The organism is Streptomyces sp. NPDC004051, assembly GCF_053604275.1.
This window is the reverse complement of record NZ_JBSGHG010000002.1, coordinates 86,077-199,825: the sequence shown is the minus strand read 5'-3', so window position 1 is coordinate 199,825 and position 113,749 is coordinate 86,077. Positions and strand designations below refer to the sequence as shown.

Genomic DNA, 113,749 nt, shown 5'->3' with positions numbered 1-113,749 from the left:
CGGTGCCGCCGGTGGTGACGACGAGATCGGCATCGGATGTCGTGATCGCCTTGTGCAGCGTGCGCGCGTCGTCGCGGACCCGGCGGACCGCGGTGACCTCGGCGCCCAGTGCGCGCAGCCAGGGCGGCAGCATCGGACCGAGCGCGTCCCGGATCAGCCCGTCGTGCGGAAGGCCCCCCGTGAGCAGCTCGTCGCCGAGGACGAGGACCTCGACGCGAGGTCGGGGGAATGCGCTGAGGGTGTCGTATCCGGCGGCCGCGGCGAGGCCCAGCACGGCGGGCGTCACCAGGGTGCCGGCCGACAGCAGCTGGTCACCGCTGCGGCATTCCTGGCCGCGGGGACGGATGTCCTGACCGTGCGCCACCGTGGCGGTGTGCCCGGCCCGGGCCGTGCCGGTGCCCCGGGGCGCGGCGGCGTGCAGGCGGCCCTTGGCGTCGGTGCGGCCGTGTTCGCTGCGGAGGACGGCGGTGGTCTCCGGGGGGACCCGGGCGCCGGTGGCGATACGGACGGCTTCGCCGTCGGTGAGCGGGGTGCGCGCGGCGTGCCCGGCGAGGACGCCTTCCTCCCGCACGGTCCAGGGCCCCGGGCCGGAAACCGCCCAGCCGTCCATGGCCGAGGTGTCGAAGGAGGGCAGGTCGGTGAGGGCCGTGAGGGGGGCGGCCAGGGTGAGGCCGAGGGCGGAGTCGAGCGGCACGGAGACCGGGGCGACCCGGGTACGGCGGGTGGCGCGGCCTCCGGTGCCGTTGCGGCCGGTGCCGTTGCGGACGGCGTGCTCGGCGATGGCGCGGGCCTCGGTCCAGGGGACGCCGTGACGGCGCGGACGGTGCTCGGAGGGGGCGTGCCCGGGGGCGCCGGAGGTACGGCCGGAGGTGCCGGAGGCGCGGCCGGGGGTGCGGCCGGAAGCTTCGTTCACGAGGGCGAGAGCCTCCTCGACGTCGAGATCATCGGCGTCCTCGGTGTCCTCGGCGCTCTTGGCGCTCTCGGCGCTCTTGGCGCTCTCGGCGCTCTCGGCGCTCTCGGCGCTCTCGGTGTCCTCCTCGGCTCGGGCGTCGGGCGCGGTCATCGGGCGTCCGGGCTCGTGCCGGGGGCGGCGTCGGGAGCGGCGGGGGCGGCGTCGGGGGTGTCCTCGTCGGCCCAGCGGGTGGCGAGGGCCGCGGCCTTGCGGGCGGCCTCGGCCACGGCTTCCCGGTCACCGCCCGCGCGGGCCGCCGCGTAACCGACGAGGAAGGTGGTCAGCGGCGCGGCCGGCCTGGCCACGCCGTGGGCGGCGTCACGGGCGAGGTCGAGGAGGACGCCGGTGTCGACGTCCAGATCGATGCCCAGCTCGTCCTTGACTGCGGTAATCCATTCATCCAACACGTGTCCATGCTCCCTGATGCGTGCTCTGGCGGCGGCGATGTCGTCCCAGGTGTCGCAGTCGAAGGACGCCACCGGGCCGAAGATCCTGGTGAGGTCGAGCGAGCCGGTCAGCCGGCGCAGCGGCAGTCCGGCCAGCCGGCCGTGCCGTTCGCCGAGCGCGGCGAGTTCGCGGCGCAGGGCCGCCGTGCGGTACGCGGCCACGAGTGGCTGGTCCCGTCCGTCGGCGTCGGTCAGTACGGCCCCGTCGGCCGGGCTCCTACGGAGGGTGGTCAGCAGCTCGTCGACCGTGCGCCCGTCGAGGAACGGCAGGTCGGCGGAGAGCAGCACCACGTACTCCGCGGTGCTGAGCCGGATCCCGGCGTCGAGCGCGGCGAGCGGGCCGCCACCCGGCGGCTCCTCGCGCGCCCAGAGCACGGGCCGGGAGGTGGGGCGGGGATCGGCCACGACCACGGTGGTGCGGGCGTCGGCGCAGGCCGCGAGCACCCGGTCGAGCAACGCCCGACCGCCCACCCGCACGCCGGGCTTGTCCGCGCCCCCGAGCCGCCGGGCGCCGCCACCGGCGAGCACGAGGGCGTCGTACGCGGCGGGCTCGAGCGGCGCCGCCGCATCCGGTGCGGGGCCCCGGTCGAGCTCACGGTCACGGTCCCGGTCCCGGCCCCGGCCCCGGCCCCGGTCTCCCACGGCATCGGGTCCGGCACCGGGAGCACCAGGGAGCTCGTACTCGGTCACCCCTCGAGTATGCGTGCCCCCGCGATCACGGGGAACGCGGGGGCACGGTGTCCGGGAACGGACGCGGCGGGGGGGAACCGGACCTCACAGCGTCCGCAGCAGCACCGCCGGTTGCTCCACGCAGTCCGCCACATGGCGCAGGAAACCGCCCGCCGTGCCGCCGTCGCAGACCCGGTGGTCGAAGGTGAGCGAGAGCTGCACGACCTGTCGCACCGCCAGCTCGCCCTCGTGGACCCAGGGCTTGGGGACGATGCGGCCGACGCCGAGCATGGCGGCCTCGGGGTGGTTGATGATCGGGGTGGAGCCGTCGACGCCGAAGACGCCGTAATTGTTCAACGTGAAGGTTCCGCCCGTGAGTTCGGCGGGCGTCAGCGTCCCGGACCGGGCCGCCCCGGTCAGCCGGGCGAACTCCGCGGTGAGCGACTCCGCGTCCCGCGTGTGCGCGTCCTCGACGACGGGGACGACCAGTCCCCGCTCGGTCTGCGCGGCGAAACCGAGGTGCACGGCCGCGTGCCGGACGATCTCCCTGGCCTCCGTGTCCACGGAGGAGTTGAGCTCTGGGAAGCGGGCCAGCGCGGCGGTGCAGATCCGGGCCAGCAGGGCGAGCACGGAGATCTTCGGACCGCCCGAGGCGTTCATCGCGGCCCGTGCCCGCATCAGCTCGGTCGCGTCGGCGTCCACCCAGCAGGTCGCGTCCGGTATCTCGGTGCGGCTGCGGGAGAGCTTGTCGGCCACGGCGCCCCGGATGCCCTTGAGGGGGACGCGGACGACCCCCGGGACCGCGGTACCGGCGGCCGGCGTGTGGGCCCGCGCCGCCGGCGCGTGCGGCTCGGTGGCGGCCGTCCGGTCCTGGTGGGCCTGCTGCGTGCCGGCGGCCCGGAGCGCGTGCTCCACGTCCGCCCGCAGGATCAGCCCCTCGGGCCCGGAACCCGTCATCCCCCGCAGGTCCAGGCCGTTCTGCCGGGCCAGCCTGCGCACCAGGGGTGAGATCACGGGGACCGGACCGTCCAGCGCCCCGGCCGCGAGCACGGTGCGCCCGGCGGACGTGGCGGACGTGGCGGACACCGGCTGTCCCGGCCGCACCCTGCGGCGCCGGGCCGGAGCCTCCGAGGTGCCGTAACCCACCAGGACGTTGCCGGAGGCCTCGCTCGAAGCGGCAGGCCGGCGGTCCTCACCCGGTGTCCGGTCGGTCTCCGGTCCCTCCACGGCCACCGTGAGCAGCGGGGCGCCCACCGGCAGTTCGGTGCCCTCCTCGCCGAAGCGGGCGGTGACCACACCCCCGTACGGGCAGGGCACGTCCACCATCGCCTTGGCCGTCTCGACCTCGACGACCGGCTGGTCGACGGTGACGACATCGCCCACCTCGACCAGCCAGCGCACGATCTCCGCCCCGGTGAGCCCCTCACCGAGGTCGGGGAGCTTGAACTCCAGCACCTGTGCCATCAGCTCTCGGCCTCCCACTGCAGACGCCCCACGGCGTCCAGGATCCGGTCCACGCCGGGCAGGTGGTGGCGCTCCAGCATCGGCGGCGGATACGGGAGGTCGAACCCGGCCACCCGCAGCACCGGCGCCTCCAGATGGTGGAAGCAGCGCTCCGTGACCCGGGCCGCGATCTCCCCGCCGGGGCCGCCGAAGCCGCCCGACTCGTGGACGACGACCGCGCGTCCGGTCCGCCGCACCGAGGCGCACACCGTCTCGTCGTCGAACGGCACCAGGGAGCGCAGATCGACGACCTCGAGGTCCCAGCCCTCGGCCCGGGCCGCCTCGGCCGCCTCCAGGCAGACGGGAACGGACGGCCCGTACGTGATGAGCGTGGCGCTCCGGCCGGCGCGCCGCACCACCGCACGGCCCAACGGTTCAACGGACGCCGGCCGTTCCGGATCCCAGGAGTCCTTCGACCAGTACAGCCGCTTGGGCTCGAGCAGGACGACCGGGTCGTCGGAGGCGATGGCGGCGCGCAGCAGTCCGTAGGCGTCCGGGACGGTCGCGGGCGTGACGACATGGAGCCCCGGAGTCGCCATGTAGTACGCCTCGGAGGAGTCGCTGTGGTGCTCGACGCCGCCGATGCCGCCGCCGTAGGGGACACGGATGGTGAGCGGCAGGGGCATCTTTCCGCGCGTGCGGTTGCGCATCCTCGCGACGTGCGACACCAGTTGCTCGAACGCCGGGTAGGCGAACGCGTCGAACTGCATCTCCACGACCGGCCGCAGGCCGTACATCGCCATGCCGACGGCCGTGCCGAGGATGCCCGCCTCGGCCAGCGGGGTGTCCGTGCAGCGGTCCTCGCCGAACTCCTGGGCGAGTCCGTCGGTGATGCGGAAGACACCGCCGAGGGTGCCCACGTCCTCGCCCAGGACGTGCACGGACGGGTCCTCGGCCATGGCGTCGCGCAGCGCGCGGGTGAGTGCCTGCGCCATGGTGGCCGGCTTGGCGGCGACGGTGGTCATCGCTGCCCCCCTTCCGGCTCGGCCCCGGCCTCGGCCTCGGCCGCCAGCTCGGCCCGCAGCTGTTCCCGCTGCTCCAGCAGCTGCGGGGTGGGCTCGGCGTAGACGTGGGCGAACAGTTCCATGGGGTCGAGCACGGGGTCCTGGTTCATGCGTTCCCGCAGGTCGGCGGCCAGGGTCTCGGCGTCCTGGCGGGCGGCGGCGACGCAGTCGTCGTCGAGCAGGCCGCGCCGGGTCAGCTCCTGCTCCAGAAGCGCGACGGGGTCGTGCTTCTTCCATGCCTCCACCTCGGCGTCGCCGCGGTAGCGGGTCGCGTCGTCGGCGTTGGTGTGGGCCTCCACGCGGTAGGTGATCGCCTCGACCAGGGTCGGACCGCCGCCCGCACGCGCTTGGCGGACGGCGTCGGCCAGGACCTCGTGGACGGCGGCCGCGTCGTTGCCGTCGACCAGCCGGCCGGGCATGCCGTAGCCGACGGCCTTGTGGGCCAGCGACGGGGCCGCGGTCTGCTTGGCGAGCGGTACGGAGATCGCGAAGCCGTTGTTCTGGACGAGGAAGACCACCGGGGCCCGCCACACGGCGGCGAAGTTCAGCGCCTCGTGGAAATCGCCCTCGCTGGTGCCGCCGTCGCCGACCATGGCCAGCGCGACCACGTCGTCGCCCTTGAGGCGGGCGGCGTGCGCGAGTCCGACGGCGTGCGGCAGCTGGGTGGCGAGCGGGGTGCTCAGCGGTGCGACCCGGTGCTCGTGGGGGTCGTAACCGGTGTGCCAGTCGCCGCGCAGCAGGGTGAGCGCCTGTACGGGGTCCACTCCGCGTGCAATGACGGCGAGCGTGTCGCGGTAGCTCGGGAAGAGCCAGTCCTGCTCCTCCAGGACCAGCGCCGCGGCGACCTCGCAGGCCTCCTGGCCGGTGCTGGAGGGGTAGACCGCGAGACGGCCCTGCTTGGTGAGGGCGGTGGCCTGCGCGTTGTAGCGGCGGCCCCTGACCAGTTCCGCGTACAGCCGGCGCAGCAGCTCCGGGTCGGCCCGGTCGGCCCCCTCGGTGCCGAGCACCCGGTACGGCTCCGCGTCGGGCAGCAGCGGCGCGGGGTCGGTACGGGGCTGCCAGGCGGGCGGCGGGGTCGGCCGATAAGCGCCCCGCTGCTCCATGACCGTCATGACGGCACCTCCTCGTGGGAGCGGCTGTGGAGGCGCGGCGTCTGTGACGCGCCTCACCAACCGATTGTTCGGTCGCCGGTGCATTTTGGCTACGGGTGGTACCAGGCTGTGGACAAACGGTTCTCCACAGCCTGAGATGGACGCAGTACGTCCATGACGGAGAGGCGGGGGCGCGTGTCGTCTGAACAAATGGCCGAAGGACCGGGGGGTACCGGAGCGCTGCCGCCCGCACGCCCCCTGGACGCCGTGGACCAGGACATCCTGCGCATGCTCCAGGCGGACGGCCGTGCCTCGGTCCGGTCGGTCGCCGAACGGGTCCACGTCTCGCGCGCCAACGCCTACGCCCGGATCAACCGGCTCGTGGAGGACGGCGTCATCCGCGGCTTCGGGGCCCGCGTCGACCACGAACGCGCCGGCCACGGCACGTCCGCGTACATCACCCTGAAAATCGTCCAGAACACCTGGCGCACGGTCCGCGAGCAGCTCAGACAGCTCCCCGGCGCCTCCCACATCGCCCTGGTGGGCGGCGACTTCGACGTGCTGCTCCTGGTGCACACGCCGGACAACCGGACGTTGCGCGAGCTGGTGCTGACCCGGCTCCAGGCGATCCCCGAGGTGCTCAGCACCCGCACCCTGCTGGTGTTCGAGGAGGAAGACCTGGAACCGCAGGGCTGAGGCGGGACCGCCCGCGGGACGCCCGTCGGGTCAGGCCGCCCTGCGCAGTCCCGAGAAGGCCAGCCGGACCACCGCGTCGGCCACTTCGCGCTCGCTGGTGCCGCGTCCGTCGGGCCGGTACCACTCGACGAGCGAGTTGATCATCCCGAAGACCAGCCGGGTCGCCAGGCGCACCTCTATGTCGCCGCGCACGTCCCCTTCCGCCGCCGCGGCCTTCATCAGCCCCGCCACCCGGTGGTCGAACTCGCGCCGCCGCTCCAGGGCCCACCGCTCGGTGTCCGTGTTGCCGCGCACCCGCAGCAGCAGCGTCACGTACGGCAGCTCCGCGATCAGGACCTCGACCGTGCGCCGTACGACGTGCTCCAGCCGCTCGGCGGCCCGCCCCACGCGCGCCTGCTCCTCGTCGAGGATGCCGAAGAGACCGTCCAGCGCCCGGCTCACCGCACGCCGCAGCAGCTCCTCCTTGCCCGCCACGTGGTGGTAGATCGACGACTTGGAGATGCCCGCCGCCCTGGAGAGGTGCTCCATCGAGGTGCCGTCGTAGCCACGTTCGTTGAACACCCGCACGGCGACGGCCAGCAGGGTCTCCGGGGTGTACGTGTCGCGCCGGGCGGTGCTCATGGGGTGCCCTCCCGCTTGTCCGAGGTGTAGGCGTGGCGGTACAGCGCGAGTGACGGCGCGTAGCGGCCGGACGGATCGCACTCGTGCAGGTTGTCCAGCACGGAGCAGGCCCAGGTGCCGCCGAGCCGCCTGCTCCACTCCAGCGGCCCCAGCGGGTAGTTGACGCCCAGGCGCATCGCGGTGTCGACGTCCTCCTCGGTGGCCACGCCCTTGGCGACGGCCTCGACCGCCAGGTCGATGATCCGCGCCACCGTACGCGCGACGATCATGCCCGGGACGTCGCCGATGACGCTGACCTTCTTGCCGAGCGCCTGGAACAGGCCGATGGCCTCGGCGACGGTCCGCGGGGAGGTGTCCTGGGAGTGGGACAGGGCGATCCGGCCGGCCTCCCGGTAGTCGAGGGCGAGGTCGAAGTAGACGACGTCGCGGAACTCCACCGACGTCTGCCCGTCCGCGAGCACCAGTTGACCACCGCCGGGCAGCACCAGCCGGGTGCCGTTGTCCTCGTCCTCCGCGCGGACCTCGACGCCCGCCTCCCGGATCAGTGCGAGCAGCTCCGAGGCGGGGCCCAGATCGCCCTCGGCGACCACGTACGCGGGCGGCGCCACCGGCTCCGCGGTGTGCGGCTCGGGACGCCCGGCGCCGTCCGCGCGGCCGGAGCGGTCCGTACGGTCGGAGTGATCGGAGTGATCGGAGTGATCGGAGTAGTCGTACCATCCCCGGCCGCTCTTGCGGCCGAGACGGCCGGACTCGACCAGCCGGCGCTGGGCCAGGGAGGGCGTGAAGCGCACGTCCTGGAAGAAGGCCTGCCACACCGAGTGGGTGACGGCCTCGTTGACGTCCTGCCCGATGAGGTCGGTCAGTTCGAAGGCGCCCATGCGGAAGCCGCCGGACTCGCGCAGCACCGCGTCGATCGTGGCCGGGTCGGCCGCCTGGGACTCGTACACCGCGAAGGCCTCGGCGTAGAAGGGCCGGGCGACCCGGTTGACGATGAAGCCGGGGGTGTCGGCGCAGGCGACCGGCGTCTTGCCCCAGGCGCGGGCCGTCTCGTACGCCCGCGTGGCGTGCGCGACCTCGGTGGCGAAGCCGGAGACGACCTCGACGAGCGGCAGCAGCGGGGCCGGGTTGAAGAAGTGCAGGCCCACGAAGCGCCCGGGGGCTCTCAGCGCGCCGCCGATGGCGGTGACCGACAGGGACGAGGTGTTGGTGGCGAGCAGGCAGTCGTCGTCGACGACGTCCTCCAGCGCGCGGAACAGCTCCTGCTTGACGTCCAGGCGCTCCAGGACGGCCTCGACCACCAGGGCACAGTCCGCGAGTCCCGCGAGGTCGTCGACGGGCCGCAGGCGGGCGCGGGCCGCGTCCCGGTCGGCGGCGGTGAGCCGCTCCTTGGCCACCAGCCGGTCGAGCCGGGCCGTGATCCCGTCGGCCGCCTCCCGGGCCCGGCCGGGAACGGCGTCGTACAGCCGCACGGGATGGCCCGCGACCAGGGCGACCTGGGCGATGCCCTGGCCCATGGTGCCGGCGCCGACGACGGCCACGGGGCTGCTGAGGTCGAGTGCTGTCATGTGCGCGATCCTCCCGCACGAGCCGGTCCACAGATGCGGCGGACCCCTTGTCCCGACCGATCGTTCGGTTACTCTAACCCTGACCGCCCGTGTTCCGACATCCCCCCGCCCATGCTTGGGCCCGGCCCACGAACTCGACGAGGAGTTGGTCCCCGATGGCCGCCGAACTCACCGCGCAGCAGCTGATCACCCGGCACCGGCCCACCCTGGACCGGGCGCTGGAGGCGATCCGCACCCGTGCGTACTGGTCCCCGCACCCCGAACACCCCAAGGCCTACGGGAAGGACGACAGTCTGGACCCGGCGGCGGGCAAGGCCGCCTTCGACGCCCTGCTCGGCACCCGCCTCGACCTCGGCCAGCCCGGCACGGACGACTGGGTGGGCGGCGAGACTTCCCCGTACGGCGTCGAGCTGGGCGTGAGCTACCCGCACGCCGACCTCGACGTGCTGCTGCCCGCCATGCGGGCCGGGATGCGGGCCTGGCGGGACGCGGGCGCCGAGACCCGGGCGGTGGTCTGCCTCGAGATCCTCCGGCGGATCAGCGACCGGACGATGGAGTTCGCCCACGCGGTCATGCACACCTCCGGCCAGGCGTTCATGATGGCGTTCCAGGCCGGCGGCCCGCACGCGCAGGACCGCGGCATGGAGGCGGTGGCGTACGCGTACGCCGAGCAGACGCGCACCCCCGGCACCGCGGAGTGGACCAAGCCGCAGGGCAAGCGCGAACCGCTGGCGCTGACCAAGCGGTTCACCCCGGTCCCGCGCGGCATCGGCCTGGTCATCGGCTGCAACACCTTCCCGACGTGGAACGGCTACCCCGGCCTGTTCGCCTCCCTCGCCACCGGCAACGCGGTCCTGGTCAAGCCGCACCCGCGCGCGGTGCTGCCGCTCGCGCTCACCGTCCAGGTCGCGCGCCAGGTGCTGACCGAAGCCGGTTTCGACCCGAACCTGGTGGCCCTGGCCGCCGAGAAGCCCGGCGAGGGCATCGCCAAGACGCTCGCCACGCGCCCGGAGATCCGGATCATCGACTACACCGGCTCCACGGAGTTCGGCGACTGGCTGGAGGCCAACGCCCGCCAGGCGCAGGTCCACACCGAGAAGGCCGGCGTCAACACGGTGATCGTGGAGTCGACCGACGACTACCGGGGCATGCTCGCCAACCTGGCGTTCTCCCTCTCGCTCTACAGCGGCCAGATGTGCACCACCCCGCAGAACCTGCTGATCCCGCGCGAGGGCATCACCACCGACCAGGGCCCCAGGTCCTTCGACGAGGTCGTCGCCGACCTCGCGAAGGCGGTCGACGGCCTGCTCGGCGACGACGCGCGCGCGAACGCGCTGCTCGGCGCGATCGTCAACCCGGACGTCAAGGCCCGACTGGAGGCCGCCGCCGGTCTCGGCGAGGTCGCCCTCGCCTCCCGGGAGATCGCCCACCCGGAGTTCCCGGACGCGGTGGTCCGCACCCCCGTGATCGTGAAGCTGGACGGCTCGAAGCCGGACGCCGAGGCCGCCTACATGAGCGAGTGCTTCGGACCGGTCTCCTTCGCCGTCATGGTCGACTCCGCCTCGGACGCGGCGGAGCTCCTGCGGCGCACCGTCCGCGAGAAGGGCGCGATGACCGTGGGCGCGTACACGACCTCCCCCGAGGTCGAGGAGACCGTGCGGGAGGTGTGCCTGGAGGAGGCGGCCCAGCTCTCCCTCAACCTCACCGGCGGGGTGTACGTCAACCAGACGGCCGCGTTCTCCGACTTCCACGGCTCCGGCGGCAACCCGGCGGCCAACGCGACCCTCACCGACGCGGCGTTCGTGGCCAACCGGTTCCGGGTGATCGAGGTACGACGGGAGGCGTGACGGCCGGGTGAGGCGGCCGCCGCGGGTACGTGGACCTCGCTAGGACGCGCCCCCGGTGGCACTCCAGTGGTACAGCGTCATGGCCACACTGGTCGCGAGGTTGTAGCTGGAGACCTGGGGGTGCATCGGCAGCGCCACCAGGTGGTCGGCCCGCGCGCGCAGTTCCGCCGAGAGCCCGCTGCGCTCCGAGCCGAAGGCGAGCAGCGCGTCGTCCGGCAGCTTCAGCGCGCGGATGTCGTCCCCCTCCGGGTCGAGCGCGAACACCGGGCCGGCGGGCAGTTCGTCGACGGACAGCCGCTCCACGGCGGTCGCGAAGTGCAGCCCGGCCCCGCCCCGCACGACCGTGGGGTGCCAGGGGTCGAGGGTGCCGGTGGTGACGACACCGGTCGCCCCGAAACCGGCTGCCAGCCGGATCACCGCCCCCGCGTTGCCCAGGTTGCGCGGCTGGTCCAGGACCACCACGGGGGCGGTGCGCGGGGTGTGCGCCAGCCTCTCGAGGTTGCCCGCGCGGGAGGGCCGCACGGCGAGGGCGGCGACGGCGGTGGGATGCGGGCGCGGGACCAGCGAGGCGTACGTCGCGTGCGGCACCTCGGCCAGCAGCGCCGCCAGCACGTCCCGGACGTCCGGGGCCAGCTCGTCCGCGAGGGCGAGCGCGGCGGCCCGGTCCGCGGTGACCGCCACCTCGACCTGCGCCCCGAAGCGCACGGCGTGCTTGAGGGCGTGGAAGCCGTCGAGCAGGACGGCGGTCCCGCTTTGCCGGTGCCAGCGGGAGACGGGACCCGCGTCCCGGGCGGGGACGGGGGTTCCGGGGGCGGGGACGGGGTCGGGGGCGGCCATGACGTGCAGCCTACGCGCGGGGGCCGGGCGCCTTCCCCGGCGCGGGGGCGGCCGGCCGGTCACCCGCCCGCGTTCCCGAGTCGGCGGGCCGGGGCCCCGGGACGGACGGGCCGCCCGTACGGGTGCGGGGCCGCCGCCCGCGGGCCCGCACCCACTCGTACCCGCGGGTGGAGCCGTTGCCCAGGCGGCGCAGGAACGTCGTCGGCAGGAAGACGGCGTCGGCCGCGATCATCGCCAGCGAGAAGAAGGGCAGGCCCAGGACGACGGCGATCACGGCGTGCTCCGTGATCATGAGCACCAGGAACACGTTCTTGACCCGCCGGTTGAACAGGGTGAACGGGAAGGCGACCTGCACGGCGACCGTCCCGTACGTCACCAGCATCACCAGGGTGCCGCTGGCGGTCAGCAGGTCGCCGAGGGCCGGCCAGGGGGAGAAGTACTCCAGGTGGAGCGGATAGTGGACCGCGGTGCCGTCCTGCCAGCGGGAGCCCTGGACCTTGTACCAGCCGGCCGTGGCGTAGATCAGACAGGCCTCGGCCATGATCACCAGCAGGGCCCCGTTGTGCACGACGTTGGCGACGACGTCCAGCAGGATGCGCGGCTGCGGGGTCCGCGCACGCCGCCCCACCAGCCACCACAGCGCCTGCACCACCCAGACGGCCCACAGCAGCGCCGGGACGAACCAGTCACCGTCCATCCGGCCGGCCAGGGTCGCCATCAGCAGCAGGAAGCCCAGCACACCCCAGAGCGCGGGGCCCACCCGGTCCCGCGGCCGTTCCCCCCGCGCGCGGGCCCGCTGCTCGCGCCGGGCGCGCCGCGCGTCCAGCGACCACACCTGGCCGCAGCGGGTGAACACGAGGTAGATCGACATCAGGTGCAGGACGTTGTCGCCGCCGTCGCCCATGAAGACGCTGCGGTTCTGCAGCGACAGCACGCCCACCATGAACAGCACCGACATGGTGCGGGTGCGCCAGCCCAGCAGCAGCAGCGCGCTCCACACCACCGCGAGCGCGTAGCCGGCCTCGAACCAGCCCTGGCCGTCCGACCACAGCAGCACGGTGAAGGCGCCGTTGGACCCGACCAGCTGATCGGCGAGATCCCAGTTCCACGGGCCGTCGGGACCGTACAGCTCCTGGCGGTGGGGCGCCTCCCGGAGCAGGAACAGCAGCCAGGTGGCGCTGAAGCCGATCCGGATCACGGCGGTCTGGTACGGGCCGAGGGCGGCGTCGGCGACCCGTGCGACGGCGCCGGGGACCCTGGGGGAGAAGCGGTTCATCCGATGCCTCCCCGGGCCTCGTCCTCCGGCACCGGCCACCAGGGCAGGGTGCGGTGCACCGGCTTCGTCGAGACCTGCTCCTCGCTCCACCAGGGCGGCGGCACGTCGACGGTGCGGGAGCGGACCTGGACCCGGTCGACGACGCCGCCCGGCCCGGCCGCGTCCGACCGTTCGAGCCGCATCACCATGATCCGGCGCAGATACGACTCGGCCAGCACGCCCCGCACGCCCACCGGGCGATCGTCCTCGTCGTGCGTGGCGACGAAGAAGTCCCAGGCGCGACGGAGCTCGTTCTGCTGGGTGTGGCTGGGCAGGAGGTTGCCGTCGATGGCCCGGCCGTCCTGGGCGGACAGGTCGTACCAGCCGGTGGTCCGCACTCCCCCGTCCGCCGTCAGGATCTCGGCGCGGACCTGGACGGAGATGTTCTGCTGCAGCGGATCGGGGGCGAACAGCTTCCAGTTCTGTTCGAACTCCGGGTAGATCCAGTCCTCGATCGCCGTGCCGTGCTCCTTGGAGACCGTGTTCGCGGGCGCGACGTGCAGGAACGTCATGCCGAGGTGGACGCAGACCACGACCGCGACGACCCCGAGGGCCGTCGCGGCGGCGATCCGGTACCGCAGGGAGAGGGCGGCCACGCCGGTGGCCGGCTCGGACGGCGGGGCGAGGTCGCTCGGCTCCTCCGGGCCGTCCGGTCCCTCCGGCCCGTCCGGCCCGTCCGGTCCCTGTCGGGCGTGCGAGCCCTCGTCGTACGCGTTCATCCCGCCCCGTTCCCACATTCCCCGGTCCGTGTCCCGGTCGCGGCGCCGTCGTACCGCCCGCACACCGCTTCGCGGCTCCACCGTGTCGCACGGGAACGGTACTCAGCACCGGCCTCCGGAGCACAGCCCCGGAGGTCGTCCACAGCTGTTGACACCTCGCGGCGGCCGTCTCACCATGGAACCGCACGAACCGAACGATCGGTCGGGAGCGTGTTCCGGGAAGAACCCAGCTCGAGAAGAACCAAGGTCGAGGGGGACCTCATGGCGACAGCAGCCGCTCGCGGCACGGTCGGCGACCGTACGCACGACGCACCGGACGGCGCGGGGCACGAGCGTGCCTTCGAGGCGGCCGTCGCCGCCGACGAGCGGATCGAACCACGCGACTGGATGCCCGACGCCTACCGCGCCACACTCGTCCGGCAGATCGCCCAGCACGCGCACTCCGAGATCATCGGCATGCAGCCGGAGGCCAACTGGATCACCCGCGCGCCGTCGCTGCGCCGCAAGGCGATCCTGATGGCCAAGGTGCAGGACGAGGCAGGACACGGCCTGTACCTCTACAGCGCCGCCGAGACCCTCGGAACCAGCCGCGAGGAGCTGCTGGACAAGCTGCACTCCGGCCGCCAGAAGTACTCCTCGATCTTCAACTACCCCACGCTGACCTGGGCCGACGTCGGTGCGATCGGCTGGCTGGTGGACGGCGCCGCGATCACCAACCAGGTGCCCCTGTGCCGCTGCTCGTACGGCCCGTACGCACGTGCCATGGTGCGCATCTGCAAGGAGGAGTCCTTCCACCAGCGCCAGGGCTACGAGCTGCTGCTGGCCCTGAGCCGCGGCACCCCCGAGCAGCACGCGATGGCCCAGGACGCGGTGGACCGCTGGTGGTGGCCGTCCCTGATGATGTTCGGCCCGCCCGACGACGAGTCACAGCACTCCGCGCAGTCGATGGCCTGGAAGATCAAGCGGCACTCCAACGACGAGCTGCGCCAGCGCTTCGTCGACATCTGCGTCCCCCAGGCCGAGTCGCTCGGCCTCACCCTCCCCGACCCGGACCTGCGGTGGAACGAGGAGCGGGGGCACCACGACTTCGGCCCGATCGACTGGGCCGAGTTCTGGAACGTCCTCAAGGGCAACGGCCCGTGCAACGAGGAGCGGCTGACCCGGCGCAGGCGCGCCCACGAGGAGGGCGCCTGGGTCAGGGAGGCGGCAGCGGCCCATGCGGCCAAGCACGCGAACGGCGAGACAGGAGCGACCCGTACATGACCGACACCGACTGGCCCCTGTGGGAGGTCTTCGTGCGCTCCCGCCGGGGGCTCTCCCACACCCACGCCGGCAGCCTGCACGCCCCGGACGCGGAGCTCGCCCTGCGCAACGCCCGCGATCTGTACACCCGGCGCGGCGAGGGCGTCTCGATCTGGGTCGTGCCGTCGTCCGCGGTCACCGCCTCCTCGCCGGACGAGAAGGACCCGTTCTTCGAACCCGCCGCCGACAAGCCCTACCGGCACCCGACGTTCTACGAGATCCCCGAGGGAGTGCGGCACCTGTGACGACACCACCCGGCGCCTCCGCGCAGACGGCCGCCGAGGACGACACCGCCCGCACGACGGCCGCGCTCGCCCTCGGCGACGACGCCCTGGTGCTCTCCCACCGCCTGGGCGAGTGGGCGGGCAACGCCCCGGTGCTGGAGGAGGAGGTGGCCCTCGCCAACATCGCGCTGGACCTGCTGGGCCAGGCCCGGGTGCTGCTGTCGACGGCCGGCGACGAGGACGAGCTGGCCTTCCTCCGCGAGGAGCGCGCCTTCCGCAACCTCCAGCTGGTGGAACAGCCGAACGGCGACTTCGCCCACACCATCGTCCGCCAGCTGTACTTCTCCACCTACCAGCATCTCCTGCACACCGAACTCGCCGCGGGGGACGGACCGTTCGCGCCGCTGGCCGGAAAGGCCGTCAAGGAGGTCGCCTACCACCGCGACCACGCCGAGCAGTGGACCCTGCGGCTCGGCGACGGCACGGAGACCAGCAGGGCCCGGACCCAGCGGGCCGTGGACGCCCTGTGGCGGTACACCGGCGAGATGTTCCAGCCGGTCGAGGGCCTCGACATCGACTGGCCGGCCCTGGAGGCGGCCTGGCTGGAGCAGATCACCCGGGTACTGCGCCGGGCCACCCTCACCGTGCCCGAGGGACCGCGCGCCGGGGCCTGGACGGCCGGCGCCGGCCGTCAGGGACTGCACACCGAGCCCTTCGGCCGGATGCTCGCCGAGATGCAGCACCTGCACCGCAGCCACCCGGGGGCGACATGGTGACCACGGCGCCCACCACCCCGCTGGAGGCCGAACTCCTGGAACTGGCCGGTTCGGTGCCCGACCCCGAACTGCCCGTGCTGACCCTGCGCGAGCTGGGCGTGGTGCGCGCGGTGCACGCGCACGGGACGGACGCCGTCGAGGTCGAGCTGACCCCCACGTACACGGGGTGCCCGGCCGTCGAGGCGATGTCGGCGGACATAGAGCGGGTCCTGCGCGGACACGGCGTGCGTGAGGTCACCGTCCGCAGAGTGCTCGCGCCCGCCTGGTCGACCGACGACATCACCGAGGAGGGACGGCGCAAGCTGCGGGAGTTCGGCATCGCCCCGCCCCGTGTCCGGCCGCCGTCCGGCGCGGTCCCGGTGGATCTCGGCCCGACCCGCACCCGCGACCCGCTGGCCGGCGCTCCACCGGCCGGCGCTCCACCGGCCGGTGAGGCGTCCGTCGCTCCGGAGCCGGTGCGGTGCCCGCACTGCGGCTCCGCCGAGACCGAACTGCTCAGCCGTTTCTCGTCCACGGCGTGCAAGGCGCTGCGCCGGTGCCTGGCCTGCCTCGAACCGTTCGACCACTTCAAGGAGTTGTGATGGCGCGCTTCCACCGGCTCCGGGTGGCCTCGGTCGAGCGGCTCACCGACGACTCCGTGGCCCTCACCCTCGCCGTCCCCCCGGAACTGCGCGAGCAGTACCGCCACGCCCCGGGCCAGCACCTCACCCTGCGGCGCAGGGCCGACGGCGAGGACATCCGGCGCACCTACTCCATCTGCTCCCCGGCACCCGACGACCGAGGGCCCGGCACGCTGCGGGTGGGGGTGCGGCTGGTCGACGGCGGGGCCTTCTCGACGTACGCCCTGAAGGAGATCGGCGTCGGGGACGAGCTGGAGGTGATGCCCCCGGCGGGCCGGTTCACCCTCCGGCCCGCGCCCGGCCGGTACGCGGCGATCGTCGGCGGGAGCGGCATCACACCGGTGCTGTCCATCGTCTCGACCCTGCTGGGACGCGAGCCCGAGGCCCGGTTCTGCCTGATCCGCAGTGACCGCACGGCCGCCTCGACGATGTTCCTAGAGGAGGTGGCCGACCTGAAGGACCGCTACCCCGAGCGGTTCCACCTGGTGACGGTGCTCTCGCGGGAGGAGCAGCAGGCGGGGCTGCCGTCCGGGCGGCTCGACCGGGAGCGGCTCACCGCACTGCTGCCGGCGCTGCTGCCCGTGGAGCAGGTGGACGGCTGGTTCCTGTGCGGCCCGTACGGGCTGGTGGAGGGGGCGGAGCGGGCGCTGCGCGGCCTGGGCGTGGCCCGCTCCCGCATCCATGAAGAGATCTTCCACGTGGACACCGGGACACCGGTAGCCCCCGGGGCACCGGCCCCCGCCCACAGCACGGTCACCGCCCTGCTCGACGGACGCGGCGGCACCTGGCCCGTCCAGGACGGCGAGTCCCTGCTGGAGACGGTGCTGCGCAACCGCCCCGACGCCCCCTACGCCTGCAAGGGCGGGGTGTGCGGAACCTGCCGTGCCTTCCTCGTCTCGGGCGAGGTGCGGATGAACCGCAACTTCGCGCTGGAGTCGGAGGAGACCGAGGCGGGCTACGTACTGGCCTGCCAGTCGCACCCGGTGACGGAGAGGGTGGAGCTGGACTTCGACCGCTGACGCCTGTCGCCCGCTGCCCGCCGCCCGCTGCGTGCTTACGGGGCCTGTTCCGGCGCCCGGACTACAGCACGTGTCCGGGCTGCCCGTCGTCCGTGACCACGGGGCGCCCCGCCGACTCCCACACCTGCATCCCGCCCGCCACGTTCACGGCGTCGATGCCCTGCTGGACCAGGTACATGGTGACCTGGGCGGAGCGTCCGCCGGAACGGCAGATCACATGCACCCGGCCGTCCTGCGGGGCCGCCTCGGTCAGCTCGCCGTACCGGGCGACGAACTCGCTGATCGGGATGTGCAGTGCCCCTTCGGCATGGCCGGACTTCCACTCGTCGTCCTCGCGGACGTCCACCAGGAAGTCGCCGTCCTTGAGGTCCGTGACCTCGACCGTGGGCACCCCAGTCGCAAAACTCATGCCCCCGACGCTACCGGAAGCGGCCGGACCGGACCGCACGCCCGCGGGGCGACGGGGGTCCCGGCCGCTCCACGGCTCAGCCCTGCAGGGCCGCCAGCTCCGCCTCGCGTTCGGCCACCTGGGCGCGCAGCTGCTCGGCTATCTCCTCCAGGAGGCGGTCCGGGTCGTCCGGGGCCAGCCGGAGCATCGAGCCGATGGCGCCCTCCTCGAGCTCCTTCGCGACCAGCGTGAGCAGTTCCTTGCGCTGGGCGAGCCACTCGAGCCGGGCGTAGAGCTCGTCGACGGCGCTCGGGGCCTGCTCCTTCGGCTTCGGGCCCGCGGCCCACTCCTCGGTGAGCTCACGCAGTTCCGCCTCGCTGCCGCGGGCGTAGGCGGCGTTGACGCGGGTGATGAAGTCCTCGCGGCGGCGGCGCTCCGGCTCCTCCTGCGCCAGGTCCGGGTGCGCCTTGCGGGCGAGGTCGCGGTAGAGCTTGCGGGCCTCCTCGCTGGGCCGCACCCGCTCCGGGGTCCGGACCGGCTGGTCCGTGAGCATGGCCGCGGCCTCCGGGAAGAGGCCGTCGCCGTCCATCCAGCCGTTCAGCAGCTCCTCCACACCGGGGATCGGCAGCAGCCGGGAGCGCGCGTCCTCGGCCAGCCGGCGGTCCTCGGGATCACCGGTGCGGTCGGCCTTGGCCTCCAGGATCCGGGCGTCCAGCTCCTCGAGGCGCAGATACACGGGGCCGAGCCGCTGCTCGTGCAGCCGGGAGAAGTTCTCGACCTCGATGCGGAAGGTGTCCACCGCGATCTCGAACTCGATCAGCGCCTGCTCGGCGGCCCGCACGGCCTGCTCCAGCCGCGCCTCGGGCCGCTGCGCACCGCCTTCGGCCGTCACCTGCTGCTCCGCACCGGCGCCGCCACCACCCTGCTCACCCTCCGAGGTCGTCACCCGCACAGCGTAGGCCACCGCCGCCGCCCCCGGAGCCCGCCCGACCCGCTCCCGGCGCCGGCCCGGCCCGGCCGCTCCCCTCCGGCCCCGCTGCTAGACCCCCGTCTCCGCCGCGATCCGGCCCGACCGCACCGCCGCCACCAGGTCCGCGTGGTCGGCCTCCGTGCGGTCGGCGTAGCGCAGCGCGAAGTCGGCCATCGCCTCGTCGAGCTCGTCGTTCTTGCCGCAGTAGCCGGCGATCCGGCGCGGGTCGGCGCTGTGGGAGTGGGCGCGGGCCAGGAGGGCGCCGGTCATGCGGGCGTAGTCGTCGACCTGGTCGGCGGCCAGGGCCGTCGGGTCGACGCTGCCCTTGCGGTTGCGGAACTGCCGGACCTGGAAGGGCCGCCCCTCGACGGTCGTCCAGCCCAGCAGGTTGTCGCTGACCACCTGCATCCTCTTCTGGCCCAGGACCACGCGCCGGCCCTCGTGCTCGGCGTCGGGGACGTCGAGGCCGGCCGTCAGCAGATGCGGGACCAGCGCCGAGGCGCGGGCCTCCTTCACCTGGAGGACCAGGGGCTCGCCCCGGTGGTCCAGGAGCAGCACGACGTACGAGCGGGTGCCCACGCTGCCCGTGCCGACGACACGGAACGCCACGTCCTGCACCGCGTGCCGGGCCAGCAGCGGAAGCCGGTCCGGCTGGAGGGTGGTGAGGTACTCCTCCAGGGAGCGGGCCACCGCGGCGGCCTCGGCGTCGTCGACGCGCCGCAGTACCGGCGGGGCGTCGACGAAACGGCGCCCGCCGTCCGCCGTCGCCTCGGTGGACTTGGCCGCGAAACGGCCGCTGGTGTTGGCGCGGGCCTTCGCGTAGACCCGCTCCAGGGTGCCCAGCAGATCGTGCGCGTCGGTGTGGGAGACCAACTCCTCGTCGGCGATGGCGTTCCAGGCGTCCAGCACCGGCAGCTTGGCCAGCAGCCGCATCGTGCGGCGGTAGGCGCCCACCACGTCACGGGCGGCCTTGCGGCAGGTGTCCTCGTCCGCGCCGACCTCCCGTCCCGCGAGCACCAGCGAGGTGGCGAGCCGCTTGACGTCCCACTCCCAGGGGCCCCACACCGTCTCGTCGAAGTCGTTCAGGTCGATGACCAGTCCGCCGCGCGCGTCGCCGTACAGACCGAAGTTGGCCGCGTGCGCGTCGCCGCATATCTGCGCGCGGATCCGCGTCATGGGGGTGCGGGCCAGGTCGTGGCCCATCAGGCCCGCCGCGCCGCGCAGGAAGGCGAACGGCGTCGCCGCCATCCTGCCCACCCGTATCGGCGTCAGCTCGGGCAGCCGGCCGCGGCTGGACTCCTCGACCGCGCTCACCGCGTCGGGGCGGGCGGGATCCAGGTCGAGAGCGGCGTGGGCGCTGCGCGGGACCAGCCGGCGCAGGGCCTTGCCGTCCTCCTTGGCCGAGTCCTGGGGCGGCCATGCCGCGAAGCCCCGTACGCGCGGCAGCCGCCGCACCTCACCGGCCGCCCGGCCCTCCGGCCCCGCCGGCGCCTCTTCCGTACCGACCCCACCGGCAACGAACTCGGTCACAGCAACCGCCTCCCCCGTACGCCCACACGTACGTCCGTACACACGCTCGACCACGCGCACGCGCCGACACCCGACGCGAACGACCGTCGGCCCGACGCCGACACAGGCATCGGCGCAGGCCAAGACATCAACCGTGCAGACGGTACAACCCGAAGGACGAAACGCGTCAGGGCCTGTGGACGACTCCGGGGCTGTGGACGGCCCCCTCACCCGCCCACGACCGCCTATCCCGCCTCGGCGACGTCTCCCCCCACCGGTTCCAGCCGCCCCTGCGCGAGGGCCCGCTGGGCACGGTCCGCCGAGATGTCCAGCCGGGCCAGCACCGCCGGGACCGCGATGCCCGGCAGCATGTGCTGGAACAGCACGACGACCCGGTGCTCCAGATCCTGCCGCTGGCAGCGCAGTTGCGACAGGAGCTGCACCCCCGAGTAACTCGCGACCAACAGCTCCGCCGTCTCCGTCACATCGACGTGCGGCAGCAGCTCGCCCCCCGTCTTCGCCTCGGCCAGGGTCCGGGTGGTCTGGTCGATCCACATACGGAACGCCGGGGTCCGGTCCAGTCCCAACGCCCCTTGGTCCAGGGCCAGTCCGACACTGGCCCGCACCAACGGATCGGTCCGCAGCCGCAGGGCCAGCACCAGACCGGAGTCGACGAGTTCCTGGAGCTTGCTCGCCTGGGGCGGCAGGGTGACCGCCAGCTGCTCCTCGAAGATGCCGAGCGCCAGCTCCTCCTTGGAGCCGAAGTGGAAGTACAGGGCGCCCTTGGTCACCCCGGCCCGCTCCAGGATCTCCCCGATGGTCGCGGAGGTGTAGCCGCGTTCGTCGAAGACGGCCGCGGCCGCGTCCAGAATGGTCCGCCGTGTGCGGATCGCGCGCTCCTGTCGCGCCATCGGGTGCCTCCTGATCTCCGTTGATCTCGTGGATCGCCGTGAAGTCGCCGCGCGGGCGCCATGCGTGATCGTGAATGCCGTGCGGGCGCGTGGGCTCGTCTCCAACGGTATGGATCACCCTTGAAAAAAACCGGCTCGTCCGTATCTTAGTGCGAAAGTCGACCGGATCCAGGACGTCCAGCCGCTAGCCGAGGGGTCGCCATGCCGCAGTCAGGTCCTTCAAGTACATCCACGGAGGATCGGACCGGACAGGGGGGCGGGCCCGCAAACGCGGCCGGACGGGCTGCCGGTGCCCACGCCGGCCCCGGCACCACCCGGGTCACCGAGCGACTCGCGCACCGCACCCGCGCGGCGGACGTCTTCCCCACGGGCTGGATACGCCTCTCCGACCTCGCCTTCCGCGTCACCGCGCGCTGGCCCGCCGACCACTCCTTCTTCGGCCCGGCCGACGATCGCCACCAGGACCCTATGATCATCGGCGAGACCCTGCGCCAGACCTCGATGGCTCTCGCCCACGCCGAGTTCGGCACCCCGCTCGACACCCACTTCGTCATGTGGGACCTGTCGGTCACCTCGGACCTCTCCGGGCTGTTACTCGTGGACGCCGCCGAGCCGGTCACCATCGACGTCGTCTGCTCCGAGGTGCGCCGCCGGGGGCGCGGTCTGAGCAGCATGCGGACGACCATGGAGTTCCGCCGCGCGGGACGGCTCGTCGCCCGGGGCACCGGCAGCACTGGCTGCACCTCACCGGCCGCCTACCGGCGCCTGCGGGCCCGGCAACTGGACGCCATGGACAGCGCGATACCCCTGTTGCCCCCCGTCGCCCCCGAACTGGTCGGCCGTGACCGGGTGGAGGACGTCGTCCTCGCCCCCGCCGACCGCCCCGGCACCTGGCTCCTGCGGGTCGACACCAGCCACCCCGTGCTCTTCCCCCGGCCCAACGATCACGTCCCCGGCATGATCCTGTTCGAGGCGGCCCGCCAGGCCGCGACCGCGGCATCCGGCAGCCGGACCTTCCTGCCGACCGACATGGCCGCCTCCTTCAGCCGCTACGCCGAACTGGACAGCCCCTGCCTGCTCGAAGCCGAAGTCCTCGACAAGGACAAGACCGACACCGACACCGACACCGACACCGGGAACGGCGAGGTGACCGTACAGGTCTCCGGCCGGCAGAACGACAGGCCCGTCTTCACCGCCACCCTCACCTCAGCACCTCACAGCCGCATCCCGGACCACACCCCGGTACGTTCGTCGCTGTGACGCCGAGAACGGTGAACCTTCTGATCACGGGCGGCACCGGCTTCATCGGCAGCCGGATCGCGGCGGCCGCACGCCGGCGCCCGGACACCCACGTCCGTCTGCTGTCCCGCCGCGCCCTCCGCACACCCACTGAGACCGAGACCGCACCCGAGACCGAGACCGTGCCCGGCGACCTCGCCGATCCCGCTTCCCTGTACGGCAGTTGCACCGGCATCGACGTACTCGTCCACTGCGCCTCACGCGTGAGCGGCGACCCGGAATCACTCGCGGCGGTCAACGACCGGGGCACGGAAGCCCTGATGGAGGAAGCGGTGCGCGGCGGGGTGCGCCGCATCCTCCACGTGAGCACCGCCGCCGTCCACGGCCGGGGCCCCTTCCGCGGCGTGCGGCCGGGCGAGGCCCCCGTCGCCCCCGCCTCCGCCGCCAGCCGCACCCGTGCCGCCGCCGAGCGGCACGTCCTGGACGCGGGCGGCCTGGTGCTGCGACCCCACCTGGTGTACGGCGAGGGCGACCGCTGGATGGTGCCCGGACTGGTCGGACTCCTGCGGGAGTTGTCGGCGACCGTGACGGACTGCGAAGCCCTGCACTCCATGATCGACGTGAACACGCTGGGCCGCGCCGCCGTCGCCGCGGCACTCTCCCCGGCCCTCGAACCCGGTGTCCACTACGTCAACCACCCGGCCCCCGTCTCCGCGTCCGAGCTGCTCGCGGCCGTGTGCGCGCACGTGGAACAGCCCGTCGGGGGCGCGTCGGTGGACGTCACCACCGCCTACGCGCGAGCCGCCGACTCACCGCGCGCCCTGCACCACCTCGGCATGCTCACCGTCGACCACTGGTTCGAGGACGACGCCTTCTGGAGCACCCTGAACTGCTCCCCGGGCGACACCTTCGCCCACGCCTTCCCCCGTGCGGCCTCCTGGTACCGGTCGTTCCTCGGCGCTCCCTGACCGACTTCCCGCACACCGGCCCGCGCCGGCACCCGCCGCATCCGTCCGCCACCCCGGAACCAAACCGATTCGTCGGTTTGTCCGCCGGGCCGGAAGCTCGAACTCCCCACCGGAACGCGATGAGATGTTCATCACGTCACCTGGCCCGCATCCCACTCCGCCCGCACCCGGTCGCACCGCACCCGGTCGCGCGCGCCGAAATCCACTCACCGAATTCCACTCACCGAGACCCATCGGCGGGTGTGACAGCAGGACCGCCACGGCCTCCTCGCCGCAGCGGTCCGCCCGCCCCGGTGAACCAGCCACCGGTCGTCCCGTCCCTCAGCTCAGGTCGGTTCGGTTCGCGTCGAGGGCCGGTACCAGCTGAGTGCCGCTCGGTTCATTCTCCTGCTGGTGGAGGAGGGCCGTGTCGGCGAGGGTGTTGACGGCCGTGTTGAACCGCTCCATCGAGGTGGGCTGGTCCGGGCCGAGGACGTACTCCTTGAGCGTGTGCCGGTCGAGTGCCATCGGGTCATGGCGCGGCTCTCGCACCGACCGCAGGATCTCCGGCAGTCGGGTGCAGGCCCGGTCGAGGAGATAGGCGCCGCCCGCGGTGGTGTAAGCGGCGCGGAATTCCTCGTCGGGCAGATCCTCGGCGTTGGTCAGGACGTACGGCTTGAGGCTTGCGACGAAGTCGGCGACGACGGAGGAGACGTCACTGATGAGGATGTCCGCCTGGTTGAAGCACTCGTACAGGGTGGGCAGCTGACCGGTGATCACCTGGTGGCGGAAGGGGCCGGTGCGGCTCCAGAAGAGGCGGTGCCATTCGGCTTCCAGGTCGTGCCACTCGTCGGAGCCGGTGTGCTCCGGCATCCGCGCGTCGCGCGTCTGCTCGGCGTCGTCGCCGATCCGGTTGCGGCCGGCGAGTTCGTCGAGCCGTTCCCTGATCTCCTGCATCCGCGACTCCGGATCGACGGCGGAGTCGGGCAGGGTCTCGGCGGACTGGCGTCGGTGGTTGTCGGCCTCGAGCATCTCCCGGATGGCCCGGTCGGCGGCCGCGGCCTCCTCGGAGCGCTTGCCGGTCAGCGGATGCGGTTTGTACAGGACCCGTACGCCCTCGTCGAGCAGGGCCCTGACCAGTTCCGTCCCCATGGGGATCACGGAGGTGTGGCAGTCGTCGTCGCTCCAGCCCTCCCAGGTCGGCGCGTACAGCACGGTGGGCAGCGGACCGGGTATGTGATCGGCGTGCAGTCGGATCGGAGCCAGCTGGGGACGGCCGACCTCCACGATCGCGGCGTCGTCGATGGCGTGCCGGATCCGCTGGTAACGGTCGCGGCCCGCGCGTCCGGCCACCCAGATCTCGTCGTACACCTTGCTGACCCGGTTGCTGCTGGCGAGCTTGTCGCTGTCGCCGTGGCCGATGAAGACGTGCTTGGCCTCGGCGACACGCAGCATGTGGACGTTCTTGCCCGCGTTGCCCGGGTACAGCACCACCTTCAGGTCGGGCAGTTCGAGCTGGGCCAGGTCGTCGGCCCTGGGCACGCACACGACCGGGAGACGGGTGCGGCTGAGGTAAGAGAAGGAGGCACGTTCCCGCAGGATGATCAGCGGGCGGCGGTCGAGGTTCTCCAGGGTTTCGATCCACATGTTGACCTGGTACATGAAGTCCCGGGAGACCGCGGCGAAGCTGAAGTACAGGGCCACCTCCGGCCGGTAGTCGGCCAGCTGCCGGTTGAGGGCGGCGATGATCTCCTCCCGCTCCGGAGTCCGGCGGGCCCTTCGCACCTGCGTGGTCAGTGCCAGCAGCAGGAGAGCGGACAGACCGAGGCTCACCGCGTATCCGGCCTTGGTGAAGGCCCAGCCGGCGGTCGCCAGACCGGCGAGCAGCCCCGCGTGCATCGGCAGGTCGAGGTGGAGCATCCGGCGCAGGTAGCGGCGGAGCAGCAGGGGCGGCGGAGCCTTGGGGATGCCCGCGTCGCTCATGTCCATGTTGCGCACGGCGACCGGCAGCGTCCGCTCCCGGCGGATGACGCGGTGCAGCGCGGTGTAGAGCACGAGTATCCCGAACTGGGCGCCCACGACGAACAGTCCGGCGGCCAGCACGGGCTCGGGCGCCTCCATGCGTACCGCCAGCATGAGAAGCAGCACGTCACGGGCCAGGAATCGGGTGACCCGGTCGACCCTGAGCGCGGCCAGTCGGCGGATGAAGGCGGGCTCTAGACGGTGCAGCCACGCGTCCGCGGCATAGCTGACGGCCGAGGCGGCGATGAACCCCCACAGATGGGGGAGCAGAGCGAACAACGGGAGCGCCGCATAGCTCGCCCCGAGCAGAAGCGCCAGCGCAAATCCGCCCCATGTGTGTATGCGCAACGCGGCACGCAGCGGTTGGAGCATGGTTGCTCGATGTCCCTTCCAGGATGCGACTCAGAGGCCGGCCGAGAGTTGGTGATACGTGTGTTCGACATGTAGATGGGGTGAATGGTTGCGTAACGAGAGGTAACTTTCTCGGCGCGCGAATCGGGCGGGCCCGGCGCACCTGTTTCAGGACCTGCCCGACGCCCTGCTGACCGTCGGCAGAAGCCCGCCGACCCCGGACGCTCCTCGAACCGTGCCGCCGGTGACCTCCCGGCCCACCGGCACGTTCACGAAGCCGATCGAAAAGATCCAGCCGTATCCGAAGTGGACGCTCGAACCGGCCGGTTCGGCGCACCTTGCTCCACCGGACCGGCAGACCGACCTCAGGACGGCCCCCGGACGCGAGCCGGCAAGCCGCGCAGAGCGGGGACACGGCCGCGAGCAGGGCGGACACCGACGAACCGCGGACAGGCGAAACAGGAGACCCTGCCCGTGAGATACCTCACGGGCAGGGCCCCTGTGCGCTTCGAGCAGGCTGTGCGTCGCCTCACAGCCCCCAGCGAACGAGAAACGGGCCCCTGCCGTGACTTTCGTCACCTGCAGCGACCCGTTCCGTCGTTTTCTCGTTGTGCGCGAGGGGGGAGTTGAACCCCCACGCCCTTGCGGGCACTGGAACCTGAATCCAGCGCGTCTGCCTATTCCGCCACCCGCGCATTGGGTGTGTCCTCAGGCCCCGCTCCTAGTGGCTCGGCGCCTTCCGACACCAGAACATTAGCACGCTGATCGGGGTGGAATCACATCCCTTTCCGCCCGCCCCGGACCACGCCCGTCCGAACGGCATCGCCGCACGGTGGCGTCACACCTCGAACAGAAACGGTGCCGCCTCCCGGACACGCGCGCACCGACAGGAACCAACGGGTACGCGGGGCACAGAAGGACACGGACGCGTGTGGGAAGGCACGGACGGACACGGATGCGCTTGGATGTGTCCCCGCCCCCTCCACAAGAACCACTTCACGTATCAACCTCGTACCGGTGAACCCCGTCTCCCCAGGCGCCGGACGGAGCGCACAGCCTCGTGCGGGACACTGGTCCACAGTCCCCTCTACGATCCATGGCAGGGCGGCTCGTACGAGCACGGCCGAAGGAGTTCGAAGGGCCCCGGAGGGAACCCCGAGAGAACCCCGTCAGGCGTCGACACCGGTCGGCCGGGCAAGCAGGGGGAACCAGCCGATCGACCGGGGCGTGGATACGATCAGTAAGCAGTACCAGGTAGACGGTGCACGGATCGGCGCACCGGGCAGTAGACGCAGTGGACAGGGCAGTACACAGGACGGCGACGACGGAGGAGGTGCCCCATGGGAGTCCTGAAGAAATTCGAGCAGCGGCTCGAAGGCCTGGTCAACGGCACCTTCGCCAAGGTCTTCAAGTCCGAGGTGCAACCCGTGGAGATCGCGGGAGCACTCCAGCGGGAGTGCGACAACAACGCGACCATCTGGAACCGCGACCGCACCGTCGTCCCCAACGACTTCATCGTCGAACTGAGCACCCCCGACTACGAGCGGCTCAGCCCGTACTCCGGGCAGCTCGGTGACGAACTCGCCGGCATGGTGCGCGACTACGCCAAGCAGCAGCGCTACACCTTCATGGGCCCCATCAAGGTGCACCTGGAGAAGGCGGAGGACCTCGACACCGGCCTGTACCGGGTGCGCAGCCGTACGCTCGCCTCCTCCAGCAGCCAGGCGGGCCCCACCGGCCCCGGCCCCGCGGGCCCCGGCCCGGGCACCCCGCCCGCCGGCCGCCCGGGCGGCTACGGCTACCCGCCGGCCGCTCCCGCCGGAGCCCCGCCCATGCCGGCCGCGCCGCCACCCGGCGGTTACGGCTACCCGCCGGCCGCGGGCGGCTACCGGCCCCCCTCCGCGCCCCCGTCCGCAGGCCGCACCCGCTACTGGATCGAGGTCAACGGCAACCGCCACCAGATCTCCGACGCGACGCTGGTACTGGGCCGCAGCACCGAGGCCGACGTACGGATCGACGACCCCGGCGTCTCCCGCCGGCACTGCGAGATCCGGACCGGAACGCCCTCGACGATCCAGGATCTCGGATCCACCAACGGCATCGTGGTGGACGGACAGCACACCACCCGCGCTACGCTCCGCGACGGCTCGCGGATCGTCGTGGGCAGCACCACCATCATTTACCGGCAAGCCGAAGGGTGAAGCGGGGGCAATGTCAGAGCTGACCCTCACGGTCATGCGGTTGGGTTTCCTGGCCGTACTGTGGCTGTTCGTGATCGTGGCCGTGCAGGTCATCCGCAGTGACCTCTTCGGCACGCGGGTCACCCAACGCGGAGCACGCCGGGAGGCCACCCGGCCGCAACAGAGCGCCCGGCAGGCGCCGCCGCAGCAGCGCCAGCAGTCCGGGGGCGGTCGCCGCGGTCGCAACGCACCCACCAAGCTGGTCGTGACCGAGGGCAGCCTCACCGGCACCACCGTCGCGCTCCAGGGCCAGACCATCACCCTGGGCCGGGCGCACGACAGCACGATCGTGCTGGACGACGACTACGCCTCCAGCCGCCATGCCAGGATCTACCCGGACCGCGACGGCCAGTGGATCGTCGAGGACCTGGGCTCCACGAACGGCACGTACCTGGACCGGTCCCGGCTGACGACACCCACACCGATTGGACCGGGTGCGCCGATCCGCATCGGCAAGACCGTCATCGAGCTGCGGAAGTAGTGCTACACCAATGACAGAACGCGAGCGGAGCGAGCACGCGGTGGGGGTCCCGACCCAGGACCCCGGCGCGCTCCCGACCGGAGGGTGGGCAGTGTGGCTCGACACGACCGGCTGTACCCGGAGCCGACGGGCGAGGTGCGCATGAGCCTGTCCCTGCGCTTCGCCGCCGGATCACACAAGGGGATGATCCGGGAGGGCAACGAGGACTCCGGTTACGCCGGTCCCCGCCTGCTCGCCATCGCCGACGGCATGGGCGGCGCCGCGGCCGGCGAGGTCGCCTCCTCCGAGGCCATCTCCACCATCGTCGCGCTCGACGACGACGTTCCCGGCTCCGACCTGCTCACCTCCCTCGGCACGGCGGTGCAGCGCGCCAACGACCAGCTGCGCATGATGGTCGAGGAGGACCCTCAGCTCGAGGGCATGGGCACCACCCTGACCGCCCTGCTGTGGACCGGCCAGCGCCTCGGCATGGTGCACGTCGGCGACTCCCGGGCCTACCTCCTGCGCGACGGCGTCCTCACCCAGATCACCCAGGACCACACCTGGGTGCAGCGCCTGGTGGACGAGGGCCGGATCACCGAGGAGGAGGCGACCACCCACCCCCAGCGGTCCCTGCTCATGCGGGCCCTCGGCAGCGGCGAACACGTCGAACCCGACCTCTCCATCCGCGAGGTCCGGGCCGGAGACCGGTACCTGATCTGCTCCGACGGCCTGTCCGGCGTGGTCTCCCACCAGACCCTGGAAGAGGCCCTGGCGGGCTACCAGGGCCCCGAGGACACCGTGCAGACCCTGATCGAGCTGGCGCTGCGCGGCGGCGGCCCGGACAACATCACCGTGATCGTCGCCGACGTCCTCGACCTCGACACCGGCGACACCCTGGCCGGCCAGCTGTCCGACACCCCGGTCGTGGTCGGCGCCGTCGCCGAGAACCAGAACCAGCCGCACGACGGCAGCGCCATGCAGACCCCGGCCGGCCGCGCCGCCGGCCTCGGCCGCCGACGCGGCCAGAACGGCGGCGGAGGCGAGTTCGGCCCGCCCGGCAGCGGCGACGTCACCGGCTTCATCCAGACCGACGGCTTCGGCTACGACGAGGACGACTTCGTCAAGCCCCGCAAGAGCCGAAAGTGGATCAAGCGCTCCTTCTTCAGCCTGCTCACCCTCGCCGTCCTCGGCGGCGGCGTGTACAGCGGCTGGCGCTGGACGCAGACCCAGTACTACGTCGGCGCCAACGGCGAGCACGTCGCGCTCTACCAGGGCATCAACCAGGACCTGGCCTGGGTCTCGCTGTCGAAGGTCGAGAAGGACCACCCCGAGATCGAACTCAAGTACCTGCCGCCCTACCAGCGGAAGCTGGTCGAGGCGACCATCGCCGAGGGCGACCTGCACGGCGCCCGGTCGAAGATCGACGAACTCGCGGTACAGGCCTCCGCATGCAGGAAGGAAGCCGAACGACGCACCGCCGAGAGCAAGAGCAACGCGAAGACCGGCGAGGGCGAGGCCGGAGGCACCACGGGAACCACACCCGCCTCCTTCACGTCCAACACGCCGACGCCGAACCCCCCGGATTCGCCCGGGGCTCCGCAGAAGTCCACGCCCCCGTCCACGACCGCACCTACTCCCAGCCCCGGCCCCAGCCTCTCGGAGGAAGAGCAGAAGGTCGTCTCGCTGTGCGGTAAGCAGTAGGCAAGCCGTGAGAGGCCCTGTCACACGATGAGCAGTACTACCAACCCATCGGCGCAGCACACGTCCACGATCGGCGCGATCGGGGCGCCGAGCCGGCGCAACACCGAGCTCGCGCTGCTGGCGTTCGCCGTCGTCATCCCGGTCTTCGCCTACGCCAACGTCGGGCTGGCCCTCAACGGCTCCGTCCCCTCCGGGCTGCTCGCCTACGGGCTGGGGCTCGGTCTGCTGGGGGGAGTCGGACACCTCGTGATGCGGAAGTTCGCCGCCTACGCCGACCCCTTGCTGTTGCCTCTCGCCACGCTGCTGAACGGTCTCGGGCTGGTCGCGATCTGGCGGCTGGACCAGTCCCAGCGACTGCAGAACCTGGCAGAGCGCCAGTACGGGGTGTTCACCCCGTCGGCGCCGAACCAGCTGCTGTACTCGGCTGTGGGACTGGCTCTGTTCGTGGCGGTACTCGTCTTCCTGAAGGACCACCGGATCCTCCAGCGGTACACCTACATCTCGATGGTGGGAGCACTGTTCCTGCTGCTCCTGCCGCTGGTGCCCGGAGTCGGCGCCGACGTGTTCGGCGCGAAGATCTGGATCAACGTCGCCGGTTTCTCCATCCAGCCCGGCGAGTTCGCCAAGATCATCATTGCAATCTTCTTCTCCGGCTACCTGATGGTGAAGCGGGACGCGCTGGCTCTGGCCAGCCGCCGGTTCATGGGCCTGTACCTGCCCCGCGGCCGCGACCTGGGCCCCATCATCACGATTTGGGCCGTCAGCCTGCTCATTCTCATCTTCGAGAACGACCTCGGCACCTCGCTGCTGTTCTTCGGCATGTTCGTGATCATGCTGTACGTCGCCACCGAGCGGACCAGCTGGATCGTGATCGGTCTGCTGATGTCGGCCGCCGGCGCCGTGGGCGTGGCCTCGTTCGCCAGCCACGTCCAAGCCCGCGTCGACGCCTGGCTGGACCCGTTCGCCTGCTACAAAACCTCCGGCGCCTGTGAGCAGATCGGCCAGTCGATCATGTCCTTCGGGTCCGGCGGCGTCATCGGCACCGGCCTCGGACAGGGCAACTCCGATCTGATCGGCTTCGCCGCCAACTCCGACTTCATCTTCTCCACCTTCGGCGAGGAACTCGGCCTGGCCGGCGTCATGGCCATGTTTCTGCTCTACGCACTGATCATCGAGCGCGGTGTACGCACCGCCCTGGCAGCACGTGACCCCTTCGGCAAACTGTTCGCGATCGGTCTGTCCGGAGCCTTCGCCCTGCAGGTCTTCGTGGTGGCCGGCGGAGTCATGGGCCTCATCCCGCTGACGGGTATGACGATGCCGTTCCTCGCCGCCGGTGGATCGTCGGTCATCGCCAACTGGGCCCTGATCGGCATCCTGCTCAGAATCAGCGACACCGCCAGGCGCCCGGCCCCCGCGCCCGCCACCAACCCCGACATCGAGATGACCCAGGTGGTCCGCCCGTGAACAAGCCCCTGCGCCGCATCGCGATCTTCTGTGGGCTCCTCGTCCTCGCCCTTCTGCTCCGCAGCAACTGGCTTCAGTACGTCCAGGCGGACTCCCTGCAGAAGCACGAGAACAACCGACGCATCGCCATCGAGCGCTACGCGCAGCCGCGCGGAGACATCATCGTCGACGGCAAGCCGATCACCGGTTCCAAACAGACGTCGGGCAGCGACTTCGAGTACAAGCGCACCTACAAGGACGGCCCGATGTGGTCGCCGATCACCGGCTACGCCTCGCAGGCCTTCGGTGCCAACCAGCTGGAGGCCATCGAGGACGGCATCCTCACCGGCAACGACGACCGCCTCTTCTTCCGCAACACGCTCGACATGCTCACGGGCAAGAAGAAGGAAGGCGGCAACGTCGTCACCACGCTCAACGGTGCCGCACAGAAGGCCGCGTACGAGGGCTTGGAGAAGCAGGGCGGCAAGGGCTCCGTCGTCGCGATCGAGCCGTCCACCGGCAAGATCCTGGCCCTGGCCTCCTTCCCCTCCTACGACCCGTCCGTGTTCGCCGGCAACAGCAACTCCGACGCCGAGGCCTGGCAGAAGCTGCAGAAGAAGAACAACCCCGCCGACCCGACACTGAACCGGGCACTGCGCGAGGTCTACCCGCCCGGCTCCACCTTCAAGGTCCTCACCGCGGCCGCCGCCCTGGAGGAGGGGCTGTACAAGAGCGCGGACGAGAAGACCGACACGCCCCTGCCGTGGGTCATGACGGGCACCACGACCGAGCTGAAGAACGACGGCGACCTCCCCTGCGAGGACGCCACCCTGCGCGAGGCGCTCCGGGTCTCCTGCAACACCGTCTTCGGCAAGATCGGCGCGGACCTCGGCAACGAAACGATGCTCGAGTACGCCAAGAAGTTCGGCTTCACCGAGGAGCAGTTCGTCCCGGTCCGCTCCAGCGCCTCGGTCTTCTCCGAGGACATGGAGCCGTCGCAGACCGCGCTCTCCTCCATCGGCCAGTTCAACACCGCCACCACCCCGCTGCAGATGGCCATGGTCACCGCCGCCATCGCCAACAACGGCACCCTGATGAAGCCGTACATGGTCGACGAGCTCCAGGCCCCGAGCCTCGACACCATCGAGAAGACGGACCCGGAGAAGCTGAGCGAGCCGATGTCGGCGGAGAACGCTCAGATACTGCAGTCGATGATGGAGACCGTCGTCTCCGAGGGCACCGGCAGCAAGGCGCAGATCGAGGGCGTCACCGTCGGCGGCAAGACGGGCACCGCCCAGCACGGCGTGGACAACAGCGAGAACCCCTACGCGTGGTTCATCTCCTACGCCAAGGGCGAGGACGGCAGCTCCCCGGTGGCCGTGGCCGTGATCATCGAGGACGACGACGCCGTGCGCGGCGACATCTCCGGCGGCGGCCTCGCGGCCCCGATCGCGAAGAGCGTGATGGAGGCGGTCGTCAAGGGCAAGCAGTGACCCCGGTCACGTCCGCTTCACATCGGTGCACGTTGCGGTACCGGTCCTGTATCGGCTGACGTACTTGGCCAGGTCACACAAAGCGAGCCGGGTACGGTAGGGCCCGGACGGCAGCCTCCGGCCGCACGAACGTGCCGACCGGGACCGACGGAGAGGGCTGGTAGTTAGCTATGGAAGAGCCGCGTCGCCTCGGCGGCCGGTACGAACTGGGCCACGTGCTCGGCCGCGGTGGCATGGCGGAGGTCTACCTCGCGCATGACACCCGCCTCGGCCGCACCGTTGCTGTGAAGACGCTCCGCGCCGACCTCGCGCGCGACCCGTCCTTCCAGGCCCGGTTCCGCCGGGAGGCCCAGTCGGCCGCCTCGCTCAACCATCCCGCGATCGTCGCGGTCTACGACACGGGCGAGGACTACATCGACGGGGTCTCCATCCCGTACATCGTCATGGAGTACGTCGACGGCTCCACGCTCCGTGAACTCCTGCACAGCGGCCGCAAGCTGCTGCCGGAGCGGACGCTGGAGATGACCATCGGCATCCTCCAGGCACTGGAGTACTCGCACCGGGCCGGCATCGTCCACCGCGACATCAAGCCGGCGAACGTCATGCTGACGCGCAACGGCCAGGTCAAGGTCATGGACTTCGGCATCGCCCGCGCGATGGGCGACTCCGGCATGACGATGACCCAGACCTCCGCCGTCATCGGCACCGCACAGTACCTCTCGCCCGAGCAGGCCAAAGGCGAACAGGTCGACGCCCGCTCCGACCTCTACTCCACCGGCTGCCTGCTCTACGAACTGCTGACCGTCCGTCCCCCGTTCGTCGGCGACTCCCCCGTCGCGGTCGCCTACCAGCACGTCCGCGAGGAACCGCAGCCCCCGAGCGTCTTCGACCCCGAGGTCACGCCCGAGATAGACGCGATCACGCTGAAGGCGCTCGTCAAGGACCCCGACTACCGCTACCAGTCGGCCGACGAGATGCGCGCCGACATCGAGGCCTACCTCGACGGCCAGCCGGTCGCGGCCACCGCGGCGATGGGTTCTGTCGGCTACGGCGGCTACCCCGACGACCAGGCGACGACGGCTCTGCGCACGGACGCCGGCGCCGCCACCTCGATGCTGCCGCCCATGAACCCGGACGACGGCGGCTACGGCTACGACGACCGCCCCGGCAGGCGCCGCCAGCAGCAGAAGAAGAACAACACCTCGACGATACTGCTGGTCGTGGCAGGCGTCCTGGTCCTGGTCGGCGCGATCCTGCTCGGTCAATCGATCTTCAGCAACAACGGCGGCGTGGGCAACGACAAGGTCGACGTCCCGAACTTCGTCGGCCAGACGGAGGACGGCGCCAAGAAGCTGGCCACCAACTCCGACCTGGTCCTCAAGTTCACCTCCGAGCCCTGCGAGAAGCAGCCCAAGGGCAAGATCTGCGAGCAGGACCCCCTGCCGGACACGGAGGTCGAGAAGGGCGAGACCGTCAACCTGGTGGTGTCCACCGGCGCGCCCAAGGTGGCGGTGCCCGATGTGCAGGGGCTGTCCTACGAGAAGGCGAAGTCACAGCTCGAGGACAAGGGCTTCGTCGTCGAGCAGAAGACCGAGGTGTCGGACCAGACCCCGGGCATCGTCATCGGACAGGACCCCGCAGGCGACACGGACCAGGAGAAGGGCACCACGATCACCCTCACCGTCGCCAGGGCGGCGGAGAAATCCACCGTGCCCGATGTCAGCAACCAGTCCTGCGACGATGCCAAGAACCAGATGACGGCCAACGACCTCGTCGGTAACTGCACCGACGTGGAGACCGACAACCCCGACCTGGTCGGCAAGGTCATTGGAACCGACCCTCAGCGGGGTACCCAGCTCCCCAAGAACTCGCCGGTGACCATCCAGATCGGCAAGGCCAAGGAGGCCGAGAAGGTCGCCGTCCCGAACGTCAACGGCCAGACCCTCGAGAACGCCCAGAAGATGCTCCAGGACGCCGGGCTGGCGGTCGGTGACATCAAGGGTTCGCGGGACCCCAACTCCCTCGTTTTCCGCGCCGACCCGGGCCAGGGCAACCCGGTCGACAAGGGATCGGCGGTCACCTTGTTCACCCTGGACCAGGGCGGCGACAACGGCGGCGACAACGGCGGTAACAACGGCGGCGGCCCCGGCGGCTTCTTCGGTGGCCTCACCGGCGGCAACAGGGACTGACCCCTCCCGGAACACCCCGAACACGCCAGAGCCCCGGCCCCCTCTCCGGAGGGCGCCGGGGCTCTGGCGTACCCGCGTACGAGCCTGTACAGAACTGCCCCCTCCAAGGGGGGCAAGTGGGATCCAGTCCCGCTCCCGAGTCTCCCTCTGCGGTGTCCTCAACACGCTGACCTGCGGCAACCCAGCAGTGACAACGTGTCACTCCTACTGACCAGTTATCCACAGGACTACCGGGCCCCCTCTCCCCCGCCCACAGCGGAGCCCCGGCCCTTGAACACACGTCCCCGCACCGCTCGTGCCTTCGCGTGCCACGGCTCGTTGAACGGGTGGGGTGGCGCACTGAGCTCTGCCCCGACCACGAGATCCGAAGGGGCAGACGATGATCAAGGAATCAGTCCTGCTGGAATCGCCGTCGCTGCGCAGCAGCGTGCTGGACCGCACGAACGTGCTCGACCGGGTCAAAGCCCTGTCGCTACTGCCGGACGGCATGCATGTGACGACGGCGATGGTAGCGACATACTTCGAGGTGGCCGATACGGTCGTCAACAACCTGCTCAGCCGCCACCGCCAAGAGCTCCAGTCCAACGGAATGCGGGTGTTGCGTGGCTCAGAGCTGCAGAATTTCAAGGAACTCAACCTGAGTTCCTATGGCCATCCACAGCCTCGCTCCGCTCTCGCCATCTGGTCCCGCCGCGCCGTCCTCAACGTCGGCATGCTCCTCCGGGACAGCGAAGTCGCACGTCAGGTACGTGTGTATCTCCTGGACATGGAGTACCTGGCGCGTACACAGCCTGTGGACAACATGGCATCTAAAGACCCTGACGGCCTCGATGCCCGCATCGAACAGCGCATCACCCACATCCTCGGCAGGACGGTCGTGCCGATGTTCAATGCCCTGATCGCCACGTCCGGTGAGCACCGCCGCGAGCTCCTCGAACTCCGCGAGGACATCGAGAACGTCGAACGCAGGCTGTGCCGGCACCACAAACGCCTCGCCGCCCTGGAAGGAGCTGCTCCCGCGGAGAACGTCAGGTCGACACTCAAGGCGATGACCTGGCAGGCGTTCGAACAGCATGTCGCCGAGCTGCTGCGGCGCGACGGCTGCACCGATGTCGTCGTACGGCAGGCCCGCAGCGACAGGGGCATCGACTTCACCGGCTACACCGCGGACGGGCGGACCGTGGCAGTCCAGTGCAAGAACCGGTCCGGCCGCTGGACCGTGCCCAGTGCCGACATGCAGAAGTTCGCGGGAGCGGCTCGGGCCATCAACCGTGTGGACCTCGCACTCTTCGTCGCCCCCTGCAACTTCAGTCACGAGTCCCAGGCGATCGCCGACCTGACCGGAGTCGTCACGGTCGATCGGGAAGAAGTGGAGGCCTGGACCGCCGGAGTGCGTCTCAAGGCTCTGCGGTGACGACGCATCACGGAGGCCCGAAGCCGCAAAGGCAAGTTGCGGCTTCGGGCCTCCGTCATGCTAGGGGACCGGGCTCCTCGGAGGACCCCGGTCAGCGCAGTTCCTTCGGTGGGGTCCGGTCCTTGTCGACCTTCTCCGTGCGCTCCAGTTCGCCCCAGACGATGTAGCGGTACTTGCTGGTGTACACCGGGGTGCAGGTCGTCAGGGTGATGTAGTGGCCGGCCTTCTTGCGGCCGGACTCCTCGGGGATCTTGGAGAGGACCTCGATGTTGTACTTCGAGGTCTCGGGAAGGATCGCGTACGTCTTGTAGACGTACCAGGTGTCCTTCGTCTCGAAGACGATCGGGTCGCCTTCCTTGATCTTGTGGATGTCGTGGAACTTGGCCCCGTGGCCGTCCCGGTGCGCGGCCAGCGAGAAGTTGCCCTTCTTGCCGGAGGTCGGCAGGGTCGCCTTCACCGGGTCGGTGTAGTAGCCGGCGACGCCGTCGTTGAGCACCTCCATCGTGGTGCCCTTCTCGACCAGGATGTCGTTGCCCATCGCGGGCACGTGCAGGAAGCCGATCCCGTCCTTGCTGTCGTAGGAGGCGGGGTCGCCCCCGGTGCCGACGCCGGGCCCCTGGGCCCAGTTGTCACGCACCTTGTCCGCCTGCTGGCCCGCCGCGCGGTCGGCCAGCACGTTCGTCCACCACAGCGAGTAGACGACGAACAGGCCGAGCAGCAGGCCCACGGTGATGAGAAGTTCCCCGAGCGCGCTCACCACGATCGCGGCCGGACCCATGCGGCGGCGCGCCGGAGGCGGCGGTGACGCGGACATGGCGGCGTGCTCTTCGGTGTCGTCGGCGGTCACTGCCACGTTTCCTCTGCCCTTAACTGACGAGCGCATCCGGCTTGCCCTTGCTGCGCGGCCGTTCCTCGTCCATCTTGCCCCAGACGATCATGCGGTACTTGCTGGTGAACTCCGGCGTGCAGGTGGTCAGCGTGATGTACCGGCCGGGCTCCTTGAAACCCGACTGCTTCGGGACCGGTTCGAGCACGCTGATGTTGCTCGGCGAGGTCACCGGCAGGATCGACGCCATCTTGTAGACGAAGTACGTGTCCTGCGTCTCCACCACGATCGGATCGCCCGGCTCCAGCCGGTTGATGTACCGGAACGGCTCCCCGTGCGTGTTGCGGTGGCCCGCGACCCCGAAGTTGCCCTCCTTCTCCTCGGGCATCGCCGTCTTCAGCGCGCCCTCCGCGTAATGGCCCACCATGCCCCGGTCGAGCACCTTCTTGCTGTCGATCCCCTCGGCGATCGGCACGACCACGTCCAGCCGGGGAATGTGCAGCAGCGCGAAACCCTTACCCGGCTCGAACACCCCCGGACTGCGCTTGCCGCTGGCCCAGTCGCTCTGGAGGTCGCTCGCCTCCTGGCCGGCCTGTGCCTGCGCGCGCACATTCGTCCACCACAGCTGGTAGGTGACGAACAACAGCATCAGCACACCGCAGGTGATGAACACCTCGCCGATCCCCCGGCTCGCGACGACCGCGACACTCGGCTTCCGTTCCCGCGCCCGCCGCCGTGCCTCCACCCTCGACAGCGGCGTCCGCGGCTCCTGTGGCGCCTGTGGCGCGTCGTGGCCGTGGGGGGCGTCCGGATGATCCTCGGCGGGTCGATTCGCGCTGCCACGGCGCCCCTGACGCTTCTTGGCGGCCTTCCTGCGCGCCGCCCGGCCTTCGGGAGCCGCGGAAGCCGCCGAGGACTCCCCACGCGAGCCGTGCGCCGCGGGCCTCGTGTCCGCGTCGTACTCCGCGCTGTACTCCGCGCTCGCGTCGTATTCCGTGTCCGCGTCGTATTCCGTGCGCTCCGGCGGATCGGGGATCCGCAGCGCCACCGTCTCCTCGTCGACGGGTGGCGGATACGCGGTGCCGCCGACGACCCCGCCGGCATCGCCCCAGCCGGCGCCACCCCCTCCGGTACCGCCCCCGACCGCGCCCGCGCCGCCGTAGGGGTACGCGCCCTGCTGAGTGGTGTCGTACCAGCCGCCGTCCTCGAACGTGCCGGACGCCCCGTACGCGCCGGGCTCCCCGTACGGCTGCTGCCCGTACGGGGTTCCCTGCTCGCCGCCGGCGCCGTACGGGGAACCGTCCGTGAAGGACTGCCCGTATCCGGCGCCGGACTCGCGCTCGGGGCGCAGCGCGGTCACGCCGACGACCTGCCCACCACCGGGGCCAGCCCCGCCGACCTCGCCACCGCCCCGTCGTCCCCGCACTCCGCCAGCCAGTTGGCGAGCATCCGGTGCCCGTGCTCGGTGAGCACCGACTCGGGATGGAACTGCACACCCTCGACGAGCAGTTCACGGTGGCGCAGACCCATCACGATGCCGTCCGGCGTCCGGGCCGTCACCTGCAGCTCCGCCGGCACGGTGGCCGGCTCGGCCGCCAGCGAGTGGTAGCGCGTCGCCGTGAACGGCGAGGGAAGCCCCGCGAAAACGCCCTTGCCCTCGTGCTCGACCGGCGAGGTCTTCCCGTGCAGCAACTCGGGCGCACGGCCCACCACACCGCCGTAGGCCACCTGCATGGCCTGCATGCCGAGGCAGACGCCGAAGACGGGCACCCCGGACGACGCGCAGTGCCGCACCATGTCCACGCAGACACCGGCCTGTTCGGGAGTACCCGGCCCCGGGGACAACAGCACGCCGTCAAAACCGTCCTGTGCGTGCGCCGTCGACACCTCGTCGTTGCGCAGCACCTCGCACTCGGCACCCAGCTGGTACAGGTACTGGACCAGGTTGAAGACGAAGCTGTCGTAGTTGTCCACGACGAGAATGCGCGCGCTCACTGGTTGTCCACCGTCACATCGTTGAAGGGCAGCAACGGCTCGGCCCAGGGGAAGACGTACTGGAAGAGGACATAGACCACGGCGATGACCAGCACGAGTGAGATGAGTGCCCTCACCCATCCGTTCCCCGGCAGATGCCGCCAGATCCAGCTGTACATGCCGTCCCTTCCGTCGCACCACGGCACCGGACCCGTGCCGTTCGTCACCAGACTAACGGCGTAACGCCTCCGGTTTCCCGGCCTCCACAGGCTGCGTGGAGTCCGGATGCGCCCGGACGGTCAGCCGATGACCGCGCCCCGCTCCGGTTCGCACGTCATCGGTGTCGGACAGCGGCCGGGACGCGTGTACCCGGAAGTACGTGGCACAGGGCCGATCACCTCGATCTCCGAGGGCACGGTTTCGTGCGGACGGGGCTCACCGGCGGCCCGCGGCCCCGCTCCCGCAGCCCGTGGGTTCTACTGCACGGGCTTCGCGTAGTGCAGGTCCACCGCGCCCGAGTAGCCGGGCAGGGTCACCGACCCCTCGTCCTGGACCTTCCAGCCGAGCCCGTAGACGTTGACGTACACCATGTAGTTCTGGATGGACGGGGAGGCCGCGAGCGCGTTCTTCAGCTTCTCCGGATCGCCGACCGCCGTGATCTTGTACGGCGGCGAGTAGACGCGGCCCTGGAGGATCAGGGTGTTGCCCACACAGCGCACCGCACTGGTGGAGATCAGCCGCTGGTCCATGACCTTGATGCCCTCGGCGCCGCCCTGCCACATCGCGTTCACCACGGCCTGGAGGTCCTGCTGATGGATGACCAGGTAGTCGGGTTGCGGCTCGGGATACCCGGGAAGCTTGGCGGTGGCGTTCGGCGGGGCGTCGTCGAGCGTGACCGTGACGGCCTCGCCCGTGAGTTCCTGCGTGCCCGCGCGGTGCTCCAGTTCGGCGAGCTGGTCGTCCTCCGCCTCGGTCCTGCCGTCGTCACGCTCGGCGAGGGACTCGATGTCCCCCCGGAGCGCCCCGTTGGTCTCCTCCAGCGCGCCGTTCTTGTGGCTGCGCTCATGAATGAGGTCGGACAGCCTCAGCAGGGAGTCGTCCGTGCGGATGTTGGTGCCCTTCGCCGTGTTGAAGCTGGTGAAGAAGAGGAGACCCGCGAGGGCGAACACACCCGCGGTGAGCATCCGGACGGGCCGGAAGCCGCGTCGGCGGACAGGGCTGGATTCCGTCCCTGGGAAGTCGGCAGAATTGCTCAACGTACCCTTATCTCCTTCGGCGCCACGGAAGCACTACGCTAACTGACGCCCGGGGGAGCGCTCGGAGTCCCCTTGCCACCGCCCCGAGCACGACCCAGTTCCCTGCGCGGCCACGCAGCGCATCGACAGGAGAGACCCTCGTGCCGAAGTCACGTATCCGCAAGAAGGCCGACTACACGCCCCCGCCGGCGAAGCAGACGACCGATCTCAAGCTGAACAGCAGTTCCTGGGTCGCGCCGGTGATGCTGGCCCTGTTCCTGATCGGCCTGGCCTGGATCGTCGTGTTCTACGTCACCGACGGCCAGTTGCCCGTCAAGGATCTGGGCAACTGGAACATCGTGGTGGGCTTCGGATTCATCGCCGCCGGCTTCGGCGTCTCCACGCAGTGGAAGTAGCCCTGAACAGCGCTGAACAGCACGGCCTCGCCCCAGCCCTGCCCTGGACCGCCCGGCGGTTCAGGGCAGAGTTGTCCACCGGCTCCGGACAGGACTGTCCACCGAGTTATCCACAGGCATGTCCACAGCATGGGGAAAAGAAACGACGATCTGTGGATAACCTGCCGGAGATTGACGCCGGTGTGACAGAAGCACCAGCAACCGAAAGCACGTTCGCGCGCCGCTGACCTGCGGAAACACGGGACAGCGACAGGGGGCACAGATGTTCCTGCACACTGTGCACAAGATCCGGCACAGACTGTGGACAACCGGCGCTCAGGTGAGCTGGGCCGTCCTCAGCAGGGTCATCAACACGACCACGGCGAGAACCAGTGCACAGGTTCCATACTGGATCAGAGCCCGCCGCTCGCGCGAGGCGTGGACCATGGCGTACCCGATCGCCACACCGGCGACGAGCCCTCCGATATGGGCCTGCCAGGCGATGTTGAAGCCCGGGGTGAAGGTGAAGACCAGGTTGATCACCAGCAGGACGACGATCGGCCGTATGTCGTAGTCGAGCCGGCGCACCAGGACGGCCGTCGCACCGAACAGCCCGAAAACGGCGCCGGAGGCACCGAGCGAGGCCATGGTCCCCGGGACCAGCAGATAGGTCAGCGCACTGCCCGCCAGGCCCGAGAGCAGGTACAGCGCGAGATAACGGGCCCGCCCCAGGGCCTGCTCGAGCGGTCCGCCGAGCCACCACAGGCCGAGCATGTTGAAGCCCAGGTGCCAGATCTCCTCGTGTGTGAACACCGAGGTGACCAGGCGGTACCACTCGCCCTCGGCGACGCCCTCGACGGGGCTGGGCGGCGGCCAGGTCCCGATCAGCATGAGGTGGCCCAGCAGCGCCGGCCAGGCGTGCACCGCGATGAACACCGCGATGTTGATCCCGAGCAGGATCTTGGTGATCAGCCGGGGGTCCTCGGCGACGGTGCCGCCGGCGATCGTGCGGGGCGTCGAGGCGGCGGGTGCGGGTCCGCCTCCCGGGCCTCCTCCACGGACGCATGCGGGGCACTGGAACCCGACCGAGGCGCTGACCATGCACTCGGGGCAGATCGGGCGCTCGCAGCGGGTGCAGCGGATGCCGGTCTCGCGGTCCGGGTGGCGATAGCAGACCGGGAGACTGCGGGCGTCCTGCGGGCTCCCTGCAGCCTGGTCGTCCATGGGATCCCCTAGATCGTGTGGAAAAGCCCCGCCCCGCCCATCCTTACGGATGAGCGGGGCGATTGGTTCCCTCTGGGGGCTTTCGCACTCCTGAGGGGCAGGGCCGTACTCGGCCCTTGCGGTGTCCTCAGCCTTCGCGGATCTCGACCGACTCGATGACCACGTCGTTGACCGGGCGGTCGGTGCGCGGGTTGGTCTGCGTGGCCGCGATGGTGTCGATCACCTTCTGGCTCGCGGCGTCGGTGACCTCGCCGAAGATGGTGTGCTTGCGGTTCAGCCACGCCGTCGGGGAGACGGTGATGAAGAACTGCGAGCCGTTGGTGCCCGGTCCCGCGTTGGCCATGGCCAGCAGGTAGGGCTTGTCGAAGCGCAGGTCCGGGTGGAACTCGTCCTCGAACTGGTAGCCGGGGCCGCCGGTGCCGTTGCCCAGCGGGTCACCGCCCTGGATCATGAAGCCGCTGATCACCCGGTGGAAGACCGTGCCGTCGTAGAGCTTGTCCGTGGACTTGGCGCCCGTCTCCGGGTGGGTCCACTCCCGCTCGCCCTTGGCGAGCTCGACGAAGTTCTTGACGGTGATCGGCGCCTGGTTCGGGAAGAGCCGGACCTCGATGTCGCCGTTGTTGGTCTTCAGGGTGGCGTAGAGCTGATCAGCCACGATGTGCCTTCCGTTGTCTTTCCGTAACGCTCCGATCCTCGCACGGACGGGGCGTGCAGTCGCCCGTCACCCGTTCACAGGAGGGCAACAGGGCCGAACCGCTTGCAGAAAACCGGGTGAGTCCTTCCGTGGCGGGGGCACTCGGGAACGATCCGTGGCATTGTCGACGACAAGCTCCCGTTCTCCTGCATTCATCCGCTATTGCACTCGATCAGTGCCATCGGCACCCGTATGCCCCTCCGCGCATGCCCGGCATCGAGGGGGAAGGCATGATCCGTAAATGGGTGGACAGTCGAAAAACGTACGCCACCGAGGAGGAGGAACCGTGACCCGCATCGACAGCGTGCGCGCCGCGACTGATTCGGCGAAGGACAGCGTGCTCCATGCCGCGGAAGTGGTGGCGCCCTACGCCGACACGGCCAAGCTGAAGGCCGCGCACTACGCACAGGAGGCACGCGTACGGCTGGCGCCCAAGGTGACCCAGGCCGCGGGGCAGGCCCGCGTTCAGTACGGCGCCCATGTGCAGCCGTATCTGGAACAGGCCCGGAGCCACGTACCGCCGAAGGTCGATCTGGCTGCTCATGAGGCCGCCGTCCGGACCCGTAAGGCCGCCCAGCAGGCGGCGGACTACTCCCGGCCGAGGATCGAGCAGGCCAGGGCCGCCGCCGGTCCGGCGCGGGAGGAGGCCGCGGCCCGCAGTGCGGCGGTACTGGCCGCGCTGCGCGGTCAGGTCTCGGCCGAGCAGATCAACAAGCTCGTCCGCAAGCAACGGCGGCGCGCGAAGGCCGGGCGGGTCGCGAAGGTGATCGTGGTCCTGGGTGCCGTCGCCGGCGGCGCGTTCGCCGCCTGGAAGTGGTGGGACAAGCAGGCCAACCCGGACTGGCTGGTGGAACCGCCGGCCGCGACCGATGTCGGGGAGCCGGGCACGCTGTCGTCCGTGGACGGCAGCCGCGGCTCCAGCCTCGATCCCGAGGTGCGGGCGAAGGAGGCCGAGGAGGAGGCCGCCAAGCGCGACGAGCAGCCCTGAGGTTCGGGCGGCGCGGCATCCATCGTCTGCGGTGTCAACAGCCTGGCGGGGCGGGAGACTTCAACGTCTTCTGCCGCGCCGGGCTGTTTCACGTGAAACAGCCCGGTGAGCCCGGAGCCCTCGGTCCTGGAGCCCTCGGTCCCGGAGCCCTCGGTCCTGGAGCCCTCGGTCCCGGAGCCCTCGGTCCTGGAGCCCTCGGTCCCGGAGCCCTCGGTCCTGGAGCCAGGTCCCGGAAGGCTCTCCGGAGCCGCGCCGTCAGACCTCCGGAGCTGCCGAGCAAGAACCCCTCCCCCTGCTTCCGCAGGGGGAGGGGTTTCCTTGTGGAGCCTAGGGGAGTCGAACCCCTGACATCTGCCATGCAAAGACAGCGCTCTACCAACTGAGCTAAGGCCCCGTGTGGGAAGCGTCCACCAGGAACAAGCACATCCGGGTGGGCGCCGGAAACAAGAGTACCGGGTCCCCCGGGGGGTTCCGCAAAAAGATTGGGGGTCCCCGTGACCAACCACTCTCCGTAAGATGCTCGACGTGGTTCGCTACAGCGAACCACGGTTCTCGGGGAAGCGATGGGGAGACGCAATGGACGCCGCACAGCAGGAAGCCACCGCAAGAGCGCGGGAACTGCAGCGGAACTGGTACGGGGAGCCGCTGGGGACGCTCTTCCGTAAGCTCATAGACGACCTGGGCCTCAACCAGGCTCGTCTCGCCGGGGTACTGGGACTGTCCGCACCGATGCTGTCGCAGCTGATGAGCGGTCAGCGGGCGAAGATCGGCAACCCCGCGGTGGTCCAGCGGGTGCAGCTGCTGCAGGACCTGGCGGGCCAGGTCGCGGACGGCAGTGTCAGCGCGGCCGAGGCGACCGAGCGCATGGAGGAGATCAAGAAGTCGCAGGGGGGTTCGGTCCTCAGCAACACCACGCAGACGACAAGCAGTTCGGGCGCGCCCACGGTCAAGCGGGTGGTGCGGGAGATCCAGTCACTGCTGCGTTCGGTGGCCGCTGCCGGCGACATCATCGACGCCGCCGATGTCCTCGCCCCGACCCACCCCGAGCTGGCGGAGTTCCTCCGGGTCTACGGCGCCGGCCGCACCTCCGACGCGGTCGCGCACTACCAGTCCCACCAGAACTGATTCCCCCGCCGCAGTCGAGGCGGGGACGGAAGGGGTAAGCACAGAGGGGTAGGGCCAGGGGAGATCCCGCTGGGGGAGGAGCGACGCACAGCCATGGGTGAGGTCTTCGCCGGCCGGTACGAACTGGCCGACCCGATCGGGCGCGGGGGTGTCGGTGCCGTCTGGCGTGCCTGGGACCACCGCCGTCGCCGCTATGTGGCGGCCAAGGTCCTGCTGCAGAGCGACGCCCACTCCCTGCTCCGTTTCGTGCGTGAGCAGGCCCTGCGGATCGATCACCCCCATGTGCTCGCCCCCAGCAGCTGGGCCGCCGACGACGACAAGGTCCTGTTCACCATGGACCTGGTCGCCGGCGGTTCGCTGGTCCACCTCGTCGGCGACTACGGGCCCCTGCCGCCGGCGTTCACCGGTGTCCTGCTCGACCAGTTGCTGGCGGGGCTCACCGCGGTGCACACGGAAGGCGTCGTGCACCGTGACATCAAGCCCGCCAACCTGCTCCTGGAAGCCACCGGTACGGGCAGACCGCGTCTGCGGGTGTCCGACTTCGGTATCGCCATGCGGCTCGGTGAACCGCGCCTGACCGAGACCGACCTGGTGGTGGGCACGCCCGGCTATCTCGCGCCGGAGCAGCTGATGGGCTCCGAGCCGGACTTCCCCGCGGACCTGTTCGCGGTGGGCCTGGTCGCGCTGTACCTGCTGGAGGGCGCCAAACCGGACGCCAAGGCGCTCATCCAGCACTTCGCCGAGCACGGTACGCCCGGGGCTCCCCAGGGCGTACCCGACCCGCTGTGGCAGGTCGTGGCCGCCCTGCTGCAGCCGGACCCGCAGGCGCGGTTCCGTACGGCCACGGGGGCGCGCAAGGCCCTGGCCGCGGCCAGGGAGCTCCTCCCGGCGCCCGGCCCCGACGACGAGCTGGTCGAGATCTTCGACCAACTCGGCCCGCTCCCACCGGGTTTCGGCCCCGAAGGCCCGCTGAGGGCGGCTTCGGGCGTGCGCTCGGCCCCGAACCGTCCGGGAGGGGCGGGACAGCACCGGGAGAGCGGGGAGACGGACCGTCCGCCCGAGGCCGGAGCCGCAGGCGCCCTGCTCGGGACCTCCTGGCAGGGCGGCTCACCCTCCCGTTCCGAACCGGACCACGGCGGTGCCTCCTCCCACGGCGGTGAGGGCGGCCGCCCGGTTCCCGCGAGCCGGTCCACCGAGGACGGCGCCTCCGGCACCGCTCCGCCGCGTCAGCCCTCCATGTCGGACACCGGCAGCTTTCATCTGCCACCGCCCCGGGCCACGGTCACGTCCTCCCCCGTACCCGCTCGCCCGTCCCGCGCACCCGCCCCACCGGGGCAGGGGCAGGGGCGGGTGCCGGAACAGGCGCCGCACGCCCGGGCACAGCCCCAGGGCCTCACACCGTCCCAGCCCTCGCACGGCGCGCAGCGGGTGGTCCACGCCGACCGCACGTCCCCGCCCGACCGCATTCACCCGCTGCGCTCCCCCCTGGCCCCACCCTCGTCCCCGCCGTCGTCCCCACCCTCATTCCCGCCGTCGGCGTATCCCGGTTCCGCCTCGCATCGCGCCGATGCCCCGACTGCCGAGTACACCGCCCGCGACCCGCAGGCTCCGTCCTCGGACCCGGCGGTTTCACGGCACCGGGCGGCCGGTCGGCGACGACGGCGCCGGCCCGGCCCTCCCGCCCGTGTGGCTGTCCCTCTCCTGCTCCTGGCGCTGGTCTGCTACGCCGTGGGGTTGTGGGCCCTCACGCGGATCTGATGCCCGGGTCGTCCGGGGAGACGTTTCTCCGTCGAGCGGCCACCGTCCACACGGCGAGGCCCACCAGCAGTGCGCTGCCGGTTCCGATACCGCCCACCGCGAGCGCCGTCATCGCGGTGCCGTCACCCGTGGACCGGCCCCGGGCCGCCGCCTCGCGGTCCTGCGCGGTGACCTCGAAGACGCCCGCCGGGGCGGACTCCTCCGCGTACTCCGGCCCGTCCTGTGCCGCACCGCTGATCCGCACCCGCAGCGTCAGCGGGACGGGCCCGGCGCCGAAGTCGTCCGCCACCTCCGCCCTGAGGTGTGCGACGAGGTAGTAGGAGCCTGCGAAGCGCATCGCGCCGACCTGAGCGCCGGTGGCATGGCGATTGGCGTACGCGACGTGGGGGAGCGGGGGGAGGCTTCCCGTCTTCTGCCTGCCGTCGTAGCCGATGCCCACGTCAGCGACGTGCCCGCGTACGGGGTTGTAGAGGTCCAGGTCCAGGGCGGCGGGGACGAACCCGGTGCCGTCGGAGCTCGCGCTGCCCAGTTCGGCGGTGGCGTGGAACTGCCGGCCCCAGTCGACGGGAACCTGGTAGAAGAGCGTCTGGCCGGGCCGGATGTCGTCCCGCCAGACTCCCTCGTCGAGCGGGGTGGCCTCGGCGAAACCCGCGCCGCCCGCGCGTCGTTGCGCCTGCCCGGTGACGGGCCGGGGCGAGGCGGAGTCCCACTCCTCGGGCGCGGTCGTCACGCCGGCCCGTTCCAGCCGTGGTTCCGACACGGTGGTGAGTTCCAGCTCCCAGTCGTCGGGGGAGGCGCCCTTTCCGTCCGGATCGGCGCGTTCGACGATCACGTAGTACGTCCCGGCGTCCTGACAGAGGGACTTCCTGGGGGAGATCTCCCGCACGGCCGACGCGGCGACCGGGTGCGGACCGGCGGCGGCGCCGAAGGTCGCGGTGTCCACGTCGCAGGAGCGGCCGTCCGCGTCCTGCACGGACACCCTGACGCCGTCGATGACGGCGGCGCCGCCCCCGCCCGGGGGGACGGCGGTGGCGGAGACGTAGACGTTCGAGCCGGCGTCGAGTTCCAGGCGGTAGTGGATCCTGCCGCTTGCCGGAAGGGTGCTCCGGTAGGCCCGGCCGGCTTCCAGCCGTAAGGCGTCGGCAGTGCTTCCCGCCCCGGCGATCCGTTGCGCGCCCTCGGTGAAGACATACCCCTCAGGAACTCCAGGAGCCACGGAAGCAGCGCGGAGGGCCCCGAGGGTCCCGGCGTTCTCCACGTTCTCCACAGCCCGGGAAACCGCCTCGGCGGCCCCCGCCGGCGGGAGAGCGGCAGAAGCTCCGGCGGCGGCAGAGGCACCCGGCGCCCCCAGCAGCAGCACCGACGCGAGCGTCACCAGGCCCCCGCGCGCGGCAGCCGGCGCCCGGCCGCGCCCCGTCCGGGCGTGCCGCCCCCACCCCATACACCGCCGTCCCCTCACGCGCCACCCCTCGTCGTCGCCCGGACGTCGCACCGTGCCCCATCCTGCCCCGCGGAGGAGGCCCGTCGGCAAGGCTTCACGGCACACAAAACCCCGACCGCGAGCGCGGCCGGGGTCTGTTCAGCGTCGTATGTCGGTACTCACGAACCCGTGGGCACGGAGTCAGTCGCCTCCGTCCACAGGTCCTGCTCGGCGCGATCCGCCTGGATCTGGCGGTACACGAGGAGCCCGCCGATGGCGGCCAGTGCGACCAGGAGAAGCTTCTTCACCGCGCGACCTCGTCTTTCTTGACGTAGGGGACCTCTGGCGCCCGACTATACACACCGACCGATACCGATCAGTGACCTGTGTCGGCCGCGCAACTCCCCGTCCTTACCGTGCAGTAGGGGCGGAACGCACCGTCCGGACCAGAGGGTGACCGCATCCGGACAGTCGGTGAATTTGACCATCTCCCTCCGCTCTCTTTCACTTTTCTCCCCTCTTGCGACCATCCGGGTGGTGTTCATCTGAACATCGACGCGCCACGGATGTTGGTCCACCACTTCGCGGCCCACATACACATCATGAGGAAAGTACGCAAATCGCCCGACCCGAAAGTGAGGGGCCATGGCCCGGAACAAGGTCATGAAGCTGTGGACCGCCATCGTCACCGCCTTCCTCGCGCTGTGCACGGCGCTCGGCTTCGCCACCACCACCGCTTCCGCCGCGGTATCCCAGACCGAGACGACCCGCAACAGCGAGAGCGCCTCGGACACGGCGGCGCCGGCCACATCCGTCCGGCCCTGGTCCCGTACGGGCGCCCTGCCCCCCACGATGAAACAGCGCATCCGCGCGGAGGCCCACGGAGGATCCCCCAGGTGCCGTCACAGCCCGCTCGCGACCCCGGCCCCTGACCCGGCCCCCGCCTCCTGCTCCGACGACACCACGTCTCCCGCAGCACCCCGCACCGGCCACCTCCCGCTCCAGCGCTGAGCCGGTGGGCCTCGCTGGACCCCGCTCGGATCCCGCTCGGACCCCGCTCGGACCCCGCTGGGCCCGTGGAGGCCCACCGCACCATCACACCCCGATCGTGCCGTTTCCGGCTCCCCCGAAGTCCCGGCGAACTCGCGTACAGCCCCGACGGCACGCGAAAGGCCCGGTTGCTCGGCAACGAGCGACCGGGCTTTCCCCCTGCCCGCACCCGTCGAACGGTCCGGAGCAGGCGGAGCCCCACCCCGCCCCACCCCGCACACCGGCGCCCACGTCCCGTGCGAGGGCATGCAGAAGACCCCCCGGCCGGTATGGCCGGGAGGTCTTCTGTCGATGTGGGGCTAACAGGATTTGAACCTGTGGCCTCATCCTTATCAGGGATGCGCTCTAACCAACTGAGCTATAGCCCCGCCGCGCTCTGCGGTACGTGTCCCGCGCGCTGACTCCTGAAGATTAGCGCACGACCCGGGCAGTCCCAAAATCGGTTGTCCGGGGACCGTCAGAGCAGGCCGGGAAGCCTACGGGCTCCGCTCACTCGTCCTCGGCCAGCGTGAGTTCCACGCCGCCCACGAAGCCCGCGGAGAGGTTGTAGATGAACGCGCCGAGGGTCGCCAGAGCCGTTGCCAGGACGACGTCGATGACCGCGATGACCGTCGTGAACATCAGCACGTTGGGCAGCGACAGGAACGACTGGAGGTCGAAGCCGTTCGACTCGTTGGAGCCCGTCGCCTCGGAGATCGTGCCGCCGACCGTCGAGAAGACACCCATCGCGTCCATCACCATCCACAGCACCGCGGACGCGACGATCGTGCAGATGCCCAGGGCGATGGAGAGCAGGAAGCTGACCTTCATCACCGACCAGGGGTCGGCCTTGGCCACCCGCAGGCGCGCCTTGCGCACGCGCGGTGTGGTGCGCGCCCCGGTGCGCGGGCGGCGTACCGCGCCGCCCGGGCCCTCTGCCGTGCCGGCCTGCGCCTGGTAGGCCTGCGGCGGGTGGTACGGCCCCGCCTGCTGCTGCGACTGCCGTTCCCCCGGCAGCGGTGAGGCCGTAGGAGCGTCGGCGCCCTGTCCGGGCGCGTTCTGCTGAGGGCCTCGGGTGTCCGTCACAGTCCCCCCCTGGGATCCATGTCTGTCGGACGAAGGCGAGTCCTTGCCGGGCGACTTGATCGCTTTCAGGTTGGTCGTGTGCGGATCTGTCGCCCGCGTGGCAGAGCCACGGCCACCGCCGTCCGTACCCGTGCTGGTACCGGTCGACCCGGTGCCCGTGGCTCCGCTCACGCTGACTCACTCCTCGTGCTACTCGGACGAGGGCGCCTCACCCTCGTCCGTGCCGGTGGTCACGGCACCTTCGTCGGTCTCGTCCACGGCCACGTCGCCGTCGACTTCCTCCGCCTCGCGTCCCGCCTCGGCGTTACGTGCGATGCCGACCACGGCATCGCGCTTGCCCAGATTGATCAGTTGGACGCCCATGGTGTCACGGCCCGTCTCCCTGACTCCGCTGACCCGCGTGCGAATCACACCGCCCGACAGCGTGATGGCGAGGATCTCGTCGGTCTCCTCGACCACCAGCGCGCCAACGAGAGTCCCACGATCCTCGACGATCTTGGCAGCCTTGATGCCGAGGCCGCCGCGACCCTGGACGCGGTACTCGTCGACGGCGGTCCGCTTCGCGTACCCGCCGTCTGTGGCAGTGAACACGAACGTACCGGGTCGAACAACATTCATCGAGAGCAGCTCGTCCCCTTCGCGGAAACTCATGCCCTTCACGCCCGAGGTCGCACGGCCCATGGGCCGCAGAGTCTCGTCCGTCGCGGTGAACCTGATCGACTGTGCCTTCTTGCTGATCAGCAGTAGATCATCATCTGCCGAGACGAGTTCGGCTCCGATCAGTTCGTCGTCGGAACCGTCCTCCTGCTCCCGCAGGTTGATCGCGATCACACCGCCCGAGCGGGGTGAATCGTAATCCTTCAGCGACGTCTTCTTGACCAAGCCCGCCTTGGTCGCCAGAACCAGGTAGGGCGCCGCCTCGTAGTCGCGGATCGCGAGGATCTCGGCGATCGCCTCGTCCGGCTGGAAGGCCAGCAGGTTGGCCACGTGCTGGCCGCGTGCGTCCCGGCCGGCGTCGGGCAGCTCGTACGCCTTCGCCCGGTAGACCCGGCCCTTGTTGGTGAAGAACAGCAGCCAGTGGTGCGTGGTGGACACGAAGAAGTGGTTGACGATGTCGTCTTCCTTGAGCTTCGCTCCTCGTACGCCCTTGCCGCCGCGCTTCTGGGCCCGGTAGTCGTCGGTCCTGGTGCGCTTGATGTAACCGCCGCGCGTGACCGTGACGACGATGTCCTCCTCGGCGATCAGGTCCTCGATGGACATGTCGCCCTCATAGGGCACCAGCTTGGTCTTGCGGTCGTCGCCGTACTTCTCGACGAGCGCGGTCAGCTCCGCGCTGACGATCCCCCGCTGACGGATCGGGGAGGCGAGGATCTCGTTGTACTCGTCGATCTTCGCCTGGAGTTCGTCGTGCTCCTGGACGATCTTCTGGCGCTCCAGTGCCGCCAGCCGGCGGAGCTGCATCTCCAGGATCGCGTTGGCCTGGATCTCGTCGATCTCCAGGAGGTCCATCAGGCCCCCGCGCGCGATCTCCACGGTGTCGCTGCGCCGGATCAGCGCGATGACCTCGTCGATGGCGTCCAGGGCCTTCAGCAGGCCGCGCAGGATGTGCGCGCGCTCCTCGGCCTTGCGCAGCCGGAACCGCGTGCGGCGGACGATGACCTCGATCTGGTGGTTCACCCAGTGGCGGATGAACGCGTCCAGGGAGAGCGTGCGCGGGACGCCGTCGACCAGCGCCAGCATGTTGGCGCCGAAGTTGGTCTGCAGCTCGGTGTGCTTGTAGAGGTTGTTCAGGACGACCTTGGCGACCGCGTCCCGCTTGAGCACGATGACCAGCCGCTGGCCGGTACGGGACGAGGTCTCGTCGCGTACGTCCGCGATGCCGCCGATCTTGCCGTCCTTCACCAGGTCGGCGATCTTCTGCGCGAGGTTGTCCGGGTTGGTCTGGTAGGGCAGCTCGGTGACCACCAGGCACTGGCGGTTCTGGATCTCCTCGACCTCGACCACCGCGCGCATGGTGATCGAGCCGCGGCCCGTCCGGTACGCCTCCTCGATGCCCTTGCGGCCCACCACCAGGGCGCCGGTCGGGAAGTCGGGGCCCTTGATGCGCTCGATGAGCGCGTCGAGCAGCTCCTCGTTCGAGGCGTCGTGGTTCTCCAGGTACCACTGGGCGCCGGCGGCGACCTCGCGCAGGTTGTGCGGCGGGATGTTGGTCGCCATACCGACCGCGATACCGGCCGATCCGTTGATCAGCAGGTTCGGGAAGCGTGCGGGCAGGACGGTCGGCTCCTGCGAGCGGCCGTCGTAGTTGTCCTTGAAATCGACGGTCTCCTCGTCGATGTCGCGGACCATCTCCATCGACAGCTGCGCCATCTTGCACTCGGTGTAGCGCATGGCCGCCGCGGGGTCGTTGCCCGGGGAACCGAAGTTGCCGTTGGAGTCCACCAGCGGCATCCGCATCGACCACGGCTGCGCGAGGCGGACCAGCGCGTCGTAGATCGAGGAGTCGCCGTGCGGGTGGTAGTTGCCCATGACGTCGCCGACGACGCGGGCGCACTTGTAGAAGCCGCGCTCGGGGCGGTAACCGCCGTCGTACATGGCGTACAGCACGCGGCGGTGGACGGGCTTGAGTCCGTCACGGACGTCGGGCAGCGCACGCGAGACGATGACGGACATCGCGTAGTCGAGGTACGAGCGCTGCATCTCCGTCTCGAGCCCGACGGGCTCGACGCGCATGCCGGTCGCGTCCGCGTCCTCGAGAGGCGTGACGGGAGTGTTCTCGTCGGTCATTGCTGGTGAAGATCCTTCCTGGTGCGGTCAGCTGAGACCGACTCAGATGTCGAGGAAGCGGACGTCCTTGGCGTTGCGCTGGATGAACGCGCGGCGGGCCTCGACGTCCTCGCCCATCAGGACCGAGAACAGGTCGTCGGCCTGGGCGGCGTCGTCGAGGGTGACCTGGCCGAGGACGCGGTGCTCCTGGTCCATCGTGGTGATGCGCAGTTCCTCGGCGTTCATCTCGCCGAGGCCCTTGAAGCGCTGGACGGAGTCCTCGCGGATGCGCTTGCCGGCCTGGCGGCCCATCTCGATCAGTGCGTCGCGCTCGCGGTCGGAGTACGCGTACTCGAAGTCGTCCCGGCCCCACTTGATCTTGTAGAGCGGGGGACGGGAGAGGTACACGTGCCCCGCCTCGACCAGCGGCCGCATGAACCGGAACAGGAACGTCAGCAGCAAGGTGTTGATGTGCTGGCCGTCGACGTCGGCGTCCGCCATCAGGATGATCTTGTGATAGCGGAGTTTCTCGATGTCGAAGTCCTCGTGCACCCCGGTACCGAACGCGGAGATCATCGCCTGGATCTCCTGGTTCTGCAGGATCCGGTCGATGCGCGCCTTCTCGACGTTGAGGATCTTGCCCCGGATCGGGAGGATCGCCTGGTACTGCGGGTTCCGGCCGGACTTGGCCGAACCGCCGGCGGAGTCACCCTCGACGATGAAGATCTCGCACTTGGTGGGGTCGTTGGACTGGCAGTCGGAGAGCTTGCCCGGCAGGGAAGCCGACTCCAGCAGGCCCTTGCGGCGGGTCAGGTCGCGGGCCTTGCGGGCCGCCACCCGTGCGGTGGCCGCCGCGATGCCCTTGCGGACGATGTCCGCGGCCTCGTTGGGGTTGCGGTCCAGCCAGTCGTTGAGGTGTTCGTAGACGACCTTCTGGACGAAGGTCTTCACCTCGGTGTTGCCCAGTTTGGTCTTGGTCTGGCCCTCGAACTGGGGCTCGCTCAGCTTGACCGAGATGATCGCGGTCAGTCCCTCGCGGATGTCGTCACCCGTGAGGTTGTCGTCCTTCTCACGCAGCAGCTTCTTCTCGCGCGCGTACTTGTTCACCAGGTTGGTGAGCGCCGCGCGGAAGCCCTCCTCGTGCGTGCCGCCCTCGTGGGTGTGGATGATGTTGGCGAAGGAGTACACGCCCTCCGTGTAGCCGCCGTTCCACTGCATGGCGAGCTCGAGGGACAGCTGCCTGTCCTTGTCCTCGGCCTCGAGGTCGATCACGGTGGGGTGCACCGGATCCCCCTTGCGGGAGTTGAGGTACTTCACGAAGTCGACGATGCCGCCCTCGTAGTGGTACGAGACGCTCTTGACCTCGTACTTCTCGTCCTCACCCGCCTCGTCCGCCCCGGCGGTGGCCTTCGCCGACTCACGCTCGTCGGCGAGGTTGATCCGCAGTCCCTTGTTGAGGAACGCCATCTCCTGGAAACGCCGGGAGAGCGTCTCGAAGGAGTAGTCGGTGGTCTCGAAGATGTCCGGGTCGGCCCAGAAGGTGACCGTGGTCCCGGTCTCCTCGACCTCCTCGTGACGGACCAGCGGGGCCGTGGGGACGCCCATCTTGTAGTCCTGCGTCCAGCGGTGGCCGTCACGCTTGATCTCGACGGAGATCCTGCTCGACAGGGCGTTCACCACGGACACGCCGACGCCGTGCAGACCACCGGAGACCGCGTAGCCGCCGCCGCCGAACTTGCCGCCCGCGTGCAGCACGGTCAGCACGACCTCGACGGCCGGCTTGTTCTCCGAGGGGACGATGTCCACCGGAATGCCCCGGCCGTTGTCGACGACCCGGACGCCGCCGTCGGCCAGGATCGTCACGTCGATCGTGTCCGCGTGCCCGGCCAGCGCCTCGTCGACGGAGTTGTCGACGACCTCCTGCACCAGGTGGTGCAGGCCTCGCTCACCGGTCGAACCGATGTACATACCGGGTCGCTTGCGGACCGCGTCCAGGCCCTCGAGGACGGTGATGGCACTGGCGTCGTACGAGGCGGTGACCTCGCTGTCGAGGCCGGTCGCCTCGCTGTTCACGCCGGTGTCGGTGGACGGGATGTTCTCGTTGGGGTTGCCGGAATCGGCCACGAAGCGCCCTTTCTGGCACACCACGAGCCAGGCTCGGCGGCGGGTTGCCGGAGCGGCTGCGGCATGTTGCGTTGGTAAGCCTTGATCAGCGTTGCTCAGCTTTTCCCGGGCGGTCCCCACGGTCGGGGCGGGATTGCTTCCAGTCTACCGGTAGCTCTGACATTGATGGGGGTTTGCCGGTGCCTGAGTCCGCATGTGCCGCCCTCAACCGGTCTCGTCCGACTCCCGGTATGCGGATGGGGGCTCCAAGAGGCTCACGAGGGCACCCAGCGCTTCTGACCGTCAACCCTTGGCTACTTAGGAGTCAGGTGGCGATTCCGCACCCCGCCCGGCCGTACGACGAAAGGGGCGCCAGGGGACCGAACGCACTCCCGGAAGGTCCCGGTGTGAGGTCGATCACCTTGGTGCGGACGGCCCGGAACAGGGCTTCAGGTCACCCGTACGTGTCCCCGGGACCCGTGCTCCCGGGAGCCCGCAGAGGGCCGTAGCGGCGTGCGGGACCACCCGGTCCACTGACCTTGATCAGCCTCACCGTGCCGTGGCCCAGGTCCTCGTTCAGCCGGGCGACCAGGGTCGGGGCGAGCAGCCGCAGGTTCGTCGCCCAGGCCGTGGAGTCGCAGCGCACGAACAGCACCCGCTCGTCCTCGTCGTAGCGCTCCGGTTCACAGTGCTTGGCCACGTCCTCACCGACGATCTCGGGCCAGCGCCCCATCACCCCGCCCACTGCGGCCGGGGCCTCCCAGCCGCGCTCGGTGAGCAGCCGGTTGATCGCCGCACCGAGCGCCATGGGATCGCGCCGGTCGCCGCGCGCGCCGGAGCGCAGGCCACCGCGCCGTGCCTGCTTCTTCTGCTGCGCCGCGTCCCCCCGCGCGCGTGCCGCCTCCCTGGCCGCGCGCAACGCCACCCGCGCCAGGTCGACCCCCGAGGGCTCGGGAGCCGCTCCGGGCGCCCCCGCGGGGGCGTCGTCGGGCCGGCCGGGCTCGCTCATACCCGCCGCACCGTCCCCTCGGCCACGACGAACCGCGTCCCCGACAGCGCGTGGGGGACGTCGTCGTCGACGGCCGCGGTCACCAGGACCTGCTCCCCCGGAGCGACGAGCTCGGCGAGGCGCTCGCGGCGGCGCGCGTCCAGCTCGGCGAAGACGTCGTCGAGCACCAGAACCGGCTCGTTGCCCTCGGCCCGCAGCAGGTCGTAGGAGGCCAGGCGCAGCGCCAGGGCGTAGGACCAGGACTCGCCGTGGGAGGCGTAGCCCTTGGCCGGCAGCTGACCGAGCTTGAGCAGCAGATCGTCCCGGTGCGGGCCGACCAGGGTGACGCCCCGGTCGACCTCCTGCTTGCGCGCCTCGGCGAGAGCCGCCGACAACTGCTCGAACAGGTCCTCGCGGGTGTGCGCCTCACCGGGCGCCGACGGCTTGTACTCCAGGGCGACGGGCCCGCCGCCCGGCGCGAGCTGTTCGTACGCCTTGTCGGCGAGCGGCTGGAGCGCGGCGATCAGATCCAGCCGCCGCGCCAGCAGTTCGGCACCCGCACGCGCGAGATGCTGGTCCCAGACGTCGAGAGTGGACAGGTCCATGGTGCGCCCGGCGTGCCGACGGGCCAGTGCGGCCGACTTCAGCAGCGTGTTGCGCTGCTTGAGGACCCGGTCGTAATCGGAACGGACGCCCGCCATCCGCGGGGAACGGGCCGTGATCAGATCGTCCAGGAAGCGGCGCCGCTCGCCGGGATCGCCCTTCACCAGGGCGAGGTCCTCGGGCGCGAACAGCACGGTGCGGACGATCCCCAGCACGTCCCGGGGTCTGACCTGCGAGGACCTGTTGATACGGGCGCGATTGGCGCGGCCCGGGTTCAGCTCGAGCTCGACGAGCTGCTGCCGCTCGCCCTGCCGGACCTGGGCCCGGATGATCGCGCGGTCGGCGCCCATGCGCACCAGCGGGGCGTCGGAGGAGACACGGTGGCTGCCGAGTGTGGCGAGGTAGCCGACCGCCTCGACGAGGTTCGTCTTGCCCTGCCCGTTGGGGCCGACGAAGGCCGTCACCCCCGGGTCGAGCGGGACCTCGACCCGGGGATAGGAACGAAAATCGGCCAGCGACAGATGCGTGACGTGCATGGTCGTGCGCCGACCTCCCCCGGCGTTGTGGACCGTCGTACGGTCCTGCGGACGGCAGCCAGGGGTGTCCCGTGACTGCTTCTCCTGCTGTGCTGTGGCCTCTGTCGGCCGCTCTGTGGACTACTTCTTCTCGACCGCGTGGCCGCCGAACTGGTTGCGCAGCGCCGCGATCATCTTCATCTGCGGCGAGTCCTCCTGGCGGGAGGCGAACCGCGCGAACAACGACGCGGTGATCGCCGGCAGCGGGACCGCGTGGTCGATCGCGGCCTCCACAGTCCAGCGTCCCTCACCGGAGTCCTGTGCATAACCCCGGAGGTTGTCCAGGTGCTCGTCCTCGTGGAGTGCGTTCACCGCGAGATCGAGGAGCCAGGAGCGGATGACGGTGCCCTCCTGCCAGGAACGGAAGACCTCCCGGACGTCGGTCACCGAGTCGACCTTCTCCAGGAGCTCCCAGCCCTCGGCATAGGCCTGCATCATCGCGTACTCGATGCCGTTGTGGACCATCTTGGCGAAGTGGCCCGCGCCGACCTTGCCCGCGTGCACCGAGCCGAAGTCGCCCTCCGGCTTGAGGGCGTCGAAGACCGGCTGCACCTTGGCGACGTTCTCCTTGTCGCCGCCGTACATCAGCGCGTAGCCGTTCTCCAGGCCCCAGACGCCGCCGGAGACACCGCAGTCGACGAAACCTATGCCCTTGGCCGCCAGTTGTTCGGCGTGCTTCTCGTCGTCCGTCCAGCGGGAGTTGCCGCCGTCCACGACGACGTCACCGGGCTGGAGCAGCTCGGCGAGCTCGTCGATGGTCGACTGCGTCGCCCGGCCGGCCGGCACCATCACCCAGACCACGCGCGGACCCTCGAGCTTGCCCACGAGTTCTTCCAGGCTGTGGACGTCGGCGAGGTCCGGGTTGCGGTCGTATCCGACGACGGTGTGGCCCGCGCGGCGGATCCGCTCACGCATGTTGCCGCCCATCTTGCCGAGGCCGACGAGACCGAGCTCCATCAGTTGTGTTCCTTAGGTTGCGACGTGGCATGGCGGCACGGACGTGCCGCGGCACTTACGTACCGACACGACCCTAAACCCGGGCGCTCATGCACATCTGTGGGCATACGCGCTCATGCGCACGCCCTCACCTGCGGCTTCGCTCACGGCCACTTCCGGGCCCGGTGCTGACCGGTCTCGTCGGCCGGTCTCACCGACCGGTCTTCACGATCCGGTGTCCACCGGGCCCGGAAGGACTGTGCACAACTGTGGACTGCCGGGGCAGCCGCGGACGGGTGCGGTGCGGCGTCAGCCGCTGAGCCGCACCGGCATGATCAGGTACTTGTAGGCGTCGTCCGCCTCCGCGTCCACCGCGGGCCTGCCGCTGAGCAGCGCGGGCTTGGTCGACGTGGTGAACGACAGCTGCGCCACCGGGGAGTCGATGGCGCTCAGACCGTCCAGCAGGAACGTCGGGTTGAAGGCGATCGAGATGTCATCGCCCTCCAGCTGGGCGTCGACCCTTTCCACAGCCTGTGCATCGTCACTGGAGCCGGCCTCCAGGATGAGCACACCCTGCTCGAAGCTGAGCCGCACCGGGGTGTTGCGCTCGGCCACCAGGGCCACGCGCTTGACGGCCTCCACGAAGGGGGCGGTCTCGATGACGGCGACGCTGTTGAACTCGGTCGGGAACAGCGTGCGGTACTTCGGGAGGTCGCCCTCCAGCAGCCGCGTGGTGGTGCGGCGGCCCGCTCCCTCGAAGCCGATCAGGCCCTCGCCCGCGCCCGAACCGGACAGCGCGAGGATCACCTGGTCGCCGCTGGTCAGTGCCTTGGCGGTGTCCAGGAGCGTCTTCGCGGGCACCAGGGCGACCGCCGAGGCCTCCGGGTCCTCCGGCTTCCACAGGAACTCGCGCACCGCGAAGCGGTAGCGGTCGGTGGAGGCCAGCGTCACCGTGTCGCCCTCGATCTCGATGCGGACACCGGTCAGGACGGGCAGGGTGTCGTCCCGGCCGGCCGCGATGGCGACCTGCTGCACGGCGGACGCGAAGACCTCACCGGGGACGGTGCCCGTCGCGTTCGGCATCTGGGGCAGGGCCGGGTACTCCTCCACCGGCAGGGTGTGGAGTGTGAACCGCGAGGAGCCGCACACCACCGTCGCCCGTACACCGTCCGTGGAGATCTCCACCGGCCGGTTGGGGAGCGCGCGGGAGATGTCGGCGAGCAGACGGCCCGAGACGAGGACGGTGCCCTCCTCCTCGACCTCGGCCTCCACCGAGACCCGCGCGGAGACCTCGTAGTCGAAGCTGGACAGGCTCAGCTGCCCCTCCTCGGCCTTCAGCAGCAAGCCGGCGAGGACCGGCGCCGGCGGACGGGCCGGGAGGCTGCGCGCAGCCCAGGCCACTGCCTCCGCGAGTACGTCGCGTTCCACCCGGATCTTCACCGTAAGCCGCCTCCTGCTGTTGCCGGCGTTCTCACGCCCTGCTTCGCCTTCGTCGTCTGCCTGGGTGTCGTCGGCCTCTGTGAGGGAAGGACACCGAGGACCAGTCTGACGCACCGCACTGACAGTAGGTGCCCCTCGGGGTCAAGTCGTGATGAGCGGCAGTCGGCGTCGAACCGGCGAGTTGTGCACAGGACCCCCTTCGAAACGAATTCCTCGCTCTCTCTAGTTGGAAGTAGTAGTAGGGCCTGTGGATACCGTGGATAACCTCGTTTTCCCAGCTCAGGGCCAGTATTTTGTCCACCGGGCCTGTGGGTGGAGGCGGTGGACAACTCGAGGGTTCTGTGGAGAACAAAAAGTTCTGCACACTCCGTCCCCAGGGAGGGGCGAGTTCTCCCCAGCTCCGTCCCCAGGTTTGCCGGTCTTTCCCACAGGCCGCCTCGGCACCTTGCTGTGACGCCTTTCACTCGACCCGGTGAGGAGGCGCGTGGCGTTGCCGAACAGTGGACAGGCGTGTGGAGAAGCGCCTGATCATTGGGGACAACTGGCCTCAGCCTGTGGGTTGCCGGTGGAAAACTTTGTCCACAGCCTGTGGATCACTGCTTCGTCCACAGCCTGTGGAGATCGTTTGTCCACGAATCCACAGCCTGTTGACCTGGCTCGATGGTGCCCCAGCAGGCAGGGCTGTGGACAGTTTCGGGACAACTTCACAGTCCCCAGGGTGTGGACGGGAGAAAGTTGCCACATCTGTGGAGGACGGCCGTAACCCGGTGCCGAAATCGAACAGTGGACGGGACACCGGTGGACGGGAGACCGAGTGCTGCGAGGGGCCGTGAGGGGTCGCGAGGGTCGGACCTCGCGGTCGGCGGGCGCACGAGAGCCGGTCGGCAGGCGCACGGAGAGGGGCGTCCCCGGAGGTGATCCGGGGACGCCCCTCTCCGTGCGCCTGCGGGCGTTCAGCCGGCCTTGATGCGGTTGGTGAGCTCGGTGACCTGGTTGTAGATGGAGCGTCGCTCCGCCATCAGATTGCGGATCTTGCGGTCCGCGTGCATCACCGTCGTGTGGTCGCGGCCGCCGAACAGCGCGCCGATCTTCGGCAGCGACAGGTCCGTCAGCTCACGGCACAGGTACATCGCGATCTGCCGTGCGGTCACCAGGGCGCGGCCGCGCGAGGTACCGCACAGGTCCTCGACCGTGAGCCCGAAGTAGTCGGCCGTCGCGCTCATGATGGCCGTCGAGGTGATCTCCGGCGCGGAGTCGTCGCCGCCGGGGATCAGATCCTTCAGGACGATCTCCGTCAGCCCGAGGTCCACCGGCTGCCGGTTGAGCGAGGCGAACGCCGTCACCCGGATCAGCGCGCCCTCCAGCTCGCGGATGTTCCGCGAGATCCGGGAGGCGATGAACTCCAGCACCTCGGGCGGGGCGTTGAGCTGCTCCTGCACCGCCTTCTTGCGCAGGATCGCGATCCGCGTCTCCAGCTCCGGCGGCTGGACGTCGGTGATCAGACCCCACTCGAAACGGTTCCGCAGCCGGTCCTCCAGCGTCACCAGCTGCTTGGGCGGCCGGTCGCTGGAGAGCACGATCTGCTTGTTGGCGTTGTGCAGCGTGTTGAAGGTGTGGAAGAACTCCTCCTGCGTCGACTCCTTGTCCGCGAGGAACTGGATGTCGTCGACGAGCAGGATGTCCATCTCGCGGTAGCGCTTGCGGAAGCTGTCGCCCTTGCCGTCGCGGATGGAGTTGATGAACTCGTTGGTGAACTCCTCCGAGCTCACGTACCGCACCCGCGTGCCGGGGTAGAGGCTGCGCGCGTAGTGCCCGATCGCGTGCAGCAGGTGGGTTTTGCCGAGCCCGGACTCCCCGTAGATGAACAGGGGGTTGTACGCCTTCGCGGGCGCCTCGGCGACCGCCACCGCCGCCGCGTGCGCGAAGCGGTTGGAGGCGCCGATGACGAACGTGTCGAAGAGGTACTTCGGGTTCAGCCGCGCGGTCGGCTCACCGGGACCGGTCGCCGGAGCGGGCTGTGCGGCCAGCGGGCCGGGTGCCCCGCTCGTGGGCAGGTTCGGTCCGACGGGGCCGCCGCGGTGGACGTGCCCCGAGCCGGACGGGGGCTCGGGGAACTCGCGGCGGGCGGCGTCGCGCTGGTCGTAGTCACCGCGGTCGTAGCCGCCGTGGTCGTAGTTACCGCGGTCGTACTCCGCGCGTGACGACTCGTAGTCGGAGCGCTGCTGCTCGTAGGAGGAGCGTTCCGGCGGCTGCGGACGGTAGCCCTGTGAGGGCGCGCCGCCGTAGCCGTCCTGGGGGCCGTAGGCGCTCTGCGAGGGCGAGGCGTACGGGTCGCGGTCGGGGAAGCCGAGGCGCTGTTGCTGCCAGCCGTACTCGTCCTGACCCGGCCGCGGCCAGGAACTGGGCTCCGGGCGCTGGTACTCGGAGGGGTAGGCGGGGCGGGCGGTGGGGAGCTGGTCGCCGGGCGGCCCGGGGTCCTGGTCGGCGCGGCGTTGGCCGTAGTCCTCGTACGGCTCGTGTCCCTGGCGGTCCTGGCGGTCCGGCCGGTCCGGCCGGTCCTGCCGGGTGGAAGGGAGCTCGGGCTCCTCGTAGCGCGGCTGGGGGCGGGCGGCCGGCGGGGCCGGGGGCTCTCCCGCGGAGTCGTCGACGGTGATGGCGATGCGGATGGGGCGCCCGCACTCGCGGCTCAGGCTTTCGCTGACGATCGGCGCGAGACGGCCCTCGAGCACGCCCTTGGCGAACTCGTTCGGCACGGCGAGCAGCGCGGTGTCGGCGACCAGTGCCAGCGGCTGGCAGCGCCGGATCCAGTGTTCGTCCTTCCCCTCGACCCCCTGGCCCCGGCCCTCACCGAGTAGCTCCTCCAATACGCGTGGCCACACTGCGGCAAGATCGGCAGGTACGTCAGCCACAGGGCACGCTCTCTCACAGGTCCCTCGAACGTGTGATTCGGGGACGGGTCGGGGGTGGTAAAGGGGGTGGTCGAGGGACAAAGGAACGAATCGGAGTTCCGTCACGGTAGTCAGGGCGGCCGGTGCGGTTCAAGTCGTTGTCCCCAGCCTGTGGACAAGTGTCTCCCCGGGGCTGCTGGTTTGACCGGAGGAGGTAGCCGCACGTACCGTGACGAGGTCGAGTTGTCGATGGCTGCTGCCGCCTGCCTCCGATGGGCACAGATCACGCAAGTTGATCGGTCAGCGGTGCACTCGGGCGTAACGCGAGCTACTCGTGGGCGCACGGTGACAGCCAGGACGGCACCCCGCAATCAACGACATCTTTCTGGAGCCCCCGAGTGAGCAAGCGCACCTTCCAGCCGAACAACCGTCGTCGCGCGAAGACCCACGGCTTCCGGCTGCGTATGCGCACCCGTGCCGGCCGCGCGATTCTCGCGTCCCGCCGTGGCAAGGGTCGCGCCCGTCTGTCCGCCTGATCCCGATCAGGTCATGACGTCGTGCTGCCCACCGACAACCGGCTGAGGCGGCGCGAGGACTTCGCGACCGCGGTACGACGAGGACGCCGGGCCGGACGCAGGCACCTCGTCGTACACCTTCGCAGCGGTGTCACGGACCCGCATGTGCCCGGGGAGAGCGCTCCCTCGACACGTGCGGGTTTCGTCGTGAGCAAGGCTGTGGGGGGAGCGGTTGTGCGGAACAAGGTGAAGCGCAGGCTTCGCCACCTGATGCGCGATCGAGTGGCACTGCTGCCCCCCGGTAGCCTGGTAGTCGTACGAGCGCTGCCCGGAGCGGGTGACGCCGACCATGCACAACTGGCCCAAGACCTGGATGCCGCTCTGCAGCGGCTGCTGGGAGGGGGCACACGATGAAGTACCCGCTGCTGCTTCTGATCAAGCTCTATCAGTGGACGATCAGTCCGCTTCTGGGGCCTGTGTGCAAGTACTACCCGTCGTGTTCCCACTACGGCTACACGGCCATCGACCGGCACGGTGCCGTCAAGGGCACAGCACTCACGGCCTGGCGCATCCTGCGCTGCAATCCGTGGTCGCTGGGTGGCGTGGACCACGTCCCGCCGCGCAAGCGCCCGCGGTGGCACGAAATGCTGCGTGACGCCTGGCGTGCACGCAAGGGCGGGCCTGCCTCCGCCGAACCGGCCACCGAAGGACAGCCTTCTTCCCTGAGTCCGACGGGCCCTTCGAGTCCGGCCGCAGAGACCTCGCCCCATGCCCAAGGAGCATGATTAGTGGACACGATTGCCAGCCTCTTCAGCTTCATCACGACACCTGTCTCCTGGGTCATCGTCCAGTTCCACTCCGTGTACGGAGCCATCTTCGGCCCCGACACCGGGTGGGCCTGGGGCCTGTCCATCGTGTCCCTGGTGATCCTGATCCGTATCTGCCTGATCCCGCTCTTCGTGAAGCAGATCAAGGCGACGCGCGCGATGCAGACGCTCCAGCCGGAGATGAAGAAGATCCAGGAGCGCTACAAGAACGACAAGCAGCGTCAGTCCGAAGAGATGATGAAGCTGTACAAGGACGCGGGCACCAACCCGCTCTCCTCGTGCCTTCCCATCCTGGCGCAGTCCCCGTTCTTCTTCGCCCTGTACCACGTGCTCAACAGCATCGCGTCCAACGACACCATCGGTGTGATCAACGAGCGTCTGCTGGAGAGCGCGCAGAAGGCGCACATCTTCGGTGCCCCGCTCGCGGCGAAGTTCACGGACAGCGCGGACAAGGTCGAAGCCCTCAACGCCTCGCTGACCGATGTGCGGGTCGTCACGGCGCTCATGATCGTGCTGATGTCGCTGTCGCAGTTCTACACGCAGCGCCAGCTGATGACGAAGAACGTCGACACCACGGTGAAGACGCCGTTCATGCAGCAGCAGAAGATGCTGATGTACGTCTTCCCCGTCATCTTCGCCGTCTTCGGCATCAACTTCCCGGTCGGTGTCCTCGTCTACTGGCTGACCACCAACGTGTGGACCATGGGCCAGCAGATGTACGTCATCCACAACAACCCGACGCCGGGTTCGAAGGCGCAGGCCGCTTACCTGGAGCGCCTTGCCAAGCACGTCACCCACCACGGCAAGACCCGCAACCGTCGTGAGCGTGCCATCGTCAAGGCCATCATGGCCAAGGGCCGGGACCGCAACGAATACGAGCGCAAGTTCATCAACGGTCTGAGCAAGGCGGGCCTCGTGGCCCAGACCGATGGCGCGGTGATCAAGGGCGATGCCACGGCCGCCGCACAGGCCGAGGACGGCTCCACGGCCACGATCCAGACCACGAAGCGTCAGCAGCCCAAGCGGCAGACCAAGTCCCAGCGTCAGGGCGGTGCGACGAAGGCAGCTGGTGAGCCCACCTCGCTGACCAAGGCCGAAGCGCCCCGGAGCGACGCCAACCCCGCCGCGGCTGCCAAGCAGGGCAACGCGAAGTCCGGCGGAAGCACTCGCAGCAGGGCCCAGTCCGGACAGCGCAAGGGCCCGCAGCGGCCCAAGTCCCCGTCCAAGAAGTAAGAAGGAGTCCATCCCGTGACGGAAGGCACCACCTCCACCGCTGCCGAGGGCGCAGACACCCTGACCCGCCTGGAGCAGGAGGGTGAGATCGCAGCGGACTACCTGGAGGGTCTGCTCGACATCGCCGACCTCGATGGTGACATCGACATGGACGTCGAGGCCGACCGTGCCTCCGTCTCGATCATCAGTGACTCGGCCGGCCGTGACCTGCAGAAGCTGGTCGGTCGGGACGGTGAGGTGCTGGAGGCTCTCCAGGAGCTCACGCGTCTGGCCGTGCACCGGGAGACCGGGGACCGCAGTCGGCTCATGCTCGACATCGCCGGGTACCGCGCCAAGAAGCGGGCCGAGTTGTCCGAGCTGGGCGCGAAGGCCGCCGCCGAGGCCAAGAGCAGCGGTGAGCCCGTGAAGCTCGACCCGATGACGCCGTTCGAGCGCAAGGTCGTGCATGACGCGGTCAAGGCCGCCGGCCTGAACAGTGAGTCCGAGGGCGAGGAGCCGCAGCGCTTCGTCGTCGTGCTTCCCGCCTGAACGGTTCCACGTTCCACCGGCCCCGTCTGTTGCGCAGGCGGGGCCGAATTTTGTCAGCCTGATAGTTCTGTGGTGCCGGCGCCCGATGCCGGCACGCTACGGAAGGACGGTCCCCCGTGACGGAGGCAGCGGAGCTTCCCCCCGCGCCCGAGCAGGCTCGCGAGGTGTTCGGCGAGCGCTTCGCGGACGCGGTGCGTTACGCGGAGCTGCTCGCTGAGGCGGGCGTTCAGCGTGGTCTGATCGGCCCGCGGGAGGTGCCGCGCCTGTGGGAACGGCACCTGCTGAACTGTGCGGTGCTCTCGGAAGTCGTGCCCGAAGGCGTCACGGTGTGCGATGTCGGTTCGGGTGCCGGTCTGCCGGGCATCCCGTTGGCGTTGGTCCGCGAGGACCTCAAGATCACACTGCTGGAGCCACTGCTGCGGCGTACCACCTTCCTGACCGAAGTCGTGGAGCTGCTGGGACTGGACCATGTGACGGTCGTGCGTGGCCGGGCCGAGGAAGTCATGGGCACGATGTCTCCGGTGCACGTGGTGACCGCACGAGCCGTGGCACCGCTCGACCGCCTCGCCACCTGGGGCATCCCTCTCCTCCGGCCGTACGGAGAGATGCTCGCGCTCAAGGGCGACGCTGCCGAGGAGGAGCTGAAGAACGCGACCTCGGCGCTGAGCAAGCTCGGCGCCGTGGCCACCTCGGTCGTACATGTGGGTGAGGGGGTGGTGGATCCGATGTCCACAGTGGTGCGGGTCGAGGTGGGGGAAAGCCCCGGTGGTGTGCGCTTCGCGGCGAAGCGCGCGAAGGCCGCTCGCACCGGGCGTGCGCGGCGTCGACGCGGATAGGGGCGTGGTCTGCCGCGCAGCAGGACAGCAGGACATCTGACGGGCAGGCTTACGTCCTGAAGGGGCAGATGTACTCCGCACAAGCTGCCGACCCTTCGTAGGTCGGAGTGTCGCGGCAGCGCGGCCCTGGCTGCTGTGCATCGTGTTTCACGTGAAACATCGCTCCCTGCTGCACGGCATCATCGGTCGCGGTCGCGCCGCGGCTGAACCCCGCGACCGCAAGCCTCTCGCTTCACGCAGAGAGGGTCCTGTTCCCAAGGAGACTTCGCCCCCCTCGGGGGGTACGGAGTTGTCCACAGAAGTGGATTTCTCCACAGAACGTCAGGCCTCACTGGTTCACGACCCCGAAGGCATGGGAGGCTCTGTTCATTGCGAGCCTGAAGTCGAGGAGAGTGAATCCACCTTGCGGTCCGACGCCAACATCGCGGGACCGATGACCGACCCGGTCCCCGGTCCTCGTGCCGAATCGATGGGGGCGGATGTTTCACGTGAAACGCCACCCCCTATGGACGACGCTCCCATCGGTCGTGCTGCCCATCTGGCGGTGGACGCACTGGGCCGCGCGGGCGAAGGCCTGCCACGGCCCGAGCAGACACGCCTCATGGTGGTCGCCAACCAGAAGGGTGGCGTGGGCAAGACGACGACGACCGTCAACCTCGCCGCGTCGCTTGCGCTCCATGGCGCTCGGGTCCTGGTGATCGACCTCGACCCCCAGGGCAATGCTTCTACGGCTTTGGGGATCGACCACCACGCCGAAGTTCCTTCCATCTATGACGTGTTGGTCGATAGCAGGCCGCTGGCGGAGGTTGTCCAGCCGGTCCCCGACGTGGAGGGCCTCTTCTGTGCACCCGCCACGATCGATCTCGCCGGCGCGGAGATCGAGCTGGTGTCGCTGGTGGCGCGGGAGAGCCGTCTGCAGCGTGCCATCCATGCCTACGAGCAGCCGCTGGACTACATCCTCATCGACTGCCCTCCGTCCCTCGGCCTGCTCACGGTCAACGCGATGGTGGCGGGACAAGAGGTCCTGATCCCGATCCAGTGCGAGTACTACGCCCTGGAGGGTTTGGGGCAGCTGCTCCGCAATGTCGATCTGGTGCGGGGCCACCTCAATCCCTCCCTGCACGTATCGACGATCCTGCTCACCATGTACGACGGCCGGACGCGCCTCGCGTCCCAGGTTGCCGACGAGGTGCGCAGTCACTTCGGCGACGAGGTGCTGCGGACAAGCATTCCTCGCTCCGTGCGCATCTCGGAGGCGCCGAGTTATGGGCAGACGGTGCTGACCTACGATCCTGGATCGAGCGGTGCCCTCTCCTATCTCGAGGCGGCACGCGAGATCGCACTGAGAGGCGTTGGCGTCAGCTATGACGCATCGAGCGCACACATCGGTGCACAGCAGAACGATCCGAGCATGGTGGAGGGCGTCCAGTGAGTGAGCGACGGAGAGGGCTGGGCCGTGGTCTTGGCGCACTTATCCCTGCTGCCCCGACAGAGAAGACGGTCGCCCCGACTGCGACGGGAGGTGCACCTTCCTCCTCTCCCGCTGCGCCTCAGGTGATGCCGAACGAGCGCGGGGTGGCCGTGGCCAAACTGGCCGCACTTCCTTCTGTTCCACGTGAAACAGAGGAGTCGCCGACGCATGGCGCGGCGGAGATGCCCATGCCTCCCCTGGGGGCACACTTCGCGGAGATCCCCCTCGAATCCATCAAGCCGAACCCGCGCCAGCCGCGCGGAGTCTTCGACGAGGACGCACTGGCGGAACTTGTCACCTCCATCAAGGAGGTCGGTCTCCTCCAGCCCGTCGTCGTACGGCAGGTCGGACCCGCGCACTACGAGCTCATCATGGGTGAGCGCCGCTGGCGGGCGTGCCGTATCGCGGGGCTCGAAGCCATCCCGGCGATCGTGCGGGCCACGGAGGACGAGAAGCTTCTCCTGGACGCCCTTCTGGAAAATCTGCACCGTGCCCAGCTGAATCCGCTGGAAGAGGCAGCCGCTTACGACCAGCTGCTGAAGGACTTCAACTGCACGCATGATCAGTTGGCGGACCGCATCGGACGTTCCCGCCCGCAGGTTTCCAACACCCTGCGTCTACTGAAGCTCTCGCCGAGGGTTCAGAGCCGGGTGGCTGCCGGAGTGCTCTCCGCCGGGCACGCGCGGGCCCTGCTCTCCGTGGAGGACTCGGAGGAGCAGGATCGACTGGCCCATCGGATCGTGGCAGAGGGTCTCTCGGTACGGGCTGTCGAGGAGATCGTGACCCTGATGGGGTCCGGGCCGCAGAAGTCGCCGCGCTCCAAGGGGCCGAGAGCGGGTTCCCTGGTGTCTCCGGCGCTGTCCGATCTGGCCACCCGTCTTTCGGATCGCTTCGAGACGCGGGTCAAGGTCGACCTGGGCCAGAAGAAGGGGAAGATCACCGTCGAGTTTGCCTCCATGGAGGACCTCGAGCGCATTCTCGGCACCCTTGCTCCTGATGAGGGGCCGGTCCTGCAGAAGAGTCTTGTGGACGACGACTCCGTGGAAGATTCCTGAGGATTCGGCTCGGTCAGCCGCACAGCCGACCGCGGGCGGATCGTGTCCGGTATGTCCCGGAAACGATCCGCCCTTTGCTTTCTGGCGGTATCGGCGGAATCGCTTCATGGATACGATGCGATGAGACAGGGTGTGTCCACCGCCCGCACCTGAACCTCTGAGCGCAAGGCAGGGCCATGCGAATGATGAGCCGCACCGGATGGGTGGAAGCGGGGCTGGTGACTGCCGCCGTCGGAGGGTTCATCGGCAGTCTGTACAAGGAGCGGCGCGCTCTGGCAGCCGCCCGTGAGGCAGCAGGCGGAGGAAGCGAGGAGCAGGCTTCATGGGGCGTCGGCTCGTACCGCTCACGCTGGACAACCTCAAGGACCTTCCCCGGCGCTGTCGCTCGTGTGTCTTCTGGGAGCTCGACCCCGTCAGTGGTGAGGCAGCGGTAGGGGCGGGAACGTCAGCGGCCGAGAAGGAGTCGTGGATCTCGGCCGTGCTGCTGGACTGGGGGTCGTGCGGAAGGGTCGTCTATGTCGACGACATCCCCGTGGGTTTCGTTCTCTATGCCCCGCCTGCCTATGTGCCGCGTGCCATGGCGTTTCCCACGAGCCCTGTGTCGCCCGATGCCGTGCAGCTGATGACCGCGTTCATCGTGCCGGGCTACCGGGGACAGGGTTTGGGGAGAGTGATGGTGCAGACGGTGGCGAAGGATCTGCTGCGTCGAGGGGTCAAGGCGATCGAGGCCTTCGGCGACGCACGTTGGAAAGAACCGGCCTGTGTTCTGCCGGCTGACCACCTCTTGGCCGTCGGGTTCAAGACGGTCCGCCAACATCCCGCGTATCCCCGGCTCAGACTGGAGCTGAGGACAACACTGTCGTGGAAGGACGATGTCGAGATGGCGTTGGACCGGCTGCTCGGAGCCGTGCAGAAGGAGCCGGTGTTGCGTCCCCTCTGATGCGTCGCGCGCTGGTGTGGGTCATGCGAATGGGCCGGCCCGTCCGGGTCGGCCCATTCGTGTTTCACGTGAAACGTACGCCGCCGACGAGGCGGTCGACGCTCATTCGCTGATGAACTCCTCGAGGTCGCGGATGATCGCGGCCTTCGGCTTGGCGCCGACGATGGTCTTGGCGACCTCGCCGCCCTGGTAGACGTTCAGGGTCGGGATGGACATGACGCCGTACTTGACGGCCGTACCCGGGTTCTCGTCGATGTTCAGCTTGACGACCTCGATCTTGTCCCCGTACTCCGAGGCAATCGCTTCGAGGGAAGGGGCGATCTGGCGGCAGGGGCCGCACCAGGCGGCCCAGAAGTCCACCAGGACGGGCTTGTCGCTCTTGAGGACGTCCTGGTCGAAGGAGTCGTCAGTCACATTCTTCAGGGTGCCGGCCACGGCGGGCTCCTTAACTACTGATGGGTACGTGGTGGGGGTGGAGATCAGACAGCGGTCTTCTCGGGCTCGGCCTGCTCCTCGTCCGAGAGAGCGGCAAGGAACCTCTCGGCGTCGAGGGCGGCGGCACAGCCCGTACCGGCCGCGGTGATCGCCTGGCGGTAGGTGTGGTCGACCACGTCGCCGGCACCGAACACTCCGGTGAGGTTCGTACGCGTCGAAGGTGCGTCGACCTTCAGGTAGCCCTCTTCGTCCAGCTCCAGCTGGCTCTTGAAGAGTTCGGTGCGAGGGTCGTGTCCGATCGCGATGAACAGGCCCGTCACCGCCAGGTCCGAGAGTTCGCCGGTCTTGACGTTCCGCAGCTTCAGACCCGAGAGCTTCTGGTCGCCCTGGACCTCTGCGACCTCGCTGTCCCAGACGAACGAGATCTTCGGGTCGGCGATGGCACGGTCCTGCATCGCCTTCGAGGCCCTCAGGGTGTCGCGGCGGTGGACGACCGTGACGGACTTGGCGAACCGGGAGAGGAAGGTGGCCTCCTCCATCGCCGTGTCACCGCCGCCGATGACGGCGATGTCCTGGTCCTTGAAGAAGAAGCCGTCGCATGTGGCACACCACGAGACACCGCGGCCGGTGAAGGCATCCTCGTTCGGCAGGCCGAGCTTGCGGTGCTGCGAGCCGGTGGCGACGATGACGGCCTTCGCCTTGTGGACCGTTCCTGCGGTGTCCGTGACGGTCTTGATCTCTCCGGCCAGGTCGACGGAGACGACGTCGTCGGGAATGAGCTCTGCCCCGAAGCGCTCGGCCTGGGCGCGCATGTTGTCCATGAGCTCGGGGCCCATGATGCCGTCCTGGAAGCCGGGGAAGTTTTCGACATCGGTGGTGTTCATCAGCGCACCGCCGGCGGTCACAGCGCCCTCGAAAACCAGGGGCTTCAGCGACGCGCGGGCGGTGTAGAGGGCTGCCGTGTAGCCGGCCGGCCCTGAACCGATGATGATCACGTTACGGACGTCGCTCACGGCTTGTTTCCTCGTCTCTGGTCTGTGTCATCCGACCGGTGGGAGCTTCTGTCGGAACTCTCACCTCATCCAACGGATCCTAAGGGGCGAGCATTCCCGCCGAGCCTGAGCACACCGACGGAGCTGACGGGCGCGGCTCCCGGGCGGGCACGGGCAGGTGCGCACCGTACGGGATACCACTCAGGACGGAGACGAAGCGTCGGCTGTCAGCCGCGGGTGTAGGAGTTCTTCAGCAGAACCTTCGCCGTGGTGGCCGAGGACGGGTTGCCGACGCAGGTGGCGTCGACGATATAGGCGGTCACACGGGTGTCGTCGGAGGGGTTGGGAAGCACCACCAGGAGAGCTGTTCGCCCTTTGTAAACGCCCTGCTCTGTGGCGAGGGCGGCGTCATCGCGGCCGATTCCCTCGCGGACGCATGCCGGGACCGTGGGTTGCTGGAAAACCCTGGGGCTGGCGGCTTCGGCCTCCGACTCCATTTCCAAGGTCTGCGGCATGCGGGAGGATCCGCCCTTCCGCTGGTTCTGCGCGAGGAGATCGGAGACCTGCTTCTCCAGCTCCCCCTCGGAGAATGTGTCCGAAGCCGTCTGCTGAACGCCACCCGGGCCCGTCTCGTCGTTCTGGGACGTCAGGAACAGGGTGCCGAGCCCCAGAGCGGCAACGGTGAACACGGTCCCCAGCACAGCCGCCTTGCGGCGGCCGCGTTGCATACGGTCCTTGCGACCCGGACCGGTCGTGGAGGATCGCGGGCGCCCCGTAGGGCGGTCCGCCGACGTCGATGTTTCACGTGAAACATGCGCGTGGTCCTCAGCGGGCCGGGAAGGGAAGGCGCCGACCGGATCTGTGTTGTTCTCGGACCCCGATGCCCCAGTATGTAGCAGTGCTTCCGCGGCGAGCGCGGCGTTGATACGGCTTGCCACCTCGGCAGGCATACGCGGTGGACCCGGCATCGTGCCGAGCAGTCCCCGGATCTCCTCCAATGACACCTGGACGTCTGCGCAGAGGTCGCACTCGTCCAGGTGCCGGCGCACAGCGGCGGTTCGAGCGGGTGACAGGAGCCCCTCGATGAGGTCGGAGATCTCCGCGACGTCCGGGTGCTCCGTCATGCCTGGTGTCGATGTCACGCTGTCCCACCTCCGCCCTTCACTGCAGCTGGGTCACTCGGCCCGGTAGTCGGCGGATCCGCTCGACGCGGCCCCGCTGCGGATGGGACGGATGCCCCCTGAGTCCGGTTCCGTTCCCCGTCCCGGTCCCGCTTCCCGCTGTCACCGCTCCCGTCCGGCCGGAGATGGTGCAGAAGGGGCAGGAGTCTGGCTCTGCCCCGGGCACAGCGGCTCTTCACCGTGCCGGTGGGCACATCGAGGATGCGGGCGGCCTCCGCGACGGGGTAGCCCTGCATGTCCACCAGGACGAGAGCCGCCCGCTGATCGGGAGGGAGAGTTCCCATGGCCGCTATGAGCTGACGGTGCAGATCGTTGCGTTCCGCAGGCGCCGAGGCGGACTCGTGGGGTTCCAGCAACTGCTCCAGGCGCTCTGTGTCGTCGACAGGAGAGGTCTTCCGGGAAGCAGCCTTACGGGCGCGGTCCAAGCACGCGTTCACCGTGATCCGGTGCAGCCATGTCGTGACGGCCGACTGACCGCGGAAGGTGTGGGCGGCTCGATAGGCGGAGACAAGAGCGTCCTGAACCGCGTCAGCGGCCTCCTCCCGATCCCCCAGCGTCCGCAGGGCCACCGCCCACAGCCGGTCCCGGTGCCGGCGTACCAGCTCGCCGAAGGCTTCGGGATCGCCCTCCACATGGTGGGCGAGGAGGTCCTGATCGCTTGCGTCGTGGTGCGTGGTGCCGTCCGGCATCGGACCCCCTCCCCTCGCTCGGTGAGACGTCAGCCGGTGAACTTCAGGTCGGTGATGGCCTGCTTGTAGCCGGCGCTGCTGTACCCGTCGGCGGGCGCGTTCGGGACGGCCGTGATCCACAGCAGCACGTACTGCGTCTTCACCGGGTCCGACGCCTTCACATTCAGCGATCTGTCGCTGGTCGTGGCAGAACCGATCTCCTTCATGCCGTCGATTCCGGTCGAAGGGGTCAGCGAGTCCGTGGCGTAGAGGTGCACCGTCGTGTGGTCACCGGTGTACCGGAGCCCTATCGACGCCGCCGAGACCTCCTTGGCCGAGCCGAGGTCGTAGACGATGCCCACTCCGGGTTTGTAGGGCGCGAGCGTCGGGCCGGCGTTGTACTTCTTGGTCCGCCAGTAGGTCGACTCGTCGTTGTCGTAGGTCTTGGTCACATCACCGGGAGCCTGAGCCGCACCCGTCGCTACGTACTCCCGAGCGCCTTGGATCGTGAGGGGCTCGGCCGGCTTGGGTTTTTGGGGGCTCTTGTCGTTGCCGTCCGTCGTCTGCGTCTTGTTGGTGTCGTCCGCGGTGCCGCCCTGGCCGATGAGGGCGTCCGCGAGCTGCCAGCTGCCCAGACCGAGTGCGGCGATCAGCAGCGCCGACACGGCCCACTTCAGCGCCTTGCCCGTACGACTCTGCAACGGGGGCGGCGGGGCCGGCACCGGCTGGGTGACGCCCGGACCGGGTGCCGGGCGCCCGTAGGAGCCCTGCTGGTATGTCGTGCGCTGGTAGTCCGGCGGGGTGGTGAAGGCAGGCTCCGGCGGGCGGATGCGGGGCATCTCGCCGATCGCCTTCACCAGTTCCTCCGGCGTGGTGCACGGGGACTCATGGCGGGAAGCGGTGGCGCCGTCGTTGGCCAGTGCGCGCATGGAGAGCTCGGACAGGCCGCGGTGGACACCGGCCCGCACCTGGTCGGGCGGGATCAGACCGATGTCCTTCGGCAGCCCTGACAGACCGTATGCGTCGATCTCGTACGGCCAGCGCTGGGTGAGTGCCGCGTACAGCAGGGCGCCGATGGATTCGGTGTCGGTGCGCTGCGGGGTGTCGGATTCGACGCCGCGCAACGCCGCGTTCACGGCGAGACCCCGAATGCGCCACTGACCCGTCGAGGTGCGCAGCACCGCATTGGGGTTCAGCCGAAGATGGGCCAGCCCCTCGCGGTGGGCCGCGGCCATGGCGGAGGAGACCTGACTGGCCATCTGGTAGGCGTCGTACACCTCGAGCGGGCCGGCCGCCAGGAGGGTGGTCAACTCGGTGGCGTCGGGGAGCCATTCGTGGACGACGTAGACGACGTCGTTCTCCTCGACGGCGTCCAGGACCTGGACGAAGCGAGGGTCGCCCAGCAGGGCGGAGGAACGGGCCGAGGCCAGGACGGAGCGGGCACGGGAGTGGTCCGCGGGCAGAATGTGCACACCGACGGCGCGGCGGAGCTTCTCGTCCACGGCACGCCAACTGCTGAATCCGTCCAGACGGGTGACGCACTCTTCGAGACGGTAGCGTCTGGCGAGCTTGTGACCGCTGTGCAGTTCGAGCGGCGACGTCGTCCCGGAACCGTCGGCCCCCGTGTTCTCCTGTGCCGCGTCGCTGTCCGTGTCCTGCTCCCGGTTCTTGACCAACCCGTCGGCCGTGGACTGGTCCGCCTGCGCGGTCAGCGGCTGTTCGCCGCTGTTGTCTGCCACGTCGACGGCAGCTGTGCTCCGTTCCGCCACCGTCGTTCCCTGCCTCCCCATCCCATGCGCGTCGGCCGACCGCCCTCGCGCGTCGTCCGACGCCAAAACCAATTGTGCCCACAGTCCGCCGCTATGCACGACACACAAAGGCTGACGATGGTTGTGCGGTTACCCGTGACTCAGCGTCCCAGGCGTCCGCGGACCATACCGACCAGCGAGTTGACCTCCACGATGCGCATCCGGCGGGCGGCGACGAAGAAGACGCCGAGCAGGACGGCACCACCGGCCAGCAGCGCGACGAACGAAGCTCCGGCGCCCTGGCCGAGACTGTTCCCGATGCCGTAGCAGACCGCACCGCTGAGCAGCGCGGCCGGAATCGAGGCGATGCACAGCCTGGCATACGTCCGCAGCACGCGGGCGCCGTCCAGGTCCCCGCCCAGCCGCTTGCGCAGCCGGCGCCAGGCGACACCGACGCCGGCCACATAGGCAAGGCCGTACGCGGCAGCCATGCCGACCACGGCCCAGCGGGCCGGGAGGACGAAGAAGCAGACGGCCGAGGCGATCGCGTTGACCGCGGCCACGATGACCGTGTTGTAGAAGGGGGTCCGGGTGTCCTCGTAGGCGTAGAAGGCACGCAGGACGACGTACTGCACGGAGTAGGGGATCAGACCGAGACCGAAGGCCATCAGCATGTAACCCATGTTGGTCGCTGCGTCGGTGCCCGAGGAGCCGAACATCAGCGTGCACATCGGGATGCCGAGCGAGATGAAACCGAAGGCGATCGGCACGATCGCGACGGCCGTGGTGCGCAGGCCCTGGGAGATGTCGTCCCGGACGGCGCCGCTGTCGTCCTCTGCCGCCGAGCGGGAGATCCGGGGCAGCAGGGCGGCCATCAGCGAGACGGTGACGATGGCCTGGGGCAGGCCCCAGATCAGCTGGGCGTTGGCGTAGGCGGCGAAGCCGGTGCCCTGGACATCGGAGTTCAGGCCGGCCGCTGTGGACAGCTGGGTCACGACCAGCGCGCCCGCCTGGTTGGCGAGTACGAACAGGATGGTCCACTTGGCGAGTTTCGCCGCCTTCCCCAGACCGTGCCCCCTCCAGTCGAAGCGCAGACGGAGACGGAATCCCGTCTCGCGCAGGTACGGGATCATGGCCAGGGCCTGGACGACGAGGCCGAGCAGGATGCCGATGCCGAGGAGACGCTGGCCTTCCGGTGGAATGTTCGTGACGGTCATCTTCGAGTTGGCGGCCGTGCCGTAGACGTAGATGAACGTACCGAGTGTCACGATGATGACGATGTTGTTGAGGACCGGGGTCCACATCATCGCGCCGAACCGGCCGCGTGCGTTGAGGATCTGCCCCATCACCACGTGTACGCCCATGAAGAAGATCGAGGGCAGGAAGTAGCGGGTGAAGGTGACGGCGACCTCGTTGGCCGCGGGGTCGGAGGCGACCGGGCTGGACAGCGCACGCACGAGGAGCGGCGCGGCGAGCCACGCGACGGCGGTGAGTGCGGCCAGGGCCGCCATCACGAGGGTCAGCAGTCGGTTGGCGTACGCGATGCCACCGTCGGCATCGTCCTTCATGGCGCGGACGAGCTGCGGCACGAAGACGGAGTTGAGGCCGCCGCCGACGGTGAGGATGTAGATCATGGTCGGCAGCTGGTACGCGACCTGGAACGAGTCACCGAGGAGCCCCAGACCGAGTGCCGAGACGATCAGCGCGGAGCGGATGAATCCCGTGAGGCGCGACACCATCGTGCCCGCCGCCATCACGGCACTGGACTTCAGCAGCCCTCCGGCCCGGCCGCCCTTCTTCGCGGGCGGCACGGCAGCCGGTTCCGGTGCGGGCGGCTCGGCGGCAGGCGGAGGTGTGGCTCCCGCGTAGTGGCCGGGTGCCGCGGAGGCCGGGCCGGGTACCGGAACCGGTTCGGGGGACTGTCGGTCGGCCACCTGCTGGTAGCCGGGACGCCCACCGCCGTGCTGTTCGGTGTAGCCGCCGTCCTGCTGCTGATCGCGGAGCAGGTGGGCGAAGGCGTCCGGCTCATGGCGCCGGCCTCCGGCCTGGCCGACCAGGTCGTCCACGCCCACGAACTGCGTCGTGCGCGGATCGTCCCCGTACGGGAGGTACGGGGACGGAGCGTCAGGTTCCGGTGCGGGGGCCTGGGCCCACACCCGTGGGTCGGGTGCGTGGGGCGACCGGGGAGGCTGCCCGTACAGCGGCTGCTGAGGGGTGTACGTGCCCGGTGGGGGCGGGGGGTGCGCCGCGCGGTCGTACAGGGCCTCCGCGACCGGGTCCTGGGCGGCGATGTCCTGCGCGCGGTAGGGGTCCTGGTCGTAGGTGTCCTGGAGATACGTATCAGCGGGCGGCTGCGGAGCCTGGTCGTGCCCGGGCGGCGGACCCTCGGGCGGGTCCGACTCGGGATGGCCCGAGTTGCCCGCGGCACGGCCGCGGTCACCGTCGTACGGCGCGTTCATGGTTACCCCACCTCATCGTCCCTGGCCCACCCGGCCACGACATCCTCAACGGTCCACTCTCTCACCCGTGCCGGACGGGTCTGCGCTTTCCGGTGCGGTGTCCGGTGCCGGGTCACTCGGCTGCTCCGGGGCGTCCGTTTCCGAACCGTCCTCCGTCTCCTCGGCGAGACGTACCGCGGAGGTGTCCGGGTTCTGCGGGCCTTCGGCGCCCCCGTCCGGCGCGCGCTTCTCCTCCAGGACCTCGCGGGCCGCGGCACGCTTGCGCTGGGTGTACATCCTGAAGCCGGCAAGGACGAGCAGCAGGACACCGCCACCGATGACCAGCATCACCGTGGCGGTGATCTCGGTGACCTTGACGTCGAAGGTGACCGGCTCGCCGTATTTCTGGCCGTCCTGCGTGTACAGCTGGGCGATCACCGTCGCCCGGCCGTTGGCGTTGGCGGACGTGGTGAACTTCACCGACTGACTGTGACCGCCCGAGACGGTGATCGGCTGCTCTCCGTAGGCGGCTCCCTCGATCTCGAGACGGGTCGGGTTGGTCGAGGTGAGCCGCAGCGTCAGGTGCTCGACGCCCTGTACCAGGTTGTTCTGGACGGTCACGGGGATCGTGGCACTGCGGCCGGACAGTTTCGTCTCCGACTTCTCGATCAGCTTCACCTGGTCGAGAAGTCCGTCGAGGTACACCTCGACGCCGCTGCGGTAGGTGGCCGCCTCGGCGGCCCTGCCGCGCCACGAGACGGACATCCCCCGGTTCAGGGCCCGGCCGAACGGGGTCACCACCCGGGACGGGTCGGAGAGGATCACCTGGAACTTGTCGAGCTTGTCCTGTGTCCTCGCGATCTGCTCGAACGCCGACTGCGGCAGCTCCTGCTTGCGCAGCGAGGAGGGATACGAGGAGGCGGAGGGAACCTCGGTGGCGGCGGCGGGGTCCGGCTTCGCCTTCGAGGCGGCGGTGAGGTCCTGGGGCTCCGACCAGTTTCCGTCCTGGACGGCTTTCAGTACCTCGGCCATCGTCTGGGCCTGGCTCGCGGAGGGAGTGCGCTGCGGGGCCACGACGACGCTGCGCTGCCTACCGGTCTGGAGGCTGAGCGTCAGGCTCTGTGCCAGGAACCGCTGCACCGTGGCCGTGGAGGTGGAGGCCTTGGTCATATCGCCCTGGAACAGGGTGGACAACCGGGCGTCCGCGACCACCGCCGTGGTGCCGCCCCCGATGGGGCGGGCGGCCGAAGGCGTGTACGACAGGTCACCGGTCTCCCGGAAACTGTCGCTGCGGGCGATCACCTTGTCGGCGCCGGCGGACGTGGCGACCTTGACGATGGAGGGGTCCACCGCGCCGTTGACGGGCCAGGCGAAGTCGGTGGTCGGTTTCACGTGGAGTATCGGCTCCACCGTGTTGACGACGACATCCGTGGCCTCCTTGAGATGACTCAGGGAGCCGGTGACCGACGTGCCGTTGTGAGCGAGGGAGGCAAGATCCGGATCGCCGAAGGGCAACGCGACGACCTCGTCGTCCGCCACCGCGCTCTGCACCCGGGCGAGCCATCTCTTGGCGACAGCCTGATGACGGCCCGCCGTGGTGGTGCCATCCTCACCTCGCACTTCATAGCTCTCGGTCATCGCGTCGACGGATGCCAGCAGGTCCGGATCGACCACCCAGGTGACATCGAGGTCCTTGCCCAGTGCCACCATTCGGTCCAGACGACCGCCCGGGGAGATCTCCTTGGCCAGGACGTCGTCGCGGAGGACCGGGGTCTGCTGCTCGTCCGAACCGGTCTCCGCCGTCGTGTGGACCGTGGAGATCAACGGCCACAGAAACGTCGTTCTCGTCTTCTTGTCGACTTCCTCGGGCTGCCACGGCAGGAACGTGCGCCGGACACCGAGGGTCTGCTCCCACGGCTGGGCGGCAGTCTGCCCGGAGAGGGCCACTGCCAGCTGGTAGACGCCGTTCTCTCCGAGGCTCAGTTCGTCCGCCGGCACGGAGATGCTGAAGGGCTGCGAGACACCCGGAGCGAGGCGTTCGAACTCCTGGGAGTACTTGTCGTCGATCTCCGGGCCGACGGAGCCCTGGACGTCGTCACTGTTCCTGGCGACGGTCTCGATCCCGGAGCGGGTGTCCAGCAGGGGGCCCACACGCAGACCGACGTGGGCGGCGGTGACCGCCTTTCCACCCTTGTTGGTCACCGTGCCGGACACGGTGACGGTGTCTCCCTCGGTGGGGGTGCTCGGGGTGAGCGAGTTCACGGAGACGGAGACCGATCCCGCACCGGAGGGAGCCTGCCGGGCGCTCTGTGCGGTGGCGCTCGCCGGAGACGCGGCGGGCAACTGGAGCAGGCCGGCCAGCAGGGGTACTCCGGCGAACAGGGTTCCGGTGCGCCGCAGCCAGCGGTGGGCAGGTGAGGCACTCGTCCCCTGGAAGTCTGCCGCCTCGGCCACGCGCTCGCCCGTCCCTTGTCGTCGTCAGTGGTCGTCGGAATGTACGTCCACGCATGGTAACGAGGTGCGGAAGGGCTGAGTGCCGCGGACCGGTCCGCAAGATCGGGGGGAGCGCCGCCCTGCCCTCTATGTGGCTGTATAAGGGGAGCCCGTCCCGTGCCTGGGGGGCAGGCCTCGTACGGGTCTCGCCGGAGGAGGCCGTGCCCGGCCCAGGGGGAGCCTCCGGCCGTCCGGGCCACGTACCCTTTTCTGTTGTGCCGAACGCCAACGAACAAACCAGTGCCCTGAGCCAGGTGCAGGACCAAGCAGTCAACGAACTGCTGAGGGTCGCCCCTGTCGCCGACGACCTCGCCCGCCGCTTCCAGGAGGCCGGTTTCTCACTCGCCCTGGTCGGCGGTTCGGTCCGGGACGCTCTGCTCGGCAGGCTCGGCAACGACCTCGACTTCACGACCGATGCCCGCCCGCAGGACGTTCTGAAGATCGTCCGCCCGTGGGCGGACGCCGTCTGGGAGGTGGGGATCGCCTTCGGCACTGTCGGAGCCCAGAAGGACGTCCGCGTCGGAGACGTCGACCGAAGCTTTCAGATCGAGGTGACGACCTACCGCTCGGAAGCGTACGACCGCACGTCACGCAAGCCGGAGGTGGCGTACGGCGACTCCATCGAGGAGGACCTCGTCCGCCGTGACTTCACGGTGAACGCGATGGCCCTCGCACTTCCCGCGAAGGAGTTCATCGACCCGCACGGTGGCCTGGACGATCTCGCGGCCGGTGTGCTGCGCACACCGGGCACCCCTGAGGAGTCCTTCTCGGACGATCCGCTGCGGATGATGCGAGCCGCGCGCTTTGCCGCTCAGCTCGATTTCGAGGTGGCTCCCGAGGTGGTCACGGCCCTGCGGGAGATGGCCGGTCGCATCGACATCGTCTCGGCCGAACGGGTCCGGGACGAGCTGAACAAGCTGGTCCTGTCCGCTCACCCCCGCAAGGGACTGACACTGCTCGTCGACACCGGGCTCGCCGACCACGTGCTGCCCGAACTGCCGGCCCTGCGCCTGGAGAGCGATGAGCACCACCGGCACAAGGACGTCTATGAGCACACACTGATCGTCCTGGAACAGGCGATGGCGCTGGAGGACACCGGCCCCGACCTGACACTGCGCCTTGCGGCCCTGCTGCATGACATCGGCAAGCCGCGCACGCGCCGTTTCGAGGGCGACGGCCGGGTCTCGTTCCACCACCACGAGGTGGTGGGCGCGAAGATGACGAAGAAGCGCATGACGGCTCTCAAGTACTCCAACGAACTGGTGAAGGACGTCTCACGCCTGGTCGAGCTTCATCTGCGTTTCCACGGCTACGGCACGGGAGAGTGGACGGACTCCGCCGTCCGTCGCTACGTCCGGGACGCGGGGCCGCTTCTGGATCGGCTGCACAAGCTGACCCGCTCGGACTGCACGACACGCAACCGCCGCAGGGCGGCCGCGCTGTCCCGTGCGTACGACGGCCTGGAGGAGCGCATTGCCAAGCTCCAGAAGCAGGAGAAGCTGGACTCCATCCGCCCGGACCTCGACGGCAACCAGATCATGGAGATCCTCGGCGTCAAGCCCGGGCCGGCGATCGGCCAGGCGTACAAGCACATGCTGGAGCTTCGTCTGGAGAACGGCCCGATGGAACAGGGCGCGGCGGTGGCTGCCCTCAAGGAGTGGTGGGCCGAGCAGCAGGGCTGAGAACGCGGAAAGGGAGTAAAGGGAGTCGTGTTTCACGTGAAACACGACTCCCTTGCACATGCGTGGGGGCGGTGTTTCACGTGAAACACCGCCCCCACGCATGTGGTCCGGGTGGAGGTGTTACTCCACTTCCTTGAGGCAGAGGACCACCTTGTGGCTGCTGCTGCCCGTCTGGTAGTACGAGATCGTCGCTTCCTGGACGGCCTCGCACTTGCTGTCGTCACTGGTGTTGCCGAACTTTTCGACGACCTTGTACTGGGCGTCGCTCGAAGAGCAGTCGACCGTCTTGAGGTCCGGACTCGCCTGTGTGCCCTCGTTGTGCATACAGCTGCCCACGGACGTGGTCTCCGCGTCAGTCTGTCCGAAGAACCACTTGCCCAGGGCGATGAGGACCGCGACGACGATGAGGCCGAGGACGCGCAGCAGCTTCTTGCTGAAGCGCCCGGCGGGAGTCGGCGGGGGAACCGGGGCCCCCTGCGGGGGGAAGCCGGGCTGACCGGCCTGCTGGGGGAAGCCGCCCTGGGGCGGGTGCGGAGCCTGGCCCTGGGGCTGGCCGTAGGGCTGCTGCTGACCCTGGGCGAAGGGGTTGCCCTGAGGCGGCGGAGTGGTCACTTGGAGGTCCCCCTGGAACGTGAGTGCGTGGCGCAAAAGACGCGTTGACAAGACGCACGTAAGGTATCGGCTGTCACTGACAACGCCACGCCGTGCAGGAGCTCTGTGGCATTGATGTGACACTTACTGGCGCTCAAAACGGCCGATAGCCACAGCTACTGCCCCGTAGATAACGGCGATCGTTACCACCAGTGGGGCCGACCGACCGTCCGGTGGCAGCATCAGGGCGGCCACTCCGGCGGCGCCGACGAAAGCCACGTTGAACAGGACGTCGTAGAGGGCAAAGATCCGGCCTCGGAAACCGTCCTCGACGGAGGACTGGACGATGGTGTCCGTGGCGATCTTCGCGCCCTGGGTGGTCAGCCCCAGGACGAACGCCCCGACCAGCAGGGGGCCGGTGGCGAAGGGCAGTCCGAGCGCGGGCACCAGGACCGCGGCGGCCGCCGCGCACAGCATGATCCATCGGCCGGGCCCGAACCACCCCGCGGCCCAAGGAGTCACGACGGCCGCGACGAAGAAGCCGGCGCCGGACACGCCCAAAGCCAGTCCCAGAAGGGCGAGTCCCTCGTCCGTGGTCTCGGTCAGGGCGTACCGGCACAGCATCAGCAGCATGACGAGCATGGCGCCGTAGCAGAACCGCATCAGGGACATCGCGGTGAGCGCCCAGGCCGCCTCCCTGCGCGGAGATGCGGCAAGGTGGCGCAGGCCTGCCAACAGATCGCGGGCGGTACCGGTGAGTGCCGTGGTGAGCCGTGGACGTACCAGCGCCCGGTCGGGACCGAGCAGTTCCTTCGCTATGCGTAGCGACGCCAGGGCCGCGCACAGGTACAGCGCCGCGCCCACGAGCACCACGGCGGCGTCGGAGTCGGCGACGACCAGACGTACGAGGAAGGCCAGACCGCCGCCCGCAGTCGCCGCGAGGGTGCCGGCCGTCGGCGAGAGGGAATTGGCGACGACCAGCCGTTCGGAGTCCACGACGCGCGGCAGGGCGGCGGACAGGCCGGCGAGGACGAAGCGGTTGACGGCGGTGACACACAGGGCCGAGACGTAGAGAAGCCAGTCCGGGACCTGGCCGAGGATCAGGACGGCGGTCACCGAGGCCATCAACGTGCGCAGCAGGTTGCCGTACAGAAACACCTGACGGCGGCGCCAGCGGTCCAGCAGGACCCCGGCGAAAGGGCCGACCAGGGAGTAGGGGAGCAGCAGGACCGCCATGGCGGAGGCGACGGCCGCGGCGGACGTCTGTTTCTCCGGCGAGAAGACCACATAGGCGGCGAGGGCGACCTGGTAGACGCCGTCGGCGCTCTGAGAGAGCAGCCGGACGGCGAGCAGGCGTCTGAAGCCCTGGAAACGCAGCAGAACGCGCAGGTCACGGACGACGGCCATGAGCCACAGCCTCACATACGGGGAGGGTCCCCGGGTCACACGACCCGGGGACCCTCAACTGCCCACAGCGGGGAGGTTCTAGCGCTCGTCCTCGCCCTGGATGAACTTCTCGACCTTGGCGCGGGCGTCGTCGTCGAAGTACTGCACCGGAGGGGACTTCATGAAGTACGACGAAGCCGACAGGATCGGGCCGCCGATGCCGCGGTCCTTGGCGATCTTCGCGGCGCGCAGGGCGTCGATGATGACACCCGCGGAGTTCGGGGAGTCCCAGACCTCGAGCTTGTACTCCAGGTTCAGCGGGACGTCGCCGAAGGCACGGCCCTCGAGGCGCACGTAGGCCCACTTGCGGTCGTCCAGCCAGGCGACGTAGTCGGACGGGCCGATGTGCACGTTGTTCTCGCCGAGGTCCCGGTCGGGGATCTGGGAGGTGACGGCCTGCGTCTTGGAGATCTTCTTGGACTCCAGGCGCTCGCGCTCGAGCATGTTCTTGAAGTCCATGTTGCCGCCGACGTTCAGCTGCATCGTGCGGTCCAGGACGACGCCGCGGTCCTCGAACAGCTTCGCCATCACGCGGTGCGTGATGGTGGCGCCGACCTGGGACTTGATGTCGTCACCGACGATCGGCACGCCGGCCTCGGTGAACTTGTCCGCCCATTCCTTGGTGCCGGCGATGAACACCGGGAGGGCGTTGACGAAGGCGACCTTGGCGTCGATGGCGCACTGGGCGTAGAACTTCGCCGCGTCCTCGGAGCCGACGGGCAGGTAGCAGACCAGGACGTCGACCTGCTTGTCCTTGAGGACCTGGACGACGTCGACCGGCTCCTCCGCGGACTCCTCGATGGTGGCCTGGTAGTACTTGCCGAGACCGTCGAGGGTGTGACCGCGCTGGACCGTCACACCGGTGTTGGGGACGTCGCAGATCTTGATGGTGTTGTTCTCGGAGGCGCCGATGGCGTCAGCGAGGTCGAGGCCGACCTTCTTGGCGTCCACGTCGAAAGCGGCGACGAACTCGACGTCGCGGACGTGGTAATCGCCGAACTGGACGTGCATCAGGCCCGGGACCTTGGACGCCGGGTCGGCGTCCTTGTAGTACTCGACTCCCTGTACCAGCGATGCGGCACAGTTGCCCACGCCGACGACGGCTACGCGAACCGAACCCATTCCGGTTGCTCCCTGTGTAGTACGAGTGAGGCCCTGAGCGGGACTCACGTGACGGTGTCGTCGGGCGAATCCGGCCGGGGGTGGTCCCCGGGCCGGGGCAGGTCGCCCGACGCTCCAGATGTGGTGTCCTGTCGAGGGGTCGCCCCGGAGGCGGGACCCTTGAGGTCTCGCCCGGCCCGCTCGCTCTCGATGAGCTCGTTCAGCCAGCGCACTTCCCGCTCCACGGACTCCATCCCGTGACGCTGGAGCTCGAGCGTGTAGTCGTCGAGACGCTCCCGGGTCCGGGCCAGGGAGAGGCGCATCTTCTCCAGGCGCTCCTCCAGCCGGCTGCGGCGGCCTTCCAGCACACGCATGCGTACGTCGCGTGACGTCTGTCCGAAGAAGGCGAACCGCGCGGCGAAGGTCTCGTCCTCGTACGCGTCGGGGCCCGTCTGGGAGAGCAGCTGTTCGAAGTGCTCCTTACCGTCGGCCGTCAACCGATAGACGATCTTGGCGCGACGACCCGTGAGGGGAGCGGCGAGGGCGTCCTCTGTGGTGTTCCCCGGTTCCTCGATCAACCAGCCGTTGGCGACCAGCGTCTTGAGGCAGGGGTAGAGCGTCCCGTAGCTGAAGGCACGGAACACACCCAGTGACGTATTGAGTCTTTTGCGCAGCTCATAGCCGTGCATCGGAGACTCGCGGAGCAGGCCGAGTACGGCGAACTCGAGGATCCCGGAACGCCGGCTCATCGTCGCCTCCTCTCTGCCGCGGTCGTGCCGTGACGGTCTCGTGGTCGGCTCATCGCCGTCTTTATGCCGAGCTGATGTATCGACTCGATACATCACGACGATAGAACGGTCATCCGGCCGGGACAAGGGGGAGGGTGGTGAACGGGATCACATCACCGGTTCGATCGGAGCAAGTTGCCTGATTTGAGCCGAACTTCTGCGCTCGGCAGGTTTTGACGATGCGTAGTCTGTGCGCCATGCACAACACACCGGGAACCGAGTGACGCCTGGGGGCGTCCTCGTCCCCGGTGCAGTACGGGATGAATGCGGAACCCACCGCATCCGTACTTCGGGGGGACCGGAAACCAGCTGCCGTTTCCAGGCGCGCGAGATGCGCCTGCCCGAGGAGTAGTCGTTCGATGAGCGAGCACCGTCGCAAACCACCGCAGCCGCAGGGTGGCGGACGTGCCGCGGCCCGACGAGGCCAGTCAGGCTCGTCCTCCGGCCGCCGCGCGGCGCCGCGCGGCGCCACCGGGTCTCCGTCCGATTCCTACGGGTCGGACTCGGGGGGCGAGGAGCACAGTTATGGAAGCCGCGCCGAAGCGCGACGCGCGGCACAGAGAGGCGGGAGCCGCCGGGCCGGCTCCACCGGGCCCGGCCGGGGCCGGGCGGCACCTTCCGGCAAGGAGCGGATCATCGACTATCCGCGCCACGACAAGGACGGCTGGCGCCGCTGGATGCCGTCCTGGAGACTCGTCACCGGTCTGTGTATCGCGTTCTTCGGCAGCATGGTCGCTGCCGCGGGGATCGGGTACGCGATGGTGGGCGTTCCTGACGTGGCCAAGACCGCCAAGGCGCAGAACAACGTCTACTACTGGTCCGACGGCTCACAGATGGTCGCCACGGGCGGTGAGCGCAACCGCCAGATCATCGAGCTCGAAGAGATCCCCAGGGCGATGCAGCTCGCGGTCATCTCCCAGGAGAACAAGACGTTCTACGAGGACAGCGGCATCGACCCCAAGGGCATCGCCCGCGCCGTGTTCAACATGGCCAGGGGCGGCAACACGCAGGGTGGCTCCACGATCACCCAGCAGTACGTCAAGAACGCCATGCTGGACGACCAGTCGCAGACGCTCTCCCGCAAGGTCACGGAGATGTTCGTCTCGGTCAAGGTGGGCACCACCAAGGAAAAAGATGAGATTCTCGCGGGCTACCTGAACTCGGCGTACTACGGACGTGGGGCCTACGGGATCCAGGCTGCGGCCCAGGCCTACTTCGACAAGAAGGCCATTGATCTCAACGAGGGCGAGTGCGCCTTCCTGGCGGCGGTCCTCAAGGGAGCCACCTACTACGACCCCGCCGGCGCCAGCTCCATCGACCCGGTCCACGCCACCCCTGCGAAGAACAAGAAGCGTGCCCTGCTCCAGATGCAGGACACGCTGGAGAAGATGGTCGAGTACGGACATCTGGATCCCTCGATCAGGGCCAAGTACACCAAGCTGCCCGAGTGGCAGAATCCCCGGTCGAACACCGCGCTGAGCGGGCAGACCGGTTACCTCGTGGACCTCGCCAAGGCTTACATCGTCAACAACAGCGAGGAAACCGGCATCACCGCCGACCTGCTGGAGCAGGGGGGCTACTCGATCTACACGACCTTTGACAAGAAGAAGGTCAAGGCACTCGAGGAGTCGGTCCAGAAGGTCTACAAGAAGAACATCAAGCCCGAGGAGCGCCCGGAGACGGACACCCACGTCCAGTTCGGCGGGGCCACGGTGGACCCGGCGACCGGCGCGATCGTGGCCATCTACGGCGGCACCGACGCGACCAAGCACTTCACCAACAACGCCGACTCGACCGGCGCCCAGGTCGGCTCGACGTTCAAGCCATACGTGCTGGCGGCCGCCATGCAGTGGGGCGTCCGGGACCCCGACAAGGATCCGGACCAGGCCCAGGACGAGCGGACGCAGGTGTCCGAGAAGAGCCTGTACAGCGGCAAGAACAGGCTCAAGATCAAGGAGTACGACGGGTCGATCTGGCAGAACGAGAAGGGTGAGCAGTGGGAGCAGGTCAATGACGGCGACGAGACGTACGGCACTGCGCCCGACTACAAGATCGACCTCCGTGAGGCGATGCAGTACTCGGTGAACTCCTCCTTCGTCCAGCTCGGCGTGGACGTCGGCCTGGACAAGGTGAAGGAGTCCGCGATGCTGTCCGGGCTTCTGGAGGGCAGCCTCGCCGGAACGAACTACCCGTCGTTCTCCCTTGGTACCTCCAGCCCCAGCGCGATCCGGATGGCGGGTTCGTACGCCACCTTCGCGGCCAGTGGTAAGCAGCGTGAGCCGTTCTCCGTCAAGAAGGTGACGAGCAGCAAGGACGGCACGGTCTACACGCACAAGACCAAGACCGAGCGGGCGTTCACCGCTCTGGTCGCGGACAACGTCACGGACGTCCTGAAGACCGTGGTCGAGGAGGGAACCGGCTCCAACGCCCAGCTCGAGGGTCGCGAGGTGGCCGGCAAGACCGGTACCACGGACGGCAACAAGTCCGCCTGGTTCGTCGGCTACACCCCGCAGCTGTCCACCGCGATCAGCATGTTCCGGTACCCCGACGACGAGACCATCAAGAACCGCGAGTTCCTGAAGATGTTCGGTACGGGCGGCCAGAAGAAGATCCACGGTGCCTCGTTCCCGTCCGAGATCTGGGCGGACTACATGGAGGACGCGCTGAAGGGGAAGGAGTCGGTGCCCTTCCCGACGCCGAAGCCCATCGGCAAGATCGTCAACGACGCTCCGTCGCCGACCCCCACTCCTTCGCCCACCGAGACCGAGGAGGAGACGCCGTCGCCGTCTCCGTCGACCTCGGAGCCCGAGCCGGAGCCCAGTACCCCCACGCCGAGTGAGACCGAGACCTGTAGGCCGCTCGACTTCCGCTGCAAGGGGGAGGACGACACGGGTGGCACCGGGCCGGGCGGGCCGGGTGGTGCGGACGCCGGCGGGACGGATGGCGGGGTGACCAGTTCACCGTCGCCCTCGGAATCGGAAGAGGAAGGCAACAACCGCGGCAACGGAAACGGTGGCGGAAACAACGGGGGCTTCTTCGGAGGCCCGGCCGGGTAACCGGACGTTTGCCCGACTTGGGTGTTTCACGTGAAACGAGGGCCGCCGTACCCCACGGGTACGGCGGCCCTCGGCGTACTCCCGGCACGTACGGCAGGATGTCGGCATGCCCAGTGGAGAATCGACGCAAGCGAGCGTCCGCGAACCGGAGCTGGTGGAACCGACCCGGGAGGACAAGGTCGCCGAGGCCGGCAGCGAGCTGATCGGTGGTCCGCTCGGGCGGCATGCCCTCCTCGGGGCGTCCTGGTGGAGTCCGGTCCGGGTGATCGTGCTCGTGGCGATCGGTCTGTTCACCCTCGGCCTGGTCCAGAAGGCGCCCTGCTACAACGGCGCGTGGTTCTTCGGGGCCGGTTCCCAGTACACGCACGCGTGCTACTCGGACATCCCGCACCTCTACCAGGGGCGGGGCTTCGCCGATGGCCTCGTGCCGTACTTCGACCAGCTCCCCGGCGACATGCAGTACCTCGAATACCCGGTGCTGACCGGTGTGTTCATGGAGGTCGCCTCCTGGCTCACGCCGGGCAGCGGCAGTATCCAGGACCAGGAGCAGTGGTACTGGATGGTCAACGCCGGGATGCTCATGGTGTGCGCGGCCGTCATCGCCGTCTGTGTGACCCGTACGCACACCCGGCGGCCCTGGGACGGTCTCCTGGTCGCTCTGGCGCCCGCCTTCGCCCTGACCGCGACGATCAACTGGGACCTGCTGGCGGTCGCCCTGACGGCCGCGGCGATGCTTATGTGGTCGCGTGGCCGTTCCCTCGCCTTCGGGGTGCTCCTGGGGCTTGCCACGGCCGCCAAGCTCTACCCCGTGCTTCTCCTGGGGCCGCTGCTGGTGCTGTGCTGGCGCGCCGGCCGCTGGCGGGAGTACGGAACCGCCCTGGGCGGTGCGGTCGTCGCCTGGGCCGTGGTGAACGGGCCGGTGATGTTCTTCGCCTTCGACGGCTGGTCGAAGTTCTACACGTTCAGCCAGGAACGGGGCGTCGATTTCGGTTCCTTCTGGTTGATCATCGCCCACAACTCGTCCGACCCGCTGAGCACCGAGACCGTGAACACGCTCGCCACGGCGCTGATGTTGCTGTGCTGCGTGGGCGTCGCCGCGCTCGCCCTCATGGCTCCCCGCCGACCGCGCTTCGCACAGCTCGCCTTCCTGGTCGTCGCGGCGTTCATCCTCACCAACAAGGTCTACTCGCCCCAGTACGTCCTGTGGTTGGTGCCCTTGGCCGCCCTGGCCCGGCCGAAGTGGCGGGACTTCCTGATCTGGCAGACCTGCGAGGTGGCCTACTTCCTCGGCATCTGGATGTACCTCGCGTACACGACCAGCGGAGACGACCACAAGGGACTGCCCGCGGACGGTTATCACTGGGCCATCGTTCTGCACCTGCTCGGGACGCTCTATCTGTGCGTCATGATCGTGCGCGACATCCTGCTGCCCGAGCGTGACCCGGTGCGGCGCTCCGGTGACGACGACCCTTCGGGAGGGGTGCTCGACCGGGCCGAGGACGCCTTCGTGCTCGGTCCCGCCGCCCGGCCCGCACGGCATGTCGCACACTTCGACGGGCCGCGGGTCGAGTGGGGCGGGGCCGGCGCCACCAGCGGTTCACTCTGAGCGGCATCAGAAAGGCCGGGCACGGTACTACCGTGCCCGGCCTTTCTCGCTGTCCGGACGCCTGCTCAGACGCCTTTCCCGCGTTCCGCGCTCACCGCTCGGCTCGTCCCCTCCCCGCCGCCGCTCAGCGGTCGAGCATCCGGTCGAACTGCGTGGTGGTGTGCCGCAAATGGGCCACCAGTTCCTCGCCGACCTGAGGCTCCGGGGCATCCGCGGGCACGAACAGGATCGACACCTGCATGTGCGGCGGCTCGGCGAACCAGCGCTGCTTGCCGCCCCAGACGAACGGAGAGAGGTTCCGGTTCACCGTGGCGAGTCCGGCGCGGGCAACGCCCTTGGCGCGCGGCATGACACCGTGCAGGGCCTTGGGGGCCTCCAGGCCCACCCCGTGCGACGTACCGCCCGCCACGACCACCAGGAAGCCGTCGGACGCGGCCTTCTGCTGGCGGTAGCCGAACCTCTCCCCCTTGGCGATGCGCGTGACGTCCAGGACGGCACCGCGGTACTCGGTGGCCTCGTGGTCCCCCAGCCACAGCCGGGTACCGATACGGGCGCGGAAACGGGTCTGCGGGAACTGCTGCTGCAGCCGGACCAGTTCCTCGGCCTTGAGATGGCTGACGAACATCGTGTGCAGGGGGAGCCGGGCGGCCCGCAGGCGGTCCATCCAGCCGATGACCTCCTCGACGGCGTCCGATCCGTCGGTGCGGTCCAGCGGCAGGTGGATGGCGAAGCCTTCCAGCCGGACGTTCTCTATCGCGGAGTGCAGCTGGGGCAGATCCTGCTCGCTGACGCCGTGCCGCTTCATCGAGGACATCACCTCGATGACCACCCGGGCGCCGACCAGGCCGTACACACCGTCGACCGACGAGACCGAGCGGATCACCCGGTCGGGCAGCGGGACGGGCTCCTCACCGCGCCGGTACGGCGTCAGCACCAGCAGGTCACCGCCGAACCAGTCCTTGATCCGGGCGGCCTCGTACGTCGTGCCGACGGCGAGGACGTCCGAGCCCAGCCGGGTGGCCTCCTCGGCCAGCCGCTCGTGCCCGAAGCCGTAGCCGTTGCCCTTGCAGACCGGTACGAGCCCCGGGAACTGCTGCTGTACGTGCTTGTGGTGCGCCCGCCAGCGCGCGGTGTCGACGTAGAGCGTGAGCGCCATGGCCGGACCTGGAACCTTTCTGGTTGCTGCGGTGTGTCAGAGAGAAGAGAGCTGATGGATCGGACGGTGCGACGGGGACGGGATCAACGGCGCGACATATACATGTCGAGTGCCTTGTGGAGCAGTTTGTTCAGCGGGAAGTCCCACTCGCCGAGGTACTCGGCGGCCTGGCCGCCCGTTCCCACCTTGAACTGGATCAGGCCGAAGAGGTGATCCGTCTCGTCCAGCGAGTCGGAGATGCCGCGCAGGTCGTAGACGGTGGCGCCGAGCGCGTAGGCGTCGCGCAGCATCCGCCACTGCATCGCGTTCGAGGGCCGGACCTCACGGCCGATGTTGTCGGAGGCGCCGTAGGAGTACCAGACGTGGCCACCGACGATCAGCATCGTGGCCGCCGACAGGTTCACGCCGTTGTGCCGGGCGAAGTACAGCCGCATGCGGTTGGGGTCCTCGGTGTTGAGGGCGGTCCACATGCGCTGGAAGTACGACAGCGGACGCGGCCGGAAACGATCGCGCACGGCGGTGATCTCGTACAGCCGCTGCCACTCGGGCAGGTCGTCGTAACCGCCCTGGACGACTTCGACGCCGGCCTTCTCGGCCTTCTTGATGTTGCGGCGCCACAACTGGTTGAAGTTCTTGTGGACCTCTTCCAGGGACCGGTTCGCCAGCGGCACCTGGTAGACGTAGCGCGGCTGGACGTCGCCGAAGCCGGCCCCGCCGTCCTCGCCCTGCTGCCAGCCCATGCGGCGCAGCTTGTCGGCGACCTCGAAGGCACGGGGCTCGATGAAGTCGGCTTCCAGGTCACGCAGACGCTTCACGTCCGGGTCCTGGATCCCCTTCTTGATGGTCACCGCTTCCCAGCGCCGGATGACCACCGGCGGGCCCATCTTCACCGAGAACGCGCCCTGTTGCTTCAGGTGCGCGAGCATCGGCTCGATCCACTCCTGAAGGTTTGGCGCGAACCAGTTGATGACCGGGCCCTCGGGCAGGTAGGCCAGGTAGCGCTTGATCTTGGGCAGCTGCCGGTAGAGGACGAGGCCGGCGCCGACCATCTCACCGGTCCGCTCGTCGAACCAGCCGAGGTTCTCCGAGCGCCATTCCGCCTTGACGTCCGACCAGGCGGGGACCTGCATGTGACTCGCCGACGGCAGGCTCTGGATGTACGCCAGATGCTGCTCTCGGCTGATGGTCCTCAGGGTCAGGGTCATTCGGGGCGCTCCTCGGGCTGGTGTGTCCCCATGGGATCAGGGGCTCCGGCTCTCGCGCGAAGCCTACTGCGCCTGGGGACCGACCCGGTTGGGCGCACGGACCTTCGCCCCGGCCGGTGGTCGGCCGGGGCGCTCCACGTATTCGGGCAGGGGGTGTTCGGAATCAGTCGATGAGCCCGCCGAAGAGGCCTCCGTGGGCCATGCCCAGGAAGAATCCGACGGCCGATGCGCCCAGGCCCACGATGAGGCCGAAGCGCGCCCTTGTCGTCTGCGAGACCCACTGGCCGTACGCGCCGGTGAGGATCCCCACCAGGCCGGTCCAGGAGCTGAGCAGGTGCAGGGAGTGGAACATCGCTGTGATGAAGGATGTGATGCCCAGCACCAGGGTCACCGCGAGCAGGGTGTCCTGGAGTGGGTGGGGCTTTCCGTCCGTGGCGAAAAGGCCTCCGGCGGTGTTGGGTCGCAATGCCTGTGCCATGGCACCTCCTGCGAAAGGCGGCGCATAGTAGCGCCGTACACACCCGATGCGTACAGCCTGACGGGCTTCCGGGCCGGATTTCAACCGGAAGCCACTGTGCGGGTACTGTGTACCGTCTGCACCGGTGTCTGTCCGGACAGATCCAGTCAGGGGCAGGGCAGGACCACGGTCCGCCCCGGCCGGCCTGGGAAACCGCCGCCCGACATCGATTGTCAGTGGCGGCTGTTCTACTGACAGGCATCGTTGCGCAACGCATCACGACCCTCCTGCCACGGAACGACCGTGGCCGCTGAGTCCGAAGGAGGTGGGTTCCACATGCGTCACTACGAGGTGATGGTCATCCTCGACCCCGATCTCGAGGAGCGTGCTGTCTCCCCGCTGATCGAGAACTTCCTTTCCGTCGTCCGTGACGGCGGCGGAAAGGTCGAGAAGGTCGACACCTGGGGCCGTCGTCGTCTCTCGTACGAGATCAAGAAGAAGCCCGAGGGCATCTACTCGGTCATCGACCTGCAGGCCGAGCCTGCGGTCGTCAAGGAGCTCGACCGCCAGATGAACCTGAACGAGTCGGTCCTCCGGACCAAGGTCCTCCGTCCCGAGAACCACTGAGCGTCTCCGCTCAGTCGGTCCCGGGATTCGAGTAGCAGTACCAGCAGCCAGCAGCAAACCCGCCGAGAGGTTCCCCCATGGCAGGCGAGACCGTCATCACGGTCGTCGGCAACCTTGTCGATGACCCCGAGCTGCGCTTCACCCCGTCCGGTGCGGCCGTCGCGAAGTTCCGTGTCGCGTCGACCCCCCGCACCTTCGACCGCCAGACGAACGAGTGGAAGGACGGCGAGAGCCTGTTCCTGACCTGCTCGGTCTGGCGTCAGGCGGCGGAGAACGTCGCCGAGTCGCTCCAGCGAGGCATGCGCGTCGTCGTGCAGGGCCGGCTGAAGCAGCGGTCCTACGAGGACCGTGAGGGCGTCAAGCGCACGGTCTACGAACTGGACGTCGAGGAAGTCGGCGCCAGCCTGCGCAACGCCACGGCCAAGATCACCAAGACCACCGGCCGCGGTGGACAGGGTGGTTACGGCGGCGGGGGCGGCCAGCAGGGCGGCGGCTGGGGCGGAGGCCCCGGCGGCGGCCAGCAGGGCGGCAACGCCCCGGCCGACGACCCCTGGGCGACCGGCGGCGCTCCCGCCGGCGGCAACCAGGGCGGTGGCGGCCAGGGCGGCGGCTGGGGCGGTGGCTCCGGCGGCGGTGGCGGCTACTCGGACGAGCCCCCCTTCTAGGTGGGCCGTACCCACACTTCTTGATCACACAGGAGATACATCATGGCGAAGCCGCCTGTGCGCAAGCCGAAGAAGAAGGTCTGCGCATTCTGCAAGGACAAGGTCACGTACGTGGACTACAAGGACACGAACATGCTGCGGAAGTTCATTTCCGACCGCGGCAAGATCCGTGCCCGCCGCGTGACCGGCAACTGCACGCAGCACCAGCGTGACGTCGCCACGGCCGTCAAGAACAGCCGTGAGATGGCGCTGCTGCCCTACACCTCCACCGCGCGATAAGGGAAGGGTGACCGACTCATGAAGATCATCCTCACCCACGAGGTCTCCGGCCTCGGTGCCGCGGGCGACGTCGTCGACGTCAAGGACGGCTACGCTCGCAACTACCTGGTTCCGCGGAAGCTCGCGATCCGCTGGACCAAGGGTGGCGAGAAGGACGTCGAGCAGATCCGTCGTGCTCGCAAGATCCACGAGATCCAGACCATCGAGCAGGCCAACCAGGTGAAGGCCCAGCTCGAGGGCGTCAAGGTCCGCCTCGCGGTCCGCTCCGGCAACGCCGGTCGTCTCTTCGGTTCCGTCACCCCGGCCGACGTCGCTTCCGCGATCAAGGCTTCCGGCGGTCCTCAGGTCGACAAGCGCCGCATCGAGCTGGGCGCCCCGATCAAGACCCTGGGCACCCACGAGACGCACGTGCGTCTGCACCCCGAGGTCGCCGCCAAGGTCGACGTCGAGGTCGTCTCGGAGTAAGTACTGCTCGCCGAAGCAGTGAGTGGGGGCCGCACCCTTCGGGGTGTGGCCCCCACCGTCGTTTCCCGTGAAACGCCGTCTTTCGCGGAAACGTGTCAGCGCGTGGCGCCGGTGACGACCCACTGGCCCGAACGGGCGCGGACCCACAAGGTCAGCAATCGAACGGTCATCATGAGCGTCATCGTGCCCCAGAGCGCGGTGAGACCGCCCTCGAACACGGGGACCAGCAGGGCGACCGGGGTGAAGACCGCCAGTGTGATCAGCATCGCCCAGGCCAGGTAGGCGCCGTCGCCCGCGCCCATCAGCACCCCGTCCAGAACGAAGACGATGCCGGAGATCGGCTGGGACAGGGCGACGATCGCCAGAGCGGGCAGTGCCGCGTCGACGACCGAGGAATCACTGGTGAACAGGGGCAGGAAAACCGGCCGGGAGAGCAGCACGAGCACGCCGAGAACGACTCCGACGCCGATGCCCCACTCCACCATGCGACGGCACACCTCACGGGCTCCCTGTGCGTCCCCGGCTCCCAGACAGCGGCCGATGATGGCCTGCCCGGCGATCGCGATGGCGTCCAGTGCGAAGGCGAGCAGACTCCACAGGGAGAGGATGATCTGGTGAGCCGCGATGTCGGAGTCGCCGAGCCGGGCGGCGACGGCGGTCGTGATCATGAGGATGGCCCTGAGGGAGAGAGTGCGCACCAGCAGCGGTGCGCCGGCCTGGGCAGAGGCCCTGATCCCCGCGATGTCCGGGCGCAGTGAGGCGCCGTGTCGGCGTGCTCCTCTGAGCACCACGATCAGATAGACGGCGGCCATGCCGCACTGGGCGATGACCGTGCCCCAGGCGGAGCCCGCGATACCGAGGCCGGCGCCGTAGACCAGCCCCACGTTGAGGATGCCGTTGGCGACGAAGCCGGCGACGGCGACGTAGAGGGGCGTCCTCGTGTCCTGCAGTCCGCGCAGGACGCCGGTCGCGGCGAGCACGATCAGCATGGCCGGTATGCCGAGGGCGGAGATGCGCAGATAGGTGATCGCATAGGGGGCCGCCGTGTCCGAGGCGCCGAAGAGGTCCACCAGGGCCGGGGCCGTGGGCAGCACGACAGCGATGACGGCGATACCGAGGAACAGGGCGAGCCAGATCCCGTCCATGCCCTGGCGGATGGCGGCAGGGAGATCGCCGGCGCCGACGCGCCGGGCGACGGCGGCGGTGGTGGCGTAGGCCAGGAAGACAAAGACGCTCACGGCGGTCACCAGAAGGGCCGACGCGATGCCGAGACCGGCGAGCTGTGCGGTGCCGAGATGGCCGACGATGGCGCTGTCGGCCAGGACGAAAAGGGGCTCGGCGACAAGTGCGCCGAAAGCCGGGACGGCCAGCATGACGATCTCGCGGTCGTGCTGCCGTCGGACGGCGCGTGGTCGCGCGGGGGCCTGTGTCATGTGCACCAATCTAATCGTCCACAGGTAAGAGATGCAAAGCCCTGTAGACCCTTACTTGATGGTGTGGGGTGTGTGCATGAGCACAGCGATCGAATGGATCTTGGCCCGTCTGGGAAAGTTTTTCTTCTACACAGGCAGTGGACTATGAAACCCCAGGTCAGCGCGCTCATTGCGGCGTCAGGGGGTCCTTGTTCACAGGGCTGTCCACCGGATCGTGCACAGGTTTGGCGGACTTCTCCACAGCATTGGCCCATTCATCCACAGGGCCTGTGGATAACCAGATTGGCTGACGGTGCATACGGGCCTACGGTGGTCCGGCGCCCGCTCCGTCCGCCGGTGGCCGAAAGGCCGCAAATCCGGCGCGCGACAACCGGAGTCGGGCGTCCTATTTGTCAGCGCCGTGCCGTAGAAAGAGGGCCACGGCTAGGTCCGCTCGGCGGACGGGAGGAGGTGGCTCGGTGAGCATTTCCGAGCCCTTGGACGACCCGTGGGCCGACAGCGGCCCCAGCGATCGTCTGCCTGCCTCCCGCCGCCGTGACGACGGAGGCAGGGGCCGCGAGGACCAGCACGACCGCGGCCGGGACTCCGGAGCATGGGACGGCGGGGGCGCCGCTTTCGAGCGGGTGCCGCCGCAGGACCTGGAGGCCGAGCAGTCCGTTCTGGGCGGCATGCTGCTCTCCAAGGACGCCATCGCGGATGTCGTCGAGATCCTCAAGGGCCACGACTTCTACAAACCGGCTCACGAAACCGTCTACACGGCCATCCTCGACGTGTATGCGAAGGGTGAGCCGGCCGACCCCATCACGATCGCCGCGGAGCTGACCAAGCGCGGTGAGATCAACAAGGTCGGCGGGGCCTCGTACCTGCACACCCTCGTCCAGACGGTGCCCACGGCGGCCAACGCGGCGTACTACGCGGAGATCGTGCACGAGCGCGCCGTGCTGCGCCGCCTGGTCGAAGCCGGTACCCGCATCACCCAGATGGGATACGCGGCCGACGACGACGTCGACGAGATCGTCAACCGTGCGCAGGCCGAGATCTACGCCGTCACCGAACAGCGCACGAGTGAGGACTACCTGCCGCTCGGCGACATCATGGAGGGCGCGCTCGACGAGATCGAGGCGATCGGTTCGCGCAGCGGTGAGATGACCGGTGTGCCCACGGGGTTCACCGACTTCGACTCGCTCACCAACGGTCTGCACCCCGGGCAGATGATCGTCATCGCCGCGCGTCCCGCGATGGGCAAGTCGACGCTCGCGCTGGACTTCGCCCGTGCGGCGTCGATCAGGCACAACCTGCCGAGTGTCGTCTTCTCCCTCGAGATGGGGCGCAACGAGATCGCGATGCGCCTGCTGTCCGCCGAGGCCCGGGTCGCCCTGCACCACATGCGGTCCGGCACGATGACCGACGAGGACTGGACCCGCCTGGCGCGCCGGATGCCGGACGTATCGGCGGCGCCGCTCTACATCGACGACTCCCCGAACCTGTCGATGATGGAGATCCGTGCCAAGTGCCGTCGGCTGAAGCAGCGCAACGACCTGAGACTGGTCGTCATCGACTACCTCCAGCTGATGCAGTCCGGCGGTTCCAAGCGGGCGGAGAGCCGCCAGCAGGAGGTCTCGGACATGTCCCGCAACCTCAAGCTGCTCGCCAAGGAACTGGAACTGCCGGTCATCGCGCTCTCCCAGCTCAACCGTGGTCCCGAGCAGCGCACCGACAAGAAGCCGATGGTCTCCGACCTGCGGGAGTCCGGCTCCATCGAGCAGGACGCCGACATGGTCATCCTGTTGCACCGCGAGGACGCGTACGAGAAGGAGTCCCCGCGTGCGGGTGAGGCCGACCTGATCGTGGCCAAGCACCGAAACGGTCCGACGGCGACGATCACGGTCGCCTTCCAGGGGCATTACTCACGTTTCGTGGACATGGCGCAGACCTGATCGGATTCCTGCTGAACTGAGGACATGACGACACCTCGGGAAGAACTGCTGGCCGGTACGCGTCGGGCGTTGCTGCGCCGGATCGCCGTCGCCCAGGCCGAAGAGCGGGCACCGTCTCTCGTCGCGACCGTGGTGCGGGACGGAGAAGCGGTGTGGACGGGTGCGCGGACGTCGCTGGAGGGGGACGCGCCGGACGGGAACACGCAGTACCGGATCGGTTCCCTCACCAAGACCTTCACCGCCGTTCTGGTGCTCCGGCTGCGTGACGAGGGGGCGATCGACCTCGGCGAGCCGTTGGAGAGGTACCTGCCGGGCACGGGCGCGGGGAGGGCGACCATCGCCGAACTGCTCGCGCACACCGGTGGTCTGGCGGCTGAGACGCCGGGCCCCTGGTGGGAGCGGACTCCTGGTTCCCTGCGGCCGGGCCTCGCCGACGTCCTGGGCGAGCACCCCCTGGTGCACCCGGTCGGCAGGCGGTTCCACTACTCGAACCCCGGATACGCGTTGCTCGGCGCGCTCGTGGAGAAGGTGCGCGGTGCCTCGTGGGAGACCGTTCTCCGACGTGAAGTACTCGAGCCCTTGAGCCTGCATCGGACGGGTGTGCACCCGCAGGCACCGTATGCGGAGGGCTGGGCGGTGCATCCGTGGGCGGACGTGATGCAGCGTGAGCCCGTCGAGGACCTCGGGCGGATGGCGCCGGCGGGGCAACTCTGGTCCACCACGAACGACTTGGCGCGCTTTGCCGCGTTCCTGGCTCATGGCGACGAACAGGTGCTGGGTATCGGATCGTTGCGAGAGATGAGGAGGCCGGCGGCACCGACGGAGGCGGCGGAGGTGGCAAGCGGCTATGCGTACGGCCTGGGAATGGAGGTGCGTCACCAGGACGGGCGGGCCCTCATCGGGCACACCGGATCACTGCCGGGCTTCCTCGCCTGTCTTGTGATGAGCATGGAGGACGACGTAGCTGCGGTGGTCCTGGCCAACTGCACGTCCGGGCCGCTGCTCTTCCCGGTCGCCGCCGATCTCGTTCGGATCGTAGCCGAGGCGGAACCCCGTGTCCCCGCGCCCTGGCGGCCGTTGCGGGAGGCGGACTCCGCTGTGCTGGAGTTGGTGGGGCAGTGGTACTGGGGGACGCTCGGCTTTGCCCTGCGGCTGTCGGCCGACGGGCTGGTGTCGCTGGAGCCGCTGTCCGGCAAGGGCCGTGGTTCGGGTTTCCGATCGAACGGCGACGGTACCTGGACAGGGCTGGAGGGTTACTACGCCGGAGAGCTCCTGAGACCCGTACGGCGGCCCGACGGATCGGTGAGCCATCTGGACCTCGGGTCCTTCGTGTTCACCCGTCGGCCGTATGACGAAGAGGCTTCTGTGCCGGGCGGAGTGGATCCCGAGGGATGGCGGGGCATCGGATAGGCCCGTCGGACAGGCCCGGCGGCACGGAATCCTGCACGGGAGGCCTGTTTCACGTGAAACGGGCCTCCTGTCCGCCTTCACAGCGCGAGCTTGAACCCCACGTGGGAAGCCGAGAAGCCGAGCCGCTCATAGAAGCGGTGGGCGTCGGCGCGGGTGCTGTCGGAGGTCAGCTGGACCAACTGGCAGCCCTGGTGGCGGGACTCGTCGATGGCCCACTCGATGAGCCGGGTCCCGAGGCCGCTGCCGCGCTCCTCGGTGTGGACGCGGACGCCTTCGATGATCGACCTCGTGGAACCGCGCCGGGACAGCCCGGGGACGATGGTGAGTTGGAGCGTGCCGACGACACGGCCTTGACGGACCGCGACGACCAGATGCTGGTTGGGATCGGAGCTGAGCCGCTCCAGAGCAGCCAGGTACGGACGATGGTCGTCCGGGGATTCGCGCTGTGCGCCCAAGGGGTCGTCCGCGAGCATGTCGACGATCGCCGGGATGTCGCCGGCGGCCGCGGGGCGTATCTCAAGATCTCCCATGGCCGCACCCTATGCAGAAATGCGCCCGGGCGGTTGCCTCATGCAGGTACCGATGTCGATGTCTTCAGTGTCTCCACTGCGCGGACCAGCGGGGCCAGCTCGGGGTTCTTCGCCGCCGCGTCGAGAGCCTCGCGCAGTGCGGAGTCATTGGTCGGCCGCGCCTTCTCCAGCAGCAGGAGACCGGCCTGCGTGACGTTGGTGTAGATGCCGCGCCGGTCCGTGGGGCACAGGTAGCGCTCCAACAGGCCGCGGTTCTCGAGCCGGGTGACCAGGCGGGTGGTGGCGCTCTGGCTGAGTACGACCGCGTCGGCCACCTGCTTCATCTGGAGGTGCCCCCCGACGCCGTCGTGCTGTCGGCTCAGGACGTCCAGCAGGGAGTACTCCCGCACGCTCAGATCGTGCTGAGCCTGGAGAGCCCGCTCGATGTGGGCCTCGATCCTCCCGTGCAGCAGCGAGAGCGCGCACCAGCCCTGGGTGAGGGCGGTCAGTGCGGGGTCCGTGGCGGTCATGGGCGTTCCCTCCGTTCAGGAGCTGCTGAGGCCAGGGTAGAGCAAGACCGAAATAGACCGCGCTTGCAAATAACCCGCGTCCGCAACTATTGTCCTTGCTCGTAAGGCGCTTGCGCAATCAGTTGAAAGGTCTGTTTCCCTCATGCCTCTCGCGCTCCTCGCCCTCGCGATCGGGGCCTTCGGGATCGGAACGACGGAGTTCGTGATCATGGGTTTGCTGCCCGAGGTCGCAGGTGACTTCGGGGTCTCCATCCCCACCGCCGGCCATCTGGTGACCGGCTACGCCCTGGGCGTCGTGTTCGGTGCCCCGCTGATGACCGTGTTCGGCACCAAGGTCTCCCGCAAGCGGATGCTGATGCTGCTGATGGGCCTGTTCATCGCCGGGAATCTGCTCTCGGCGCTGGCTCCCGCCTTCGGTGTCATGCTGCTCGGGCGGGTGGTCGCCTCGCTGGCCCACGGTGCCTTCTTCGGCATCGGCTCCGTGGTCGCGGCCGACCTGGTCGCCCCCGACAAGAAGGCCGGAGCCATCGCCCTGATGTTCACCGGGCTGACCGTCGCCAATGTCGTCGGCGTTCCTCTGGGCACTCTCGTCGGCCAGTCCGCCGGCTGGCGCGTCACGTTCGGGATCGTCGCCGTGCTCGGTGCCGTCGGTCTGGTCGGCATCGCCAAGCTCGTTCCCGACCTTCCCCGGCCGGAGGGCGTACGGCTGCGTCATGAACTGGCCGCGTTCAAGAACGTCCAGGTCCTGCTGGCCATGGCGATGACCGTGCTGGGCTTCGGTGGCGTCTTCGCGGCCATCACCTACATCGCGCCGATGATGACGCAGGTGGCGGGCTTCGCCGACGGGGCCGTCACCTGGCTGCTGGTCCTCTTCGGCCTCGGCATGGTCGGGGGCAATCTCATCGGCGGCAAGTACGCGGATCGCGCTCTGATGCCCATGCTGTACGTGTCCCTGGGCGCTCTCGCCGTCGTTCTGGCGCTCTTCACGCTGACCGCGCACCACACGGTCCTGGCAGCCGTCACGATCGTCCTGATCGGCGGCCTGGGCTTCGCCACCGTCCCGCCCCTGCAGAAGCGGGTTCTCGACCAGGCCCACGGCGCTCCCACCCTGGCCTCGGCCATGAACATCGGCGCCTTCAACCTCGGCAACGCCCTGGCCGCGTGGCTCGGTGGTCTGGTGATCGCGGCAGGGCTCGGTTACACCGCTCCCAACTGGGTCGGCGCCGTCCTCGCGGCGGGTGCCCTGCTGCTGGCCTTCGTGTCCGCCGCCCTCGACCACCGGGGCAAGGTCTCCAGCGCCCGGGGCGCAGGCCCGGTGCCCGCCGGACAGCGGACCTCGGTCCCCCGTTGATCCGAACGCCGGTGAGGACGAGCCCGGCACCGTCCTCACCCTCCTGTCCTCGGCCGTCCCCGGCCGACTTCCTCACCACGACCACCGACGTCACCACGACCACCGACGTCATCGCCACCACCCGGCATCGCCCGTACACCAAGGAGTGCTTGTTCATGACCACCACCGCTGTCGCCCCGCTCACCACCGCCGACGCCGAAGCCCTGGTCGCGGCCGCGCACCGGGCTGCCGAGGCCGCCGGGGTCACGGTCAGCGTGACCGTCCTGGACGCGGGAGGGCATCTGCTCGCTTTCCGGCGGGACGACCGCGCCGTGCTGATCTCCGGTGAGACCAGCACCCGCAAGGCGTACACCGCGCTTCAGCTGGACGCGCCCACCGCGGACCTCGTCGAGGCGGTGCAGCCGGGAGGGCTCTTCCACACCCTGCCCACCGCACTGGACCGGCCGCTGCTGTTCATCGCCGGCGGTGTGCCCGTCCGGCGCGGCGGCCGTCTGATCGGCGCGGTCGGCGTCGGCGGCGGTGCGCCGGAGCAGGACCACTCCTTCGCCACGGCCGCCGTGGACGCCCTCGACTGACGGGCGGTCCCGCACAGCACGCCGGTTCCCGAAACCTTCGGGAACCGGCGCCGTCGTGTCCGGAGACCTCAGCCGGCCGCGACCGTCACGGGGGCGAACCTTCGGGTCCAGTCCCCGGGCAGGTCCGTGATCCCGTACGTCATGACCGCGTTGAAGGCGACGGACGCCAGACCATGCTCCTTCGCCCAGGCCAGCAGCTCTCCATGCCGTACATCGATGTCCGTCCGCAGCGGCCGGTCGGTGTGAGCGGCGAGAGAAGCGAGGAGTGCCATGGCGGTAGGGGTGTCACGGGCGATCAGCGGGCCCACGACATGGGTGTCCATATTGGGCCACGCGGCCGCGTAACCGATGATCCGGCCGTCCTCCTCGGCCACGCGCACCTGGTCGGCGAATGAGGGAAGTCGGGTGACGATGTGTGTACGGTCCGCCCCGAACACCTCCTCGTCGAGCCGGAGGAGGGCGGGCAGGTCCGCGGCGGTGGCGGTGCGGGTGAAGGCCCCTGACACCTCTGCCCGGTTCGGGACGAAGTGCCCACGGAGCATCTCCGCCCGGCCGATGACCTTGAAACCGAGCTCCTCGTAGAGCGGGAGGCCGTTCGGTGTCGCGTGCAGGGTCAGGGGCGTGGCGCTCATCGCCGACATGACGTGGCGCATCAGCCGGCGTCCGATGCCCTGGCGGGCATGCCGTTCGGCGACCAGGACCATACCGACGGCCCCGAGCACGGGGTGCTCCTGAGGGCCGTACTCGGTGACGACACAGGCGGCGCCCAGACCGCCGTCGGGATCGTCGATCCCATGACCCTTCCCCGTGGAGAGAAGAAGTCCCCACTTGTGCTCCTCACGCGGCCACCCGCGGTTCTCGGACAGATCGGCGCAGGCCGAGAGATCGCGGAGGGTGAGGCGACGGATGGGCAGAGAAGCAAGGGAGGCTGTCGGCACGCAGGTCAGGCTGTCCGACAGAGGCTGTTGGTGTCCACCCGTTTCCGGGATCTCCGGGAAGCCCACGAGCCGGTGTCCTCCGGGTGGTGCCCGAGGGTCATCCCAGGTCGGGAGCGTGCATGGCGCGTACGCCTTCGATGTTGCCGTCCAGGTAGTGCCGTAGTGACAACGGGACGAGATGGACGGAGGCGATGCCCACGCGGGTGAAGGGCACACGGACGATCTGGTACTCGCCGGTGGGCTCGTCGACCTCCGGACCGTGTCGCAATGAGGGATCCATGGACTTCAGACGGCAGACGAAGAAATGCTGCACCTTCACACCGGTGGCGCCACCGTCCTCGCCGATGTGCTCCACCGTGTCGACGAAGCAGGGCACCACGTCGGTGATCTTGGCGCCGAGTTCCTCGTACACCTCCCGGTGCAGGGCGTCGACGACGGTCGGGTCCCCCGGCTCGACTCCTCCCCCGGGGGTGACCCAGTAGGGATCCACGCCGGGCTTGGTCCGTTTGATCAGGATCAGGTGGTCACCGTCCAGCAGGACGGCACGAGCGGTGCGCTTGACCACGGGTCGGACGGTCATGGAGGAAATGTGGCCCAGCTTGTTCCACGTGAAACATCGCACGACACGCCATCGGCCGTTTTTCCCGGATGAGCCGCGCGGTCGAAGGGTCAGCACCAGTCGGTGGCTGTCTGCTGCAACCACTCATGAGCGCGTGCGACATGCGGCATCGCCAGCGTGCCGTTCCGGACCACCAGGAAGTACGTGCGCAGCGGTGGCACGGCGGGCTCGTGCAGCGCGATCACCTCTCCGCGCTCGAGTGCGGCCGTACACAGGTACCGGGGCAGTACGGCCAGCCCGGCGCCCGCGGCGACGCAGGCCAGCACCGCGCGCAGGTCCGGAACGATGACGGTGCCCGGGGTGGCGGGGCGGGAATCGAAGACGGAGGCCCAGTAGCGGGATACGAGGGGAAGTGACTCGTGCACCTCGATCACCGGGATCTGCTCCAGCACGGACCCCCCGGTGCGGTGGAGCCTGTCGGAGCCGGCTTGCCGAGCCCAGCGGGGCGCGGCGACCAGGACGTGCTCCTCGTCGCAGAGCGCGGTCGCCGAGAACAGCGTGCCGCGTGGCCGGACCGTGCTGATGGCCAGGTCATGCCGCCCCGCGGCCAGCCCTTCCAATGTCTCCTCGGCGGTCCCGAAGGAGGTGCGCAGGGCGAAGCTGTGACCGTTCTCGCGGGTCAGCGCAGTGAGTGCGGGCACCGCCCGCTCGGCAGTGAACTCGAGAGGCCCTGCCAGGTGCAGTGTCCGCGAGGAGGAGTCCTCTTCGAGTCCGGTCTCGGTGATCTCCACCAGAGCGTCGAGATGCGGCGCTGCCTTGTGGGCGAGTTCGTCGCCGATGGTCGTCGGGGTCACACCGCGGGCCTGCCGCAGGAAGAGGGGCCGGCCCAGCTGTCGTTCCAGGGTCCGTATCTGTGAGGTCACGGCCGGCTGGGAGAGGCCGAGCAGGGCGGCGGCCCGGGTGAAGGAGCCGGCTCGGTGCACGGTCACGAAGGTCCGCAACAAGGCCAGGTCCACAGCGCGCCCTCCTCTTCGTCAGCCCCGTTGCCACCCAGGCCCAACTATAAATATGTCGATAGGTCGCTGTCGCTACGGTGATTGGACACTGACACTGAGTCAACTAGCCTTGGTCACGCGGTTCTTCGCGCGCAGAACCGAGGGCGGTCCGAGCCACGAGGGGGGAGGCTCGGACCGTCCGTCGTCCGGAGCAGACGCCTGTCACCTGCTCGAACGGGCCGGTCAGGCGGCCGCTTCGTCCAGAGCGCGCAGCACGTCCGCCACCAGGTCGGCGGGATCCTCGGCGCCGACGGAGAAACGGATGAAGCCCTCCGGGACCGCGTCCCCGCCCCAGCGACCGCGTCGCTCGGCCGTGGACCGCACACCGCCGAAACTGGTCGCGGTCTCCACGAGCCGCAGCGCGTCGAGGAAACGGTCCGCACGCGCGCGCGTGGGCAGTGTGAAGGACACCACGCACCCGAAGCGCCGCATCTGCTGTGAGGCGACCCGGTGCGAGGGATCGTCCGGCAGCCCCGGATAGCGCAGCCCCGTCACCTCGCGCCGTTCCCGCAGGGCCCGAGCGAGCGTCAGCGCGGTGGCGTTCTGCCGGTCGACCCGCAACTGGAGGGTGGCGATCGAGCGGTGCGCGAGCCACGCCTCCATGGGGCCGGGGACGGCACCGACGATCTTGCGCCAGCGGCGCACGGCGGCCATCGCCTCGGCGTCACGGCCGGCGACGTACCCCAGGAGGACGTCCCCGTGGCCGGTGAGTTGTTTGGTTCCGCTGGCCACGGCGAAGTCGGCGCCGAGCTCCAGCGGGCGCTGGCCGAGCGGTGTCGCGAGCGTGTTGTCGACGGCGACCAGTGCACCGCGCGCGTGTGCCGCCTCCGCGAGTCGCCGCACGTCGCACACGTCGAGCCCGGGGTTGGACGGCGTCTCGATCCACAGCAGCCGCGCGCCGTCGAGGACGTCGAGCTGGGCGTCGCCGCCGGTCGGTGCGGTACGCACCTCGATCCCGTACGCCTCCAGCTGGGTGCGCACCAGGGGCAGCGCCTGATAGCCGTCGTCCGGAAGGACGACCGTGTCCCCGGTGCGCAGCTGCGAGAAGAGCACCGAGGAGATCGCGGCCATGCCCGAGGCGAACACCAGGGTCTCGGTGCCGTCCTGCCCCGGTGCCTCCAGCTCCCCGATGGCCTGCTCCAGCAGTGTCCAGGTGGGGTTTTCGTCCCGGCCGTAGGTGTAGGGGCCGGTGGGGTCGCCGGGCAGGTGGAAATGGGCGGCGAAGACGGGGCCGGGCAGGGTCGGTTCGTGCTTGACCGGCTCGGGCAGTCCGGCCCGCACCGCGCGGGTGCCGTCACCGGGGGAGGTCCCCCTCGGGTCCGTCCCGTAGCCGCCGTCCGTCGTGGAATCGCTCATGCCGCTGGTCCTTCCGTCTGCTCTCGTACCGCGGTGAGCAGCCCGGTACTGGCCGCCTCCACCATCTCAAGACATGCGACGAAGCCGTCCGCGCCTCCGTAGTACGGGTCCGGTACGTCGAGATCATCGCCCGCCCCGGGGTCGTACGAGCGCAGCAGGCGCACTTTGGCCGCGTCCTGCGGGGTGGGTGCCAGGCGGCGCAGTGTTTCCAGGTGGCCCGTGTCGAGCGCGACGACGAGATCGAGACGGGCGAACCACGACGGGGCGAACTGCCGGGCCGTGTGGTCCGCGGCGTAGCCGTTCTCCTCCAGGACGGCCACCGCGCGGGGATCGGCACCGTCGCCCTCGTGCCAGCCGTGGGTGCCGGCGCTGTCCACCTCGACCGTGCCGTCGAGGCCGGCCTCCACGACACGTGCGCGGAAGACGGACTCGGCCATCGGGGAGCGGCAGATGTTTCCGGTGCAGACGAAACAGACGCGGTACGCCACGGTGCTCAGTCCCCGTCGGGCAGAACGACGTTGAGGGCCCAGGAGACGACCGAGACGACCAGACCGCCCAGCACGGCAGTCCAGAAGCCCTCCACATGGAAACTCAGGTCGAACTGGTCGGCCAGCCAGGAGGTGAGCAGCAGCATCAGCGCGTTCACCACCAGGGTGAACAACCCGAGCGTCAGGACGAGCAACGGGAGGCTCAGGAGCTGCACGATCGGCTTGACCAGGAAGTTCACCACGCCGAAGATCAATGCGACGAGTATGAGGGTGCCGATTTCCTTGCCCGTGCTGTCACCTGTGAGGGTGATCTTGTCGATCAGCCACACCGCCACTGCGAGGGCAGCGGCGTTGGCGATCGTCTTGACTACGAAATTCTTCATGTGTCTGATCGTGGCAGACAGGACCGGGCATGAGCAGTGAGGCAGGGGCGGACAGGCTATGAAGGCATTCCGGCTGGACGAACTGGAGGCCGAACGCGCCGCCAACGAGGGCGCGTACCTTCAGTTCCTGCGGGAGCGGAACATGTCGGTCGGCCTGTACGCCCTGGACGCGGGCGGGCAGGATCCGCAGCAGCCGCACAACCAGGACGAGGTGTACTTCGTCGTCAGCGGCAGGGCGTCGATCACCGTCGGCATGGAGACCACGCAGGTGGCACGCGGCAGCGTGGTGTACGTGCCGGCGGGCGTCGCGCACAAGTTCCATCACATCAGTGAGGATCTGCGGGTCCTGGTGGTGTTCTCTCCCCCCGAGAGCTGAACCGCGGTCTCGGGGTTCCCTAGGGGACCGGTCAGGGGAGGACAAGGGATCCGAGGCCCCCGGCGGGGCTCCTGGCGACCTAGCATCGAGTGCAGGACATCATTCACGCGACCCGGCACGAGACGGGCGGAGAGGTAAGGACGAAGGCGATGCGAGAGATCTTCACGGGACTGCCGTGGTGGGTGAAGTGGATCGCGGTGCCGGTCATCGCCCTGGTCGTGTTCGGGGGGCTGATAGCGAGCGTGGTCGGCTTCGTGATCGGTCTGCTCTTCAAGGTGCTGGTGTTCGCCGCCCTGGTCGGCGGACTCATCTACGTCGTACGGAAGTTCACGTCGAGTTCGTCGTCGCGCGGCGACTGGTGAGCCCCGCGGGGAGCCGGTGAAGCGGTAACGAGCGACACCGGTTCCCTCGGCCGGGGGAAGTTTCCCGGACGGACCGTCCACGTGCGGTGACAGAGGGTTAGAGTCCGGAACGCCACGTGGGGGTGATCCCCGCGAGCGGCGCACACCCCCACCCGTGTTCCCCGCACGGGCTGCCCCCTCGCTTCGGGAGTGACCCTTGGCCACGGCTGACACCGTCACCGCACATCTGCCCGCCGTTCCCTGCCAGCCCCATGCGCGGGCAGTCGCCGAACCGGCGCCACCCGCCACCCTCATCGGCTCCGTGCAGCGCGCGATGCGCCTGCTCGAATCCGTCGCCGGACACGAGTGCGGAGCCCCGGCCAAACAGCTGGCCCGCGAGACCGGGTTGGCCCTTCCCACGACGTACCACCTGCTGCGCACCCTTGTGCACGAGGGCTATCTGCGCCGTGACAAAGGGCTGTTCTTCCTCGGCGCCGCAGCCGAGCAACTGAGCAGCAGCGGAGCCCCGCAGAAACGTCGCAGCACGGTCGTCGACGCGCTCGCGCGGTGGCGTGACGCGATCGGGGCTCCCGTGTACTACGCGGTGTACCGCGAGGGCGAGATCGACCTCGTGTGCGTCTCCGACACTCCCGGCAATCCCGCGGTCCAGGAATGGGCGGACTTCCGGGAGACCGGCCACGCACACGCCATCGGACAGTGCCTGCTGTCCCAGCTCAGCGAGGCTGCCCGCCGCGACCACCTCGACCGCTTCCCCGTGCAGCCCGTCACGCCGTACACCGTGCGCGACGGGCACGGCTTTCTCCGGCGCCTGGAGCGGACCCGGCGCATGGAACCGGTGATCGAGCGGCAGGAATACGCCCTGGGCACGGTGTGCGCGGCCGTCCCGATCACGGCCGGCACCACGGCCGCGACGGTCGCCATCTCCCTGCCCGCGCAGCAGGCCCACCGACTGCTCCCCGCCGCGCAGCAACTGCAGGCGGAAGTGGGCCGTCTGCTCGGGCCGCTGGGACTCCCTATCACTATCTGAAAACTCACTCCTTGTGATTCACCGTGTACGTTGAGCAAGATTCACTCAGTGTCAGGGGTTCATTCCCGGCTGGTCCGCAGCTAATGACGGGGTAGGCGATGCGCGAGTCCGTACAGGCAGAGGTCATGATGAGCTTTCTCGTGTCGGAGGAGTTGTCCTTCCGCATCCCGGTGGAGCTTCGCTATGACACCTGTGATCCCTATGCCGTGCGGCTGACCTTCCATCTCCCTGGTGACGCGCCTGTGACCTGGGCGTTCGGCCGAGAGTTGCTGATCGACGGTGTCGGCAGACCGTGCGGCGAGGGTGATGTGAGGGTGTCACCGGTCGAACCCGACATGCTGGGCGAGGTGTTGATCCGGCTTCAGGTCGGTGGCGACCACGCGCTGTTCCGTTCGTCGACGGCGCCGCTCGTGGCCTTCCTCGACCGCACCGACAAGCTGGTGCCGCTGGGCCAGGAAGGAGCGCTCGCCGACTTCGACGCCCATCTCGACGACGCGCTGGACCGCATCCTGGCGGAGCAGAGCGCCGGGTGAAGGATTCCGCCACGCGGACAGCCGGTGGCGGAACCGTTCACCGTGTTCCGCCACCTCGGTGCAGGAACGCTTTTGCGTCAGTGGACGGGCTGCCCCGCCGGGCCGGTCACCGCTTCCGGCGCCTGCCCCTCCCGCTCCGCGCCGGCGCCGCCCGGACGTCCTCCCCGGGGGTCCGCCCCGCCGGACGGTCGGCCGAGACCACCAGGGCGGCCAGAGCAGTGGTGACCGGCACCGCGGCCACCAGGCCGATCGAGCCGACCAGCGTACGCACGATCTCCTCCGCCACCAGCTCGCTGTTGGCGACCGTTCCCACACTGCTCTGTGCGATGGAGAACAACAGCAGCAACGGCAACGCGGCACCCGCGTAGGCGAGAACGAGGGTGTTGACCACGGACGCGATGTGATCGCGGCCGATGCGGATGCCCGCGCGGTACAGCCCCCGCCAGCCCATCGACGGGTTGGCCTCGTGCAGTTCCCAGACGGACGACGTCTGGGTGACCGTCACGTCGTCGAGCACGCCGAGCGATCCGATGATGATGCCGGCCAGCAACAGGCCACTCATGTCGATGTCGGGGTACAGGCCGTGGATCAGGCCGGTGTTGTCGTCGGTGTTGCCGGTCAGCGCGGCCCAGTCGATGAAGACCGAGCCCAGAATGCCGATCAGCAGCAGCGAGACCAGCGTGCCGAGCACCGCCACGGAGGTGCGCGCCGACAGTCCGTGACAGAGATACAGGGCCTGCAGCATGATGGCGCTCGCCCCCACCACCGCCACGACCAGTGGGTTCGATCCCTGGAGAATGGCGGGCAGGATGAAGAAGTTCAGCACCAGGAAGCTGACCGCCAGCGCGATCAGTGCCATCATGCCGCGCAGCCGCCCGACGGCCACGACGGCGACCGCGAAGATACCGGCGAGCAGAGTCAGGGGGAGACGCCGGTTCACGTCGGCGACCGAGTACTGCAGGTCCTTCGGAGCGGAAGGTTCGTAGGCGACCACGACCTCCTGCCCCTCGCTCAGCTGACGGGACTGGTCCGGCTGCACGATCTCGGTGAACGTGCGGCCCTTGTCCGGGCCGCTGTCGACCCGGATCGTCGCTCTCTTGCACGTGCCGTCCGCCTGCTGCTGCGCGGAGGATCCCTCGGCCGTCGAGGTGTCGCCGGTCGGGACGCCTCCGGACGCGTTGACGGAGGAACAGCTCACCTCGACCACTTCGGTGACCGTGGCCTGCTGCGTCTGCCGGTCGAAACCGACACCGGTGCGCTCGTGCCCCGGTGCGCCGCCCGGCCACAGCACGACGAGGCCGATCAGCACCGCCGCGGTGAACGGGATGAGGATTGCCGCGATGACCTTGCGCAGGTGCTTCGAGACGGGGGCGGCGGGGCCGTGACCGTGACTGTGCCCGTGCGAGTGGCCGTGCCCGCCGCCGGAGTCCGGGCCGTGGTCGTGCCCGTCGCCGCTCGGAGGGGGGCCGCCGTGGCCACCGCCGTGGCCACCGCCGCTCGGGCCGCGGTCGGGGCGGCCGCCCGGCTCCGGGTCCCGGTCGTGGCCCGGGCGGCCGACTCCGTGCCCGTGCCCGTGCCCGAACCAGTCTCCGGAGCCGGGTCCGTCTCCCCGGCCGTCGCCCTGGTCCATGCGGTTGCCGACGGAGGGCTCTCTCCCACGGCCGCCGCCGTTTCGAGCGCCGGAGCCGAGGGGTGGTTCGGGCGGTGGGTACGGGGGATGTTGCGTCGAGGTCACCGCCCGATCATCGCAAGAACAACGAGGGCCCTCTGGTCACCGCGCCAGAATCGACGCTAGCGTAGGGGCACCTTTTGTACACGCGGGAGCTCGGAGCACCGGGCTGAGAGGGCGCTGACCTCCGTCCCAACGACGTTTCACATGAAACATCACTGCTGCACGAGTGATGTTCCCCACGGAACGCCGACCGACGGAAACCGCTGCGTCGACCGCTGAACCTGTTACCGGGTAATGCCGGCGTAGGGAGTAGGTCTCATGACCAACAAGGACGCACGCACGCCTGCCTCCACGCAGAACCCGACGGAGACGTCGGAGCAGAGGGAAGCAGGGAAGTCCATCGGCTGGCACAAGGCGTACGTCGAGGGCACACGCCCCGATCTACGGGTGCCGGTCCGTCAGGTGCACCTCACCAACGGCCAGTCGGTCACGCTGTACGACACCTCGGGCCCGTACACCGACCCCCTGGTCGACACCGATGTACGCAGGGGGCTGGCGCCGCTGCGGGAGAACTGGATCATCGCGCGCGGCGACACCGAGGAGTACGCGGGCCGTCCCGTCCGGCCCGAGGACGACGGAATCAGGCACACCTCGCCGCGCGGCGGCCTGCGCAACCTCGATGCGGTGTTCCCGGGCCGGCCCCGTCAGCCGCGCCGCGGTCGCGCGGGTGAGGCGGTCACGCAGCTGGCGTACGCACGCCGCGGCGAGGTCACGCCCGAGATGGAGTACGTGGCCATCCGGGAGAACGTGTCGCCGGAGGTCGTGCGTGAGGAGATCGCGGCGGGCCGCGCGGTGCTGCCCGCCAACGTCAACCATCCGGAGACCGAGCCGATGATCATCGGCAAGCGGTTCCTGGTGAAGGTCAACGCCAACATCGGGAACTCCGCGGTGACCTCCTCCATCGAGGAGGAGGTGGAGAAGATGACCTGGGCGACCCGCTGGGGGGCCGACACGGTCATGGACCTGTCCACCGGCCGCAACATCCACACCACCCGGGAGTGGGTGCTGCGCAACTCCCCCGTCCCCATCGGTACCGTGCCGCTCTACCAGGCGCTGGAGAAGGTCGACGGCAGGGCCGAGGAACTGACCTGGGAGATCTACAAGGACACGGTGATCGAGCAGGCCGAGCAGGGCGTGGACTACATGACGGTTCATGCGGGCGTACGGCTGGCGTATGTGCCGCTGACCGCCAACCGCAAGACGGGCATCGTCTCGCGGGGCGGCTCGATCATGGCGGCGTGGTGTCTGGCGCACCACAAGGAGTCGTTCCTGTACGAGAACTTCGAGGAGCTCTGCGAGATCCTCGCGACGTACGACGTCACCTACTCGCTCGGCGACGGGCTCCGGCCGGGGTCGATCGCGGACGCCAACGACCAGGCCCAGTTCGCCGAGTTGCGCACACTCGGGGAACTCAACCGGACCGCGAAGCGCCTGAACGTGCAGACCATGATCGAGGGCCCGGGACACGTCCCGATGCACAAGATCAAGGAGAACATCGACCTCCAGCAGGAGATCTGCGAGGAGGCCCCGTTCTACACGCTCGGCCCGCTGACGACGGACGTTGCGCCCGCGTACGACCACATCACCTCCGGCATCGGTGCCGCGATGATCGCCTGGTGGGGCACCGCCATGCTCTGTTACGTCACCCCCAAGGAGCATCTCGGCCTGCCCAACCGTGATGACGTCAAGACCGGTGTCATCACCTACAAGATCGCCGCCCATGCCGCCGACCTGGCCAAGGGACATCCGGGTGCGCAGGAGTGGGACGACGCGTTGTCCGACGCGCGCTTCGAGTTCCGTTGGGAGGACCAGTTCAACCTCGCCCTCGACCCGGACACGGCACGGGAGTTCCACGACGAGACCCTTCCGGCCGAGCCCGCCAAGACCGCACACTTCTGCTCGATGTGCGGGCCGAAGTTCTGTTCCATGAAGATCAGCCAGAACATCACGGAGCGGTTCGGCGGCACCTCGCCGGAGGGCGCCTCGGCCGAGGAGATCGCCGAGGGGATGCTGCAGAAGTCGAAGGAGTTCGCGGAGGCGGGCAACCGCGTGTACCTGCCGTTGACGGACTGAACCGACCGGACTGAACCGGCCGACTGAACCGACTGGACGGGCGAGGGGGGCGGGTTCGAACCCGCCCCCCTCAGATCGGGAGTGCACACGTCAGAACTC

Annotated in this window: 102 protein-coding genes, 3 tRNA genes and 1 pseudogene (1 of these 106 cut by a window edge); 46 read left to right on the top strand and 60 right to left on the bottom strand. The window is 69.4% G+C overall.

Annotated features, from left to right (window positions below):
• From ACWEQO_RS04460 to pdhA, 5 genes are all read right to left on the bottom strand, one after another.
• Window positions 1-1,063 carry the 5' portion of a molybdopterin molybdotransferase MoeA gene (locus tag ACWEQO_RS04460; RefSeq protein WP_452978780.1) on the bottom strand. The gene continues 467 nt to the left of window position 1, outside the view, so only the first 1,063 of its 1,530 coding nucleotides appear in the window; it begins with the start codon at window positions 1,061-1,063; its stop codon lies off the left edge, out of view.
• The gene (locus ACWEQO_RS04455) at window positions 1,060-2,088 is read right to left on the bottom strand and encodes an NTP transferase domain-containing protein (RefSeq protein WP_452978777.1); all 1,029 of its coding nucleotides are present in this window, start codon (window positions 2,086-2,088) and stop codon (window positions 1,060-1,062) included. Before ACWEQO_RS04455 ends, ACWEQO_RS04460 begins: the two co-directional genes overlap by 4 nt.
• An 84-nt stretch (window positions 2,089-2,172) precedes the next feature.
• A complete protein-coding gene (locus ACWEQO_RS04450) occupies window positions 2,173-3,531 on the bottom strand; it encodes a dihydrolipoamide acetyltransferase family protein (protein ID WP_452978774.1) in 1,359 nt (452 codons plus the stop codon).
• On the bottom strand, window positions 3,531-4,535 hold the full coding sequence (locus ACWEQO_RS04445; RefSeq protein WP_361459910.1) for an alpha-ketoacid dehydrogenase subunit beta: 1,005 nt from the start codon (window positions 4,533-4,535) through the stop codon (window positions 3,531-3,533). The genes ACWEQO_RS04450 and ACWEQO_RS04445 overlap by 1 nt, the downstream gene beginning before the upstream one ends.
• Complete coding sequence (gene pdhA / locus ACWEQO_RS04440) at window positions 4,532-5,686, bottom strand: pyruvate dehydrogenase (acetyl-transferring) E1 component subunit alpha (RefSeq protein ID WP_452978771.1); 1,155 nt, start codon at window positions 5,684-5,686, stop codon at window positions 4,532-4,534. The genes ACWEQO_RS04445 and pdhA overlap by 4 nt, the downstream gene beginning before the upstream one ends.
• A 189-nt stretch (window positions 5,687-5,875) precedes the next feature.
• Between pdhA and ACWEQO_RS04435 the strand changes: the two genes are divergently transcribed.
• Complete coding sequence (locus ACWEQO_RS04435; protein ID WP_361459908.1) at window positions 5,876-6,361, top strand: Lrp/AsnC family transcriptional regulator; 486 nt, start codon at window positions 5,876-5,878, stop codon at window positions 6,359-6,361.
• A gap of 30 nt (window positions 6,362-6,391) precedes the next feature.
• On the opposite strand, the gene ACWEQO_RS04430 is transcribed toward ACWEQO_RS04435, so the two are convergent.
• The gene (locus ACWEQO_RS04430; protein ID WP_361459907.1) at window positions 6,392-6,982 is read right to left on the bottom strand and encodes a TetR/AcrR family transcriptional regulator; all 591 of its coding nucleotides are present in this window, start codon (window positions 6,980-6,982) and stop codon (window positions 6,392-6,394) included.
• Complete coding sequence (locus tag ACWEQO_RS04425) at window positions 6,979-8,547, bottom strand: 3-hydroxyacyl-CoA dehydrogenase (protein WP_452978766.1); 1,569 nt, start codon at window positions 8,545-8,547, stop codon at window positions 6,979-6,981. The genes ACWEQO_RS04430 and ACWEQO_RS04425 overlap by 4 nt, the downstream gene beginning before the upstream one ends.
• A 155-nt stretch (window positions 8,548-8,702) precedes the next feature.
• Here ACWEQO_RS04425 and paaN point away from each other — a divergent pair, with 155 nt between their 5' ends.
• On the top strand, window positions 8,703-10,394 hold the full coding sequence (paaN, locus tag ACWEQO_RS04420) for a phenylacetic acid degradation protein PaaN (RefSeq protein ID WP_361459905.1): 1,692 nt from the start codon (window positions 8,703-8,705) through the stop codon (window positions 10,392-10,394).
• A 39-nt stretch (window positions 10,395-10,433) separates the two neighbouring features.
• Here the strand turns inward: paaN and ACWEQO_RS04415 are convergent, their stop codons facing one another.
• Genes ACWEQO_RS04415 through ACWEQO_RS04405 form a run of 3 tightly spaced genes read right to left on the bottom strand, consistent with a single transcriptional unit; the run spans window position 10,434 to window position 13,265 of the window.
• Window positions 10,434-11,231 (bottom strand): TrmH family RNA methyltransferase, encoded by a 798-nt coding sequence (locus tag ACWEQO_RS04415; protein ID WP_452978763.1) that lies wholly within the window; start codon window positions 11,229-11,231, stop codon window positions 10,434-10,436.
• 10 nt (window positions 11,232-11,241) lie between these two features.
• Window positions 11,242-12,507, bottom strand: coding sequence for an HTTM domain-containing protein (locus tag ACWEQO_RS04410; RefSeq protein WP_452978760.1), 1,266 nt, complete (start codon window positions 12,505-12,507; stop codon window positions 11,242-11,244).
• On the bottom strand, window positions 12,504-13,265 hold the full coding sequence (locus ACWEQO_RS04405) for a DUF5819 family protein (RefSeq protein WP_452978758.1): 762 nt from the start codon (window positions 13,263-13,265) through the stop codon (window positions 12,504-12,506). Before ACWEQO_RS04405 ends, ACWEQO_RS04410 begins: the two co-directional genes overlap by 4 nt.
• Before the next feature lie 261 nt (window positions 13,266-13,526).
• On the opposite strand from ACWEQO_RS04405, the gene paaA reads away from it, so the two are divergent.
• Genes paaA through ACWEQO_RS04380 form a run of 5 tightly spaced genes read left to right on the top strand, consistent with a single transcriptional unit; the run spans window position 13,527 to window position 17,206 of the window.
• Complete coding sequence (gene paaA, locus ACWEQO_RS04400; protein WP_361459901.1) at window positions 13,527-14,528, top strand: 1,2-phenylacetyl-CoA epoxidase subunit PaaA; 1,002 nt, start codon at window positions 13,527-13,529, stop codon at window positions 14,526-14,528.
• Window positions 14,525-14,812 carry a 1,2-phenylacetyl-CoA epoxidase subunit PaaB gene (gene paaB, locus ACWEQO_RS04395; RefSeq protein WP_055574617.1) on the top strand — a complete coding sequence of 96 codons (288 nt, stop codon included), beginning with the start codon at window positions 14,525-14,527 and terminating at the stop codon, window positions 14,810-14,812. The genes paaA and paaB overlap by 4 nt, the downstream gene beginning before the upstream one ends.
• Window positions 14,809-15,567 (top strand): 1,2-phenylacetyl-CoA epoxidase subunit PaaC, encoded by a 759-nt coding sequence (paaC, locus tag ACWEQO_RS04390; RefSeq protein ID WP_452978753.1) that lies wholly within the window; start codon window positions 14,809-14,811, stop codon window positions 15,565-15,567. The genes paaB and paaC overlap by 4 nt, the downstream gene beginning before the upstream one ends.
• Window positions 15,561-16,148 (top strand): 1,2-phenylacetyl-CoA epoxidase subunit PaaD, encoded by a 588-nt coding sequence (gene paaD / locus ACWEQO_RS04385; protein WP_452978750.1) that lies wholly within the window; start codon window positions 15,561-15,563, stop codon window positions 16,146-16,148. The genes paaC and paaD overlap by 7 nt, the downstream gene beginning before the upstream one ends.
• On the top strand, window positions 16,148-17,206 hold the full coding sequence (locus tag ACWEQO_RS04380) for a 2Fe-2S iron-sulfur cluster-binding protein (RefSeq protein WP_361459898.1): 1,059 nt from the start codon (window positions 16,148-16,150) through the stop codon (window positions 17,204-17,206). Before paaD ends, ACWEQO_RS04380 begins: the two co-directional genes overlap by 1 nt.
• A gap of 61 nt (window positions 17,207-17,267) precedes the next feature.
• Here ACWEQO_RS04380 and ACWEQO_RS04375 read toward each other — a convergent pair whose 3' ends face one another.
• From ACWEQO_RS04375 to ACWEQO_RS04360, 4 genes are all read right to left on the bottom strand, one after another.
• Window positions 17,268-17,597, bottom strand: a complete 330-nt coding sequence (locus ACWEQO_RS04375; protein WP_361459917.1) for a rhodanese-like domain-containing protein — start codon at window positions 17,595-17,597, stop codon at window positions 17,268-17,270.
• A gap of 94 nt (window positions 17,598-17,691) precedes the next feature.
• Window positions 17,692-18,540, bottom strand: coding sequence for a hypothetical protein (locus tag ACWEQO_RS04370; protein ID WP_361459897.1), 849 nt, complete (start codon window positions 18,538-18,540; stop codon window positions 17,692-17,694).
• A 93-nt stretch (window positions 18,541-18,633) separates the two neighbouring features.
• Window positions 18,634-20,094 carry a DUF2252 domain-containing protein gene (locus ACWEQO_RS04365; protein ID WP_452978745.1) on the bottom strand — a complete coding sequence of 487 codons (1,461 nt, stop codon included), beginning with the start codon at window positions 20,092-20,094 and terminating at the stop codon, window positions 18,634-18,636.
• A 224-nt stretch (window positions 20,095-20,318) separates the two neighbouring features.
• Window positions 20,319-20,984 carry a ScbR family autoregulator-binding transcription factor gene (locus ACWEQO_RS04360; protein WP_361459896.1) on the bottom strand — a complete coding sequence of 222 codons (666 nt, stop codon included), beginning with the start codon at window positions 20,982-20,984 and terminating at the stop codon, window positions 20,319-20,321.
• A 201-nt stretch (window positions 20,985-21,185) separates the two neighbouring features.
• On the opposite strand from ACWEQO_RS04360, the gene ACWEQO_RS04355 reads away from it, so the two are divergent.
• Window positions 21,186-22,244 (top strand): ScbA/BarX family gamma-butyrolactone biosynthesis protein, encoded by a 1,059-nt coding sequence (locus tag ACWEQO_RS04355; protein ID WP_452978741.1) that lies wholly within the window; start codon window positions 21,186-21,188, stop codon window positions 22,242-22,244.
• 11 nt (window positions 22,245-22,255) lie between these two features.
• Window positions 22,256-23,191 (top strand): NAD-dependent epimerase/dehydratase family protein, encoded by a 936-nt coding sequence (locus tag ACWEQO_RS04350; RefSeq protein ID WP_452978738.1) that lies wholly within the window; start codon window positions 22,256-22,258, stop codon window positions 23,189-23,191.
• 321 nt (window positions 23,192-23,512) lie between these two features.
• Here the strand turns inward: ACWEQO_RS04350 and ACWEQO_RS04345 are convergent, their stop codons facing one another.
• Together ACWEQO_RS04345 and ACWEQO_RS04340 are read right to left on the bottom strand one after the other, a co-directional pair.
• Window positions 23,513-25,564 carry a hypothetical protein gene (locus tag ACWEQO_RS04345; protein ID WP_452978735.1) on the bottom strand — a complete coding sequence of 684 codons (2,052 nt, stop codon included), beginning with the start codon at window positions 25,562-25,564 and terminating at the stop codon, window positions 23,513-23,515.
• Between the two features lie 590 nt (window positions 25,565-26,154).
• A tRNA-Leu gene (locus ACWEQO_RS04340) sits at window positions 26,155-26,238 on the bottom strand.
• A 645-nt stretch (window positions 26,239-26,883) separates the two neighbouring features.
• Here ACWEQO_RS04340 and ACWEQO_RS04335 point away from each other — a divergent pair.
• The 7 genes from ACWEQO_RS04335 (at window position 26,884) to ACWEQO_RS04305 (ending at window position 36,486) form a co-directional block, all read left to right on the top strand.
• Window positions 26,884-27,744 (top strand): FhaA domain-containing protein, encoded by an 861-nt coding sequence (locus tag ACWEQO_RS04335; RefSeq protein ID WP_452978732.1) that lies wholly within the window; start codon window positions 26,884-26,886, stop codon window positions 27,742-27,744.
• Window positions 27,745-27,754: 10 nt separating this feature from the next.
• A complete protein-coding gene (locus ACWEQO_RS04330) occupies window positions 27,755-28,264 on the top strand; it encodes an FHA domain-containing protein FhaB/FipA (RefSeq protein WP_361459891.1) in 510 nt (169 codons plus the stop codon).
• A 141-nt stretch (window positions 28,265-28,405) separates the two neighbouring features.
• On the top strand, window positions 28,406-29,947 hold the full coding sequence (locus ACWEQO_RS04325) for a Stp1/IreP family PP2C-type Ser/Thr phosphatase (RefSeq protein ID WP_361459915.1): 1,542 nt from the start codon (window positions 28,406-28,408) through the stop codon (window positions 29,945-29,947).
• A gap of 27 nt (window positions 29,948-29,974) precedes the next feature.
• Window positions 29,975-31,411, top strand: coding sequence for an FtsW/RodA/SpoVE family cell cycle protein (locus tag ACWEQO_RS04320; RefSeq protein ID WP_452978729.1), 1,437 nt, complete (start codon window positions 29,975-29,977; stop codon window positions 31,409-31,411).
• On the top strand, window positions 31,408-32,883 hold the full coding sequence (locus tag ACWEQO_RS04315) for a peptidoglycan D,D-transpeptidase FtsI family protein (RefSeq protein ID WP_452978725.1): 1,476 nt from the start codon (window positions 31,408-31,410) through the stop codon (window positions 32,881-32,883). Before ACWEQO_RS04320 ends, ACWEQO_RS04315 begins: the two co-directional genes overlap by 4 nt.
• Before the next feature lie 170 nt (window positions 32,884-33,053).
• Complete coding sequence (pknB, locus tag ACWEQO_RS04310) at window positions 33,054-35,072, top strand: Stk1 family PASTA domain-containing Ser/Thr kinase (protein ID WP_452978722.1); 2,019 nt, start codon at window positions 33,054-33,056, stop codon at window positions 35,070-35,072.
• 379 nt (window positions 35,073-35,451) lie between these two features.
• Entirely contained in the window at window positions 35,452-36,486 is a 1,035-nt protein-coding gene (locus ACWEQO_RS04305) for a restriction endonuclease (RefSeq protein ID WP_452978719.1), read from the top strand.
• Between the two features lie 91 nt (window positions 36,487-36,577).
• On the opposite strand, the gene ACWEQO_RS04300 is transcribed toward ACWEQO_RS04305, so the two are convergent.
• From ACWEQO_RS04300 to ACWEQO_RS04275, 6 genes and pseudogenes are all read right to left on the bottom strand, one after another.
• Entirely contained in the window at window positions 36,578-37,339 is a 762-nt protein-coding gene (locus tag ACWEQO_RS04300; RefSeq protein WP_361459886.1) for a class E sortase, read from the bottom strand.
• Window positions 37,340-37,352: 13 nt separating this feature from the next.
• On the bottom strand, window positions 37,353-38,672 hold the full coding sequence (locus ACWEQO_RS04295) for a class E sortase (RefSeq protein WP_452978715.1): 1,320 nt from the start codon (window positions 38,670-38,672) through the stop codon (window positions 37,353-37,355).
• A complete protein-coding gene (locus ACWEQO_RS04290) occupies window positions 38,669-39,307 on the bottom strand; it encodes an aminodeoxychorismate/anthranilate synthase component II (protein WP_361459884.1) in 639 nt (212 codons plus the stop codon). Before ACWEQO_RS04290 ends, ACWEQO_RS04295 begins: the two co-directional genes overlap by 4 nt.
• Entirely contained in the window at window positions 39,304-39,465 is a 162-nt protein-coding gene (locus tag ACWEQO_RS04285) for a hypothetical protein (RefSeq protein WP_361459883.1), read from the bottom strand. The genes ACWEQO_RS04290 and ACWEQO_RS04285 overlap by 4 nt, the downstream gene beginning before the upstream one ends.
• A 52-nt stretch (window positions 39,466-39,517) precedes the next feature.
• Window positions 39,518-39,714: pseudogene (locus ACWEQO_RS04280) on the bottom strand (class E sortase); the annotation flags it as partial.
• 48 nt (window positions 39,715-39,762) lie between these two features.
• Window positions 39,763-40,542: a DUF881 domain-containing protein gene (locus ACWEQO_RS04275; RefSeq protein ID WP_452978711.1), complete on the bottom strand. Its 780-nt coding sequence runs from the start codon at window positions 40,540-40,542 to the stop codon at window positions 39,763-39,765.
• A gap of 140 nt (window positions 40,543-40,682) precedes the next feature.
• Here ACWEQO_RS04275 and crgA point away from each other — a divergent pair, with 140 nt between their 5' ends.
• Window positions 40,683-40,937, top strand: a complete 255-nt coding sequence (crgA, locus tag ACWEQO_RS04270; protein WP_361459881.1) for a cell division protein CrgA — start codon at window positions 40,683-40,685, stop codon at window positions 40,935-40,937.
• 315 nt (window positions 40,938-41,252) lie between these two features.
• On the opposite strand, the gene ACWEQO_RS04265 is transcribed toward crgA, so the two are convergent.
• Together ACWEQO_RS04265 and ACWEQO_RS04260 are read right to left on the bottom strand one after the other, a co-directional pair.
• A complete protein-coding gene (locus ACWEQO_RS04265; protein ID WP_452978708.1) occupies window positions 41,253-42,140 on the bottom strand; it encodes a rhomboid family intramembrane serine protease in 888 nt (295 codons plus the stop codon).
• A 127-nt stretch (window positions 42,141-42,267) separates the two neighbouring features.
• Window positions 42,268-42,795, bottom strand: a complete 528-nt coding sequence (locus tag ACWEQO_RS04260) for a peptidylprolyl isomerase (protein WP_109376611.1) — start codon at window positions 42,793-42,795, stop codon at window positions 42,268-42,270.
• Between the two features lie 325 nt (window positions 42,796-43,120).
• Here ACWEQO_RS04260 and ACWEQO_RS04255 point away from each other — a divergent pair, with 325 nt between their 5' ends.
• The gene (locus ACWEQO_RS04255; RefSeq protein ID WP_361459879.1) at window positions 43,121-43,822 is read left to right on the top strand and encodes a DUF5324 family protein; all 702 of its coding nucleotides are present in this window, start codon (window positions 43,121-43,123) and stop codon (window positions 43,820-43,822) included.
• A 321-nt stretch (window positions 43,823-44,143) separates the two neighbouring features.
• On the opposite strand, the gene ACWEQO_RS04250 is transcribed toward ACWEQO_RS04255, so the two are convergent.
• Window positions 44,144-44,216: transfer RNA gene (locus ACWEQO_RS04250), tRNA-Ala, on the bottom strand.
• 182 nt (window positions 44,217-44,398) lie between these two features.
• On the opposite strand from ACWEQO_RS04250, the gene ACWEQO_RS04245 reads away from it, so the two are divergent.
• Window positions 44,399-44,947 (top strand): DNA-binding protein, encoded by a 549-nt coding sequence (locus tag ACWEQO_RS04245; protein WP_279334976.1) that lies wholly within the window; start codon window positions 44,399-44,401, stop codon window positions 44,945-44,947.
• A gap of 93 nt (window positions 44,948-45,040) precedes the next feature.
• Window positions 45,041-46,705, top strand: a complete 1,665-nt coding sequence (locus tag ACWEQO_RS04240; protein WP_452978704.1) for a serine/threonine protein kinase — start codon at window positions 45,041-45,043, stop codon at window positions 46,703-46,705.
• On the opposite strand, the gene ACWEQO_RS04235 is transcribed toward ACWEQO_RS04240, so the two are convergent.
• Both ACWEQO_RS04235 and ACWEQO_RS04230 read right to left on the bottom strand, forming a co-directional pair.
• Entirely contained in the window at window positions 46,692-48,146 is a 1,455-nt protein-coding gene (locus ACWEQO_RS04235; RefSeq protein ID WP_452978701.1) for a hypothetical protein, read from the bottom strand. The genes ACWEQO_RS04240 and ACWEQO_RS04235 overlap by 14 nt on opposite strands.
• 158 nt (window positions 48,147-48,304) lie before the next feature.
• On the bottom strand, window positions 48,305-48,433 hold the full coding sequence (locus tag ACWEQO_RS04230; RefSeq protein ID WP_003999697.1) for a DLW-39 family protein: 129 nt from the start codon (window positions 48,431-48,433) through the stop codon (window positions 48,305-48,307).
• 337 nt (window positions 48,434-48,770) lie between these two features.
• Between ACWEQO_RS04230 and ACWEQO_RS04225 the strand changes: the two genes are divergently transcribed.
• Window positions 48,771-49,136, top strand: coding sequence for a DUF6344 domain-containing protein (locus tag ACWEQO_RS04225; RefSeq protein WP_361459876.1), 366 nt, complete (start codon window positions 48,771-48,773; stop codon window positions 49,134-49,136).
• A gap of 333 nt (window positions 49,137-49,469) precedes the next feature.
• Here the strand turns inward: ACWEQO_RS04225 and ACWEQO_RS04220 are convergent.
• From ACWEQO_RS04220 to dnaA, 9 genes are all read right to left on the bottom strand, one after another.
• Window positions 49,470-49,543, bottom strand: a tRNA-Ile gene (locus ACWEQO_RS04220).
• A gap of 121 nt (window positions 49,544-49,664) precedes the next feature.
• A complete protein-coding gene (locus ACWEQO_RS04215) occupies window positions 49,665-50,411 on the bottom strand; it encodes a DUF3566 domain-containing protein (protein ID WP_361459875.1) in 747 nt (248 codons plus the stop codon).
• A gap of 18 nt (window positions 50,412-50,429) precedes the next feature.
• Window positions 50,430-53,027, bottom strand: coding sequence for a DNA gyrase subunit A (gene gyrA / locus ACWEQO_RS04210; protein WP_361459874.1), 2,598 nt, complete (start codon window positions 53,025-53,027; stop codon window positions 50,430-50,432).
• A 42-nt stretch (window positions 53,028-53,069) separates the two neighbouring features.
• Window positions 53,070-55,130: a DNA topoisomerase (ATP-hydrolyzing) subunit B gene (gene gyrB, locus ACWEQO_RS04205; RefSeq protein WP_361459873.1), complete on the bottom strand. Its 2,061-nt coding sequence runs from the start codon at window positions 55,128-55,130 to the stop codon at window positions 53,070-53,072.
• Between the two features lie 433 nt (window positions 55,131-55,563).
• Window positions 55,564-56,118 (bottom strand): DUF721 domain-containing protein, encoded by a 555-nt coding sequence (locus tag ACWEQO_RS04200; RefSeq protein WP_361459872.1) that lies wholly within the window; start codon window positions 56,116-56,118, stop codon window positions 55,564-55,566.
• Entirely contained in the window at window positions 56,115-57,236 is a 1,122-nt protein-coding gene (recF, locus tag ACWEQO_RS04195; RefSeq protein ID WP_361459871.1) for a DNA replication/repair protein RecF, read from the bottom strand. The genes ACWEQO_RS04200 and recF overlap by 4 nt, the downstream gene beginning before the upstream one ends.
• Window positions 57,237-57,356: 120 nt before the next feature.
• Window positions 57,357-58,232 carry a phosphogluconate dehydrogenase (NAD(+)-dependent, decarboxylating) gene (gene gnd, locus ACWEQO_RS04190; RefSeq protein WP_452978694.1) on the bottom strand — a complete coding sequence of 292 codons (876 nt, stop codon included), beginning with the start codon at window positions 58,230-58,232 and terminating at the stop codon, window positions 57,357-57,359.
• Between the two features lie 288 nt (window positions 58,233-58,520).
• A complete protein-coding gene (dnaN, locus tag ACWEQO_RS04185) occupies window positions 58,521-59,651 on the bottom strand; it encodes a DNA polymerase III subunit beta (protein ID WP_109376586.1) in 1,131 nt (376 codons plus the stop codon).
• A 953-nt stretch (window positions 59,652-60,604) separates the two neighbouring features.
• The gene (dnaA, locus tag ACWEQO_RS04180) at window positions 60,605-62,560 is read right to left on the bottom strand and encodes a chromosomal replication initiator protein DnaA (RefSeq protein WP_452978690.1); all 1,956 of its coding nucleotides are present in this window, start codon (window positions 62,558-62,560) and stop codon (window positions 60,605-60,607) included.
• Between the two features lie 377 nt (window positions 62,561-62,937).
• Here dnaA and rpmH point away from each other — a divergent pair, with 377 nt between their 5' ends.
• The 9 genes from rpmH to ACWEQO_RS04135 all read left to right on the top strand — a co-directional run bounded on the left by rpmH (window position 62,938) and on the right by ACWEQO_RS04135 (window position 69,944).
• Complete coding sequence (gene rpmH, locus ACWEQO_RS04175) at window positions 62,938-63,075, top strand: 50S ribosomal protein L34 (protein ID WP_003949374.1); 138 nt, start codon at window positions 62,938-62,940, stop codon at window positions 63,073-63,075.
• 21 nt (window positions 63,076-63,096) lie between these two features.
• Window positions 63,097-63,468: a ribonuclease P protein component gene (rnpA, locus tag ACWEQO_RS04170; protein WP_361457360.1), complete on the top strand. Its 372-nt coding sequence runs from the start codon at window positions 63,097-63,099 to the stop codon at window positions 63,466-63,468.
• Complete coding sequence (yidD, locus tag ACWEQO_RS04165) at window positions 63,465-63,839, top strand: membrane protein insertion efficiency factor YidD (protein WP_361457357.1); 375 nt, start codon at window positions 63,465-63,467, stop codon at window positions 63,837-63,839. The genes rnpA and yidD overlap by 4 nt, the downstream gene beginning before the upstream one ends.
• Window positions 63,840-63,842: 3 nt before the next feature.
• Window positions 63,843-65,114 carry a membrane protein insertase YidC gene (gene yidC, locus ACWEQO_RS04160; RefSeq protein WP_361457354.1) on the top strand — a complete coding sequence of 424 codons (1,272 nt, stop codon included), beginning with the start codon at window positions 63,843-63,845 and terminating at the stop codon, window positions 65,112-65,114.
• Between the two features lie 15 nt (window positions 65,115-65,129).
• Complete coding sequence (locus ACWEQO_RS04155; protein ID WP_109376581.1) at window positions 65,130-65,642, top strand: Jag family protein; 513 nt, start codon at window positions 65,130-65,132, stop codon at window positions 65,640-65,642.
• Window positions 65,643-65,758: 116 nt separating this feature from the next.
• Window positions 65,759-66,478 carry a 16S rRNA (guanine(527)-N(7))-methyltransferase RsmG gene (rsmG, locus tag ACWEQO_RS04150; RefSeq protein ID WP_452978683.1) on the top strand — a complete coding sequence of 240 codons (720 nt, stop codon included), beginning with the start codon at window positions 65,759-65,761 and terminating at the stop codon, window positions 66,476-66,478.
• Between the two features lie 352 nt (window positions 66,479-66,830).
• Complete coding sequence (locus ACWEQO_RS04145) at window positions 66,831-67,910, top strand: ParA family protein (RefSeq protein WP_361457374.1); 1,080 nt, start codon at window positions 66,831-66,833, stop codon at window positions 67,908-67,910.
• The gene (locus ACWEQO_RS04140) at window positions 67,907-69,004 is read left to right on the top strand and encodes a ParB/RepB/Spo0J family partition protein (protein ID WP_361457348.1); all 1,098 of its coding nucleotides are present in this window, start codon (window positions 67,907-67,909) and stop codon (window positions 69,002-69,004) included. Before ACWEQO_RS04145 ends, ACWEQO_RS04140 begins: the two co-directional genes overlap by 4 nt.
• 322 nt (window positions 69,005-69,326) lie before the next feature.
• Entirely contained in the window at window positions 69,327-69,944 is a 618-nt protein-coding gene (locus tag ACWEQO_RS04135; RefSeq protein WP_361457345.1) for a GNAT family N-acetyltransferase, read from the top strand.
• A 102-nt stretch (window positions 69,945-70,046) separates the two neighbouring features.
• Here ACWEQO_RS04135 and trxA read toward each other — a convergent pair whose 3' ends face one another.
• The 7 genes from trxA to ACWEQO_RS04100 all read right to left on the bottom strand — a co-directional run bounded on the left by trxA (window position 70,047) and on the right by ACWEQO_RS04100 (window position 79,860).
• On the bottom strand, window positions 70,047-70,379 hold the full coding sequence (trxA, locus tag ACWEQO_RS04130) for a thioredoxin (RefSeq protein ID WP_361457342.1): 333 nt from the start codon (window positions 70,377-70,379) through the stop codon (window positions 70,047-70,049).
• 44 nt (window positions 70,380-70,423) lie between these two features.
• The gene (gene trxB, locus ACWEQO_RS04125) at window positions 70,424-71,392 is read right to left on the bottom strand and encodes a thioredoxin-disulfide reductase (RefSeq protein ID WP_361457339.1); all 969 of its coding nucleotides are present in this window, start codon (window positions 71,390-71,392) and stop codon (window positions 70,424-70,426) included.
• 206 nt (window positions 71,393-71,598) lie between these two features.
• Window positions 71,599-72,513, bottom strand: a complete 915-nt coding sequence (locus ACWEQO_RS04120) for an anti-sigma factor family protein (RefSeq protein ID WP_452978678.1) — start codon at window positions 72,511-72,513, stop codon at window positions 71,599-71,601.
• Window positions 72,510-73,241, bottom strand: coding sequence for an RNA polymerase sigma factor SigM (gene sigM / locus ACWEQO_RS04115; RefSeq protein ID WP_361457333.1), 732 nt, complete (start codon window positions 73,239-73,241; stop codon window positions 72,510-72,512). The genes ACWEQO_RS04120 and sigM overlap by 4 nt, the downstream gene beginning before the upstream one ends.
• A 29-nt stretch (window positions 73,242-73,270) precedes the next feature.
• Complete coding sequence (locus ACWEQO_RS04110; protein WP_452978675.1) at window positions 73,271-74,989, bottom strand: protein kinase family protein; 1,719 nt, start codon at window positions 74,987-74,989, stop codon at window positions 73,271-73,273.
• Between the two features lie 140 nt (window positions 74,990-75,129).
• On the bottom strand, window positions 75,130-77,427 hold the full coding sequence (gene murJ / locus ACWEQO_RS04105) for a murein biosynthesis integral membrane protein MurJ (RefSeq protein ID WP_361457327.1): 2,298 nt from the start codon (window positions 77,425-77,427) through the stop codon (window positions 75,130-75,132).
• Window positions 77,428-77,472: 45 nt separating this feature from the next.
• Entirely contained in the window at window positions 77,473-79,860 is a 2,388-nt protein-coding gene (locus ACWEQO_RS04100; RefSeq protein WP_452978672.1) for a DUF6049 family protein, read from the bottom strand.
• A gap of 254 nt (window positions 79,861-80,114) precedes the next feature.
• On the opposite strand from ACWEQO_RS04100, the gene ACWEQO_RS04095 reads away from it, so the two are divergent.
• Window positions 80,115-81,581, top strand: a complete 1,467-nt coding sequence (locus ACWEQO_RS04095) for a CCA tRNA nucleotidyltransferase (RefSeq protein WP_452978670.1) — start codon at window positions 80,115-80,117, stop codon at window positions 81,579-81,581.
• A gap of 120 nt (window positions 81,582-81,701) precedes the next feature.
• On the opposite strand, the gene ACWEQO_RS04090 is transcribed toward ACWEQO_RS04095, so the two are convergent.
• The 4 genes from ACWEQO_RS04090 to ACWEQO_RS04075 form a co-directional block, all read right to left on the bottom strand.
• Entirely contained in the window at window positions 81,702-82,193 is a 492-nt protein-coding gene (locus ACWEQO_RS04090; RefSeq protein WP_452978668.1) for an LppU/SCO3897 family protein, read from the bottom strand.
• A gap of 123 nt (window positions 82,194-82,316) precedes the next feature.
• Window positions 82,317-83,579 carry an MFS transporter gene (locus ACWEQO_RS04085; RefSeq protein ID WP_452978665.1) on the bottom strand — a complete coding sequence of 421 codons (1,263 nt, stop codon included), beginning with the start codon at window positions 83,577-83,579 and terminating at the stop codon, window positions 82,317-82,319.
• A gap of 78 nt (window positions 83,580-83,657) precedes the next feature.
• Complete coding sequence (locus ACWEQO_RS04080) at window positions 83,658-84,740, bottom strand: inositol-3-phosphate synthase (protein ID WP_361457312.1); 1,083 nt, start codon at window positions 84,738-84,740, stop codon at window positions 83,658-83,660.
• 44 nt (window positions 84,741-84,784) lie between these two features.
• Window positions 84,785-85,468, bottom strand: a complete 684-nt coding sequence (locus tag ACWEQO_RS04075) for a PadR family transcriptional regulator (RefSeq protein ID WP_361457309.1) — start codon at window positions 85,466-85,468, stop codon at window positions 84,785-84,787.
• 398 nt (window positions 85,469-85,866) lie between these two features.
• Between ACWEQO_RS04075 and ACWEQO_RS04070 the strand changes: the two genes are divergently transcribed.
• Both ACWEQO_RS04070 and ACWEQO_RS04065 read left to right on the top strand, forming a co-directional pair.
• Entirely contained in the window at window positions 85,867-88,563 is a 2,697-nt protein-coding gene (locus tag ACWEQO_RS04070) for a transglycosylase domain-containing protein (RefSeq protein WP_452978661.1), read from the top strand.
• 106 nt (window positions 88,564-88,669) lie between these two features.
• Window positions 88,670-90,169, top strand: a complete 1,500-nt coding sequence (locus ACWEQO_RS04065; RefSeq protein WP_452978658.1) for a glycosyltransferase family 87 protein — start codon at window positions 88,670-88,672, stop codon at window positions 90,167-90,169.
• 124 nt (window positions 90,170-90,293) lie between these two features.
• Here ACWEQO_RS04065 and ACWEQO_RS04060 read toward each other — a convergent pair whose 3' ends face one another.
• From ACWEQO_RS04060 to ACWEQO_RS04050, 3 genes are all read right to left on the bottom strand, one after another.
• Window positions 90,294-91,325: an alanine racemase gene (locus tag ACWEQO_RS04060; RefSeq protein WP_361457300.1), complete on the bottom strand. Its 1,032-nt coding sequence runs from the start codon at window positions 91,323-91,325 to the stop codon at window positions 90,294-90,296.
• Window positions 91,326-91,408: 83 nt separating this feature from the next.
• A complete protein-coding gene (locus ACWEQO_RS04055) occupies window positions 91,409-92,530 on the bottom strand; it encodes a lipid II:glycine glycyltransferase FemX (RefSeq protein WP_361457297.1) in 1,122 nt (373 codons plus the stop codon).
• Window positions 92,531-92,693: 163 nt separating this feature from the next.
• Window positions 92,694-93,008 carry a hypothetical protein gene (locus ACWEQO_RS04050; RefSeq protein ID WP_361457294.1) on the bottom strand — a complete coding sequence of 105 codons (315 nt, stop codon included), beginning with the start codon at window positions 93,006-93,008 and terminating at the stop codon, window positions 92,694-92,696.
• Between the two features lie 315 nt (window positions 93,009-93,323).
• Here ACWEQO_RS04050 and rpsF point away from each other — a divergent pair, with 315 nt between their 5' ends.
• From rpsF to rplI, 4 genes are all read left to right on the top strand, one after another.
• A complete protein-coding gene (gene rpsF / locus ACWEQO_RS04045) occupies window positions 93,324-93,614 on the top strand; it encodes a 30S ribosomal protein S6 (protein WP_062188887.1) in 291 nt (96 codons plus the stop codon).
• 77 nt (window positions 93,615-93,691) lie between these two features.
• Entirely contained in the window at window positions 93,692-94,279 is a 588-nt protein-coding gene (locus ACWEQO_RS04040; RefSeq protein ID WP_361457290.1) for a single-stranded DNA-binding protein, read from the top strand.
• A gap of 42 nt (window positions 94,280-94,321) precedes the next feature.
• Entirely contained in the window at window positions 94,322-94,558 is a 237-nt protein-coding gene (gene rpsR, locus ACWEQO_RS04035; protein ID WP_003949403.1) for a 30S ribosomal protein S18, read from the top strand.
• A gap of 18 nt (window positions 94,559-94,576) precedes the next feature.
• Window positions 94,577-95,023: a 50S ribosomal protein L9 gene (gene rplI / locus ACWEQO_RS04030; protein ID WP_361457287.1), complete on the top strand. Its 447-nt coding sequence runs from the start codon at window positions 94,577-94,579 to the stop codon at window positions 95,021-95,023.
• Between the two features lie 95 nt (window positions 95,024-95,118).
• On the opposite strand, the gene ACWEQO_RS04025 is transcribed toward rplI, so the two are convergent.
• The gene (locus ACWEQO_RS04025) at window positions 95,119-96,456 is read right to left on the bottom strand and encodes an MATE family efflux transporter (protein ID WP_361457284.1); all 1,338 of its coding nucleotides are present in this window, start codon (window positions 96,454-96,456) and stop codon (window positions 95,119-95,121) included.
• Between the two features lie 458 nt (window positions 96,457-96,914).
• On the opposite strand from ACWEQO_RS04025, the gene dnaB reads away from it, so the two are divergent.
• A complete protein-coding gene (dnaB, locus tag ACWEQO_RS04020; RefSeq protein WP_202275085.1) occupies window positions 96,915-98,393 on the top strand; it encodes a replicative DNA helicase in 1,479 nt (492 codons plus the stop codon).
• Window positions 98,394-98,417: 24 nt separating this feature from the next.
• On the top strand, window positions 98,418-99,803 hold the full coding sequence (locus ACWEQO_RS04015) for a serine hydrolase domain-containing protein (RefSeq protein ID WP_361457279.1): 1,386 nt from the start codon (window positions 98,418-98,420) through the stop codon (window positions 99,801-99,803).
• 77 nt (window positions 99,804-99,880) lie between these two features.
• Here the strand turns inward: ACWEQO_RS04015 and ACWEQO_RS04010 are convergent, their stop codons facing one another.
• Complete coding sequence (locus ACWEQO_RS04010) at window positions 99,881-100,333, bottom strand: GNAT family N-acetyltransferase (protein WP_361457276.1); 453 nt, start codon at window positions 100,331-100,333, stop codon at window positions 99,881-99,883.
• Window positions 100,334-100,371: 38 nt separating this feature from the next.
• Complete coding sequence (locus ACWEQO_RS04005; RefSeq protein ID WP_361457273.1) at window positions 100,372-100,842, bottom strand: MarR family winged helix-turn-helix transcriptional regulator; 471 nt, start codon at window positions 100,840-100,842, stop codon at window positions 100,372-100,374.
• Window positions 100,843-100,984: 142 nt separating this feature from the next.
• On the opposite strand from ACWEQO_RS04005, the gene ACWEQO_RS04000 reads away from it, so the two are divergent.
• Both ACWEQO_RS04000 and ACWEQO_RS03995 read left to right on the top strand, forming a co-directional pair.
• A complete protein-coding gene (locus ACWEQO_RS04000) occupies window positions 100,985-102,193 on the top strand; it encodes an MFS transporter (protein ID WP_452978649.1) in 1,209 nt (402 codons plus the stop codon).
• Window positions 102,194-102,348: 155 nt separating this feature from the next.
• Window positions 102,349-102,768: a GlcG/HbpS family heme-binding protein gene (locus tag ACWEQO_RS03995; protein WP_361457371.1), complete on the top strand. Its 420-nt coding sequence runs from the start codon at window positions 102,349-102,351 to the stop codon at window positions 102,766-102,768.
• 68 nt (window positions 102,769-102,836) lie between these two features.
• On the opposite strand, the gene ACWEQO_RS03990 is transcribed toward ACWEQO_RS03995, so the two are convergent.
• The 6 genes from ACWEQO_RS03990 to ACWEQO_RS03965 all read right to left on the bottom strand — a co-directional run bounded on the left by ACWEQO_RS03990 (window position 102,837) and on the right by ACWEQO_RS03965 (window position 107,547).
• The gene (locus ACWEQO_RS03990) at window positions 102,837-103,706 is read right to left on the bottom strand and encodes a GNAT family N-acetyltransferase (protein ID WP_452978645.1); all 870 of its coding nucleotides are present in this window, start codon (window positions 103,704-103,706) and stop codon (window positions 102,837-102,839) included.
• Between the two features lie 97 nt (window positions 103,707-103,803).
• Complete coding sequence (locus tag ACWEQO_RS03985) at window positions 103,804-104,286, bottom strand: NUDIX domain-containing protein (protein WP_452978642.1); 483 nt, start codon at window positions 104,284-104,286, stop codon at window positions 103,804-103,806.
• Between the two features lie 89 nt (window positions 104,287-104,375).
• Entirely contained in the window at window positions 104,376-105,281 is a 906-nt protein-coding gene (locus ACWEQO_RS03980) for a LysR family transcriptional regulator (RefSeq protein WP_361457261.1), read from the bottom strand.
• 222 nt (window positions 105,282-105,503) lie between these two features.
• The gene (locus tag ACWEQO_RS03975) at window positions 105,504-106,676 is read right to left on the bottom strand and encodes a cystathionine gamma-lyase (protein WP_361457258.1); all 1,173 of its coding nucleotides are present in this window, start codon (window positions 106,674-106,676) and stop codon (window positions 105,504-105,506) included.
• On the bottom strand, window positions 106,673-107,164 hold the full coding sequence (locus ACWEQO_RS03970; protein WP_452978639.1) for a low molecular weight protein-tyrosine-phosphatase: 492 nt from the start codon (window positions 107,162-107,164) through the stop codon (window positions 106,673-106,675). Before ACWEQO_RS03970 ends, ACWEQO_RS03975 begins: the two co-directional genes overlap by 4 nt.
• A 5-nt stretch (window positions 107,165-107,169) precedes the next feature.
• Complete coding sequence (locus ACWEQO_RS03965; RefSeq protein ID WP_361457252.1) at window positions 107,170-107,547, bottom strand: phage holin family protein; 378 nt, start codon at window positions 107,545-107,547, stop codon at window positions 107,170-107,172.
• A 58-nt stretch (window positions 107,548-107,605) separates the two neighbouring features.
• On the opposite strand from ACWEQO_RS03965, the gene ACWEQO_RS03960 reads away from it, so the two are divergent.
• The 4 genes from ACWEQO_RS03960 (at window position 107,606) to ACWEQO_RS03945 (ending at window position 109,845) form a co-directional block, all read left to right on the top strand.
• A complete protein-coding gene (locus tag ACWEQO_RS03960; protein ID WP_361457249.1) occupies window positions 107,606-107,923 on the top strand; it encodes a cupin domain-containing protein in 318 nt (105 codons plus the stop codon).
• Window positions 107,924-108,072: 149 nt separating this feature from the next.
• Window positions 108,073-108,285 carry a DUF5326 family protein gene (locus ACWEQO_RS03955; protein ID WP_279335024.1) on the top strand — a complete coding sequence of 71 codons (213 nt, stop codon included), beginning with the start codon at window positions 108,073-108,075 and terminating at the stop codon, window positions 108,283-108,285.
• 301 nt (window positions 108,286-108,586) lie between these two features.
• Window positions 108,587-109,312: an IclR family transcriptional regulator gene (locus tag ACWEQO_RS03950; protein WP_452979158.1), complete on the top strand. Its 726-nt coding sequence runs from the start codon at window positions 108,587-108,589 to the stop codon at window positions 109,310-109,312.
• 98 nt (window positions 109,313-109,410) lie between these two features.
• Window positions 109,411-109,845, top strand: coding sequence for an SsgA family sporulation/cell division regulator (locus ACWEQO_RS03945; RefSeq protein ID WP_361457245.1), 435 nt, complete (start codon window positions 109,411-109,413; stop codon window positions 109,843-109,845).
• Window positions 109,846-109,951: 106 nt separating this feature from the next.
• Here ACWEQO_RS03945 and ACWEQO_RS03940 read toward each other — a convergent pair whose 3' ends face one another.
• A complete protein-coding gene (locus ACWEQO_RS03940; RefSeq protein ID WP_452978633.1) occupies window positions 109,952-111,580 on the bottom strand; it encodes a YibE/F family protein in 1,629 nt (542 codons plus the stop codon).
• A gap of 255 nt (window positions 111,581-111,835) precedes the next feature.
• On the opposite strand from ACWEQO_RS03940, the gene thiC reads away from it, so the two are divergent.
• Entirely contained in the window at window positions 111,836-113,650 is a 1,815-nt protein-coding gene (gene thiC, locus ACWEQO_RS03935) for a phosphomethylpyrimidine synthase ThiC (RefSeq protein WP_452978630.1), read from the top strand.
• Window positions 113,651-113,749 lie beyond the last annotated feature (99 nt).

Excerpts from the sequence above, each read along its gene's own strand:
- ACWEQO_RS04430 (WP_361459907.1), bottom strand. The coding sequence starts at position 6,982 with ATGAGCACCGCCCGGCGCGACACGTACACCCCGGAGACCCTGCTGGCC.
- ACWEQO_RS04305 (WP_452978719.1), top strand. The coding sequence starts at position 35,452 with ATGATCAAGGAATCAGTCCTGCTGGAATCGCCGTCGCTGCGCAGCAGC.
- ACWEQO_RS04325 (WP_361459915.1), top strand. The coding sequence starts at position 28,406 with ATGAGCCTGTCCCTGCGCTTCGCCGCCGGATCACACAAGGGGATGATC.
- ACWEQO_RS04405 (WP_452978758.1), bottom strand. The coding sequence starts at position 13,265 with ATGAACGCGTACGACGAGGGCTCGCACGCCCGACAGGGACCGGACGGG.
- pknB (WP_452978722.1), top strand. The coding sequence starts at position 33,054 with ATGGAAGAGCCGCGTCGCCTCGGCGGCCGGTACGAACTGGGCCACGTG.
- ACWEQO_RS03995 (WP_361457371.1), top strand. The coding sequence starts at position 102,349 with ATGACCACCACCGCTGTCGCCCCGCTCACCACCGCCGACGCCGAAGCC.
- pdhA (WP_452978771.1), bottom strand. The coding sequence starts at position 5,686 with ATGACGGTCATGGAGCAGCGGGGCGCTTATCGGCCGACCCCGCCGCCC.
- ACWEQO_RS04000 (WP_452978649.1), top strand. The coding sequence starts at position 100,985 with ATGCCTCTCGCGCTCCTCGCCCTCGCGATCGGGGCCTTCGGGATCGGA.
- ACWEQO_RS04330 (WP_361459891.1), top strand. The coding sequence starts at position 27,755 with ATGTCAGAGCTGACCCTCACGGTCATGCGGTTGGGTTTCCTGGCCGTA.
- gnd (WP_452978694.1), bottom strand. The coding sequence starts at position 58,232 with ATGGAGCTCGGTCTCGTCGGCCTCGGCAAGATGGGCGGCAACATGCGT.
- ACWEQO_RS04075 (WP_361457309.1), bottom strand. The coding sequence starts at position 85,468 with ATGAGCCGGCGTTCCGGGATCCTCGAGTTCGCCGTACTCGGCCTGCTC.
- ACWEQO_RS04415 (WP_452978763.1), bottom strand. The coding sequence starts at position 11,231 with ATGGCCGCCCCCGACCCCGTCCCCGCCCCCGGAACCCCCGTCCCCGCC.
- ACWEQO_RS04065 (WP_452978658.1), top strand. The coding sequence starts at position 88,670 with ATGCCCAGTGGAGAATCGACGCAAGCGAGCGTCCGCGAACCGGAGCTG.
- paaB (WP_055574617.1), top strand. The coding sequence starts at position 14,525 with ATGACCGACACCGACTGGCCCCTGTGGGAGGTCTTCGTGCGCTCCCGC.
- ACWEQO_RS04355 (WP_452978741.1), top strand. The coding sequence starts at position 21,186 with ATGCCGCAGTCAGGTCCTTCAAGTACATCCACGGAGGATCGGACCGGA.
- ACWEQO_RS04320 (WP_452978729.1), top strand. The coding sequence starts at position 29,975 with ATGAGCAGTACTACCAACCCATCGGCGCAGCACACGTCCACGATCGGC.
- rpsR (WP_003949403.1), top strand. The coding sequence starts at position 94,322 with ATGGCGAAGCCGCCTGTGCGCAAGCCGAAGAAGAAGGTCTGCGCATTC.
- ACWEQO_RS04425 (WP_452978766.1), bottom strand. The coding sequence starts at position 8,547 with ATGACAGCACTCGACCTCAGCAGCCCCGTGGCCGTCGTCGGCGCCGGC.
- ACWEQO_RS04335 (WP_452978732.1), top strand. The coding sequence starts at position 26,884 with ATGGGAGTCCTGAAGAAATTCGAGCAGCGGCTCGAAGGCCTGGTCAAC.
- ACWEQO_RS04410 (WP_452978760.1), bottom strand. The coding sequence starts at position 12,507 with ATGAACCGCTTCTCCCCCAGGGTCCCCGGCGCCGTCGCACGGGTCGCC.
- ACWEQO_RS04445 (WP_361459910.1), bottom strand. The coding sequence starts at position 4,535 with ATGACCACCGTCGCCGCCAAGCCGGCCACCATGGCGCAGGCACTCACC.
- gyrA (WP_361459874.1), bottom strand. The coding sequence starts at position 53,027 with ATGACCGACGAGAACACTCCCGTCACGCCTCTCGAGGACGCGGACGCG.
- ACWEQO_RS04085 (WP_452978665.1), bottom strand. The coding sequence starts at position 83,579 with ATGGCCGTCGTCCGTGACCTGCGCGTTCTGCTGCGTTTCCAGGGCTTC.
- ACWEQO_RS04360 (WP_361459896.1), bottom strand. The coding sequence starts at position 20,984 with ATGGCGCGACAGGAGCGCGCGATCCGCACACGGCGGACCATTCTGGAC.
- paaN (WP_361459905.1), top strand. The coding sequence starts at position 8,703 with ATGGCCGCCGAACTCACCGCGCAGCAGCTGATCACCCGGCACCGGCCC.
- ACWEQO_RS04265 (WP_452978708.1), bottom strand. The coding sequence starts at position 42,140 with ATGGACGACCAGGCTGCAGGGAGCCCGCAGGACGCCCGCAGTCTCCCG.
- ACWEQO_RS04200 (WP_361459872.1), bottom strand. The coding sequence starts at position 56,118 with ATGAGCGAGCCCGGCCGGCCCGACGACGCCCCCGCGGGGGCGCCCGGA.
- ACWEQO_RS04240 (WP_452978704.1), top strand. The coding sequence starts at position 45,041 with ATGGGTGAGGTCTTCGCCGGCCGGTACGAACTGGCCGACCCGATCGGG.
- paaA (WP_361459901.1), top strand. The coding sequence starts at position 13,527 with ATGGCGACAGCAGCCGCTCGCGGCACGGTCGGCGACCGTACGCACGAC.
- yidD (WP_361457357.1), top strand. The coding sequence starts at position 63,465 with ATGAAGTACCCGCTGCTGCTTCTGATCAAGCTCTATCAGTGGACGATC.
- ACWEQO_RS04015 (WP_361457279.1), top strand. The coding sequence starts at position 98,418 with ATGACGACACCTCGGGAAGAACTGCTGGCCGGTACGCGTCGGGCGTTG.
- ACWEQO_RS04235 (WP_452978701.1), bottom strand. The coding sequence starts at position 48,146 with ATGGGGTGGGGGCGGCACGCCCGGACGGGGCGCGGCCGGGCGCCGGCT.
- ACWEQO_RS04285 (WP_361459883.1), bottom strand. The coding sequence starts at position 39,465 with ATGTACAGCTGGATCTGGCGGCATCTGCCGGGGAACGGATGGGTGAGG.
- ACWEQO_RS03960 (WP_361457249.1), top strand. The coding sequence starts at position 107,606 with ATGAAGGCATTCCGGCTGGACGAACTGGAGGCCGAACGCGCCGCCAAC.
- ACWEQO_RS04040 (WP_361457290.1), top strand. The coding sequence starts at position 93,692 with ATGGCAGGCGAGACCGTCATCACGGTCGTCGGCAACCTTGTCGATGAC.
- ACWEQO_RS04005 (WP_361457273.1), bottom strand. The coding sequence starts at position 100,842 with ATGACCGCCACGGACCCCGCACTGACCGCCCTCACCCAGGGCTGGTGC.
- ACWEQO_RS03975 (WP_361457258.1), bottom strand. The coding sequence starts at position 106,676 with ATGAGCGATTCCACGACGGACGGCGGCTACGGGACGGACCCGAGGGGG.
- ACWEQO_RS04345 (WP_452978735.1), bottom strand. The coding sequence starts at position 25,564 with ATGCTCCAACCGCTGCGTGCCGCGTTGCGCATACACACATGGGGCGGA.
- ACWEQO_RS04070 (WP_452978661.1), top strand. The coding sequence starts at position 85,867 with ATGAGCGAGCACCGTCGCAAACCACCGCAGCCGCAGGGTGGCGGACGT.
- sigM (WP_361457333.1), bottom strand. The coding sequence starts at position 73,241 with ATGCCGGACGGCACCACGCACCACGACGCAAGCGATCAGGACCTCCTC.
- rplI (WP_361457287.1), top strand. The coding sequence starts at position 94,577 with ATGAAGATCATCCTCACCCACGAGGTCTCCGGCCTCGGTGCCGCGGGC.
- ACWEQO_RS04245 (WP_279334976.1), top strand. The coding sequence starts at position 44,399 with ATGGACGCCGCACAGCAGGAAGCCACCGCAAGAGCGCGGGAACTGCAG.
- ACWEQO_RS04055 (WP_361457297.1), bottom strand. The coding sequence starts at position 92,530 with ATGACCCTGACCCTGAGGACCATCAGCCGAGAGCAGCATCTGGCGTAC.
- ACWEQO_RS04135 (WP_361457345.1), top strand. The coding sequence starts at position 69,327 with ATGGGGCGTCGGCTCGTACCGCTCACGCTGGACAACCTCAAGGACCTT.
- ACWEQO_RS04050 (WP_361457294.1), bottom strand. The coding sequence starts at position 93,008 with ATGGCACAGGCATTGCGACCCAACACCGCCGGAGGCCTTTTCGCCACG.
- ACWEQO_RS03985 (WP_452978642.1), bottom strand. The coding sequence starts at position 104,286 with ATGACCGTCCGACCCGTGGTCAAGCGCACCGCTCGTGCCGTCCTGCTG.
- thiC (WP_452978630.1), top strand. The coding sequence starts at position 111,836 with ATGACCAACAAGGACGCACGCACGCCTGCCTCCACGCAGAACCCGACG.
- ACWEQO_RS03955 (WP_279335024.1), top strand. The coding sequence starts at position 108,073 with ATGCGAGAGATCTTCACGGGACTGCCGTGGTGGGTGAAGTGGATCGCG.
- ACWEQO_RS04225 (WP_361459876.1), top strand. The coding sequence starts at position 48,771 with ATGGCCCGGAACAAGGTCATGAAGCTGTGGACCGCCATCGTCACCGCC.
- rpsF (WP_062188887.1), top strand. The coding sequence starts at position 93,324 with ATGCGTCACTACGAGGTGATGGTCATCCTCGACCCCGATCTCGAGGAG.
- ACWEQO_RS04080 (WP_361457312.1), bottom strand. The coding sequence starts at position 84,740 with ATGGGTTCGGTTCGCGTAGCCGTCGTCGGCGTGGGCAACTGTGCCGCA.
- ACWEQO_RS03965 (WP_361457252.1), bottom strand. The coding sequence starts at position 107,547 with ATGAAGAATTTCGTAGTCAAGACGATCGCCAACGCCGCTGCCCTCGCA.
- paaD (WP_452978750.1), top strand. The coding sequence starts at position 15,561 with ATGGTGACCACGGCGCCCACCACCCCGCTGGAGGCCGAACTCCTGGAA.
- recF (WP_361459871.1), bottom strand. The coding sequence starts at position 57,236 with ATGCACGTCACGCATCTGTCGCTGGCCGATTTTCGTTCCTATCCCCGG.
- ACWEQO_RS04450 (WP_452978774.1), bottom strand. The coding sequence starts at position 3,531 with ATGGCACAGGTGCTGGAGTTCAAGCTCCCCGACCTCGGTGAGGGGCTC.
- ACWEQO_RS03945 (WP_361457245.1), top strand. The coding sequence starts at position 109,411 with ATGCGCGAGTCCGTACAGGCAGAGGTCATGATGAGCTTTCTCGTGTCG.
- ACWEQO_RS04145 (WP_361457374.1), top strand. The coding sequence starts at position 66,831 with ATGGGAGGCTCTGTTCATTGCGAGCCTGAAGTCGAGGAGAGTGAATCC.
- murJ (WP_361457327.1), bottom strand. The coding sequence starts at position 77,427 with ATGAACGCGCCGTACGACGGTGACCGCGGCCGTGCCGCGGGCAACTCG.
- ACWEQO_RS04025 (WP_361457284.1), bottom strand. The coding sequence starts at position 96,456 with ATGACACAGGCCCCCGCGCGACCACGCGCCGTCCGACGGCAGCACGAC.
- ACWEQO_RS04380 (WP_361459898.1), top strand. The coding sequence starts at position 16,148 with ATGGCGCGCTTCCACCGGCTCCGGGTGGCCTCGGTCGAGCGGCTCACC.
- ACWEQO_RS04010 (WP_361457276.1), bottom strand. The coding sequence starts at position 100,333 with ATGGGAGATCTTGAGATACGCCCCGCGGCCGCCGGCGACATCCCGGCG.
- ACWEQO_RS04060 (WP_361457300.1), bottom strand. The coding sequence starts at position 91,325 with ATGGCGCTCACGCTCTACGTCGACACCGCGCGCTGGCGGGCGCACCAC.
- ACWEQO_RS04435 (WP_361459908.1), top strand. The coding sequence starts at position 5,876 with ATGGCCGAAGGACCGGGGGGTACCGGAGCGCTGCCGCCCGCACGCCCC.